This is a genomic window from Sphingomonas phyllosphaerae (assembly GCA_036946405.1).
Classification (GTDB): Bacteria; Pseudomonadota; Alphaproteobacteria; order Sphingomonadales; family Sphingomonadaceae; genus Sphingomonas; species Sphingomonas phyllosphaerae_D.
This window is the reverse complement of the sequence record JAQIJC010000001.1, coordinates 565,001-676,569: the sequence shown is the minus strand read 5'-3', so window position 1 is coordinate 676,569 and position 111,569 is coordinate 565,001. Positions and strand designations below refer to the sequence as shown.

The following is a 111,569-nucleotide window of genomic DNA, read 5'->3' as shown; positions in this document are numbered from 1 at the left end:
CTGGTGCCCGATGTGTCGCAGCGCGAGATCGATATCGCCTACAGCTTTGCGGGCGCCGAGCTGCTGCTGTTCGGCGCGATCATCTATCCGGGCGGGCGACCGCCCACCGACACCAAGGGTGCGGACGTCGTGGTGGTCGTCAAGGGGCCGACGCAATCGATCGTGATCCGCGAGAAGGAAAAGGTCGCGGGTATCTGGGTCAATGCCGGGCGGCTGCGCTATCGCTCGGCCCCGTCCTTCTACGCGGTTGCTTCCTCGCGGCCGCTCGACGAGCTGGTCGATGCGCGCACGCGCGCGATCTACGAGCTGGGGCTCGACAGCCTGCAATTGTCGCCTGCGTCCGCCGCCCCGTCCGATGTGCAGGATCGCTTCACGCGCGGGCTTGTCGAACAACGCGTGCGCACCGGGCTGTTCTACGAAGCGCCGCGCGCTGTCGAGATCAGCGATGGCGTATTGTACCGCGCACGCGTGTCGATCCCGGCGCGCGTACCGGTCGGCCGCTTCACCGCCGAAACCTTCCTGGTGCGCGACGGGCGGGTGCTGGCGGTGGCGGTACGCGACATCGACATCCGCAAGAAGGGCTTCGAGCGCTTCGTGGCCCAGGCTGCCAATCGCCATGAATGGCTATACGGCGGGGCGGCGGTGCTGCTGTCGGTCGCGCTCGGCTGGGGGGCCGGGCGACTGGCGCGACGCTGAACGCGTCCATCCGATCTTTACGATCGACAGCCTAAGCCCAATGCTTCCGCAGTCCTGGAAGCGCGCTTGCTTATGAATGACATCCCCGGCTCGCACGCCTTCGATACCGCGATCGCCGCAGCCTTTTCGGGCGCGAAACCGGCAACTGATCCCGTCACGGCGATCGGCCATGTGTGCCAGATCGCGGGCGGACGGGGCGAACTGCTGCTCGATCGCGCCGCGCTCGACGCGTTGCGCGTGCATCGCGACCCGGTGCTGGCAATGGCGGGGCAGGTCGGCGGACAGGTGAAGGTGCGCGTCGGCACGACATGGCTGATCGCGACGACGCGCGCGTTGCGGCTGGCCGACGAGCGTGGCGAAGCGGTGATGGCCGAGGTCGATTTCCTCGGCGAGGGCGACGAGGAGCGGCTGACCGGACGGATGCTGCGTTTTCGCCGCGGCGTGACCAGCTATCCGGTGCCCGGCGCGCGGGTGTTTGCGGTCGACGGGCACGAATTGCGCGAGATCTATGCCGCGAGCGGGCGCGCGGCGATCGAGATCGGCACGGTGCATCCCAGCCGCGACGTGCGCGCCTCGCTGTATGTCGACGCGATGCTGGGCAAGCATTTCGCGCTGCTCGGCTCGACCGGCACCGGCAAGTCCACGGCTACCGCGCTGATCTTGCACCGTATCTGCACGCTGGCGCCGCAGGGGCATATCGTGATGATCGACCCGCACGGCGAATATGGCGCGGCGTTCGGCGAGGCCGGCGCGCTGTTCGACGTGTCGAACCTGCAGATGCCGTACTGGCTGATGAACTTCGAGGAGCATTGCGAGGTGTTCGTCACCTCGACCGGTGCCGCGCGGCAGGTGGATGCCGACATTCTCGCCAAATGCCTGCTCGCCGCCAAGGCCAAGAGCCGGGCGGGGCAGGAGATTGCCAAGCTGACCGTCGATGCGCCGATCCCGTATCTGCTGAGCGATCTGATCCAGATCCTGCAGCAGGAAATGGGCAAGATGGACCGCGCCGGGGATACGTCACCTTATCTGCGGCTTAAGAACAAGATCGACGAGGTGCGCGCCGATCCGCGGTATGGCTTCATGTTCTCGGGGATGCTGGTCGGCGACACGATGGTGGCGTTCGTTCAGCGCATTTTCCGTTTGCCGGGCGATGGCCGACCGATCTCGATCATCGATGTGTCGGGCGTGCCTAACGAAATCACCTCGGTGGTGGTGGCGGTGCTGGCGCGGATGGTGTTCGACTTCGCGATCTGGTCACGCGGCGACGCGCAGCGGCCGATCCTGCTCGTCTGCGAGGAGGCGCACCGTTACGTCCCCGCCGACCCGACGGCGCGCGGCTCGGTAGCACGAATCCTCGGGCGGGTGGCAAAGGAGGGGCGAAAATACGGGGTCGCGCTCGGCCTTGTGACGCAGCGGCCATCGGATTTGTCGGAAGGGGTGCTGTCGCAGTGCGGCACGATCATCGCGATGCGACTCAACAACGATCGCGATCAGGCGTTCGTCCGCGCCGCGATGCCCGAAGGGGCGCGCGGCTTCCTCGACGCACTGCCGGCGCTCCGCAACCGCGAGGCGATCGTCTGCGGGGAGGGCGTGTCGATCCCGATCCGGGTCGCGTTCGACACGCTGGAAGAGGGGCGGCGCCCGGCGTCGGACGATCCGGTCTTCTCCGCGCTGTGGCGCGAGAGCGGCGGCGAGGAGGGGATGATCGCGCGGACCGTCCAGCGCTGGCGCGCGCAGGGCCGCTAGGCATCGAGCAGGCGCAGCGTCGCCTCGTCCGGGCCGTCGAAAAAGGCGTGCAGCGTGTCCCGGACCGCGGGCGGCGCGCCGGCACGATCGAACAAGGTCAGCGACGAGCGTAGCTTGATCGCGTCGACCCCGCCCATGATCGCATCCGCCGATCGCCCGCGATGCGCCGCGAGCGCGTCGACGCAGGCCAGGTAACGCGGCCCGAGCACGGGATGCGCCAGATAGGCGCGGGCTTCGGCGAGGTCGCGGATCGCATAATAACGCGCGGTGGCGCTGTGGCCGAGGCCGGCGAGCTGCGGAAAGACGAACCACATCCAGTGGCTCCGTTTCGCGCCGCGCGTCAGTTCGGCGAGCGCGGTATCGTAATGGGTCGCCTGCGCGGCGACGAAGCGGTCGAGATCCATGCCGCTGCAACGCCGGTCGGGCCGGGCGGTCCCCCGCCGCGATCAGGCGACCACGGCGGTGACGGCGTCGACGTAGAGCAGGAGGGCGGTGGTCGCGAAGCTGGCGGCGCTGAGCAGCAGCGAGCGGGCGAGCGTGGGGTTGACGGTCATCGAAGTGCGCTCCGCTCAGGCGATCGGGGTGACGGGAACGGCGGCGCTGACCATCATGGCGGCGACGGCGAAGGCAGCGGCGACCGACAGCAGCGACTGGCGAAGGGCGGTGAAACGGATGGTCATGGTAGGTACTCCCTGGTCAGTGGCCGGTCGATCCGGCCCATGCCAAGGTCATTGCAGGACCCGTGCCAAAATGCGTCCACAGAGGGGAGCGGCGCGGTTCGCCGGCGCAGTTGGCGCGATACGCCAGTCCCGGCCGGCGGGATGCGCCAGATTACGGCGTGGTGTCCGATGTGATCGTCCGCGCGCGCCCCTGATCCTTGGCGCGGTACAGCGCGGCGTCGGCGCGCGCCATCAACGCCGCGCGCCCTTCGCCGACGCGCCCCTCGGCCACCCCGGCCGAGAAGGAGATGGTGCCGATCGACTCGCCGGTTTCGCGAACCCGCGGGCGACGTTCCGAGATCGTGTGGCGGACACGCTCGATCGCGCGCGCGGCGTCGTCGATCGCGACGTTCTCGAACAGCATGGCGAATTCCTCGCCGCCGTAGCGCGCGACCATCGCGCCCTTTTCGGTCGCCAGCGTCTGCGCGACCATGCGGATCACCCGGTCGCCGACCGCATGGCCGAAATTGTCGTTGACGCGCTTGAAGTGATCGATGTCGCAGATCGCCACCGTCACCGGCGTGTCGCGATGCAGCGCGGCGAACGCCTCGTCGAACGCGCGACGATTCGGCAGGTCGGTGAGCGGATCGGTCCGTGCAGAGCCGCGCGCCTCGTCGAGCGCAGTGCGCAACTCCTCGGTTTCGCGCAGCGCCGAGTCGAGCTTCGATTCGGCGCGCTGCACGCGGCCGATCATGTCGGCGGTCAGCTGGGTGATCGCCTCGATCCCCGCCTCCGCCCCCATGTCGCGCATCGTATCGGCCGAGCGTTGCAGGTCGCGGCCGAAGTCGTTCGCTTCGGCATGGACGATCCGCATCGCATCGCCGAAGCCATCGAGCTGGAACATCATCCGTTCCAGCAACGCCTGTTGTGCGTCGACATCGCCGCTCATCGCCGAATCGTCCGCTGCGACATCGCCGATCGGTGCGCCGGCGCTGGTCGCGCCTCCCAGGCTTTCGATATCCTGGCTGGTCAGGCGCACCCCGCCGTCTGTGAGGGCGGCGACACGCTGCGCGATCAGGCCGCTCGCATTGGCGACGACCTCATAGGCAAAGGCGTAATGCGCCGGATCCGGGCTGAGCCGGTGCGCCGCGAGGAAGGCGCCGATCCGGGCGAACAGGCGATCCCCCCCGTTCGCTTGCCCGATATCGACCGCCCTGCTCGCCATCACCCGCCCCATCTCGCCCCAATCCTGGGATCGAAGATGTAGGCGGCAACTACTAAGATATGATAACCGAAGGCTTTTAGGGACGATCGACCGTCATGGTGGTGTCCTGCTTGGGTGAGGGGGCGAGCGAGCCGAAGGCTCGCGCGCCCGCTTGCGCGAGCGCCACCCCTCACCCAGCTCCGACCAAGACTTTGCTACGCAAAGCCCAAGTCTGCGCAACCCTCTCCCCCCTGCGAGGGGCGAGGGCAGGGAAGGCAACCATCAGTATCGATCCGCCCTAGCGACCCGTGAGCTTGTGCACCGCCTCCAGCGAGCGCGTGACGTGCTCGGCGGGATTCATGTCCGACCAGACCGAGGCGATTCGCCCGTCACGACCGATGACATAGCTGGTGCGGCTGGTGACCTGCCGCCCCTTGATCTCGCGGCCGAGCGCGACGTCATAGCCGGCGACGACCTTCGGCCCGGCGCTGGCGACCGCGAACTTGCCCGCGCACTCGCTCGACGAGAAGCGTTGCAGGTCGGGGACGTTGTCCGCCGACATGCCGATCACCGTCGCACCCGCAGCGCGGAACGCGTCGACCTTCTCGGCAAAGGCGCGCGCCTCGGCATTACAGCCGCCGGTGAAGGCGGCGGGGAAGAAGTATAGCACGACCGGGCCGCGCTTGAGCTGTTCGGACAGCCGCACCGGCACCACCTTGCCCGCGATCGCGCCGCGGGTGGAGAAGTCGGGCGCCTTCGCACCGGGCGCGAGCGTCGCGGCAGCGGGAGCGGCGAGGGTCAGGGCAGTGACGGCAGCGAGCAGACGACGCATCGGGACGACTCCGAAAGGAGGAAGGTGATCGACAAGCCATATCATCGCCCGCGGGTTCCGCCACCCTGCGCCGGGCTTCCGCAACGCCCGGCAATAGGATAGCGCAAGCGTCATGCCCGCCACCCACAAATGCGACCTTGCGATCGTCGGCGGCGGCCTGTCCGGTGCGCTGATCGCGCTGGCGGTACAGGCGCGACATCCGGGCATGGACGTGCGGCTGGTCGAGGCCGGCGACGCGATTGGCGGCAATCATTTCTGGTCGTTCTTCGGCGCGGACCTGCACGGGGCCGAGCAGGCGCTGGTCGCGCCGCTGATCGCGCACGGCTGGCCCGACTATGACGTGCGATTTCCCGGCCATGCGCGGACGCTGGCGCAGCCTTATTATACGCTCCGCTCCGCCGCGCTCGATGCGCAGGTGCGCAGGATCCTGCCGAAACGCGCGGTGATGACGGGCCGCTCGGTGCTGGCGTGCAGCCCGACCGCGGTGGTGCTGGCGGATGGCGACCGGCTGAGCGCCACCGGCGTGATCGACGCACGCGGCGTCGGCGACCTGTCGCTGCTGACCGGCGGGTGGCAGAAGTTCGTCGGGCACGAATTGCGCGTGGCGGGCGGGCACGGCGTGACGCGCCCGGTGGTGATGGACGCGACGGTGCCGCAACTCGACGGCTATCGCTTCGTCTATCTGCTGCCGTTCACCCCGGACACCTTGCTGGTCGAGGACACTTATTACAGCGATACGCCGGTGCTGGACGACGCGACGATCGCGGCGCGGATTGGCGATTATGTGCGCGAGCGGGGCTGGCAGGCGGAGGTGATCCACCGCGAGCGCGGCGTGTTGCCGGTGGTGAGCGGGGGCGACTTCGACGCCTATTGGCAGTCCACCGGCCCGAAGGTCGCCAAGGCCGGGGTGCGCGCCGGATTGTTCCATCCGACGACCGGCTATTCGCTGCCCGATGCCGCCCGGATCGCGGTGCTGATCGCCCATCAGCGTGATCTTTCGGGGAATGCGCTGCACGACCTGACTTTTCGCCATGCCGCGCGTTCGTGGCGGCAACGAGGTTTCTACCGGATGCTCGACCTGATGCTGTTCAAGGCCGCCGATCCCGACCAGCGCTATCGCGTGCTGGAGCGTTTCTATCGCCTGTCGCCCGGGCTGGTGGCGCGTTTCTATGCCGCGCGCTCGACCGGGCTCGACAAGATGCGCGTGCTATCGGGGAAGCCACCGGTGCCGGTCGGCCGCGCGATCGCGGCGCTGGGAGGCCGCGCATGACGCCCCCGCAGACCCGGCGCGCGGTGGTGGTCGGCGCGGGCTTTGGCGGGCTGGCGCTCGCGATCCGGCTGCAATCGGCGGGGGTGGCGACGACGATCGTCGAGTCGCGCGACAAGCCTGGTGGCCGTGCCTATTATTGGCAGCAGGACGGCTTCACCTTCGACGCCGGACCGACCGTCATCACCGATCCGGCGTGTCTGGAGGAATTGTGGGCGCTGTCGGGGCAGAAGCTGGCCGACGACGTCACGCTCGACCCGGTGCAGCCCTTCTACCGGCTCAACTGGCCCGACGGGACCAATTTCGATTACACCAACGACGATGTCGTGCTGCGCGCCGAGATCGCGAAGCTGAACCCGGCCGATGTCGCGGGTTACGGCCAGTTCCTCGATTATGCCGCAGGCGTTTACCACGAGGGGTATGAGAAGCTGGGTACCGTCGCCTTCCTCGACTTTGCGTCGATGGTGAAGGCGGCGCCGGCGCTGGCCAGATATCAGGCGTGGCGTTCGGTCTATTCGATCGTGTCGAAGTTCGTGGCCGACGAGCGGCTGCGGCAGGCGCTGTCGTTCCATACCTTGCTGGTCGGCGGCAATCCGATGACCACCAGCGCGATCTATGCGCTGATCCACAAGCTGGAGCGCGACGGCGGGGTGTGGTTCGCGCGTGGCGGGACCAACCGGCTGGTCGCGGGGATGGTCGCGTTGTTCGAACGGCTGGGCGGCACGCTGCGGCTCGGCGACGCGGTGACCAAGATCGAGACGCTCGGCGACCGCGTGACCGCGGTGGAGACCGCGAGCGGCTGGCGCGAGCCGGTCGATATGGTCGCCGCCAACGCCGACATCATGCACGTCTATCGCGACCTGCTGCCCGAATCGGGCGCGGCGCGGCGCACCGCGGCGCGGCTGGAGCGCAAGCGCTACTCGCCGTCGTTGTTCGTGGTGCATTTCGGGGTGAAGGGCACGTGGCCGGGCATCCCGCACCACATGATCCTGTTCGGGCCGCGCTATAAGGGGTTGCTCGACGACATCTACGAGCACGGGATGTTGAGCGAGGATTTCTCGCTGTACCTGCACCATCCGACGGTCACCGATCCGTCGTTGGCGCCCGAGGGCGATTCGACCTTCTACGCGCTGGCGCCGGTGCCGCACCTCGGCAAGTTCACCGGCGACTGGGAGACGGTGCGGCCGATCCTCGAGAAGCGCATCCTCGACGAGATCGGGCGGCGGCTGATCCCCGACATTCACGACCGGATCGTGACCAAGTTCAGCTATGCGCCGACCGACTTCGCGCATGATTTGAACGCGCACATGGGCAGCGCGTTCTCGCTGGAGCCGATCCTGACGCAGAGTGCGTATTTCCGGGTGCATAACCGGGATGATGCGATTCCGAATTTGTTCTTCGTGGGGGCCGGGACGCATCCGGGGGCGGGAATTCCGGGCGTGGTCGGGAGTGCCAAGGCGACGGCGGCGTTGATGCTGGGGTCGTAACTCGGGGTGCGTTGACTCTCGGCGGACCGCTGTCCAGTTTCGTGGACATGAACGCCGTCAGCTATTCCGAAGCCCGCGCGAATTTGAACGCGATGATCGATAAGGTCGTAGCCGATCGCGCGCCGTTGGCGATCACGCGTTTCCGTCGGGAGGGCGCGGTGTTGATTTCGGAAAGCGAGTGGGCCGCGATCGAAGAACGTTTGGGTGCCTGGCACTTCTCCGATGTCCGTGATCAGGCGTCTGACGCGATCTGCAATGAGTGAGCGTAGAGGAGGGTATAGGCTGTTTACAGAGACCGATCAGACAGAGCGATGATGCCGCACTGTCACTGAAAAGACTTGCCTTAGATCGGCGCTTCAGAAAACCTAGGCTAGACGCGTAATCGGTTGCTCAGCCTGTCGAGGTGTTGGTGGCAGAAGAATACTGGGACATCTACGTCGACGAAAGTAGCCAAACGAAGAATCGATACTTGGTTCTTGGAGCTATAGTCGTTCCGACCTCGAAAGTAATTGTAGCTAACGATTGCCTTCAGGCTGCCCGCCTTCCGGAGTTGCCGCACGGCGAGATGAAGTGGGGGAAGGTTTCAAATGCCAAGCTGGCGGCATACAAAAGGTACGCAGATCAATTTTTTGATCACGCGTGCCTTCGAGAAGCAAAATTTCACGGCCTTGTGGTCGACACCACCCAGCTAAACCACCTTAAATTCAATGACGGATCTCGCGAGATCGGGTTCAACAAAGAACTCTATAACTTAGCGACCAAGTGCGCCCGGCTACAGAAGACGGGATTTTTTTACCTTTATCCCGACCTTCGCGATACCAAGCAAAAGCCCGATGATTTAAGGAGCATCTTAAATTACGGCCGGCATAAACATAACGATGGCCGGCCTTGGCCATTTAGAAGATGTCAGTTTCGAGATTCCGCGAAGACTCCGTTGCTTCAGCTTGTAGATCTTCTACTGGGATCGCTCGCCTATGGTGTAAACAAGCACTATGAAAAAAGTGATGCCTCGCCTGCCAAGCTAGATTTGGCAAGGCATATCATGCGCCGCGCCGGGGTGAGAGACGTGACGCGAGATACCGCTATGAACGGTAAATATACCGTGTGGCACAGGCAGCTGCGCTAATGACATCCCCCGAGGTTAGATCATTGAGATCACCGCTAGGACGCGGCTCCTTTCACCATGGGTGGAAGGCTTAGCCTCGGGGGAGTACCCTGATTATGAGAATCGGCTTGACTTTGTCAAGCCTTTAGGGGGGAGCGCTATCAGCGATTCGGCGACTCGATGGTCACCCCGCCGGCAGATAAACCTCGCCACCCTTCTCCCGGAACCGCTCGCTCATCTCCGCCATGCCCGCCTCGGCGTCCGCCGCGGCGACGAACGTCTCGACCGGCGCGTTCTGCTTCGCAGCAAATTCACGAACCTCCTGCGTGATCTTCATCGAGCAGAATTTCGGCCCGCACATAGAGCAGAAATGCGCGGTCTTTGCGCCTTCCGCGGGCAGGGTCTGGTCGTGGTATGATTCCGCGGTGTCGGGATCGAGCGACAGGTTGAACTGGTCGCGCCAACGGAACTCGAAGCGGGCGCGGCTCAGTGCGTCGTCGCGCAGCTTGGCGGCGGGATGGCCCTTCGCCAGATCGGCGGCGTGGGCGGCGAGCTTGTAGGTGACCACGCCGACCTTCACGTCGTCGCGGTCGGGCAGCCCGAGGTGCTCCTTGGGCGTGACGTAGCAGAGCATCGCGGTGCCGTACCAGCCGATCATCGCCGCACCGATGCCCGAGGTGATATGGTCGTAGCCCGGCGCGATGTCGGTGGTGAGCGGCCCGAGCGTGTAGAAGGGCGCCTCGCCGCACGCCTCGAGTTGCTTTTCCATGTTCTGCTTGATCTTGTGCATCGGCACATGGCCGGGGCCCTCAATCATCACCTGCACGTCCTGCTGCCAGGCGCGCTTGGTCAGCTCGCCGAGCGTGTACAGCTCGGCGAATTGCGCTTCGTCATTGGCGTCGGCGATCGCGCCGGGGCGCAGGCCGTCGCCGAGCGAATAGGCGATGTCATACGCCTTCATGATCTCGGTGATCTCGTCGAAGCGTTCGTAGAGGAACGATTCCTTGTGATGCGCGAGGCACCATTTCGCCATGATCGAGCCGCCGCGCGAGACGATCCCGGTCACGCGCTTGGCGGTGAGCGGGACGTACGGCAGGCGGACGCCGGCGTGGATCGTGAAGTAATCGACGCCCTGCTCGGCCTGTTCGATCAGCGTGTCGCGGAAGATCTCCCACGTCAGTTCCTCGGCGATGCCGCCGACCTTCTCCAGCGCCTGATAGATCGGCACGGTGCCGATCGGCACCGGCGAATTGCGGATGATCCATTCGCGCGTGTCGTGGATGTTGCGCCCGGTCGACAGGTCCATGACCGTGTCCGCGCCCCAGCGGATCGACCAGACCAGCTTGTCGACTTCCGCCGCGACATTCGAGGCGACCGCGCTGTTGCCGATGTTGGCGTTGATCTTGACCAGGAAGTTGCGGCCGATCGCCATCGGCTCGGATTCGGGGTGGTTGATGTTGCTGGGGATGATCGCGCGGCCGCGCGCGACCTCGTCGCGGACGAACTCGGCAGTCACGTAGTCGGGGATCGCCGCACCGAAGCTCTCGCCATCGCGGACGTATTCGCGCAGCATCTCGCGGCCGAGGTTCTCGCGGGTCGCGACATATTCCATCTCGGGCGTGATGATGCCGCGGCGGGCGTAGTGCATCTGGCTGACGTTCGCGCCGGGCCCCCCAATACCTCCTCGGGCGCGCAGCGGGCGGCGGTTGACGTTCGGGAACGGCTGGACGCCGCCCGAGCGGTCGGGGCCGAGCTGGCCATTGTCCTCGGGGCGGATCTCGCGCGCGTCATAGGCCTCGACATCGCCACGCGCCATGATCCAGTCGCGGCGCAGCGCTGGCAGACCGGCACCGATGTCGATCCGCGCGGTCGGGTCGGTATAGGGGCCGGAGGTGTCGTAGACGTTGAGCGGCGGCTCGCCGGAGGAGGGATCGAGGTCGATCGCGCGCATCGCGACCTTCAGCGGGCCGACATGGATCTTGCGGCTGCCGCGGATCGGGCCGGTGGTGACTCCGATAGCGCTTCCCGCGAGGGGGATTTCGGTACGGGCGGGAACGTCGGCCATCAGTCTTCTCTCCAACTCGAGGGGAGGAAGACGGTGGCCGGAGGTCGCCGTATCCACTCCCTACGCCGGTGTCAGCCGGATCAGGTTCAGCGGGTCGAGGACTGCGGTCCTCCTCTCAACCGCAGCATCGGCGGTCCCCCGGGGAGCGGCTGGTATACGCGCCCGTGCGCCGCGATACCAACGAAAAAGGGCCACGCTCCGACCGATGCGGAGCGCGGCCCGGTTCAACATCAGCGTTGGCGTCAGGCGAAATTGCCGCTGCTGCGCAGGGTGTCGATCGAGTTGTTCGTGCCCGCCGGGAAGAAGCCGCCCGAGGTCGCGGCCGCCTTGGTCAGATAGGCGATGTTGTGGACCTGGAAGGTGGTGCGGCTGTAGGCGATCGCATTGCTGTCGGCGGGGACGATGTTGGCGACCTGCGCGCCGTTGACCGTCTTGGTGATACCCTCGTCCAGCTCGTTGAGGTTGGGGAGCAGGGTGGTGCCGACCCCGTCCAAACTGTCGCGATAATCAGAGATCGCATTCGCCTTGGTGATCGCGTCCGACGCGCCCGCCACCAACGTCCCCATCCGGTAGAGTTCGGCGCGGATCAGCCCGGCGTGATAGGCTTCGGCGGCAAGGATGCCGGCCGCCGCTTCCAGATAGATCGCGCTGCTGATGAGCGGCGATGCACCCTTGTAGGCGGTGACGCCGACATCCTCGAACAGATAGGCGGCAAGCAGGAAGCTCTTGTCGTCGGCATAGGGATCGAAGGTGTCGCTGGCACCGATGATCCCGGCGTTGCGCGCCGCGAGCGTGAAGGCGCCGGTGGTTCCGCCGTCGATGTTGATCGCGGGTTGATGGATCACCTGCGCGGCGTTGACCGAGGTGATCACCGCACGCAGCGCATTGACGTGCGCCAGCTCGTCGGCGGCGATCTCGCGCGCATAGCTGGCGATGATCGGGTCGGAGAAGGTCACCTTGCGCCCGCCGGTCACGCCGCCGCGCTGGCCGACGGTGCCGGTCAGGCTCGCTTCGGGGAGCGACCGGCCGAAGGCGGCGAAGGAATAGAATTGCGCCTCGAGATATTCGAGGTTGAGCGCCAGTTGCAGGATGGCGACGTCACTGGTGACGCCGCCGGTGGGGGTCGGCGTCGGCGTGGGAGTCGGGCTGGGGCTGGTGCTGTTGTTGTTGTCGCTGCCGCACGCCGACAGCAGCGCGAGACCGCCGGCCGCGGCGGTGCCGGCACCGGCCAGCTTGAGGAAGCGACGGCGCTCGGCCCGGCGGGCCTCGGCGAGTTCGAGCGCGGCGAAAACGGAATCCTTGATCATGGCGTCATTCCCTGGTTCGGGGCGTAGGGGGCAAAGGCGGGGGAGGCGGTGGGCACCGTCTCGCGTCAGGCCGATGCCGCGCTCGTCTTGATGTTGCCGTTCACCCCGGCCGGGAAGAAGCCGCCGCTCGCCACCGCCGCCTGGTTGAGATAGACGATGTTGAGCACCTGCAACGGCGTGCGGCTGAAGGCGATGCCGTTAGTGTTGAGCGGTGCGATGTTCGACACGTCGAGCGTGACGCCATTGTCGACGACCGTGCCGGTCGCCAGCCCGCTATCGTCGACCGGGCCGATGCCGCGGACGAGATCCTCGGTCGGATTGCCGTCCAGCGTGTCGCGTGCCTTTGAGATGCCGGTGGTCGCCTCGATCAGCTGAAGCGAGGGCGTCTCCAGCCCCTTGCGATAGAGCACCGAGCGGATGATCGCGGCGTGATACGCCTCGACCGCAAGGATGCCGGCTGCCGCCTCCAGATAGATCTTGCTGTTGATGAGTGCCGGTGCCGCGCCCTTGTAGGCGGTGACCCCGACGTCCTCGAACAGATAGGCGCCGAGCAGGAAATTCTCATCCGAGGCATACGGATCGAAGGCGACGCCATTGCCGACCAGCCCGGCCGCCCGCGCCGCCGTGCTGAACGCGCCGGTCGCGCTGGTGCCGAGATCGATCGTGGGCTGCGCGAGGAGCGAGGATGTGGTGAACTGCGCGCGCAGGAAGCGGACGTGCGCCAGCTCGTCCTGATAGATTTCCTGCGCATATTGCTGGACGATCGGGTCCTTGAACCCGACTGCGCGCCCGCCGGTGGCGGCCCCGGCGGTGCCGACCGCGCCGCTGATATCGGCGGCGGCCAGCCCGCTGCCGGTAACGGCGAACGCGTAGTAATTCGCCTCGAGATATTCGAGGTTCAGCGCGAAGTTGAGCACGTCGACCTCGGTGAAGGTAGATGTCGGCGTGGGCGAGGGCGACGGGGTGGGAGTCGCGGTCTGCGCCTGCGCATTGCCCGACAGCGTCGCGGCCGCGGCGGCGGCGCCCAGCGCGCCGGTGAAGAAGGCACGCCGCGAATCGCGGCGACGCACGCGTGCGTCGAGCGTCTCGATCAGCTGCTCGCTATCGGTCATGGCAGGCTCGTCCCTTCTATTACTCGCGCCGGTACGCGGCGTTGATGCGCGTGATAGGCCAGCATCGCGCAAGGGGCAAAGACGGGATGAGGTTTTTTGGTGACCTGGCCTTCGCGTTCACCTGCCGTCGTCGCGGACTTATCCGGGGCCCCGCTTCTTTTTTGGCTGGGGTTAGAGGCGCGGGCCCGCCGCGGCGAAGCCGCGTCGTCGGTCGGGGCGAAGCCCCGCCGGCCGGTCTGGCGCGTGGTCGGCGCAGCGTGCGCCGGCTCGCGCTGCGACTTAGAACGTATACCCCACACCCAGTGCCGCCAGCCACTGGCTGCGCGATCCCGCGACCGACACCACCGGCGTATCGCCGAAGTCGTTGAGCATCTTCTTGTAGGTCACCCCGCCGATCGCCTTCCAGCCCTTCAGCAGGTTGCCGGTCAGCGCATAGGTGCCGGCCATGCCGATGGTCCAATGCTTCCACCCGCCGCGCGTGCGATACTGCGGCAGTCCGCTCGCCAGCGACTGTGCCGCGTCGACGTCGAAATAGGTGCGCGCGAAGCCGCGCCCGACGCGCTCGGCCGAGGCGAACAGCCCGACGCCCGCCTTCAGGCTGAGCGGCGTGAAGTAATTAACCGACGGCGACCAGATGCCGCTGTCGTGCACGCCGCTGACGTCGTGACGGTAGCTGAGTGAGGCGGACAGCTTGTCATAGGGGCTGGTGATGACCCCGGTCTTCCCGAGCCCGACATAGCCGCCCAGTTCGAACGCGGTGTCGCGCTCGCCCAGCGCACGGATGCGGCGGTCGTCGATCGCCTTGTTGTTGGTGCGGTTGAAGTTGATGACGCCGATCGGCCCGGCCTGCACGTCCCAGCTCGGCCCGGACGGGTTCGGAATAAGGTCAATCGAGGCGCGGTTGCCGAGCATCTGGAATGCGAAATTGTGGAACGAGCCGATCGCCGCCGGACCGGGGACGACGCGGTAATTGTCCGAACCTTCATAGTCCGGCAGATAGGCCGCCGCGACGGCGACCGTCACCGTATCGCCGACCAGCGCAGGGTCGGGCGTCGGATTGGGCTCGGCCGGGATCGAGGCGCTTTGCGCGAGCGCCGGCATCGCGAGACAGGCGAGCCCGGCGGCAAGCAACGCACGGGCGGCGAAACGATTGACGTGCACGTAAATTCCCCTTTGATCTGCGCGCCCAACCGTTCGCGGGGAATTTTGCTCCATGTTGCTGGTCAGAGCATGTAGCGCATCTTGATCTGTTGCTCTTCGGCATCAGTGGTGAGCGAGAAGCGTGCCGCCGAGAAGCGTGGCGGGCCGAAGCGGATCGCGGGGTTGCGCGAGAAGCCGAAGCCTTCCCTGGGGATGCCCGCGAACGTATCGAGCTTCTTGTTGCCGTTCTCGTCGTGGATCACCGCCACCGCATAGTCGCCGCGCGGCAGCGCGGGAAAGCGGATGCTGGTCTGCCCGGCGGGCACCGAGCGCGTCACCGCGTCGCGGTCGTCGACGCAATTGGGGAAATTGTCAGGATCGGCGGTCAGGCACAGCCGCAGCATCCCCTTGGCCGAGCGCAGGTGATCTATCTCCACCTGCAGCGATCCGACCGGCGCCGCGCCGATCAGCGGCACCGCCAGCACCGCCAGCGCCGTGGCGGCGAGCCGCTTGCGCATGGATCCGCGCAAAGTCGCCGAGCCCGTCGTCGGTGCCGCAGAGCCGGTCCCAGAAGCGGAAATATAGGCCATAATTGCATCCGTACCGTTCATGGTGCCGTTGGTGGTGGCTGGCGGTAATAAGCCAGCGCCCCATCCGTCCCCCCCACACGAACCGCGGGAAAATCTCCCAGCCCATATGGTTAGTGACACCCATAATCGTCATGATCGTCAGCACCACCCCCAGTGCGGTGACGTGGATCGGAATCACGAAGACCAGTAGCGGAATGGCAACAGCGCCGCTGATCGCCTCGATCGGATGAAAGGCCATCGCCGCCCATGCGGTCGGCGGGCGGCTGGCGTGATGTACCGCATGCGCCAGCTTGAAGACGCGCGGACGATGCATCCAGCGGTGCGTCCAGTAGAACCACGTGTCGTGCGCGATCAGATAGAGCAGCACCGATACCGGTAGATACCACAAGGGGAATGCGTGGACGTCGGCGTAGATCCGCGTCCAGCCGCGGTTCTGCCAGCCCCAGGCGATGATCCCGGCCGGCACCCCATAGATGCCCGCCGAGGCGAGGCTCCACAGGATCTCGCGGCGAATCTGCGGATCGAGCCCGGCGTAGAGCCGCGGATGCTTCAGCCGCGTGGCGAAGGCGAAACCGGCGCTCGCGGCCAGATAGCGTACGCCGACGATGACGCTCATCGCCAGCGCCGACAACAGGATAGCGATCGTGGCGGACATGGCATGGCTTCTAGCGTATCGTCTGCGAGCGCGATAGGCAGGGCCATGCCTGTACGCCCCGCCGATATCGCGCTCGCCCACCGCCTCGCCGACGCCGCGGGCGCGGTGATCCGCCCCTATTTCCGCCAGCCCGCCGGGCTGGAGCTGAAGGAGGATCGCTCACCCGTGACGCGCGCCGACCGCGAGGCGGAAGAAGCGATGCGCCGGCTGCTCGACGCCGAATGCCCCGGCGACGGCGTGGTGGGCGAGGAACATGGCGTCAAGGACGGCGTGACCGGGCGGCAATGGGTGCTGGACCCGATCGACGGCACGCGCAGCTTCACCGCCGGGCGCGCGATCTTCGGGACGCTGATCGCGCTGGTCGAGGATGGCTGGCCGGTGCTGGGGATCATCGACCAGCCGGTGCAACGCGAGCGCTGGACGGGCGTGACCGGGCGACCGACGTTGCTCAACGACGCGCCGGTGCGGACGCGCGCCTGCGCCGCGCTGGAGGGGGCGATCGTCGCGACGACCAGCCCGCATTTGTTCGAGGATGCCGACGTGCCGCACTTCATGGCGCTGGTGACCGCGGCGAGCGGCGGCGCGCCGCGGCAGGGGCCGGTCTATGGCGGCGATTGTTACAATTACGGGCTGCTGGCGAGCGGGTTCCTCGACATCGTCTGCGAATCCGGGCTCAAGCTGTATGATTTCGCGGCGCTCGCCCCGATCGTCGAGGGCGCGGGCGGGCGGATGTGCGACTGGAACGGCGACCCGCTGACCGCCGACAGCGCCGGGCACGTGCTGGCAATCGGCGATCCGGCGCGCACCGACGAGGTGCTGGAGGCGCTGCGCAACGTCGCGGGGCATGACCATCACGAGCATTGAGTTGGCGCGTGTTCGCTTACGCCGAAGTGGCCGGTTCCGCCCGGTTGCAGACTCTCCTTGCTTCGTGCAGCTTAGCAAAAGCGAACCGGGTGGGATGATCTTATGTGGTGGAAACTTGCGTTACTGCTGATCGGCACGGTCGGTCTGGTATTTTGCATTATCCCAATCCGCACGCACGCAGCTCTGTTCGATCCGGCTAATCCACTAACTGCGCCAAGGTGGAGCGTGTGGTCCACGGTGTCGAATATGTATCTGACTTCCGGGACTGCCACCTTGATCTTTGCGATTATTGCTGTGGCGGCCTATCTCGCGTTCAAGATCGTTCGAAGCGGTTAAACGCCGATCATCGGCGTTCGCTTATAACGCTTCGCCGTTGAAAGCCGCTCGTCCACTCTCCACCAAGGTCAGCCATAGAACTCACCACTTCGACAACGTGAACCGGTCCACGTCCAGCCAGCCGCCTTTGCCGGCAGGATTGTAGCAGGACAGCGCGAACTGGACGCCCTGGAAGGTGCCGGTCTGCCAGTCGAACACCAACGGCACCGTCCCTCCGACCGGGGTGAAGCGGCGGCCGTCCTCGCTGTAGGATAGGGTTGCGACCTTCGCGGGGAAGCCCATCTCGGTGCGCAGCCAGAGGCGTGTGCCCCGGAAACGGCGCGCTGGCTCACGGATTTCGATGTGCGGGCCGTCCTTGCGATCCTCGGTGACGCGCATCGTCAGCGTGTTCGTGCGGCCGAGCACCGACAGTTGCGCGCTGAACTTGCCGAGCGTGCCGAAACCGCAGACGTCGCCCGGCTGCAGCGAGCTTGTGTCGACGAGCACCTCACCCCGCGCGCGCGGGGCCTGACCCTTTTGCACCAAAGTGTTGCGCGCCCACCAGAGCTGGCTGCCCGGCGCGGCGTGGAGGCGGAGCCAGCCGGGGCGCTCGCCAAGCGACCAGAGATGGTCGAGCGGGTTGTGGTTCCACTGCCATTGGCGGCCGAGCGTGCGCGCCGCGAAGTCGTCACTGGACGGCGGTTCGGCGAAGGGTTGGCCCGCGATCGGTTTGGGGGCGACATCGGGGACGCGGCCGGGTGCGGCGGGCGTGCCCCAGATCGGCCAATCGTCGCGCCAGAACACCGGGCTGATGTTGGTGACGCGCCCGATCGCGCCGGAATCGCGCATCACGAAGCCGTACCAGCCGCCGTCGGGAAGATCGACGATCGCACCCTGATGGCCGCCGGTGGTGTCGTCGATCTGCGCGCGGGTCTCCCACGGCCCGTCGAGGGCACGTGCGCGGGAGACGGTGAGCGCGAGTCTGCCCGGGATGGCGTTGAAAAGGTAATAATAGCCGGCGCGCTTGATGAGTTTCGAACCCTCGGCGCCCTTGTTGTAATGGACGACACGCGAGGCGGTGATGCGTGTCACGTCATGGTCGAGTGTGTGGAGCGTGATCGTGCCGTCGCTGCCGATCGACGTCGCGAGATAGACCGCGCCATCGTCGTCAAAGAAGAGCGCGGGATCGAAGGCGGCGCGGTCGAGCGTGACATGCGTCCACTGGCCTGCGGGATCGGCGGCGCGGTAAATGCGCGTGTTCTGGCCGACGGGCGTCACCGCGACATAGAAGATGCCGTCGCGGTAGCGCAGGCTGGGGGCGTAGATGCCGTGCCGGTACGAGCCGCCCTCTGCGAGATCGAATTTGGGCGAGCCGTCAAGCCGCGGGAGCAGGTGCGAGACGATGTCCCAATTCACCAGGTCGCGCGAGTGGAGGAGGGTAAGGCCCGGCGCATTGGCGAAGGTGGTGCTCGCGAAGTAAAAGTCCGTACCGACGCGAATGATATCCGGGTCGGGGTAATCGGCGTTGAGCGGTGGGTTGGCGTAGGTGCCGTCGCCGCGATCGCTGCGCCAGATTTGCGCCGTCGCATCAGGCGCCATGGCGGCCAGCGCAGCGGCGACGGCGAATGTGGTGCCTTGCAGCAACAGCGATGACATCACCGGCATTCGTCGTCCTTCCAAATAATATGATGATAAACGGTATTTCACAAGGCGATGCAGCGCGTATGAAACGGACCGGTACACGTGAAAGCGGATGTTGCTATTTCATCACACTTGGCTGATACATTGATCCAAATTCTGCTCGTCCCGCCAGTTACGACCATCCCCAGATTGACAGCCCCCGGCACGCTGATAGCGATATCAGCAATCATGTCGCAAACATGAACAAGACGGCACGTCGCCGTCACGGAGGAGGGGTTGATGAAGGGAAGCCATGTCATGGGCGCGCTTGCGCGTTCGTCGTCGGTGTGGGCGCTGGCGGTGGCGGCAGCGGTGCCGGGAATCGCGGTGGCGCAGACCAGCGGGCAGAGCACGACCGAAAGCCCGACCAACGCGCAGCCGGCCGATGGCACGCCGGTTGGTCAGGATCCCGCGCCGGGGGCCGATGACATCGTCGTCACCGGCGTCCGTGCCAGCCTCGATCGCGCGATCGCGATCAAGCGCGATTCGCCGGGCGTCGTCGACGCGATCAGCGCCGAGGATATCGGCAAGTTCCCCGACACCAACCTCGCCGAATCGCTCCAGCGCATCACCGGCGTGTCGATCAACCGCGTCAACGGCGAAGGTTCGCAGGTCGCGGTGCGCGGCTTCTCGGGCGGCTTCAACCTCGTGACGATCAACGGTCGTCAGCTGCCGGCCACCAACATCGATACCAGCGGCGGCAATCTGTTCGCCCGCGGTGCCGGCCGTTCGTTCGACTTCCAGAACATTGCTTCGGAAGGCGTCAGCGGGCTGGAGGTCTACAAGACCGGTCGCGCCTCGGTGCCGACCGGCGGTATCGGCGCGACGATCAACATCGACACTCGCAAGCCGCTCGACTCGCGTGAAACCGGCGTGACCGGGTCGATCGGCGCAAAGGCGCTGTACGATACCTCGGTCGAGAAGTCCGAGGACACCAAGCACCGCGTTACCCCGGAAGTCTCCGGCCTGCTGAACTACCGCAACGACGAGGGCACGTTCGGTGCCGCGGTGTTCGGCAGCTACCAGCTCCGCTATTCCGCATCGGCGCAGTCGAACCCGAACTACTGGAACGTCATTCCGACCGCCGACTTCTTCAATCCGGGCACGTTCATCAACTCGCAGACGGTGATCGACGGCACGCGCCCGACCGCGCCCTATGTGCTGGTTCCGAACGACAGCCGCTATCAGTTCTCGGAAAATCGCCGCGAGCGCATCAACTTCCAGGGCGTGTTGCAGTTCAAGCCGACCGACAATCTGGAGTTCACGGTCGACAGCCTGTTCGCGCAGAACCGCCTGCGTGAATCGCGCAGCGAGCAGACGAACTGGTTCAACCGCCCGTTCAGCGAAGTCCGCTTCGACGACAATCCGAACATGGCGACCGCGATCTTCCTGCGCGACTATCTGCCGACCAGCCCGAAGGACGAAGGCTTCGAGCAGCAGCAGGCCGCGACCAAGGCGCGGCTCGGCTCGGTCGGCCTGAACGCCAAGTGGGAGTTCGCCTCGAACCTGACGCTGACCGTCGACGGCCACCATTCGGTGTCGACCTCGTCGCCCGACAACCCCAACGGCACCACCGCGACCACCGTCGCGCTCGGCGCGCCGGTGATCCAGGGCCATTCGCTCGACTTCAGCACCGGCTTCCCGCAGCAGGCGCAGGTCATCAACGATTGCTACCGTGCGACGGCAGGCGCGACGCCGAAGGGCAATTGCAACGGCGTGCTCGACATCGGCGATCTGGGCGCGGCGCCGGCACGGACAATCATCTCGCGCCAGACGCAGCGGATCGACCAGATCCAGGCGCGACTGGGCTGGGATCTGGGCGGCGGCAGCCGCTTCGACGTCGGCGGGTCGTACACCGACTCGAAGATGCACTCGACGCAGACCCAGACGCAGCAGACGCTGGGCGACTGGGGCCTGCAGAACCCGGGCATCATCCAGCAGCTCGCACCCGAGCTGGTCAGCCAATATTGCCTGACCTGCAAGTTCGACCACTTCAACCCGGCGTCCGAAGGCTCGTCGCTGATCGCGTTCCGCGGCAATGCGATCGACCTCTACAACGTGCTGAGCCCCTATTACACCGGTCTGGGTCAGCCGCCGGCGCCGTCGGCGCCTGCGGACGACACCGTGCAGGAGAAGATCTGGTCGGTGTTCGGCCAGTTCACCTGGAACGGCGAGGTCGCGAACCGGCCCGCCAACCTCGTGATCGGTGCGCGGTACGAGCAGACCCGCGTCGTCTCGGACGCGGTGCAGACGTTCAACAACATCGTCTGGACCGCCGACAACGACTTCCGTGGCGACGCCAGCGGCGTGTTCACCGCGATCCGCCAGCGCGGCAGCTACGAGAACCTGCTGCCGTCGGTCGACTTCAGCATCGAGCCGATCACCAACGTGAAGGCACGTGTGTCGTTCAGCCGCACGCTGGCCCGCCCGGATTACGGCAACCTGTTCGCGACCGCCTCGGCGGGGGCGCCGGGTCGTCCGACCGCGCTTGGTGGCATCCCGACCGGCAGCACCGGCAACGCTAACCTGCTGCCTTTGCTGTCGGATAACTTCGACGTATCGCTGGAATGGTATTACAAGCCGTCGAGCTTCATCTCGGTCGGCTTCTTCGACAAGCGCGTCGCCAACTTCCTGGGGACCGGTATCGTCAACCAGAACCTGTTCGGGTTGCGCGATCCCAGCTCGGGCGCGGCGGGGTCGCGTTCCGGCACCGCGGCGGCGTTCCTGCGCGCCAACAACTATGACCTGAGCGACGTCAACCTGTTCACCTATACCGCGCTGCTGGTGCAGAACGGTGGTAACCAGGCGGCGGCGACGACGCAGTTCAACGCCAATTACGTCGCGGGCCGCGGGTTGCAGCAGACGTTCGTCGACCAGATCCTGTCGCAGGTCGACATCTCGTCCGACGCCAACGATCCGCTGTTCAACTTCTCGGTGTCGCAGCCGATCAACAACCGAGAGGGCAAGATCCACGGCTTCGAGCTGGCGTGGACCAACTTCTTCGGCAACACCGGCTTCGGCTTCGCGGGCTCGTTCACCAAGGTGAGCGGCGACGTGAACGTCGATCCGTACGCCGACCCGACCGTGAACATCTTCGCGCTCACCGGTCTGGGCAATAGCGCCAACGCGACGGCGATCTACGACAAGAACGGCATCTCCGCCCGTATCGCGTACAACTGGCGCGACAAGTATCTGGCGGCGACCAACCAGGGCGGTAACCGCAACCCGCTATTCGTGGCGCCGTTCGGGACGCTGGACGTCAACATCAGCTATGACGTCAACGATCAGATCGCGGTCACGCTGGAAGGGATCAACCTGACCAGCGAGAGCGTGCGGACCTATGGCCGGACCGAGCGCAACCTCGTGTTCGCGCAGGAACTGAAGCCGCGCTTCCTGCTGGGGGCGCGCTACAGGTTCTGATCGGTCGCGATCGTGCGGAATGTGGAGGGCCATCGCTTGCGGTGGCCCTTTGCGTTTGGGACAATGACGGCATGACCTTCACGACTCTCGACAATGTCGATGACTTCGAGCTGCGCGTCGCGGTGCGGGCCGGGGCGGCATTCGGCGACCATGCGAACCTGCTCCCGATCTTTCCGATCGAGTTCGAAGAGGCGCAGCGCGAATTGCCGATCGTCTTCCGGCGCGGCGGGGACGGCGGCATCCGCGCCTATGTGCTGCTCGGGCTCGATCGCGGCGAGAATCTGTTTCTCGACGGCGAGCGCTGGACGACCCGCTTCGTGCCGGCGGTCCAGCGGCGCGGGCCGTTCGCTTTGGCGCGTAGCGAGGATGGCGCGGCGGTGGTGCAGATCGATCGCGACGATCCACGGGTCGGCATGACGGAGGGCCTGCCGCTGTTCCGCGATCATGGCGGCGATGCGCCGTATCTGGAGCATGTCCGCGCTGCGCTGCACCTGTTGGCGGAAGGGGCGCAGAGCGAACGCGCGATCCTCGCCGATCTGGACGGAGCGGGATTGCTGCGCAGCGTGACGCTGCGGATCGATCTGGGCGATGCCGGGGGTTACGAGCTGACCGACCTGCTGACAATCGATCAGGCGGCGCTGGCGTCGTTGTCAGGCGCGACGCTGGAGCGGCTGCATGCCAATGGCTTGCTGCGCGCGGCGACGATGGCGGCGGCGTCGCTCGGCAATATGGAGCGGCTGATCGAATTGAAGACGCTCAAGGAGGCGGCGTGAGCACGGCGATCACCGATCGGCGCGTGCGCGAGATCACGGCCGACGATCCGGCCGCGCAGGATCTGGCGGCCTTGGTCGCGGCGGGCGCGCCGGTGGTGGTGCGCGGGCTGGCTGCCGGCTGGCCGCTGATCGCCGCGGGGCGGGAAGGACCGGCGGCGGCGGTCGACTATCTGCGGCGTTTCTACAACGGTCAGCCGGGGGTGGGGTATACCGCCGACACCGCGCAGGGCGGGCGGTATTTCTATGACGAGACGCTGACGCGGCTCGACTTCGCCGCGGAGCGCGTGGCGCTCGACGACTATATGGCGCGGATGCTCGACGCGCTGGACGAGGAGGGCGCGCCGTCCTTCTACATCGGCTCGACCGATCTGGAGCGGTTCTTCCCCGGACTGGCCGTCGAGAACCCGCTCGCCCGCGCCGATTTCGCACGCGTGCTGCGCAGCATCTGGATCGGGACGCGCACGACGGCGCAGGCGCACTACGACATGTCGAACAACATCGCGGTCTGCGCGGTGGGGCGGCGGCGGTTTACCCTTTTCCCGCCCGAGCAGGTCGCGAACCTCTATCCGGGGCCGCTGGAGCCGACGCCGGGCGGGCAGGTGGTGTCGCTGGTCGACTTTCGCGCGCCCGATCTCGAACGGTTTCCCGGGTTCGCCGATGCGCGCGATACGGCACAGTTTGCCGAGCTGGAGCCGGGCGATGCGGTGGTCTACCCGGCCTTGTGGTGGCACCACGTCGAGGCGCTCGCGCCGTTCAACGTGCTGGTGAACTATTGGTGGAACGACGCGGCGGCGTTCATGGACACGCCGATGAACACGCTGCTCCACGCGCTGCTCAGCCTGCGCGACCGCCCGGCGGCCGAGAAGCAGGCGTGGCGTGCGCTGTTCGACTATTACGTGTTCGGCGATGCGGCGCGGCCGGCGGCGCACCTGCCCGAAGCGGCGCAAGGTGCGCTCGCGCCGCTGGACGACGCACGCGCGCGGCGGCTGCGCGGCGATCTGTTGAGGAAGCTGAACCGATGACGGGCGTGCGGCGGGTAGTGATCGCGGGCGGCGGCACCGCCGGGTGGCTGGCGGCGGCGATGCTGACCAAGCAGCTCGGCGGGATGGTCGAGGTCACGCTGGTCGAATCGGAGGAGATCGGCACCGTCGGTGTTGGCGAGTCGACGATCCCGACCGTGCGCGCCTTTCATCAGTTGATCGGCGTCGACGAGCGCGATTTCGTCCGCGCGACCGGCGCGAGCTTCAAGCTGGGGATCTCGTTCGAGGGCTGGTCGCGTCCCGATGAGCGCTATCTCCATTCGTTCGGGTCGATCGGGCAATCGACGTGGATGGCCGATTTCCACCATTTCTGGCTGGAGGCGCGCGCTCAGGGCAGCGCCGAGGAAATCGGCCGCTATTGCGTCGAGCATGAAGCGGCGCGCGCCAACAAGTTCGCGGGCGGCGACGCGGGGCTCAACTACGCCTATCATTTCGATGCCGCGCGCTATGCGCGTTACCTGCGCGAGCGCTGCGAGGCGGACGGGCTGACGCGCGTCGAGGGCAAGATCGCGCGCGTCGAGCGTGACGGCGAGAGCGGCGACATCGCGGCGCTGGTGATGGAGGACGGCACGCGGATCGCGGGCGACCTGTTCCTCGACTGCACCGGTTTTCGCGCGCTGCTGCTCGGCGAGACATTGGGCGTCGGCTATGAGGATTGGGCCGAGTGGTTGCCGACCAATCGCGCGATCGCGGTCCAGACCACCGCCACAGGCCCAGCAGTCCCCTATACGCGCGCGATCGCGCATGATGCAGGGTGGCAATGGCGGATCCCGCTCCAGCACCGGTTGGGCAACGGCATCGTCTATGCCAGCGAGTATCTCAGCGACGACGAGGCGCGGGCGCGGCTGCTGGGAAGTGTGACCGGTGAGACGCTGATCGACCCGCGCGTGATCCGCTTCCACACCGGGCGGCGGGTGAAGGCGTGGGAGCGCAATTGCGTCGGCTTGAGTTTGGCGGGCGGGTTCGTCGAGCCGCTCGAGTCGACCAGCATCCACCTCATCATGATCGCGCTGACGCGGCTGTTGCAGCTGTTCCCGTTCGACGGCGTGAGCGCGGCGGCGGCGGCGCGCTTCAACGACATGGCGCGGCGCGAGATCGAGGGCGTGCGCGACTTCATCATCCTGCATTACACGCTCAACCAGCGCGACGAGCCGTTCTGGCAGCGGATGCGCGACATGCCGCTGCCCGATTCGCTCGCGACGCGGATCGCGCTGTTCCGCGAGGGCGCGCAGGCGTTTCAGGCGAGCGACGAGCTGTTCACGATCACGTCGTGGGTGCAGGTGATGCTGGGCCAGAAGCTGACGCCGCGCGCGCACAATCGCGTCGCGCGGATGATGCCCGAGGGGCGGTTGCAGCAGACGCTGGGGCAGATGGCCGCGAACGTCGCGAGCGCGGTGCGCGGGTTGCCGGCGCATCAGGCGTATCTGGATCGGGTGTAAGGCGACCGCCCACCCGCCTTCATCGTCATCCCCGCGAAGGCGGGAATCCAGACGCGCAGGTCCGTCGATAGAAGTGCGAGGGCAGAGGTTCTGGATTCCCGCCTTCGCGGGAATGACGGAAGGTTAGCGTGGGCGGGTCCACAGGCGGGGATCGCGCGGGGTATCCGGCAGCGTTTGCCGCCGTGCCGCCTTCACCCCCGCGCGTGCGATCCACGCCAGCTTCGCGCCCTTCGTGGTCGTGACGCGGTGATCCCACGCCCGCGGCCCGCGCGCCGCCACCGTCCGCGCGATGTCGCCGTAGATTCCCGCCGCCGCCAGCACCGCCCAGGCCGAGCGGAACGACAGCGGCTTGGTGCCGATCGCCGCGCTGTCCTCGTGCAGCTGCGCGCGCGTCGCCAGCCGCTTCGCCAGCACCGCCAGCCGTTCGCGATAGGGTGGCTTCATATGCTCGCCCGGCGGCATGTCCATTTCGACCAGCCAGTCGTCGGGCAAGTAGCAGCGATCGACACGCGCATCCTCCTCAATGTCGCGCGCGATGTTCGCCAGCTGGAACGCGAGCCCGAGATCGCAGGCGCGGTCGAGCGTCGCGTCATCGTCGGGTGACACACCCATCACCACCGCCATCAGCAAGCCGACCGCGCCCGCGACATGATAGCAATAACGATAAAGATCGTCCTCGCTGCGCGGGTGCCAGTCCTCGGCGTCGAGCTGGAAGCCGTCGATCACGTCATGGACGAAGCGGCGCGGCAGCCCGGTTTCGCGCGCGACGACACCCAGCGCGTCGAACGCCGGATCGCCGGTCGGCTCGCCATCAAGCGCGGCGTCGCTGAGCGCGCGCACCCGCGCGACCCGTGCGCGTGCGTCGGTGACGATCGTGCGGTCATGGCCGTGGTCCTGCCCGTCGACCAGATCGTCGCAGGCGCGGCACCAGGCGTAGAGCAACCACGCGCGCTCGCGCACCACCGGCGCGAACAGTTTCGAGGCGGCGGCGAAGCTCTTCGAGCCGCGCGCGATCGACAGCCGCGCGGTTTCGACCAGCGCCGCGCGCGTATCGGTCACAGGTCGGAGGCGGCCATGCGCACGATCGGCTGCGTCGGGACGTGCGCCGCCATCCGGTCGAGCAGCCCGCCCAGCGTCTCGTCGACGATCAGCAACTCGCGATGCTGCGCGCGCAGGAAGCCGACCTCGCCCATCTTCTCCCAGAAGGCGACGATCGCGTCATAATAGCCGCCCGCGTTGAGCAGTCCGACCGGATCAGCGTGATAGCCGAGCTGCGCCCAGCTGAGCGCCTCCCACAATTCGTCCATTGTGCCGGTGCCGCCGGGCAGGGTGACGAAGCCGTCGGCGAGGTCGGTGAACATCTGCTTGCGCTGGTGCATCCCCGTCACGACGTGGAGTTCGGTGAGGCCGCGGTGCGCGACCTCGGCATCGACCAGCGCCTGCGGGATCACCCCGATCACCTCGCCGCCCGCCGCCAGCGCGGCATCGGCGATCGCGCCCATCAGTCCGAGCCGCCCCCCGCCATAGACGACGCCAATGCCGCGGGTGGCGAGCGTGTGCCCGACCTCGCGCGCGAGATCGAGGTAGAAGGGGTCGGCGGGCGTGGCGGAGCCGCAATAGATGGCGAGGCGCTTCATGGCGTTCGCGCTACGGGATCGGCGCGAATGGGGCAATGGTGGGGTTGGCAGGGCGCTGCCGATCGGCGCAGATGAGAGCCGCGAGATCGGCCGGCGAGGGGTGGGACGTGACGAAGCAGGCAGAGCGCAGCGGGCGATGGGGGTCGATCCTGCGCATGGTTTACGCGCTGTGCCTGCTGGGGGCGACCTACAATCATTGGGTAGTCATCGTCCGCCACGGGCTGCTCTGGGACTATGACGGCCTGCCGGTGATCAGCGCGATCTTCTGGACGTCGCTGGCGTTCCTTGATCCGGCGGCGGTGGTGTTGCTGTTCCTCCGCCCGCGCGCTGGCGTGTTCGCCACGATCGCGATCATCGTCGTCGACGTCATCCACAACGTATCGATATTGGCACGCTATTATCCACCGCTGTTGCAAACCCTGCGGGACACGCCGGGCGTTATCGCGCAGATCGTCTTCATGGCGTTCGTGCTCGGCACCGCGCGCATCGCGATGCGGTCACGCTGACGCCAGCGGCGGGACGCTCCAGTCGATCGTGCCGCGGTCGTGCGCGTCCAGAAAGGCGTTGGCCTTGCTGAAATGCCTCGATCCGAACCAGCCCTTGTACGCCGACAGCGGCGAGGGATGCGGGGCGGTGAGGATCAGGTGGCGGTCGCTACCGGCAGCCGTCACGAGCGGCGCCTTGGCCTGCGCATGGCTGCCCCACAGCATGAACACGGTCGGTGCCTGTTGCTCGGCGACGGCGCGGATGATCGCGTCGGTCAGCTGCTCCCAGCCGCGCCCGCGATGCGCGGCGGCGCGGCCCTCGGCGACGGTCAGCACGGTGTTGAGCAGCAGCACGCCCTGCCGCGCCCACTGTTCGAGGAAGCCGTGCGTCGGCGCGTCGATGCCGCAGTCGGTGGCGAGCTCGCGGTAGATGTTGGCGAGGCTCGGCGGAGGCTTCACGCCCGGGCGGACCGAGAAGCACAGGCCATGCGCCTGACCAGCGCCGTGGTACGGGTCCTGCCCGAGGATCACCACGCGCACATCGGGCAAGGCAGTGAGTTCGAGCGCGCGGAAGCGCTCGGCGGCGTGCGGGAAGATCACGGTCCCCGCCTGTTCCTCGGCGGCGAGGAAGCGGGTGAGCGCGGCCATCGCGTCGCTGGCGAGCGGCGCGGCGAGCGCGTCGCGCCAGCTGGGGTCGAGCGTCGGGGCGTCCACGCGCGTCAGCCGTCGCGGCGGTGTTCGAGCAGCCACGGACGCGGCCGGCCGGTCGGCTTCGGCGTGCCGTCGAGCCGGATCGAGCGTGTCACCACCACCGGGCGCAGCATCAGCGTGCCGTTCATCTGCTGACCGGTCGGTTCGGCGAGGATGCGCTTGACGGTCTTCTGCCCGGCGACGACGCGGCCGAACGCGGCATAACCGGGGTCGCGCGGGCTCCAGTCCATGTACGCGGCGGGGCCGACGGTGATGAAGAAATTGCCGTTCGCCGAGCCGGGCGGTCCCTTGCGCGCCATCGAGATCGTCATGTCCAGGTGGCGGATGCCGGTCTTCTTCGTCGATTCGTGCGGGATCATGTCGAGGAAGCGGCGCGCGTCGGTGCGGATGCCCGACTGGATGAAGCCGGTGCCGGGCAGCTTCCTGCTGCGCGCGGTGCGGTAGAAGCTGATGCCGTCAAAGCGGCCATCGTCGACGTAGCGCAGGAAATTGGCGGTGGTGAGCGGCGCGTGGCGTTGATCGAGCGCGAGCACGATCGGGCCGTCGGCGGTTTCCAGCCGCACGCGCACCCAGCCCGGCGTGGCGCGATCGGCGCGCTGTGCCGTGGCGGGCGCGGCGATGGCGAGCAGGGCGAGCAGCGGGAGCAGGCGGCGCATCGCGCGGATGTACGGATGCGGGGGCGGGTTCGCAACGCCGTCAGAGGCCGAGCCAGACGAGCGGTACGGGGAGGGCGGTCGCGGCATAATCGACCTGCAACACGCGGCGTCGTCGCTCGCCCTGCGCGGCGGCGGAGGCGTGGAGGATCGGGGTGGCGGCGGCGGGGTGATGCGCGGCGCCGTTGCGGTCCCAGTCGAGGGTTGCCGTCATCGCGGCAAGCGTAGCGGGCAGCCCGCGTGTTTGCGAGCGCGCGAGAGGCGCGGACCAACCGCCCCATCCGGCCGTCATCCCGGACTTGATCCGGGATCCCGCTTCTTACTTCTGTTGCAAAGAAGCGGGGCCCCGGATCAAGTCCGGGGCGACGAAGAGAGGCTGCCTGATCTCCACGGGCCACGACGCGGGCGTGAAGCCCGCGTCGTCGGACGGCGCGGTGGCGCCGGCGGCCGTGTCGGCGGATGCAGCGGTGCTTCGCTCGCTGCACCGGCGGGCAGTTTGCCCGCCTTCCGCCGTCAGAGCTTCTCCGTCAGCTCCGGCACCACCTTGAACAGATCGCCGACCAGCCCGAGGTCGGCGACCTGGAAGATCGGCGCATCCTCATCCTTGTTGATCGCGATGATCGTCTTCGAGTCCTTCATGCCCGCGAGATGCTGGATCGCGCCCGAGATGCCGACCGCGACATAGACTTCCGGCGCGACGATCTTGCCGGTCTGCCCGACCTGATAGTCGTTCGGCACATAGCCCGCGTCGACCGCCGCGCGGCTGGCGCCGACTCCGGCACCGAGCTTGTCGGCGAGCGGCTCGATCAGCTCGTGGAACTTCTCGCCCGAACCGAGCGCGCGTCCGCCCGAGACGATCACCCTCGCGCTGGTCAGCTCGGGTCGCGTCGACGCCGCGATCTCCTGATTGACGAAGGTCGACAGGCCGGTGTCGCCGGTCGCAGCGACCGGCTCGACCGTGCCCGTGCCGCCCTCGGCTGCGGCCTTCTCGAAGGCAGTGCCGCGGACGGTGAGGACCTTCTTGGCGTCCGACGTCCTGACGGTGGCGATCGCGTTGCCGGCGTAGATCGGGCGCGTGAATGTGTCCTCGCCCTCGACCGACAGCACGTCGCTGATCTGCATGACGTCGAGCAGCGCGGCGACACGCGGGGCGATCGCCTTGCCGGTGGTGGTGGCAGGCGCGACGAAGGCGTCGTGATGCCCCATCAGCTCGACGACCAGCGGCGCGATGTTCTCGGCGAGCTGGTGCGCATAGGCCGCATCGTCAGCGACATGCACCTTGCCAACGCCCGCGATCTTCGCCGCCGCCTCGGCGACCGCGCCGACGCCTTGCCCGGCGACGAGCAGGTGCACCTCGCCCAGCTTCGCCGCGGCGGTGACCGCGGAGAGCGTGGCGTCCTTGACGGTCGATCCGTCGTGTTCGACCCAAACCAGAGTCTTCATGATCTACCTCTCCGGGGACGTGCCCCGCTTGATCCGTTCGCCCTGAGCCTGCCGAAGGGCGTGTTCCGGAACCCGTGCTTCGACAGGCTCGGCACGAAGGCGGGAGAGTGTGCCTCTCCCGCCCGTGGCTTATTTCGCGATGCCCATCGACTTCAGCCGGTTCACTAGCTCATCGACATCGGCGACCTTGACGCCCGCCTGGCGCTTGGCCGGCTCGGCGACGCTGACCACGGTCAGCCGCGGCGTCACGTCGACGCCGAAATCGGCGGCGGTCTTGGTCGCGAGCGGCTTCGACTTGGCCTTCATGATGTTGGGCAGCGAGGCGTACCGCGGTTCGTTGAGGCGCAGGTCGGTGGTGACGATCGCGGGCAGCCGGAACGTGTCCGTCTCCAGCCCGCCGTCGACCTCGCGGGTGACGGTGACGCTGTCGGCGGCCAGCTCGACCTTCGACGCGAACGTGCCCTGGCCCCAGCCGAGCAGCCCGGCGAGCATCTGGCCGGTCTGGTTGTTGTCGTCGTCGATCGCCTGCTTGCCGAGGATCACCAGCTGCGGCTGTTCCTCCCCGACGATCTTCGCGAGCAGCTTGGCGACGCCCAGCGGCTCGACCTTGGTCTCCGAGGTGACGAGGATCGCACGGTCGGCGCCCATCGCCAGCGCGGTACGCAGCGTGTCCTGCGCCTTGGGCTCGCCGATCGAGACGACGACGATCTCGGTGACCGCGCCCTTTTCCTTCAGGCGGATCGCTTCCTCGACCGCGATCTCGTCGAACGGGTTCATGCTCATCTTGACGTTGGCGAGATCGACGCCCGAGCCGTCCGCCTTCACGCGGGGCTTCACGTTATAGTCAAGCACGCGCTTGACCGGCACCAGCACCTTCATTGCGCTACCCTCCTCAATATGTCCGGGCTGCTACCTGACGTTTACGTAAAGATCAAGTAAGCGGCCGGATGCGGCCGGGTCGCGAACGGCCGGCATCCTCTGCGATACAGCGATAAAGCGTCAGGCCGCGTAGATGTCCATCGCGATATGCGGGACAGCGGCGTGACGCCCGATGTGCGAAGGGCGAGGCCGGTATCCCGGCCCCGCCCCCGCGAGTCTCCGAAACGGTCCGTGATGACCGCGGCGCGCGTCAGGCGACCTTCTTGACCTCGGCGACGATCTTCTGCGCGGCATCGCCCAGATCGTTGGCGGGGACGATCGCGAGGCCCGAGTTCGACAGGATTTCCTTGCCCTTGTCGACGTTCGTGCCCTCGAGGCGCACCACCAGCGGCACCGACAGGTTCACTTCCTTCGCCGCGGCGACGATGCCCTCGGCGATGATGTCGCACTTCATGATCCCGCCGAAGATGTTGACGAGGATGCCCTTCACCGCCGGATCGGCAAGGATGATCTTGAACGCCGCCGTCACCTTCTCCTTGCTCGCGCCGCCGCCGACGTCGAGGAAGTTGGCCGGGAACATGCCGTTCAGCTTGATGATGTCCATCGTCGCCATCGCGAGCCCGGCGCCGTTGACCATGCAGCCGATGTCACCGTCCAGCTTGATATAGGCGAGGTCGTACTTCGACGCTTCCAGCTCGGCGGCGTCTTCCTCGGTTTCGTCGCGCAGCTCGGCAATGTCCTTGTGGCGGAACATGGCGTTGCCGTCGAAGCCAACCTTGGCGTCGAGCACCATCAGCTTGCCATCGTCGGTGACGGCGAGCGGGTTGATCTCGATCTGCTCGGCGTCGGTGCCGAGGAAGGCGTCGTACAGCTTCGCCGCGACGTTCGCCGCCTGCTTGGCGAGATCGCCGGTCAGCTGCAGCGCGCCCGCAACCGCGCGGCCGTGGTGCGGCTGGAAGCCGGTCGCCGGATCGACGTCGATCGAGTGAATCTTCTCCGGCGTGTCATGCGCGACCGTCTCGATGTCCATGCCGCCCTCGGTCGAGGCGACGAACGAGATGCGGCCGGTGGCGCGGTTGACGAGCAGCGCGAGGTAGAATTCCTTCGCGATGTCGACGCCGTCGGTGACGTACAGGCGGTTGACCTGCTTGCCGGCCTCGCCGGTCTGGATCGTCACCAGTGTGTTGCCGAGCATCTCGGTCGCGGCATGGCGGACCTCGTCCTCGGTCTTCGCGAGGCGGACGCCGCCCTTGCTGCCCTCGGGAAGTTCCTTGAACTTACCCTTGCCACGACCGCCGGCATGGATCTGCGCCTTGACGACGTAGAGCGGCCCCGGCAGCTTCTTCGAGACCTCGACCGCCTCATCCACGCTCATCGCGGCATAGCCGGCGGGCACGGGGACGCCGAATTTCGCGAGCAGTTCCTTGGCCTGATATTCGTGGATGTTCACGGGGGCTCTCCCAGGTGCAGCGATAAAATCGCGGCAGCCTAAAGCACAGGGGCGCGAGCAAATCCACCCTTTATCGTTTCGCAGTTGCGATGCAATTGCAATAAGGGGGGTTGATGTGTCCCGTCATCCCATTTTCGTCCGTGCTGCGCCTGTCGAAGCACGTGCCGAAGAGGGGCGCGCCTGCGACACGCACTTCGCCAAGCTCAGTGCGAACGCATCGGGGTTGGAGCGCCTTGCTCCACCGTTCGCTAGCGGTTGCTCTTTCGTTCTGTCGGCTCCATGTCGATCCCCGTGATCCGGCTCCCACATCCTGCGCTGCACGCGAGCCATTCCGGCATCTGGATGGCGGACGGCGAAGCGACGCGGGCGCTGTCGCGCGGCGAGGCGATCCGGCTGGCGGCGGACACGCCGGTGATCCTGCTCAACGCGCCGCTGATCGGGCAGCGGCTGGGTTATGCCGAGTTGTCGGGGCTCGACCTGCTCGAACTGTTCGCCTTTCTCCACCCGGCGCGCTTCATGGTGCCGACGGCGAAGGGCGTGGCGGATGCGTGCGGTATGGCCGCGCCAACGCGCGACGATGAGGTCGCGGCGTTCCTGCGTGACGCGGCGGCGCGGATGCTGGCGGTGACCGACGGCGACTGGCCGGAGCGCGAGGGGGCGTGGACCGCCGCGCAGTCGCTGACGCGTGCGCGCTGGGCGTGGGCGCCGGTCGTGAGCCCGCGCATTCCCAAACCGCAGCAGAACGAGCGCTGGCTGTTCGCGCGGCTGCCCGAGTGGGACGAGGTCGCGCCCCGCCCCGCACCGCGCAGCGTCACGCTGGAGGAACGCGCGGTGCTCGACCGGCTCGACCGCTTGACCGGTGCGGGAGCCGAGCCGCGCGCCGGGCAGCGCGCCTATGCCGCCGCCGCCAGCGCCGCCTTCAATCCGCGCGCCGCGCGCGATACGCCGAACCTGATGCTTGCGGAGGCGGGGACCGGAATCGGCAAGACGCTCGGCTATCTCGCGCCAGCCAGCCTGTGGGCCGAACAGGCTGGTGGTGCGGTGTGGGTCTCGACCTATACCAAGGCGCTGCAACGCCAGCTCGGGCATGAGACGCGGCGGCTCTACCCCGATCGCGCGCTGCGCAAGGCGAAGGTGGTGACGCGCAAGGGGCGCGAGAATTACCTGTGCCTGCTCAATCTGGAAGATGCGTTGCAGGGCGGGTTCGCGGGGCGCGCGGCGATCCTCGCGCATCTGGTCGCGCGCTGGGCCGCCTATACCGATGACGGCGACATGGTCGGCGGCGACCTGCCGGGCTGGCTGGTCGCGCTGTTCCGCCGCAACGGCTCGGCGGCGCTGACCGACCGCCGCGGCGAGTGCGTCTATGCCGGCTGCCCGCATTACCGGAAATGCTTCATCGAGCGCGCGGCGCGTGCCTCGGCTGAGGCCGATCTGGTGATCGCCAACCATGCGCTGGTGATGGTCAATGCCGCGCGTGGGCGCGAGCTGGCGACGCGCCCGACGCGCTATGTCTTCGATGAGGGGCATCATCTGTTCGACGCCGCCGATGCGATGTTCGGTACCGCGCTGACCGGCGCGGAGACGATCGAGCTGCGGCGCTGGATCGTCGGACCCGAGGGGACGTCGCGCGGACGGCGGCGTGGCTTGCAGGCGCGGCTGTCGGATGTCGCGAGCTATGACGAAGCGGGCGGTCGCGCCGTCACCGACATCGTCGGCGCGGCGCAGGCGCTGGCATCCGAAGGCTGGCTGTCGCGCGTCGCCGAGGGGCAGCCGTTCGGCGCGATCGAGGCGCTGCTGGGCGCGGTGCGCGGGCTTGCCTACGCGCGCGCCGAGGAGCGCGGCGCGGATGCCGGTTACGGGCTGGAGACCGAGCTCGCCGAGCCGTCGCCCGAGCTGATCGAGGCCGCTGCCCCCGCCGCGCAGGCGCTCGATGCCTTGGTGCGCCCGATGGTGGCGCTCGGCAAGCGGCTGGAGGCGGTGCTCGCTGAGGGGCCGGACTGGCTCGACGGGCCGGCGCGCGCGCGGGTGGAGGGGGCGATCGCCTCGCTCGGCTGGCGCGCGGAGACGGTGGCGTCATGGCTGGCGCTGCTCGCGCGCGTCGGCGGCCCGGCCGATCCGCGCTTCGTCGACTGGCTGGCGGTCGATCGGGTCGAGGGGCGCGAATATGACATCGGGCTGCACCGCCGCTGGCTCGACCCGACATTGCCGTTTGCCGAGACGGTGCTGAAGGGCGCCCACGGCGCGCTGGTCACCTCGGCGACGCTCACCGCCGGCGGCGACTGGGACATTGCCGAGGCGCGCGTCGGCGCGCCGCATCTGCCGCGCGCGGCGGGGCGTTTCCAGGTCAAGTCGCCGTTCGACTATGCGGCGCGTGCCGAGGTGGTGATCGTCACCGACGTGAAGCGCGGCGACATTCCCGCGCTCGCCAACGCCTATGCGCGGCTGGTCGAGGCGAGTGAAGGCGGCGCGCTCGGGCTGTTCACCGCCATCCGCCGACTGCGCGCGGTCCATGCGCGGGTCGCCGACCGGCTGGCGCGCGCCGGGCTGCCGCTCCACGCGCAGCATGTCGATCCGGTCGATACCGGGACCTTGGTCGACATCTTCCGCGACGATCCGCACGCCAGCCTGTTCGGCACCGACGCGCTGCGCGACGGGGTCGACGTGCCCGGGCATTCGCTGCGGCTGGTGGTGATGGAGGGCGTGCCGTGGCCGAAGCCAACCGTGCTCCACGCCGCGCGGCGGCTGGCTGGCGGCGGCAGCGCCTATGATGACCGGATCGTGCGCGCGCGGCTGGCGCAGGCGTTCGGACGGCTGATCCGGCGCGGCAGCGACGCCGGGCTGTTCGTGCTGCTGTCCGCCGCGATGCCGTCTCGGTTGCTCGACGCCTTTCCACCGGGGGTGCCGGTGACGCGCGTACCGCTCGATGAGGCGGTCGAAAGAGTGCGGCGGCGGCTTTCCACCGCGTCTAACATGGGGCATGACGCGCCTCTCGACGCCTGACGGAGACGAACGCCCGTGAAGACGCTGACGCTGCTGCGCCATGCCAAATCGGGCTGGGACGATCCGGTGGTCCGCGATTTCGATCGCCCGCTCAACGCACGCGGCCGGCGCGCGGCGGTGACGATGGGGCGGCATGTTCGCGATCTTGGGCTTACGTTCGACCGGGTCGTGGCCTCACCGGCAACGCGTGTCGAGGAAACCGTCGTCGAGGTCGAGCGCGGGCTGGGCCGCGCGTTGGCACCGCTGTGGGAGCGGCGGCTGTACCTCGCCGCGCCGACGACCTTGCTGGACGTGGTGCACGAATGCGACGCGACGGCGGACTCGCTGCTGCTGGTCGGGCATAATCCGGGGCTGGAAGAGCTGACGCTGCTGCTGATCCCCGACGATGCGGGCGCGTTGCGGATGGCAGCGGAGGAAAAATATCCGACCGCGACACTCGCCGAGATCACCTTCGACGCCGACGATTGGTCGGCGGTGCGTGCCGGACACGGACGGCTGACCCGCTTCGTCCGCCCGCGCGACGTCGACCCGGCGCTGGGGCCGGACGGAGACTGACGAAGGCCTTGTCCTTGATATTCTCGCCTCGCCAAAGCCGGCGCCCGGTTGGATGGCCAACGAGATAAGTCGTACCCTCATCATCGGCGTGCCCCAACTGGGCCCCGACCTTCGCCGGGGTGACGCTTCAGCTTGAAGGGAGCACACCCGAGCAGCGGACGTTGGCTGGCGTCGCCGCACGAATGCTGCATTGCGGGTGACCGGCGATCGTCACCTGCGCGTCAGGGCCAGCCGTGATCCGGGCAGTGCTGCGGGCGGCGGCGCGGACGATCAGGTCGCCGGCCGCCTGCACCACGGTTCGCTCGGCGGACAGTGCTGCGCTATCGATCGTGCCGGGGCCGTTGCCGGCGAGCCGGGCCTCGGTCGCGCGCCCGGCGGCGGTAATCGTTCCCTCGCCGACCAGTGTCGCGTCGAACCGCTCGGCATCGACGCGCGCGATCGTAACGCTTCCTGCTCCCGCAACCGACACGGTCGCACGCGCGCCCCGCAGCGTGTCGACCAGCACCGTCGCGGGGGCGAACAGCGCGACCGTGTCGACCCGCGGCGTGGCGACGACGATCTCGGCGGGCGCGGTGCTGCCGCGCGGGGTGCGGATCGTCAGCGTCGTTCCGTCGACGCGCAGGTCGAGCGCGTCGAGCGTGGCGCGATCGGCAGCGGTGCCGCGAACGCCATTGCCGCCGCCCGTCTCCACGCGCACCGTCACCGGCGCCTCGACCTTCAGACGCTCGATACTGCCGACCGGCCAGCGCCGCTCGGCGGCCTGCGCCGGCGTCGCGAGCAGCGCCGCGAGGGCGATCAGCCCCCGCACCGCACCGTGCCGGACCCGGCCTTGCGGACGGTGCAGCGCGCCCCGCCGCCGAGATCGACATCGCCCGAGCCGACCAGCGACACCGTTGCCGGGCCGCGCACCGTGGCGCGGACGTCGCCCGAGCCGGCGGACTTGATCGCCGCCTCGCGCGCGACCAGCGCCGCGGCATCGACGTTGCCCGATCCGGCGAGACTGAGCGAGAACTGGCCGGTCTGACCCGCGGTGGCGATGTTACCCGATCCGGCGAGCGACAGGCCGAGCGACTCGGTCGCGACCTGCGCGATCCGCAGGTTGCCCGATCCGGCGAGTCGCGCGTCGAAGCTGCTGCCGCGTACCTGATCGATGGTGAGATTGCCCGAGCCGTCGAGCGACGCAGCGCCCAATCGGGGAAGGGTCACGAAGACGCGCGCCTTGCCGCGCTGCCATGTCGAGGAACGGCGGCGCGAGATCGTCAGCCGATCACCGTCGCGAGTCACCGTGATCTTGTCGAGCACCTGCGGGTCGCCCTCGGCACGGACCGAAAAGCCGCCGCCGACGCGAACGTCGACATCGTCGCTGCCCGCCAGCTTGACCGCGGTGAAGTCGCGCACGTCATAGGTCCGCGTCGTGCCAGACCCTTGCGCCGGCACGTCCTGCCCTTCGATGTTGGCATTGTTGCCGCATGCGACCAGTGGCAGCAGCGCCGCGAGTATCAACGACCGCATCGTCCATCTCCCCTTCGTGTGTTGCTACGTTAATACACACGAAGAGCGCGCACAAACGAAAAGAGGCGACCGTCGCCGGCCGCCCCTTCCGCACGCAACAGGTTGGGTCCGCGTCAGGCGGGCACCTTGTCCTTGTTGTAGATCGCTGCGGCTTTGCGCAGGATTTCCAGGATCTTCTCTTGCGCGGCCGGCTCGTCGATCTGCTCCATCGCGGCCAGTTCGCGCGCAAGGCGGCTGCACGCGCCCTCGAAGATCTGGCGCTCGGAATAGCTCTGCTCGGGCTGGTCGTCGGCGCGGAACAGGTCGCGGACCACTTCGGCGATCGACGCAAGGTCGCCCGAATTGATCTTCGCCTCATATTCCTGCGCACGGCGCGACCACATGGTGCGCTTCACCTTGGGCTTGCCCTTGAGCGTCTCCATCGCCTCGCGCATCGTCTTGTCCGACGACAGCTTGCGCATGCCGACCGACTCGGCCTTGTTGGTGGGGACGCGGAGCGTCATCCGCTCCTTTTCGAACCGCAGGACGTACAGCTCCAGCTGCATCCCGGCGATTTCCTGTTTCTGCAACTCGATGACGCGCCCGACGCCGTGCTTGGGGTAAACGACATAATCGCCGACATCGAAATGCAGAGCCTTGGCAGCCATAGGTGGCCTTTCCAATGTTGTGGCCCCGACAGACCCGACCCGTGGCGCAAGCGCCGCGTTGCTCGTCAGGCTGGGGCAAGAAGGTTGGACGTCTCCGGCGGACGCTGAGGAAGCGCCCGTGCCGGACGTATATAAACGATCCGCAATAAAATTTCCAGCCTGTTTAGGGCAGCGACGCTGACGGGGCGGAACTTTTTTACAACGTGGGCGTGTCGTGACGCGAAAGCCAGGCGCGCAGGATGCCGACCGTCTCGGCCGGGCGGTCGCTAAGCGTGGCGTGAGCGGCACCAGGGATCACCGCCACTTCGGCCCCGCCCGGCACGCGCGCCGCGAAGCCGAGCGCGGTGACCGGACGCGCCTCGTCATACTGGCCGACCATGAACAGCGTGCGGGCGCCGTCGAGCTTCGCGAGCAGCGGGGTGCCGTCATAGTCGCGCAGCGTGCCGGTCGAGACGAATTCGCTCTTGCCCCACATCGTTTCGTAGAGCCGGCGATCGAACCCGCGATCGCCGACAACGTGCGCCGCCGCGCGCAGGGCCGGCGACGGGTCTTCGCGGCGATTGTAGTGGCGGTAGAAGACGGCGGTGGCCGCATCGCAGGCGGCCGGGGCGGGCGGCGTCTTCCCCTCGCACGCGAGCAACGTGTCGCGTGCATCCGGGGGAAGTGCGGCCCGCAGCGCATCGGCGTCGGCGAGCCACGCGCGCGTCGCGATCAACGGCCCGCCCAGCACCGTGCTGACCAGCTCCGCAGGCCGACGCGCGGCATATTCGAGCGCGATCGTCCCGCCCCAGCTGACGCCGCAGACGTGCCAGCGTTCGACGGCGAGCCCGCGACGGATCGCCGCCAGTTCGTCGACGAAGCGCGCCACGCGCCAATTGGCGGGGTCCTGCGGCCAGTCCGATCGGCCGCTGTCGAGCTGGTCGTAGAGGATCACCGCGCGTTCGTCGGCGAGCGCGAGCGCGTCGAGCATCCCGGTGTGGGTGCCGCCGGGACCGCCGTGGATCAGCACCAGCGGCGCGCGTGGACCGTTCAGGTCACCGTTGACGCGGACATAGACGCGCCCGCCCGGGACGGGGAGCATCGCCTCGCGGTCGGGCAGCGGATAGGCGGCGTCGCGTGCGAAGGCGGGCAGCGGCGCCAGCGCCGCGGCACCGCCGGCCAGCAGCGCGCGGCGCGTCAGCCGCATCCGCGTCAGTCGCCCTTGCCGGGCTCGGGCGAGAAGAACTTATCGTACTTGCCCTCGACGCCCTTCATCTCGTCGGCATCGGGCGGGGTCTGGTCCAGCTTGCGCGTGACGTTGGGCCATTGCGCCGAGAAGGTGTTGTTCAGCTCGAGCCATTGCTCCAGCCCGCTTTCGGTGTCGGGCAGGATCGCCTCGGCCGGGCATTCGGGCTCGCACACGCCGCAGTCGATACATTCCGACGGGTTGATGACGAGCATGTTCTCGCCCTCATAGAAGCAGTCGACCGGACATACTTCCACGCAGTCCATGTACTTGCAGCGGATGCAGGCGTCGGTGACGACATAGGTCATGGTCGGCTAATTCCTCACTTCTCGCGCGCCGCTTTCGCGCCGTCGGTGTCGCGCGTCAACGCTCCTGCTGACGAAACCGGTCCGGACAGGGCCAGTTCCTGATAACACGCCTGCGCCTCCGGGGCGGGACCGCGGCGCGCTGGCAACGCCTCGACGCGCAGCACGCGAACTCGGCCGGCGTGGAAGAAGGTGAGGATATTGCCGATCCGCACCGGGGCGTGGGCGCGATCGACCGCGCGTCCGTCGATGCGGAAATGCCCGTCGCAGGCAAGCGCCTGCGCGATGTCGCGCGTCTTGGCGAGACGCGCGAACCACAGATAGCGGTCGAGCCGCATCGTCGCCCCGGTGGTCATCGTCCCATCAGCCCGGCGAGTGCGGCGAAGGCGTTGGCGGGATCGGGCGCAGCGATCTTCGCGCGGGCGCGGCCACGCCAGACGTAGTGCGGGGCCGCGTCGGGCTTGGCGACCGGGCGGAAGCCGAGTTCGGCCATCAACCGCGCGACCGTCGCGGGTTCGAGCCCGATCGACACCGCCAATGCTGGATCGGGGGCGAAGGGTGCGCGGTTGTTTGCACCACGCGCGTCGTGCGCGGCGCGAGCGACGCGCTCGACGAGATCAATCCGCACCGCCTGTCCGCCGAGCGGGCGAAACCCCATCAGCGGCACCGCGCCCGGTGCACCGCGCGGCAGGGTCGTCGCACCCGCCGGCGGCGCGAGCGGGGTCGGCGTGCCGTGCGCGGCGAGCAAGGCGCGCCGCCATGCCTGTGCGGCGGGCTTGAGCAATCGCGCGTCGAACAGGTCGAGCGCGCCGATCGTGATCCGTTGCCGCCGCAGCCATTGGCGCTGGCCGGGCGCGAGCGCCTCGATTGCGTCGCGCAGCGGCAGGCGTTGCGCAAAGCCCGCGCCGGCCTCCATCGCGGCGGCGATGCTGCGCAGCGCGGGGCCGGCCTCTGCGGCGCGGGTCGCGTCGGACAGGGCCGCGAGCGCGGGGAGCGTGCGCGCGATCGTCGCGGCTGTCCACTGTCGCAGTCGCTCGGAAACGCGGTTGCGCAGTGAGGGGTCGAGGCAGTCGAGCGCGTCGTCGAGCGTTAGCTGCGGGCGCGCAAGCGACGTGCCGCGCGACAGGCGGGCGACGATCAACGGGTCGTCTTCCTGTATCGCCTCCTCGGCTCCGTTCGTGCTGAGCTTGTCGAAGCACGTCTCTTGTGGCCCGCCCTTCGACAAGCTCAGGGCGAATGGAGTGGGAGAGGCAGATGTGGGTGGGAGATGCCTCAACCCGGAAACCGTGATCGTCCCGCCCTCGCCCAACGCAAACTGCGCATCCTCGCTGGCGATCAATGCTTCCGCCCGGCGGCGGCGCTCGCCCGCGAGCCGCTTCTCGGCAGTGGCGAGCAGCAGGCGCTTGTCGTGCGCGCGTGCATCGGGGGCGACCACGAAGCGGAAACCCTCCAGCCGCCCGATCGTGTGCGTGTCGATCGTCACCTCGCCCTGCGCGTCAATCTCGACCGGCAGCGCGCCGACCCCGCCGCCGATCCTCTTCGCCAAAGCGGTGGTGCGCTTGTCGACGAAGCGCTGCGTCAGGCTCAGGTGGAGCGCGTCGGACAAACGCGCCTCGATTTCCAGCGTACGCGCCGCCCAGGTCTGCGGGTCGGCGAGCCAGTCGGGGCGCTGCGCGATATAGGCCCAGCTGCGGATCGCGGCGATCCGGCCGGCGATCGTCTCGACATCGCCCTCGGTGCGGTCGAGCCGCGCGACCTCGTCGGCGAACCACTGGTGCGGGACATACCCTTGCGACAGATAGCCGAACACGCGCCCGACGAAGCGCGCGTGCGGGTCGAGCCCGAGCTTGGCGAAGTCGGGAATGCCACATGCCGCCCACAGCCGCGCGACATTGCTGCGCGCACGGTCGCGGACGCCGGGTTCCTCGGCGAGCCGCTTGAGGATCTTGAGATCGAGTGCCTCGGGCGCGGCGCGCAGGGCGAGATCGTCGGGGCGCTCCGACAGGCTGGCGACCAAAGCATCGATGCTCGACACATCGGGGGTGCCGTTGCGCCAGTAGAGCCAGTCGAGCCGCGGGAAGCGATGTCCCTCGATCGCGGCGACTTCCTCGGGCTCGAAGGCGTCGGGGCCTTCCTCGGTCAGCGCGCCGAACGTGCCGTCGCGCTGGTGCCGCCCGGCGCGACCGGCGATCTGCGCCATTTCCGACACGCGCAGCCGGCGGCGTTGCTGGCCGTCGAACTTGTGGAGCCCCGCGAAAGCGACATGCCCGACGTCGAGGTTGAGCCCCATGCCGATCGCATCGGTGGCGACCAGATAGTCGACCTCGCCGGCCTGGAACATCGCGACCTGCGCGTTGCGGGTACGCGGGGACAAGGCCCCCATCACAACCGCCGCGCCGCCGCGCAGCCGCCGCAGCATCTCGGCGGTGGCATAGACTTCCTCGGCGGAGAAGGCGACGATCGCCGAGCGGCGCGGCAGCCGCGACAATTTCTTCGCGCCGGCATAGCTGAGCGTCGAGAAACGCGGGCGCTCGACGATCTCGATGCCCGGCACCAGCGCGCGCAGCACAGGTCGCAGCGATTCGGAGCCGAGGATCATCGTTTCCTCGCGTCCGCGCGCGCGCAGGATGCGGTCGGTGAAGACATGCCCGCGTTCCCGATCGCTGCCGAGCTGCGCCTCGTCCAGCGCCACGAACGCCACATCCTGTTGCAGCGGCATGCTCTCGGCGGTGCACAGGAACCATCGCGCGTCGCGCGGTACGATCCGCTCCTCGCCGGTAATCAGCGCGACGCGATCGGCGCCCTTGATCGCGACGACGCGGTCATAGACCTCGCGCGCCAGCAGCCGCAGCGGGAAGCCGATCATCCCGCTGGAATGTGCGCACATCCGTTCGATCGCGAGATGGGTCTTGCCGGTGTTGGTCGGACCCAGCACGGCCGTAACGCGGGGTCGGTCGAAAGCCACCATGACCTGCCCTACATCGGATGTGCGGCGCGGGGATGCAATCGCTGCATGTCGGGCGCCTCCGGTTCGCCGTCCCAGATCAACGCTCCATCGCAGCGTGACGCTCCCAAGTCCGCGGTTAATTTGACTTTAGCGAATCACGTCCACAACGCTGCGCCTGACGCAGGTCGCCGGGGCGGCGTGCTTTTCGAAGCGGGGCAGAAGCCGGCGTGTTCTTGCGCGAGCAACAGGGACTGGAATGGGCGGGAGCGGGCGCGGGTGTGCCCGGCCGGATCGTTCTGCCTTCCGACGATCGCGCGTGGCTGCATCGCGCGCGCGCCGCGGCCAGCGACACCGAGTGGGTGCCCGATCTCGGCCGCGATATCGGCAGCCTGACCTGGTGGCGCGGCCTCGCGACCTGTACCGCATTGTGCGCGGGGGCATGGTTCCTGTCGCCGGGCGTCCAGCCGCTGATCGGCGCGAGCGCGCCCACGATGAGCGAGGCGGCGTTCGAGGAAGCGCGAACGCAGTCGTTCGCGCCGCTCGCGCTGGGCGCGACGACCGGGCGGCGGATGGCGGCGGGGGCGCTGGTGCGGCCGCTGAGCGAAACGCCGGAACGTCCGCAGATCGAATTGACCGCGGCCTTGGGTGATGGCGACACGCTGGCGGGCACGTTGCAGCGCGCCGGGGTCGGCGGCGGCGAGGCGGCGCGGGTGGCGTCGCTGGTCGGGGCCGCGTCGTTGCAGCCGGGGACTTTGCTGTCGCTGACGCTCGGGCGCCGCCCGACCAAGTTCCAGCCGCGCCCGCTCGAGAAGCTCGATTTCCGCGCCGCATTCAATCTCAACATGACGGTGCTGCGCGCGGGCGAAGGGCTGACAGTGCTGCGCCGCCCGATCGCGATCGACCGCACCCCGCTCCATGTCCGCGGGATCGTCGGCGCGAGCCTGTACCGTTCGGCGCGCGCGGCGGGGGTGCCGGCGCGGGTGGTCGAGAATTATCTCAAGGCGCTCGGCGCACACATGCCGATCGAGCGGATCGATCCCGGCGATACGTTCGACATCGTCGCCGACCAGCAGCGCGCCGCGACCGGCGAGGTCGAGGTCGGGCAGCTGCAATATGCCGGGCTCGATCAGGGACGGCGGAAGGTGACGCTGGTGCGCTGGGGGGATCGCGATGGCGACGGCGGCACGCTGATGGATCCGGGCGGGCAGGTCGAGCGGCGCGGGACGATGGGGATGCCGGTCGCCGGGCGCGTCACCTCGACCTTCGGGATGCGGATGCACCCGCTGCTCGGCTTCATGCGGATGCACAAGGGCACCGACATCGGCGCGCCGTACGGCAGCCCGATCTACGCCGCGATGGACGGCGTGGTGCAGTCGGCCGGACGCGCGGGCGGCTACGGCAATTTCGTCAAGCTGGCCCATGCCGGTGGGCTGACGAGCGGTTACGGCCATATGAGCCGCTTCGCGGTGCGCGCCGGGATGCGGGTGACGCGCGGGCAGGTGATCGGTTACGTCGGGTCGACCGGCATTTCGACCGGGCCGCACCTTCATTGGGAAGTGTGGCAGAACGGGCGCCCGGTGAACCCGCGCAGCATCTCGATGAGTAGCCTGCAAACGCTGCCCGCCGCGACGATCCGCGCGATGAAGGCGAAGATGGCGCGGCTGCTGGATGCGCCGGTGCGCTGATCTTGCGGGCGGCGCGTGGCCGACCCACATCGCTGTTTCCATGCCGCTTCATCTCACCAAGGTCGCGTTCGGCGCGGCGAGCGTCGACCTGCTTGCCGAGCGCTTGAAGGCGCGTGCCGCCGCCGGGCCGGTGTTCCTGACCACGCGCTATCTGCCCAAGCGGCACGAGGAGGTCGCGGGGCAAGGGTCGCTGTTCTGGATCATCAAGCACCAGCTCGTCGCGCGCTCGCCGATCCTGTCGTTCGGCGATGCCGAGGGCGGGCGCGTCGCGATCCATATCGATCCGGACCTGCGGCTGGTGCTCGCGCAGCCGCGCCGTGCGCATCAGGGCTGGCGCTATCTGGAGGCGCAGGACGCACCGGTCGATCTGGGCGGTGACGTGGCCGACGGGCTCGCGGCGATGCCGCCGGTATTGGTGGGCAAGCTGAACGAGCTGGGGCTGATCTAGGCCAGAGCCGTCATTCCCGCGAAGGCGGGAATCCAGAACCTCGGACGTTTGGGCTCATTCGCTGGACCTGCGCGTCTGGATCCCCGCCTGCGCGGGGATGACGAGAGTCAGTCGTGCTTGCGCCCGAAATCGGCGGCGGCGTCGTCCTGGCCCTGATCGACGATCGAGCGCCGGATCGCGCGGGTGCGCGCGAAGCGATCGTGGAGCGCGTCGCCGTCGCCCCAGCGGATCGCGCGCTGCAACTGGCTGAGATCCTCGCTGAAGCGTTGCAGCATCTCCAGCACCGCATCCTTGTTCGACAGGAACACGTCGCGCCACATTACCGGGTCCGACGCGGCGATGCGCGTGAAGTCACGGAAACCGCCCGCGGAGAATTTGATGACCTCCGATTGCGTCACCTGTTGAAGGTCGTCGGCGGTGCCGACGATCGTATAGGCGATCAGGTGTGGCAGATGGCTGGTGACGGCGAGGACGAGGTCGTGGTGGTCGGGCGCCATCCGCTCGACATCCGCGCCGAGCCGCCGCCAGAAATCCTCGACGCGGATCGTCGCCGCTTCGTCGCTGTCAGGCAAAGGCGTGACGATGCACCAGCGGCGGCGGAACAAGGTCGCGAAGCCCGCCTCGGGGCCGCTCTGCTCGGTGCCGGCGACCGGGTGCGCGGGGACGACGCGCGCGGGCGGGAGCACCGCCGACAACGCTTGCGCGACCGACGCCTTGCAGCTGCCGACATCGCTGACGATCGCGTCGGCGGGCAGGTCGGCGGCGATCTCGGCGGCGACCGCGCCCATCGCGCCGACCGGTACGCACAGGATCACCAGATCGGCGTCGGTCACTGCCGCGCCGGCATGGTCGGCGACATCGTCGAGCAGGTCGATGCGTCGCGCGGTCGCACGCACGCCCGCGTCGGCGTCATGCCCGGTCAGCCGCACGGTCGGCATATATTGCCGCACCGCGCGCGCGATCGAGGAACCGATCAGCCCGAGGCCGATGATCGAGACGCGCGCGAACGGCAGCATCAGCCGCGCTCGATGCCCTTGTCAGGCGCGGTGGCATGCGCCTGAGCCGCGCCACGTTCGACCAGGTCGCGCAGCGCCGCGGCGACGCCGCGCGTCTCTTCTTCGGTGCCGATCGTGATCCGCAGCCCCTGCGCAAGCCCCTGACCAGGCAGCCAGCGGACGATATAGCCGGCGTCCATCAGCCCCTTGTACGCGGTCTCCGCGGTCAGTTCGCCCTCGAACACCACCAGCACGAAGTTCGCCTCGCTGGGGATCGCGCGCAGCCCGACGTTGCCGAGCTTGGCGATCTCTGCCGCGAACCACGCACGCCATTCGGCATTGTGCGCGCGGGTGTGTTCGACGAAGGCGCGATCCTCGACCGCGGCGACCGCGGCGCGCTGCCCGCCGATCGTGATGTTGAACGGCAGGCGGATGCGGTGCAGCGCCTGCACGATGTCGGCATGCGCATAGCCCCAGCCGATCCGCTCGGCAGCAAGACCGTGGATCTTCGAGAAGGTGCGCGTCACCAGCACGTTGCGCGCGGTCTTCGCCAATTCCAGCCCGCCGTCGTCGTCTTGGTCGGCGAGATATTCGGCATAGGCCTGATCGAGCACCAGCAGCACGTCGGCGGGCAGGTTGGCGTGGAGCCGCGCGATCTCCGCGGCGGGCGCGAAGGTGCCGGTCGGATTGTTGGGGTTGGCGACATAGACGACCCGCGTCCGCTCGGTGACGCAGGCGAGGATCGCGTCGACATCGGTGGCATAGTCGCGGTCGGGCGCGATCACCGGGGTCGCGCCGACGCGCCGCGTCGCGATCTCGTAGACCGCAAAGCCGTAGCGAACGAAGATCACCTCGTCGCCCGGCCCGGCGAAGGCGCCGGCGGCGAGATGCAGGATCTCGTCCGAGCCGTTGCCGTAGATGATCCGTGCGGCGTCGAGCCCGAAGCGCGCCGCGATCGCCTCGCGCACGATCGCGCCGCTGGCATCCGGATAGCGCTCCAGCGTGTCGGCGGCCGAGGCAAAAGCGGCGCGCGCGGCGGGCGAGGTGCCGAGCGGGTTTTCGTTCGACGACAATTTGGCGACGGTGCGTCCGTCGTCGGTGGTCGAACGCCCCGGAATGTACGGGGCAATGTCCATGATCCAGGGCTTGGGAGCGGGCGCGTTCGTCATGGCCGATGCGGGTAGCGCGCGCGCGTCGCGGGGGGAAGGGGCAGGCGCCGTGATCGCGGCGCGCCCTGGCGGGATCGACGGGGTTCATCATGCCCGTCCGCGCCTCCCCGGTTCGAAGCGGGATTAAGGTGTGCCGGCTGTCCGATCGGTCGAAGGTGCGTAATGGCCGCGTACAGGAAGATTGCAACGGGCTGAGCAAATTAAAGGTGATGGATCAACTATCTACTCTGTTTGGCATATATTTTGGCCATCAAAAACGACGCGTCGTCTTGGCGATGACTACCGTAGAATTTTACAGCCGAACAGCATTCTCGCCGTTCCGGGTATATAAACATGCGTCAAGTCGCCAATCATCTGTAAAGCATCGCGCTATAGGTTAACCGGAAATTAACCGTATCGACGCGGCAGCGATGCCGCGTGAGGTGCGCCGAACGGAGGAAATACAATGTCGATCAGGAAGAAGGCGGCGTTGGCTGCGATGCTGCTGGGCGGTGTGACGATGACCGCCACGACCGCGCAGGCGGCGACGCCGGTCAGCGTGGACGGTGGTACCGTCAGCACCACCGGTCCGACGGACTACACCAATCTGCTGGGAAGCCTGGCCAAGTTCGACGGCAGCCTCGGCACGCTGACCGGCGCCTATCTGACGGTCGATTATTCGTTCAAGTCCGCGATCACCGTCTCGGCGACGACCGAATCCACCGGTCGCGTTCGCACCGAGTCGGCGGCGCAGTTCCTGTCGAGCGATGCGGGCGTCTCGTCGGTTCTGGATTCGCTGGTGAACACCACCAGCGCCGGAATCGGGACCGCGTCGCTGGTTCCGGCCGCCTATGACCTGCTAGGCAACAGCTCGATCTACACGGTCGGCCCGAATACGACCTCGTCGCAGAGCTTCGCCAGCAATGCCTCGGCGTCGCAGATCTTCGCGATCACCGGTTCGTCGCTGGCCGCGTTCGTCGCAAATGGCGGCGGCACGTTCGACGTGTCGGCCAAGACGCTGACCGGCATCATCCTGTCGGCGACCGGTGGTAACGCGGCAGCGGTGCAGCGCACCGACGCGACCTCGAAGGTCGGCATCCGCTATGAGTATACCGCCGCCGGGGCGGTGCCCGAGCCTGCGACCTGGGCGCTGATGATCCTCGGCTTTGGCGTGGTCGGCTACGGCCTACGCCGTCGCCCGGCTGCCTCGCTCAAGCTGGTCTGAAGCCCGTGCCCGCCTGATCCTCGCGCCTGTACGGCGTCGAGGGTCGGGTGATCGGCGGGCCGCAAGCCACCGTGCAGGTGGCGGCGACCCGGCGGGTGCGCGTGGGCGTGCCGCTGACGCCGCCATCTCGACACCGGCCCTGCGTGACGCGTAAAGGCGGCGGCTCGATGCTCACCACGCCTTCCTCGCTCGATCAGCGGTTCGGCCTGTCGCGACGTGTCGTGCTGCCGGAGCCGCTGCGGCTGGACGGTGGCGCGCTGCTCGCGCCGGTCGAGATCGCCTATGAAACCTATGGCACGCTGGCGGCGGACGGCGGCAATGCGGTGCTGGTCTGCCACGCGCTGACCGGCGACCAGCATCTCGCCAGCGCGCATCCGCGCACCGGCAAGCCGGGGTGGTGGCAGCGGATGGTCGGCCCGGGCAAACCGATCGACACCGACCGATTCTTCGTGATCTGCACCAACGTGCTGGGCTCGTGCATGGGCTCGACCGGGCCGGCGAGCGTCGATCCGTCGACCGGGCGACCCTATGCGATGGCGTTCCCGGTCATCACGATCCGTGACATGGTGCGCGCGCAGGCGCTGCTGCTCGATCACCTCGGCGTCGCGCGGTTGGCGGCGGTGGTCGGCGGGTCGATGGGCGGAATGCAGGCGCTCAGCTGGGCGGCGACCTTCCCCGAGCGGGTCGAGAAATGCGTCGTGATCGCCTCGACTGCGCGGCATTCGGCGCAGAACATCGCCTTTCACGAAGTCGGTCGGCAGGCAGTGATGGCCGACCCGAACTGGCGCGGCGGCGACTATTACGACAGCGAGCCGCCGGCTGCCGGGCTGGCTGTGGCGCGGATGGCGGCGCACATCACCTATCTGTCCGAAGCGGGGCTGACCGAGAAATTCGGACGGCGCTTGCAGGCGCGCGCGCAGAAGTCGTTCGGGTTCGACGCCGATTTTCAGGTCGAGAGCTATCTGCGGCATCAGGGGCTGGCGTTCACCGATCGGTTCGACGCCAACAGCTATCTCTACATCACCCGCGCGCTCGATTATTTCGACCTGGCCGAGGAGCATGGCGGGCTGCTCGCCAATGCCTTCCGCGGCACCGCGACGCGCTTCTGCCTCGTCAGCTTCGATACCGACTGGCTGTATCCGACCGCTGAGTCGCGCAGCATCGTCCATGCCCTGATGGCGGCGGGCGCGCCGGCGAGCTTCGTCGAACTGTCGAGTCCGTTCGGCCACGACGCCTTTCTGCTCGACTCGCCGGAACTCGACCGCGTCATCCACGGCTTCCTGAGCGCCGGGCGATGAGCCTGCGGCCCGATCTGGCGATCATCGCCGCGCATCTTCCGGCCGGTGCGCGTGCGCTCGATATCGGGTGCGGCGACGGTGAATTGATGGCGGCATTGCGCGATGAACGCGGCGCGGACGTGCGCGGGCTCGAGCTGGACCCCGGCAATGTCGCGGCGGCGGTCGGGCGCGGGCTGTCGGTGATCCAGGGCGATGCGGATACCGATCTGGCCGGTTATCCCGACCAGAGCTTCGATTATGCGATCCTCAGCCAAACGCTCCAGACCGCGCGCGCGCCCGATCGCGTGCTCGACGAATTGCTGCGGATCGGGCGGTTCGCGTTCGTCAGCTTTCCCAATTTCGCGCATTGGCGCGTGCGGCTGTCGCTCTTGTGGGGCGGGCGGATGCCGGTGACGCGGCTGCTGCCCGAACGCTGGTATGACACACCCAACATCCACCATCTGACGATCGACGATTTTCGCGCGCATCTCGCCGAGCGCGGGGTGATCGTGGAGGGAGCGTGGTTCCTGTCCGGCGACAAGCAGACCGGCAGCGCGGCGGCGAACTTCCTCGCCGAACATGCGATCTTCCTGCTGCGCCGGGAACAAAGATCACTTGATCGCGGTTAAGGCGGGCGTGACTGGGACCCCGACATGACCGCGACCGCGCTGATCGTCGAGGACGAGATTTTCGTCGCGCTGGACCTCGAACGCATTCTGGAAGACGCGGGCTATCAGGTCGCGGCGATCGCCGCCGACTCGTCGTCCGCGTTGAAGGCGGCGCCGGGATGCGGCTTCGCCTTCGTCGACGTCAACCTTCGCGACGGTCCGACCGGTCCGGAAATCGCCGAGCGGATCGCGCGCGATCACGGCGTCAAGGTGGTGTTCGTCACCGCCAACCCGGGCCAGATCACCAATCGTGATGCGGCCCTCGGTTACGTCCGCAAGCCGTTCAACGAGGAATCGATCCTCGCCGCAGCGCGCGTCGCCGCGCAGGCCGACGCCGCGGAAGCCGAATGCGTCGACTTCGTACGCTGGTCGCCGAACGCCTGACCGCCACCGGCGGGTCAAACGTGCGGTAAACGACCCGCCGTCACCGCGATCCGCTTCGCTGTCCTCACCGGCTGTCGTCGACGTGGACGCGTCAGCGGCTGAACGCCACACGCGGCAGCCGTGCGGTCACTTCCAGCCCGCCCGCCGGCCAATCGCGGGTGATGGTGCCGCCCAATTGCCGCGCGGCGCTCATCTCGATCAGCTGCGAGCCGAAACCTTCGCGCAGCGGCGAGCCGGACAGCGGCGGGCCGCCGCGTTCGCACCAGTGCAGCACCACGTCGCTGCCGTCCGGCGCGATCGTCAGCGCGATACGTCCTTCGGACACCGACAGCGCGCCATATTTGCTGGCATTGGTCGCCAGCTCGTGGAAGATCAGCGCCAGCGGCGTGGCGGCGCGATCGTCGACCGCGACATCCTCACCGGCGATGGCGATGCGTTCACCGGCGTACGCCTGATAGGGCGAGAACAGCTCGGTCAGCAGCCCATGCAGGCTGTCCTGCCGCAGCGCCGGGCGCGACTGGTCGCTGTGCGGACGGACGAAATCGTGGGCGCGGCCGAGCGCGGTGATCCGCTGGCGCAACTCGCCGAGCAGCCCGGCCAGTTCGGGATGCGTGCGCCCGGTCAGGTGCACCAGCCCGGCGACGACAGAGAAGATGTTCTTGATACGGTGGCTCAGTTCCTGGCTGACGATCTCGCGCTGTTCGAGCGCGCTCCGCTGCTCATGGATGTCGGTGCAGGTGCCGAACCAGCGCGTGATCGTGCCCGCGGCGTCGCGAATCGGCAACGCGCGTCCCAACACCCAGCGGTAGGTGCCGTCATGGTGACGCAGGCGATACTCGATTTCATACGGATCGCCCGTCGCCAGCGAATGGCGCCACGCTGTCCAGGCGCGTTGTTGGTCGTCGACGTGGAACATGCCGTTCCACGCCTCGCCATCGGTCGACCCCTCCGGCATCCCCGTGAAGGCGTACCAGCGCGCGTTATAGTAATCGTGGAAGCCGTCCGGCAGCGTCGACCACACCATTTGCGGCATGGTATCGGCAAGAACGCGGAAGCGCTGGTCGCTGTCCGCGGCTTCGGTGCGCGCCCGACGAACCGAGGCGCGACGGGCCGCGCCGTCGCGGGAGTCGCGCAATCGGGCGAGGACGTTGGCGGCCAGCACCGTCAGCCCCTCGCGCTGCAAGGCGCTCAACCCCTCGGGATGCGGCACGGTGTCGAGCACGCACAGCGAGCCCATCGGAAAGCCGTCGTCGGAGATCAGCGGCGCGCCGGCGTAGAACCGCAGGTTCATCTCGCCGGTCACCAGCGGATTGGCGGCGAAGCGGGGGTCTGCGGTGGCGTCGGGTACGACCATCAACCCGTCGCCCCACATCGCATGGCCGCAGAACGAATATTCGCGCGGCGGCTCCGGTCCGTCGGGATAGCCGGTACGTGCCAGAAAGGTCTGGTGATCGGTGTCGAGGATGCTGACGATACCGACCGGAACGCCGCACAGATGCGCGGCGAAATCGGTGATCTGCTTCAGCGCGGCGGTGCCGCGCAGCGACTCGACGTCGTAGGTGGCAAGCACCTGCGCCCGCTTCGCTTCATCCCGTGCCTCGGGGCAGATCCCCGGACGATCCGTGACGTGCCGGGTCACTTAGAACGGCACGTCGTCGTCGAGGTCGTCCGCGAAGCCGCCGCCATAATTGCCGCTACCGCCGCGCGACCCACCGCCCGAACCGCCGCCGCTGCTGGCGCCGCCGCGCGCGCCGCCACCGCCGCGCGAACCGCCGCCATAGCCGCCACCGCCGCCGAAATCGTCGCCGCCGCCGCCGAAGTCGTCACGGCCACCGCCGCCACCGCCACCGCCACCTGAGTTGCCGCCGGGGCCGTCGAGCATCGTCAGCACCGAATTGAAGCCCTGCAGCACAACCTCGGTGCTGTACTTGTCGTTGCCCTGCTGGTCCTGCCACTTCCGCGTCTGGAGCTGGCCCTCGATATAGACCTTGCTGCCCTTGCGCAGGAAGCGCTCGGCGACGTTCGCCAGCCCTTCGTTGAAGATCGCGACCGAATGCCATTCGGTCTTTTCCTTGCGCTCGCCGGTATTGCGGTCCTTCCACGATTCCGACGTCGCGATGCGCAGGTTGACCACCTTGCCGCCGTTCTGGAAGGAGCGCGACTCGGGATCGCGCCCGAGATTGCCGACGAGAATGACCTTGTTGACGCTGCCTGCCATGGGATCCTCTTAGAGACCAGCGAACGTCGCCAGCCAGAATGTGATCCCCGCCATGACATAGGCGGTCACGAAAAGGTAGCCGAGCATGAACATCGGCCACTTCCAACCATTCGTTTCGCGGCGCGTGACCGCGATCGTGCTGATGCATTGCGGGGCGAACACGAACCACATCAGGAAGGCGAGCGCGGTCGGCAGCGACCAGCGCCCGCGCAGATGATCGACGAGGCTCTTCGCGCCCGACGCATCCTCGGTATCGTCGATCGCATAGACGGTGCCGATCGCCGCCACCGCGATCTCACGCGCCGCCATCGCCGGGATCAGCGCCAGCGCGATGTCGTGGTTGAAGCCGATCGGGCGGACGATCACCTCCAGCCCGCTCGCGATCCGCCCGGCGACCGAATAATCGACCTGTTTCTGTCCGGCGGGCGCCTGCGGGAAGCTGAGCAGCGCCCAGAGCACGACCGTGGTCAGCGCGATCGTGGTGCCCGCCCGTTTCAGAAAGATGGTCGTGCGGCTCCACAGCCCGAGCGCGACATCGTGGAGGCGGGGCATCTGATATTTGGGCATCTCCATCATGAAGCCCGAGCTTTCGCCCTTGGTGACGGTGCGGCGCAGCACCAGCGCGGCGACGAACGCGCCGACGATCCCCATCAGATAGAGGCCGAGCAGCACCAGCCCCTGCAACCCGACGAACGGCGCCACCTGCCGCGCCGGGATGAACGCCCCGATGATGATCGTATAGACCGGCAACCGCGCCGAACAGGTCATTAGCGGCGCGATCAGAATCGTGGTCAACCGGTCCTTCTCGTCATCGATCGTGCGCGTCGCCATGATCCCGGGCACCGCGCAGGCGAAGCTGGACAGCAGCGGGATGAACGCCCGCCCCGACAGCCCGACCCCGGCCATCAACCGGTCCAGCAGGAAGGCGGCGCGAACCATATAGCCCGACGCCTCCAGCACGAGGATGAACAGGAACAGAATCAGGATCAGCGGCAGGAAGACCACCACCGCGCCGACCCCGGCGATGACGCCATCGGTGAGCAGCGAGCGCAGGAAGCCGTCGGGCATCATGCCCTTGATCGCAGTCTCCAGTGCGACGAACCCGTCCTCGATCCAGCCGACCGGCGCTTCGGACCAGCTGAACACCGCTTGGAACATCACGAACAGCAAGGCGACGAGCAGGATCGGTCCGAACACCGGGTGCAGCGCGACGCTGTCGAGCGCGTGGTGCCAGCGGCGCGTCGGCGTCTCGCTGACCGTCGCGGCCTGCGACAGCGCGCGTGCGCGGCGTTGCAGCGTGCGGATATCCTCGATCGGCGCGGTCGAGGCGACCGGCGCGGCGGGAGTGCCGACCAGCCCGGTCAGCGTCGCGCGCAGCGTGTCGATCCCGCGCCGCCGCACCGCGACCGTCGGAACCACCGGTACGCCCAGTTCGCGCTCCAGCACCGCAGGGTCGAGCACCAGCCCGTCCCGCTCGGCGAGGTCGACCATGTTGAGCGCGACGACCACCGGCAGCCCCAGCGCGATCAATTGCATCGCGAAGCGCAGGTGATTGTCGAGGTTGGCGGCGTCAAGCACCACGACCAGCGCGTCGGGACGCCGCTCGCCGCTCTGCGTGCCGAGCAGGACGTCGCGCGTCACGCGCTCGTCGGGAGAGGACGGTTCGAGACTGTAGGCACCGGGCAGGTCGACCAGCTCGACCGGGCGACCGTCATCGAGTGCAAGCCTTCCCGAGTGGCGCTCGACGGTGACACCGGGATAATTGCCGACCTTCTGTCGCGCGCCGGTCAGCGCGTTGAACAGCGCGCTCTTGCCGGCATTGGGGTTGCCGACCATCGCGACCAGCGGGGGCATTTCCATCACGCGTCGCGCCGGTGGCGCGTCACTCGGCGGGGAGCGGTTCGACCGAGACGCGGATCGCGCCGGCGACCGCGCGGCGCAGCGCCACGGTCATCCGTCCGATCCGGCACGCGACCGGCCCGCCGCCAAGCTGCGCACGGTGCAGCACCTGCACCCGCACCCCTGAATCGAACCCGAGTTCGCGCAATCGCCGCGCCTCGGGCGTGGCGAGCCGCGCCCAATCGATATCGTCGACGATGGCGGCCTGATGCCGCGGGAGCGTTTCGAGGCTGATGGGCTTGGTCACCGGGCTTCTATAAGCGCGGTGAGATTGATTATCAATAAGCGATTGGCGCGCATCGACCCCTCACACCACCGGATAGCGCAGCCGGCCGATGAAGCGGCTGAGGCTGGGGCGGTGTTGCGTCCGGCGGGTGAACTGCGCCTTCGCCTTTTCGAAGCGCATGATCCCGTCGATGCGCCGCGCCAGGAACGCCCGGGTGTCGGCCTGTTCCTCGCTGTCGTCGTCGAGGAAGACGGTGGTGGTGGCGGCGTACACCGCCAGCAGCATCGCGCGCTTGGTATAGTGGTTGTAATCGGTCGCGGAATCGCCAGCGAGCCGCCACATCGCATCGACGCTGCGCCAGCCGAGCCGCGCGGCGGCGGCGACGTTGACCGGCAGGGCGAGGATCGCGCGCGCCCGGCGCAGCGCCTCGCGCTCCGGGGCGAGCACCGCCAGCCGCGCCTCGACCAGCGCGGTGATCCGCTGTCGAATCTTCATCGCCGCCAGTGTTGCTGGCGGCAGCGCCGCGGCCATCTCCGCGTCGACATGTGCGAACCATGCGTCGATCATCGCGACCGGATCATCCGCGAAGGCGATTCGTGCGACATCGGGGTCGACGCCCTGCTGCTCGGCGGCGAGATCGCGCGCGGTGTCGCCCCAGCCGTCGAACGCGGCATTGGCGGCGATCGCGGGGGCGAGCCGTGCGCGAACCTCGTCGAGCGTCAGGTCTTCCGGCGTCAGGTCCTCGGTCATCGCATTTCCTCCGGCACCGGATTGGCGGATGGCGGCTCCTTAGCAGGGCGCCGCGTGTCGCGCACCAGCACCAATGCCGCAGCGATCATCGCGATCCCCAGGAAATCGGGCGCGCCGAGCGCCTCGCCGAAATGCAGCCAGCCGATCGTCGCCGCCACCGCGGGCTGGATCAGCAGCGCCAGCCCGATCACCAGCGGCGAGAGCCGGCCGAGCGCATAGATCATGCAGCCCTGCCCGAGCAGCTGGCAGACCAAGGCCAGCGCGAGCAGCGGCGTCCAGTGCTGCGGCACGATCTTCTCGCCGAGGATCAGCGCATAGCCGAGCAGCGGCAGCAGCGAGGCGAGCGACGACAGCGCCAGCGCCGGCCACGGCGCGAGCGCGCGGCGCACGTCGGACATCAGGATGAAATAGAGCGCGTAAAGCACGCCCGCGACGATGCACAGCACGTCGCCCGCCAGATGCCGCGGATCGAGCTGGTACGATCGTCCCATCAATAGCGTCGCGCCGGCAGCGGCGAGCAGCAGCGCGACCCCCTGCATCCGCGTCGGCCAGGCGCGCGCGACGAGGAAACCCCAGAGCGGGAACAGGAAGGTCGCCGAATTGCCGAGCAACGTGGCGTTGGCCATCGTCGTGTGGAGGATGCCGAGGTGCCACGTGCCCAGATCGGCGGCGAAGGCGATTCCGGCCAGCGCGACGAACAGCCACACGCGCCGCGACGGCGCTGCGGTGTCGGGCTTGCGGGTGGCGAAGGCGATCGCCGCGAGCATCGGCACGGCAAGCGCCATCCGCCAGAATGCCGCGGCGACCGGCCCGGTATCGGCGACGCGGACGAACAGCGGTCCGAACGCGAGCGCGGCGTTCGCGACGATCACCGCGACGAGCGCGGGCGCGGTGCTGGTGGGGGCGGGGCGGGTCATGTCAGATCTCAACTTCTTCGTCATTCCCGCAAAGTCTTCGTCATTCCCGCGCAGGCGGGAATCCAGACGCGCAGGCTTTCGCAAGAGCCGTGGACGTCGGAGGTTCTGGATTCCCGCCTTCGCGGGAATGACGGCGTGGGCCTGTGGCGAGGACGGCTGCCTAAGCCGCCTCGGAAAGCAGCTTTTTCGCCTCCGCGCCGGTCCAGTCCATGTCGCCAGTGACGCGCCAGATCTCCTTGCCGTCCGCCCCGTACAGGATCGTCGTCGGCAGGTTCGCGCCATAGCCGGTGCTCAGCCCCAGCTTGGGGTCGAGGAACGCGCGCAGATGCGCGAACTTTCGCTCGGCGAGGAAGGCGGTGGCCTTCGCGGGCTCCATGTCCTGGCTGATCGCGAGCACCGGCAACGTGTCGCCCAGCGTTGCGGCGGCGGCGTCGAGCGTCGGCATTTCCTTCACGCACGGCGCGCACCACGTCGCCCAAAGGTTGACCAGCACCGGCTTGCCTTTGAACGCCGCCAGCGTCGTCGCTGCGCCGCCCGCCGCTGGGGCAAAGGACACATCGGGCGCGGCCTCGCCCTTGTGGCTGCGGTCGATCTTGTCGACCTTCGGCGCGGCGGTGGCGGGGACTTCGTCGCTGCTCGCCACCTCGGCTTGCCCGTTGCCCGGGGACGGCTTATCGCACGCGGCCATAGCCAGCGCGGTGCCGAGGAGACAGACGATCGCGACGCGGGATGCCATGAGCGGTTCCAACCAGATGTGGGGCGGGCGGTTCGCCGAAGGGCCGGCCGCGGTGATGCGCGAGATAAACGCCTCCATCCCCTTCGACAAGCGGATGTGGCGGCAGGACGTCGCGGGCAGCCGCGCGCATGTCGCGATGCTCGCCGAACAGGGGATCGTCTCGCCCGCGGACGCAGCGGCGATCCGCGACGGGCTGGAACAGGTCGCGGCCGGCTATGCCGCGGACGGCGTGCCCGACGATCTGGCGATGGAAGACATCCATATGCTGACCGAGGCGCGGTTGTCCGACGCGATCGGCGCCGCCGCGGGGCGGCTCCACACCGCGCGCAGCCGCAACGATCAGGTCGCGACCGACTTCCGCCTGTGGGTGCGCGACGCCACCGATCAGGTGCTGGCGGCGCTGGATGCGCTCGATGCCGCGCTGCTGGCACGCGCCGAGGAACATGCCGGCAGCGTGATGCCCGGCTTCACGCACCTGCAATCGGCGCAGCCCGTGACGCTCGGTCATCATCTGATGGCCTATCACGAGATGGTGTCGCGCGACATCAGCCGCTTCCGCGACAATCGTGCGCGCGGCAATCTGTGCCCGCTCGGCGCCGCGGCGCTGGCCGGCACCGGCTTCCCGGTCGACCGCCACGCCACCGCCGCGGCGCTCGGCTTCGACGGGCCGACGCGCAACAGCCTCGATTCGGTCAGCGACCGCGACTTCGCGCTCGATTACCTGACCGCCGCCGCGCAATGCTCGCTGCATCTCAGCCGGCTCGCCGAGGAGTTCGTGCTGTGGGCGTCGCAGCCGTTCGGCTTCGTGTCGCTCAGCGACCAATGGTCGACCGGCAGCTCGATCATGCCGCAGAAGCGCAATCCCGACGCCGCCGAGCTGGTGCGCGGGCACAGCGGGCGGATCACCGGCTGCCTCGTCAGCCTGATGGTGACGATGAAGGGGCTGCCGCTCGCTTATTCGAAGGACATGCAGGACGACAAGCCGCCGGTGTTCGAGTGCCACGACCTGCTGGCGATCTCGATCGCGGCGATGACTGGCATGATCGAGAGCGCGACGTTCCGCACCGAGCGGATGCGCGCGCTGGCCGAAAGCGGCTTCGCGACCGCGACCGACCTCGCCGATTGGCTGGTGCGCGAGGCCGATGTGCCGTTCCGCGAGGCGCATCACATCACCGGCCGCGCGGTGGCGCGCGCCGAGGCGCTCGGCTGCACGCTCGACAAGGTGCCGCTCGCCGACCTTCAGGCGATCGACGCGCGGATCACCGATGCGGTGTATGGCGTGCTGTCGGTTGATGCCTCGGTGGCGAGCCGCAAGAGCTTTGGGGGCACCGCGCCGGACAATGTCCGCGCTGCGATCCGGGCGGCGCGCGCATGAGGGCGCTGCTCTTCCTCGCCGCGCTCCCGCTCGCCGCCTGCGGATCGACGCAGGCACTGAAACCGGCGCCGGGGCAGACGATGCCGGTCACGCCTTATGGCGGAGTGCAACAGCCGGCGGTCGCCGACCTGCTCACCCCCTCGGTGCAGGCGCGGCCGCAGCGCACCGGGGAAGTCCTGAAAAGCTCGCAGAAACGGGAACCCGACCCGTTCGATCTTCCCCCACGCTGACGATTCCTGCGAGTGACCATGGACCATTTTCATTACCGCGACGGTGCCCTGTGGTGCGAGGGCGTGCCGCTGACCCGGATCGCCGACGAGGTGGGCACCCCCGTCTACGTCTATTCCGCCGCGGCCTTCCGCGCGCAGGCGCGCGCGTTCCGCGATGCGCTGTCGGGCGTACCCGACGTGCATCTCGCTTATGCGATCAAGGCCAACCCCAATGTCGCGGTGCTGCGCGTCGTCGCCGCCGAGGGATATGGCGCCGATGTCGTCTCGGGCGGCGAGATGGCGCGCGCGCTGGCGGCGGGAATACCGGCGAGTGGGATCGTCTTTTCGGGCGTCGGCAAGACCCGCGCCGAATTGCTGCGTGGGCTGGAAGCCGGGATCGGCCAGTTCAACCTCGAGCTGGAAGAGGAAGGCATCGTCCTCGCGCAGCTGGCGCACGAACGCGGGCTGACCGCGCGCGCGGTGCTGCGGGTGAACCCGGACGTCGACGCGGGCACGCACGCCAAGATCTCGACCGGGCGCAAGGAGAACAAGTTCGGTGTGCCGATCGATCAGGCCCCGGCGATGTACGCGCGGCTTGCGGCGCTGCCGGGCCTGTCGATGCAGGGCGTCGCGATCCACATCGGCAGCCAGTTGTTCGACCTCGCTCCGCTCGAGGCGGCGTACCGCCGCGTCAAGCTGCTGGTCGACGAGCTGCGCACGGCGGGCCACCCGGTGGCGCGCGTCGATCTCGGCGGCGGGCTCGGCGTCCGCTACAAGGCCGGTGACGATCCGCGCACCCCGGCCGAATATGGCGCGATGGTCGAGCGCGTGACCAAGGGCTGGGACGTCCAGCTGATGTTCGAGCCCGGCCGTGTGATCGCGGGCAATGCCGGCGTGCTGCTGACGCGCGTGATCTGGGTGAAGCCCGGCGTGGTGCACCCCTATGTGATCGTCGACGCGGCGATGAACGATCTGGCGCGTCCGGCGCTGTACGACGCATGGCACGATGTCGATGCGGTGACGCCGAGCGGCGAGCGGATGACGGCGAACGTCGCCGGCCCGGTGTGCGAAACCGGCGACACCTTCGCGATGGCGCGCGAGATGGACGCGGTGCGGGGCGGCGACCTCGCCGTGCTGCGCACCGCCGGGGCGTATGGCGCGACGATGGCGTCGACCTACAACAGCCGCGCCTTGGTGCCCGAGGTGCTGGTCGATGGCGACCGCTATGCGGTGGTTGCCGACCGGATCGCCGCGGAGACGATCCTCGCCGCGGAGCGCGTGCCGGAGTGGCTGTAACGGCGGTGCTTCTCGCTACTCCCCGTCACCCCGGCGGAGGCCGGGGCCCAGTTGGGCGAGGGAGCCGTATCAAACGTACCGCTTGCCACTGGACCCCGGCCCTCGCCGGGGTGACGCGAAGAGGTGAGGCGACGGCGCGAGGACGCGCCGCATGACCCTCCACAGCCTCCCGCTGTTCGTCCGCCTGAGCGGCCGCCCGGTGATCCTGATCGGCGAGGGCGAGGCGGCGGAACCGAAACGGCGCTTGCTCGAACGCGCCGGGGCGATCGTCGTCGGCGAAGATCACCCCGACGCCCGGCTGGCCATCGTTGCTGACGACGATGAAGCGGTGGCGCGGCTCAAGGCACGCGGCGTCCTGGTGAACGCGGTCGACCGTCCCGAACTCTGCGACTTCACGTTGCCCGCGATCGTCGACCGCGCGCCGGTGCTGGTCGCGATCGGCACCGGCGGCGTCTCTGCCGGATTGGCGGCGGCGGTGCGTCAGCGGCTGGAGGCGGTCTTGCCCGCCTCACTCGGGCGGCTCGCCGAGGCGCTGCACGCCGGCCGCACAGCATTGCGCGCTGCGCTGCCCGACAGCGGCGATCGGCGGCGCGCGATCGGCGCGGCGCTCGCCCCCGGCGCGGCGCTCGATCCGCTCACCGATTACGACGGGCGCGATGCCGCAGAAGCCGTGCTCGCGGGCCGCGCGACCACCGGCGTCGTGCGGCTCGATCTCGCCTCGCGCGACCCCGACGACCTCACGCTGCGGCAGGCACGGCTGCTCGCCGCCGCCGACCGCGTCACGCATCGCGCCGATGTCCCCGCCGCGATCCTCGACCGCGCGCGCGCCGACGCCGCACGCGAACAATGCGATGCGCCGCCGACACACGGCACCGGGCTGACCGTCGATATCGGGATGCGATCATGAGCGGGGTGGCTTGGCGTGTCGGTAACGACGGCACGGTCGAGAAGGTCACACCGGAAGCGGCGCTGTCGGGTGAGGCGGCGTTCCTGTGGGTGCATCTCGCCTCGAACGCCGCGGAGGCGCAGACATGGCTGCGCGACGCCGCCGGGCTCGACACCTTCACCGTCGACGCGCTGACCGCCGCCGAGACGCGGCCACGCGCCGAGAAGATCGGGCACGGCGCGTTCGTCAACCTGCGCGGGCGCACCGACGAGCCGCTCGACACATCGGACGTGCTCGCCTCGATCCGCATCTGGGCCACCAAGGGCCGCGTCGTCACCGTCTCGCGCAAGCGGCTGGTGACGCTGGCGCGGGTCGAGCAGGAGATGGAGCGCGGCGAGCTGCGCGACCCCGGTGACCTGATCGCCGCGATCGCGACCGCGATCACCGAGGATCTCGATCCGGTCGTCGCCGACCTCGGCGACGGACTCGACGATTGCGAACAGAAACTGAGCGCACACCATGTCTTCGAGCTGCGCCGTTCGGTGACGCGGATGCGCTCGGAGGCGATCAATTACCGCCGCTTCCTCAGCCCACAGCGCGCTGCGCTCGAGCGCTTGGCGACGCTGCCCGGCGACTGGCTGGCGGAGGACGATCGCGCGCATCTCGCCGCCGCCGCCGACCGTGCCGCACGCATGGCCGAGGAAGTCGAGGCGATCCGCGAGCGCGCCGCGCTGATGCACGAGGCGCTGACCGACCTGCGCGCCGAACAGCTCGATCAGCGCAGTCTGGTGATCGCGATGGTGGCGATGATCTTCCTGCCGCTGACCTTCCTGACCGGGCTGTACGGGATGAACGTCAAGGGGCTGCCCTATGCCGAGGAGCCGTGGGCATTCGACGCGATCGCCGGCGCCTGCGCGGTGATCGCGGCGGGGATCGTGGTGTGGTTCGTCCAGCGGCACTGGTTCCGGGGGTGAGCGTCGACGTCCCGTCCGTCATCCCCGCGAAGGCGGGGATCCAGAACCGCTGACGTCAGCGGTTCTTACGACGACCTGCGCGTCTGGATTCCCGCCTTTGCGGGAATGACGGAAACTACGCCGCGCGTGCCTGACGCCAGGCGCTGGCGATCTCTTCCAGCTCGGCGGCGACCGCGCGGAACGGCGCGCCATCGGTGCCGATGCTCGCCTCGATCACCTGTCGCCGGCACCCGCCGTAGAAGCGCGCCAGCGCGCGCGACACGTCGCCGCCCTTCTCGAAATCGAGATTGGCCTCCAGCGCGAACAGGATCGCGGTGGCGCGGGTCAGGCGTTCGCTGCGTGTCGCGAATTGCTTGCGATCGGCTGCCCAGGCGGCGACGCGCAGCGCCTGCGTCAGCTCCTCGTAGAGCAGCTGGACGAGCGCCGGGCCATCGGCCGCGGCGGTACGGCCGGCAAGGTCGATCTCGCGATAGGTGCGCGCCGGATCGCGCAGCAGGGAAGAGGCATAGGCCATGATCTGTCGTCTCTCCCGATCAGCTCGACTTGTACCAGCCGTCGATCTGCTGCTTCATGAACGACTGCGTCTGCTTGTAGGCCGACACGCGCGAGTTCATGCTGGCATATTGCTGCGTCAGCCGCGCCGAGAAGCGCGTCGATTGTTCGTCGATCTTGGCGCTTTCCTTGGTCAGCTCGTCCTGCGCCTTGCGCAGCTTCAGGTCGGTCGCGCCGAGCCCGTAGAGCGTGCTGCCCGACGACAGCTTCAACGACTGCATCGCGGCGTTGAGCCCGGTCGCGCCGAAGCTGTTCGGATTGAACATCGCCTGGATCGCATCGGGCGTGTCCTTCATCGCCTTGGTCAGCGCGGCGTCATCGATCGTCAGCTCGCCGGTGGTCTTGTCGGTGGTGACGCCGATCCCGGCCAACGTCGAGGGCGTGCCCGCGGCGGCGTCAGGGAGCAAGGTCTTGCTCGCGAACCCCTGCAGGTTGCGCAGCAGCTGCTTGGCGGCGGGATCGGCGCGCAGGCTGCCGTCGACCGCGTTGGTCTGCTGCTTCACCTCGTTGAGCAACTGGTTGAACGTCTCGACGAAGTCCTTGACGCCATTGGTCAGCGCGGTGTCGGGGCGCGTGCCGGTCAGCGTCATCGAACCGGTGCCCGCCAGCGTCAGCTTTACGCCGGGGACCAGATCGCTGATCTCGTTGCTGGGCCGTTCGACCGACACGCCGTCGACGGACAATTTGGCGTTTGCCGATTGGCCGACGACCGCCATCTTGGAGGTCGCGGTCGCATCCTTGCCGACGCTGAGCGTGTCGAGCGTGCCGCCGGTGCCCGTCATCGAGAACGCCTGCGCGGTGCCGCTCTGCCCCTTGAGCGACAGGAACGCGCCGCCGTCGGCGTCGGTGATGATCGCCGCGGTGACGCCGGTGTTTTTGGCGTTGATCGCGGCGGCGATCCCCGACAGCGTGTCGTTGGGCGGCGCGATATCGATGTCGAACGACAGATCGGTGCCGTCGCTGGCCTTGCCGACCGCCAGATCGGTCATCTTGCCCGCGGTGTAGGTGGCGGTGCCGACGTTGATCGTCAGCTTGCCGGTGCCGAACTGATCGGTCTTGCCGAGCTTGGCGCTGGTGACGGTCTGCACGGTCGCGAGCGAGGTGACGGTGACGTTCGCCGATGCGCTGGCCGACATCGGCGCGCCCGAGATCGCGGTTGCGCCCGCGACCTTCGGATCGCTGACGTTCGGCTGCGTCGCGAGCGTGCCGCCGGTGACGAGCGTGTTGACCGCCTTGGCGAAGTCGCTGACGAAATTCTTGAGCGTCGCGGCGTCGGAGATCTGCGCGGTCAGCTTCTCGGTTTTGGCGGTGATCTGCGCGCGCTTGGCGGCGAATTGCGCGTCGACCAGCTGCGTCACCAGCGTGTCGGTGTCCACCCCCGAGCCCGAGCCGAGCGAGGTGAGGATCGAGTTGGCGGCCGACTTGTTGATCGACGCCGCAGTGCCGGTCTTGGAGGTCGACGTGGTCGACGACGTTTTCGTCGTCGTCGCCGTGCTGCTCGTGCTCGTGCTGCTGATCGTCGCCATGATGCTCTCCTAAACGGCCGCGCGCGGCGATTCTTTATGACTGACGGACACCATTTTCGTCGAAACGAGCGGTATCGGGCACTTCGATCGGCGGTTGCGTCCCGCCGGCTTGCGCATTGAGTCCGAAGACGAATGCCAGCACGGTCGCGATGGCGAGGTACAGATCGTCGCGCACCTCCTGTCCCTCGCGGCTGGTGTAATAGACGGCACGCGCGAGCGCGGGATATTCGAGCACCGGCAGCGCGCGATCCTTGGCGGCGGAGCGGATCGCCAGCGCCAGTGCGCCGCGTCCCTTGGCGACCACCACCGGCACCTCGTCGCGCCCGCGATCGTAGCGCAGCGCGACCGCGAAGTGCGTCGGGTTGGTGAGCACGACATGCGCCTGATCGAGCGCCTTGTGCATGCCCCCGGACAGCATCTCGCGCTGCTTCATGCGCATATGCCCCTTCATCTCGGGGTTGCCCTCGCTCTCCTTGTGTTCGTCCTTCACTTCCTGCTTGGTCATGCGCAGCTTCTTGAGCAGCTGCATGATCTGGGTCGGCACGTCGATCATGCCGATCGCGATCAGCCCCATCGCCATGACGAGCAGGACGTGCGTCAGCGTCGACCCCAGCCCGGCGAGCGCGACCGGCAGATTGGAGGCGGCGAGCCCGAAGCTGAAATGCGCGGTCTGCCACAGCATCCACGCGCCGATCGCACCGAGCAGGGTGACCTTGAGCAGCGACTTGCCGAGCTCGATCCAGCCCTGCATCCCGATGATCCGCATGATCCCCGAGCCGGGATTGATCCGCGATGCCTTGGGGGCGAGCAATTTGGCGTTGAAGCTCAGCGAGCCGAGCCCGGCCTGGCTGGCGATCGCCGCGGCGATCGTGATCGCGAACAACGTGCCGAGCGGCGCGGCGAGCTTCCACCCGGCCTGCACCAGCGGGCGCCACGGCTGGAAATCCTCGACATCGGCGTGACTGAAGCTGAAGCTCGCCGCCATCACCTCGCGGCACGCGGCGAGCAGCGCCGGGCCGAAGAACATGATCCAGGTGATACCGGCCAGCACGACGAACGCGGTTGCGAGATCGCGGCTCTTGAGGACGTCGCCTTTCTCCTTGGCGTCGTCGCGACGCTTCTGGGTTGGGGCTTCTGTCTTGTCGCCACCCTCCGACATCAGCCGAGCACCAGGCTTTGCGCGGCGGCGAGGCCCTCACGGACGATCACCTGCATGTAATCGCCCATCGCGGGCAGCGCGATCGCGAGGCTGATGACGCCGACCGCAAGGCTGGCGGGCAGGCCGATCGAGAACAGGTTGAGCGACGGCGCCGAGCGCGACACCATCCCCATCACGAGGTTGAGGCACAGCAGCAGGAAGCCGACCGGCAGCGCGAGCAGCAGCCCGGCCATGAACGCATAACCGCCGAACAGCGCGATGTCGCGCAGCTGGCCCACGTTCATCCACGCCGCGCCGGGCGGCAGCGCGGTATAGCTTTTCACCACCATGTCGACGAGCACGAGGTGCCCGTCGAGCGACAGGAACAGCAAGGTCAGCAGGATCGACAGGAACTGCCCGACCGCCGGACTCGAGCGGCCGGAATTGGGGTCGATCATGTTGGCGAAACCGATCCCCATCGACCCGCCGATGATCTCGCCCGCGATCAGCGGCGCGGCGAAGGCGATCTGGACGATGAAGCCGATCGCGAGCCCGACCAGCGCCTCGGCGGCGACCGCGACGAAGGTGGCGAGCGCGAAGATCGTCGCGGGCGGCTGGATCGACGTGGTGCCGAGCACCAGCACCCCGACCGCGCCCGACAGCGTGATCCGCACCGGCAGCGGCACCGAGACGTTGCCGAACACGGGTGCGGCGATGAATGCCGCACCGACGCGGATCATCACGAAGATCAGCGCCCAGAGCTGCGGTTCGATGGAGAGGCCGAAACCCAACATCTCCCTAGCTCACCCCGTCGGCTTCCTCGCCACCTGCCACCCCGGCGAACGCCGGGGTCCAGTGACGGGACGATTCGCAAGATTCGCCGACGCCGCCCAACTGGACCCCGGCGTCCGCCGGGGCGGCGGTGGAAGGCTGATGCGCTGGGGTGACGGGGAGAGGCTGGCGCAAGATCAATGCACCAAGTCCGGGATGCGCGCGAAGATCTCGGTCGTAAAGTCGCTCAACAGCCCGAGGATCATCGCGCCGAACACCATGATCGACACCGCGACAACGATCAGCTTCGGCACGAAGCTGAGCGTCTGCTCGTTGATCGAGGTCGCGGCCTGCACCATCCCGAGGATCAGCCCCGACAGCAACGCCGGGATCAGGATCGGCGCAGAGACGAGCGCCAGCACCCACATGGTCTGGTTGGCGACGGTCAGGAAGTAATCGGCGTCGACGAGCGGTTGCATGTCACTCTTCTCTCTTCGTCATTCCCGCGGAGGCGGGAACCCAGACGCGCAGGTCTGTCGATGGAGTCGGTACGTCGGAGGTTCTGGATCCCCGCCTGCGCGGGGATAACGAGCCGTTATGTCGCGAACGAATTGGCCAGACTGCCCATCGTCAGCGCCCAGCCGTCGACCAGCACGAACAGCAGCAGTTTGAACGGCAGCGAGATGATCGTCGGGCTGAGCATCGCCATGCCGAGCGCCATCAGCACCGTCGCGACGACCAAGTCGATGACGATGAACGGCAGGAACAGCAGGAAGCCGATCTGGAACGCGGTCTTCAGCTCCGAGGTGACGAACGCCGGCAGCAGCACCGAATAGGGAATGTCCTTCGGCGTGGCGTACGGGCCGGACTTCGCCATCTGCGCGAACATCGTCACGTCCTTCACGCGCGTCTGCTTGGCCATGAAGGCGTGCAGCGGCGCAGCGGCGGTCTGGATCAGCTCGGTGCCGCCGATGCGCCCTTGCGAATAGGGCTGGATCGCGGTCGTGTTGATCTGGTTGATCGCGGGCGCCATGATGAAGAAGCTGAGGAACAGCGACAGGCCGATCAGCACCTGGTTGGGCGGCGTCTGCTGCAAGCCCATCGCCTGCCGCAGAATCGACAGCACGATGATGATCCGCGTGAAGCTGGTCATCATCAGCACGATGCCCGGCAGCACCGTGAGCAGGCCCATGATGATGAGCACCTGCAGCGACAGCGACAGCGAGCCGTTGTTGTTCTGCGCGCCGGCATCGCCGCGCGACAATTGCCCGAGCGCGCGGTCGACCGCGTCGCCGACGCCCGGCGCGGGCGCGGCCGGCGCGCCCTGCACCGCCGGCTGCGACGGCGCGGGGAAGGTCTGCGCCAGCGCCGGCATCGCGACGCACAGCGCCACGACGATCGCGAGCAGCGCGAGGATCAGGTGCGACCTTTTGCCCGCAGCGCACACGCGCGGGCGGATCAGCGCGCCGCTTCGCATTGCCGAGGCACTCATGCGGCCGGCTCCACCGGCACGCGCCCGTCGGCCTTGTCGATCAGCGTCACGCCGGCGCGATTGACCGAGACGAGCAGGCGACGCCCCTCGAAATCGACCACCGCCAGCTTGACGCCCGGCGAGATCATCATCGTCTCGCGCACCGCGATCCCGCGCGTCGACGGCTTGCCGGGCATCCGCGCCTCGAGCCGACGCCACAGGTACAGGCAGCCGATCATCAGCCCGCAGACGAGCGGGAGCATCACGATCAGCTTCAGGATATAGGTCCACATCATCGCGTGCGTGCCCCTCAGCCGCGCTTCTCGGGCGAGACCAGCTCGGTCATCTTGACGCCGTAGCGCTCACCGACCGTCACGATCTCGCCGCGCCCGATCAGCGTGCCGTTGACCAGCACGTCGAGCAGCTCGCCCGCCTGCCGGTCCAGCTCGATCACGCTCGATTCGCCGAGCGCCAGCAATTCGCGCAACGACAAAGTGGTCGAGCCGATCTCGACGGTCAGCTTCACGTCGACGCCCTGCAAAAGCCGCAGGTTGGCGGCGACGGCGGCGTCGATCGCGAATCCGCCGGTCATGTCGTTCATTGCAGGGGTCCTTCGAACTTGGAGATGCGGATGGCCGCGCGGCCGTTGGACGTACCCACGGTGCCCAACCCCAGCGCCATCCCGCCGACCACGATCGGCACGTCGGCGCCGAAGCTGATCGGGATGATGTCGCCTTCCTTGAGATCCATGAGCCGCGAGAGCGGGATGGTCGGCTCGGCGAGCACCGAGCGGACTGGGAAGCGGACGCCCATCGCCGCGCGCGTCAGCTGGGTGCGCCATTCGGCGTCGACCTCGCTGGGCTTGGCGACGACCTTGCCGGTCAGCGCGACCGTGTGCGGCTTGAGCGTCGCGACCGGATAGAGGATGTCGACGAACGCCGGCTTGGCGGTGCCGCGCGCGATCGCGAAGCGGGTGGCGATCACCACCTCGTCGGCCTCGATCCCGGGGATCATGTTCCCGCCCAGCTCGAACGGCTCGGCGGTGAAATGCGCGCGGGCCAGCGGCTCCCACGCGGTCTCCAGCGCGCGGGCCAGCGACGCGGCGACGCGCGCGACGATCACGTCGCACGCCGGGGTGAACTCGAGCGCGAGCACCGGCGAAACATCCCCGGTGCCGCCGAAGAACAGATCGATGATCTCGACGACGAACTGGCTGTCGATCACGCACAAGGCCGGGCGACCGTCCATCGACAGCGGCAGCCACGCGGTCAGCTTGTCGCCGCGCCCCGCGCGATAGTCGGAAAGGCGCAGCACCTCGAGTGGTTCGGCCCAAGCGCGGGTCTCGGTACGCCAGTAACCTTCGAACGTCTGGCGCACGCCGCGCGCGGCGCGCGCCGACAGATGCTGCAACGTATGGAGATCGCCGAACGGGTGCAGCTTGGCAGGCGCGGCCGGCCCTCCGCCCAATGCGGCAGCGGTGCCGATCGGCGTACCGGAGTCGAGCCCGGCATCGGTGGAGGAGCGCCTGTTAACCATCTACGTTCACTGAACCACGAAAGTGGTAAAGTAGACGTTACTGATCCCGCCAAATCCCTCCTTTTCGCGCAAAACCTGGTTGATCGTCGCGACGAGCCGTTTCTGGAGCTGCGCCTTGCCGGCGCTGGTGAACACCTGATCTTCGGGCGTGTCGCCCAGCGTCAGCAGGATCGCCGAGCGAATCGCGATGTCGTTGGTTTTCAGATTCGTGATGACCTTGTCGTCATAGGGCGTCGACACCGCGAGCCCGATCTGGATGAAGTGCACCGAATCCTGGAGGTTGGAGGTGAACTCCTTCTCCATCGCGAAATAGTTGGAAGCATAGGGCTCGCCGCCATGCCCTTCCGGCGTCGGCGTGCCATGCGACTCGCCGCCACCTTCGCCGCCCTCGGCTGCCGCTTCGCCGCCACCGTGGCCGCCCTCGCCGCCTTCGCCTCCCTCGGCACCTTCACCGGCGTGCTTCTGCTCGCTCTTCGGGACGAGCTTGGGCTTGTTGGGATCTTCGTGCGTCACCGGCTTGGCACCGCCGCCGACCATGCCCGAACCCGCGGCATAGAGACCGGCACCGACGCCACCGCCCAACAGGACGATGACGCCGACGGCGCCGAGTACGATCATCTTCATCTTGCCCTTTTTCTTGGGCGCGGCGTCTGCGGCCGGAGCATCACTCATCGTTCGATTCCCTCAATCAGGCGATACGTTGTTCGGTGTCGTCGGCGTCCGACTGCGCGGCGCGACGGGCGGACGGTGGCGCGGCCGGAACGGGCGCGGCGCGTTGTTGCGGCTGTTGCTGGTGCTGCGACGACTGACGGTCGCCCTGCGCGGTAGTGCCGCCGGGCTGGCCGTGGTGGAGCTTGAGCCCGCGTGCTTCGGCCATTTCGGTCAGCCGCGGCTGCGCATCAGCGAGCATTGCGCGCGTCTGCGGTTGCTCGGCGGTGAGCTGGACCTGCACCGTGTCGCCTTCGCGGCGCAGCGCGACGTCGATCGCGCCCAGCGCATCGGGAACGACGCGGATCCGCATGTCATTGGCATCGGCCATGTCACGCAGCTTCTCGATGTGCTGGATCATCGCGCTCGGCCAGTGCGGCCGGCGCATGTCGAGCGTCTGTTGCTGCGCCTGTCCGGTCGCGGTGACCGCAGCGGCGGAGATCGCGGCGGTCGACTGCGGCTGGGCAACCGGCGCGCCCGGATCGGCCGGGCGCGCGCGCTCCTCGGCGGTGACGGCGCGGTGAATCGCTTCGGCGAAGGTGCGCGCGGCGCTCGCGATGACCGGCGCCGGCGTGGTGTCGGCGGCGACCGGAAGCGGCGCCGGCACGGCGCGCGTCGCTTCGCGCACGATCGGTGCCGGCTCACCCGCTGCGACCGGCAGAACAGGAACATCCGTCGCTGGGGCGTCGACGTTCGTCGCAGGGACGACCGGCACCGTCAGCGGTGTAGCGGCGCTGGCGCGCGGCGCGGGCGCGTCGGCAAGCGGCGGCGCCGCAGGAGTTGCGGCGTTGGCGATCGGCGGTGTGACCGGAGCGGCGACATGTGCGGGCGGCACCGTCACGGGTGCGAGGACCGGCGCATCGACGCGCACCGTCGCCGCACTCGCGATCACCGCTGGCGCCGGAGCCGGTGCGCGCTCGGGGAGCGGCTTGCCGGTGACCGCGGCAGCGGGCGTCTCGACGAGGCGCGGTGCCGGATCGCTACGCGAGGCGGCTGGCAAAGGCGCTTCCTCGGCGAGCGTGGCGGTAGGGCGCGTGGCGGCGGGGAGCGTCGGCGTGACCGGCGCGACCGCGACGGGCGGCTCCGATCCGGGGGAGGGCGGAACGGCCGCTGCAATGTCGGCCGACACGATCCGCGTCGCGGCGGCGGCGTGGCGCGGAGCGGCCGACGTCACCTCAGGGTGACGAGGGGTCGCCGGCACATCGGTCGGCTGTGCGTCAGCAACGACCGGGATCGGCGTGGCCGCGCGCGGCGACGACGTGACACGATCCGACGTGAGGGCTCGAGTCAAAGGCGACGCGGCGTCGACGACGATTGCGGCGGCGGTGTCGGCGGTGATCTCGACCATCGCGGGCGCGTCGCGGCGCGCTGCCCGTGCAGGGGCGGGGGCAGCCGCTGGCGGTGGCGGTGGCGAAGTCGGTGACGTGTCCGCGGTCGGCACGCTGCGCTGTTGCGATGCCACGGGGGTGGCCTGCGTCGGGACGGCCGGCGCCTCTGCAGGCGCAGGCGCGGTGCCGGCGTCGGAAGTCGTCTGCGCTCGTGGCGTTACGGTTGCCGCGCGAGTCGGCGGTGGCGTCGATGTGACCTCGGCGGCAGGAGTATCGTCGGTCGGAGCAGCCTGCACCGGTGCGCTGGCCGTTGCCACCGCCGGAAGCGACGGGTCAGCCGGTGCGGGTTCGGCTCCGGTGCCGGGTGCGTTCGGGGATCGTTCGGTGGTGAGCACAGCGCGACCGCGCATCGACGCACTCGCCGGAGCGACCGGCGCCTGTGCCTGAGCAATCTCGGGCGTGACTGTCGGCGGCGCCACGACAGGCGCGGCGGCGACCATATCCGGCGTCGGCGTGATCGATACGGGCGCAACCGGCGCCGCGACGACCACCGTGGCCGTGGCGACCGAAATATCATCCTCGCCCGACGCTGTCGGCACGGCCGGATCGGCATCGGCAAGCGGCTCGACGCGATCGCGGGCCGGCATCTGCACGTCGGGTGTCACCATTCGCAATCGCGGCCGGACAGCAGCGCTCGCCTCGGGGAGCGCCGGGGCCGCGTTCAGCGTCGCCGCGAGCGGCGTGGCGACCGGCGTCGTCGGCATGGCCGTTTCGGTGGGCAGCGCGACCGCAGCCGGGGGCACCGGAACCCCGGTGGCATCGGCCAGCCACGCCAGCGCGGCCTCGCCGCTCGGCACGACGGTATCGACCAGCGGCAGTCCGGTGCCGACCCCGGCAAGAGTCTGCCGCCCCGGCTCGCCCGCCGTTGCCGCGACACCCGCCGCTATCCCGTCGCCGCATCCGGGCAGCACCAGCTTCAGGAAGTCGCCGCTGGCGCCCGCCACGCCCGACGCGGGCGAGGCGGCACCCGGTAGCATCGCCCCCGGTGCCGTCGTCAGGAGAAGGCTTGCGATCGTGGTCAAGGGTCAGGCCGCTTTCGTGGACAGGGTTCGCCTGCCACGTTGCAAGGAGCGTGCCGTTTACTTCTTCGGGCGCGCGGGCACGTCCTCGAGCGCCTTCATCTCGGCGCGCAGATCGGCGGCGTGCTGCCGATCCATCAGCTTCTCGACCGCACTCTGGTCGCGCCGCGCGCCGCGCGTCGCTTCGGAGCTGCGCTCGACCTGCGCCTCGGCGGCGCGGACGCGGTTCATCGCCGCTTCCGCCGAGCGGTGCAGCCGCTCGCGAAAGTGCGCGCTGGCGGCGAGATTGGCCGCGCCGGCGAAGGTGGAGGGGGCAGGGGCGACCGCGTCGGCGAGTTGCGCGATACGCTGCGCCAGTTGCGTCTCGCTGGTCAGCTGCGCCTGCGTGCGCGCCTCGTCGGCGCGCGCCAGCCCGAGCTGGAGCGTGCGGACTCGGTGCAGGCGCTTCAGCCGCTTGGCGTCAGGCATCGCCGAAGACGCCGGTCAGCTCCATCTCGGCATCGGCCAGCGACACCATCTGGTGCGTGTCCTGGCGCACGAATTCCATGATCGCGGGCTGATAGGCGATCGCGGCGTCGATCGCCGGATCGCTGCCGCTGCGATACGCGCCCATCAGCACGAGATCGCGGTTTTCCTCATAGGTCGCCAGATGGCGGCGCAGAATACGCGCGGCCTGCTGGTGCGGCTGCGGCACGATGTCGTTCATCACGCGGCTGATCGACTTGGAAATGTCGATCGCCGGATAGACCGCACGCTCGGCCATCGCGCGGCTCAGCACGATATGCCCGTCGAGGATCGAGCGCGCCGAATCGACGACCGGATCGTTGCCGTCGTCGCCGTCCGCCAGCACGGTATAGATGCCGGTGATCGACCCGCCGGTGTTCACGTCGGATCCGGCGCGCTCCAGCAAATTGGGGAGCATCGCGATCGCCGACGGCGGATAGCCGCGCGCCGACGCCGGCTCGCCCAGCGCGAGCCCGATCTCGCGCCCGGCATGCGCGACGCGGGTGAGCGAATCGATGATGAGCAGCACGCTCTTGCCCTCGGCGCGGAACGCCTCGGCGATGGCGGTCGCGCGCAGCGCGCCGCGGATGCGGAGCACCGGCGAGTGATTGGCGGGCACCGCGACGACGACCGAGCGCTTGCGCGCCTCGCCCGCCACCTTGGTTTCGAGGAAATCGGCGACCTCGCGGCTGCGCTCGCCAATCAGCCCGATCACGACGACATCGGCCTGTGCCGCGCGCACCATCATCCCAAGCAGTACCGACTTGCCGACGCCCGACCCGGCCATGATCCCGACGCGCTGGCCCTGGCCGACGGTGAGCAGGCCGTTGATCGCGCGCACCCCGACGTCCATTGGCGCGAGCACGCGGCCACGGTCTAGCGGCGATTGCATATGTCCGGCGAGCGGCCAGCGCCCCGCGCCGCGGATCGGGCCGAGCCCGTCGATCGGATTGCCCGCGCCATCGACGACGCGTCCGAGCATCGCCGCACCGACCTCCGCCTCGCCCGGCGGCCCCATCGGACGCACCGGCGCGTTCGGCAGCAGCGCGGCCGGGCCGCCGAGATTCATCATCAGCGTGCGGCCGTTGCGGAAGCCGATCACCTCGGCCTCGACCTGTTGCCCGCCCTCCGCGCCGATCTTGCAGACCGTGCCGACCGGCAGCGACAGCCCGACCGCTTCCATCAGCAACCCGTCATAGGACGACAGCCGCCCGGCGACGCGCGGCTTCGGCCGCGATCCGGCGAGCGCGAGCGTGCCGAGATAATCCTCGGCGAAGCGGTTCAGCACGCGGGCACCGCCGCGCGCTCGATGGCGGTGGACAGCTGATCGAGCCACATCGCCGGGCCGTCCTCGACGATCGTCGACGCGGCCTCCATGACGAAGCTGCCGCGCTCGACGCTTTCGTCGGCGACCGGGAAGACGGTGCCGGGCACGCGGCCTTCGAGCAGCGGCAGATCCTCGGGATGGACGCGCAGCATCGCCGATTCGCTGGCATCGGCGAGCAGATCGGTCGCAGCCTCCACGCGCGCGGCCAGCAACGGGGCGGAGACGCCGATCTCGCCGACCAATTGCGTGACCAGCATCGTGACGGTGCGGCGCAGCGCGCTGGCCAACGCGATGCGGTCGATCGCGCCACCAGCCTTGATCGCGTCCGCGACCGCGTCCAGCAACGCGCGCTCGCGCGATACCACCGCATCGGCGGCGATCGCGGCATCGGCCAGCCCCTCGTGATAGCCGGCGATCCGCGCCGCCTCGATCTGCTCGACGCACGCCGGGATCGGCGCATCGGCGTCCATCATGTCCCAGCCCGCGGTCGGATCGGCGTCGCGGTCGGCGGGGGAAAAATGGCGCGGCTGGTCGCCAGCGGCCTCGTCCGACGCGTCGTCCGCGCCGGTCGGGGCCGGCGATCGCGCGCCGAATGCCTGTTCGATGCGCGCGATCAGGTCCGCGGGCGTGAAGCCCGGTGCGATATCGGATCGCGCACGCGTGCGGCTGAGCGCTGCCGCGTTCGCGCGCGACGGCATACCGCTGACGAAATCCACCTCATACATAATCGTCGTCGCCTGCCCCGAGGTTGATCGTGCCGTCCTTGGCAAGGTTGCGCGCGATCTGGATGATCGCCTTCTGCGCCTCGAGCACTTCGCTCAGCTTCATCGGCCCGCGCGCTTCCATATCGTCGCGGATGCCCGATGCGGCACGTGCCGACATGCAGCCGAGGATGCGGTTGCGCGCCGCCTCGTCCACACCCTTCAGCGCGCGGCCCAACGTATCGCCGTCGACGTTGCGGATCAGCGTGCCCAGACCCTTGTCGTCCAGTTCCAGCAGGTTGTCGAAGACGAACATCGCCTCCTCGATCTGCCGCGCGATGTCGCGGTCCATCTTGAGCAGCTTGGGCATGACGCGCTGTTCGGTCGACTTGCGCGCGCCCTGCAGGATCTTCGCCGCCTCGCGCGCACCGCCCAGTTGCAGCGCGGTCGACGACGCACCGCCGCCGCCGCTCGCGCTGCCGCCGCCGGTGCGGCTCGCGATCAGCGTGCGCAACGCGTCGACCGCATCGGGGGTGATCGGCCCCAGCCGCGCGATGCGGTGCAGGATGTCGGGCTGCGTCAGCTCGGGCAGCAGTTCGAGCACCTGGCTGCCGATCGCCGGATCCAGATTGGCGATCAGCACCGCACAGATCTGCGGATGCTCCTTGTCGAGCATCGCCGCGATCTCCTTGGCATCCAGCCAGTCGAGCAGGTCGATCTCGCACACCGCCTCGGCCGGGGTGATCTGCGCCAGCACGCTCTCCGCCTTGTCGCGGCCCAGTGCGCGCGTCATCACCGCCTCGACCTTCGGACCGGGGTTGAAGGTGATGCCGGTACGCTCGCGCGCCTTGCCGACGAAGTCGTCGAGCACCAGCTCGACCTCTTCCTCGCTGACGTCGGCGACCGCGAACATCGCGGTGCCGAGCTTGCGGACCTCTTCGGGGTCAAGCTTCTGGAGGATTGCGGCGGCCTCTTCCTCACCGACGAGCATCATCAGCACCGCGGCGCGTTCGACGCCGGTGAAGATGCGCGGAGCGGTCGCGACCTCGCTCACGGCTTGGCGTCCGCGACGAGCATGTCACGCACCGCCAGCGCCGCGCGCGCCGGATTGTCGCGCGTGAAGCCGCGCACCGCGTCGATCCGTTCCTCGTAGCTCTGGCTGGTCTCGATCTGGTCGAGGCTGACCGGCGAGTGGACCGCGATCTGCTCGCCGTCGGCGTCGAGGCCGTCCTCGCCCGATCCGCCGTTCGATCCCGCACCCTGGCCCCGCGTGCCATCGGCGATCGCGGCGGCTTCCTTGGGCGACGTGGCATCCTCGCGCTTCTTCATCAGCGCCTTGGCGATCGGACGCACGCCGAGCAGCAGCACCAGCAACGCGATGACGAGCGCGGTCAGGTTGCGCGCGAGCATCGGCACCAGTGCATTGTCGTACCATTTCGGTGCGGCGCTGGCGTCGGTGCTGGCGTCGGCGAACTTGCGGCTGATGACCGTGACGTTGTCGTTGCGCGTCTGGTCGAAGCCGACCGCGCTCTTCACCAGATCGTTGATCTGCTGGATCTCCATCGCGGTGCGCTTGGTCTTCTCGGGATCGCGCAACAGCACCGCGACCGACAGCCGCTTGATATTGCCCGGCGCCGCGCGCGTGACCGAGACTTCCTTGTTCAGGTCGTAGGCGCGCTGGAACGCGTCGGTCTGCTTGGCCGGATCGGGCGCGGGGCCGCCGGCGGTCGGCGTGGCGGCGGGCGTGCCGGGATTGCCGGTCGCGGGTTGCGGCGTCGACAGCTGCGACGCGGGCGGCGGGGTGTTGCTCAGCGCACCGGGAATGCCGCCGGGGGCCTGACCCGGTGCCATGTTGCCCGTCCAATTGCCGGTCTCGGCGCGCAGCCGGCCTTCCTTGTCGTAGCTTTCGCGCGTCGCGCTGGTCTCGTCGAGATTGACGTCGGCCTGCACCTCGGCGGTGAAATTGCCCGCGCCGACCAAGGGCGTGAGCAGCTGGATCAGCTGCTGGCGATATTTGTCCTCGACGCGGCGCTGGAATTCGATGCGCTTGTCGTTGGCGCTGTCGGGGCCGTCCCCCGACTTGGTGAGCAGCCCGCCCATCTGGTCGACGATCGTCACGGCGTCGGGCTTCAGCCCCGGCACCGACGAGGCGACGAGGTTGACGATCGACTGGACCTGCGCGTCGCTCAGCGAGCGGCCACCCTGCAGCTTGACGACCACCGACGCCGACGGCGCGGCATTGTCGCGCACGAACACGCTCGCCTCTGGCATCGCGAGATGGACGCGCGCCTCGGCGACCGCATCGATCTCCTGGATCGAGCGCGCCAGCTCGGTTTCGCGCGCCTGGCGCAGGCGTTCGCCCTCGACCGCGCGGCTGACGCCCATCGGCAGCTCGTCGAGGATCGCGTAACCACCCGGTGCCGCCTTGGGCAGGCCCTGCCCGGCGAGCAGCAGCCGCGCCTTGGAATAATCCTCTTCGTTGACGGTCAGCGTCCCCGCCGAATCGTCGATATGGCTGGGAATGTTCGCGGCCGACAGCGCGGTGGTGACCGCGGCCTTGTCCGAATCGGGCAGCCCCGAGAACAACGTCTTCTGCGGCGGGGTCGACAGCGCCGACCAGGCGAGCCCGGCCGCGCCGATCAGCCCGACCATCAACGCCATCGGACCGGCACGCCGCACTGCGGGCTGCGCCATCACGCCCTGGATCTGGCGCAGCGGATTGGCGAACTTCTCGGGGACCAGCGTGACCGGCACCGGGTTCTGCGGATTGGGGGCGAGAGCGTTGCTCATATCAGACCGGCATGCTCATGATGTCCTTGTACGCGGACAGGATCTTGTTGCGGACCTGCAAGGTGGCCTCGAAGCCGACCGACGCTTCCTGACGCGCGAGCATCACCTTGGCGATGTCGACGGTCTCGCCGCGTTCGTACTGCTCGGACAACGCCGACGCCTTCTGCTGGCCGTCGTTCACCTTGGCGATCGCCGACTGCATCGTATCGGCGAAGCTGGTCGCGTTCGCCGCGCCGCCCGCCGCCGGGGCAGGGGCGGCCGACGCCGCGCCGCTGGTGCGGTTCAGGGCGGCGTTGCGTTCCAGGATCTGCGCGCGCAGCGCCATCACCCGGTCGACACCGCCGACGCCTCCGATCGCGCTCATGCCGACAGCATCCGGCTGGTGCCGGCGGCGAGGTCGTCACCCTGCTCGCGCGCCTTGGCGAGCCGGTAGCGCAGCGTGCGCTCGGAGATGCCGAGCCGCTTGGCGGTTTCGATCCGGCTGCCGCCGCACGCTGCCAGCGTCTCTCGGATCGCCGCGAACTCGGAGAATTGCACGACCTGCCCCAGCGTGTTGTCGTCGCCGCCGCCCAGCGGGGCGACGCGCGGCGCGGGCGACGGGCGGTCGAACACGATGTGATCGGCCTCGATCGTATCGCCGCCCGCGAACAGCAAGGCGCGCTGAATGACGTTCTCCAGCTCGCGGACGTTGCCCGGCCAGTCGTGCGCGACCAGCTTCTCGATTGCAGCGTCGCTCGGCCACGGCACCGAGGCGCGGGTGCCGGCGTGGCGCAGGATCATCGTCGCGGCGAGCGCCGGGATGTCCTGCGGCCGCTCGGCGAGCGCGCGCGTCGACAGCGGGAACACCGACAGGCGGTAGTAGAGATCGGCGCGGAACCGGCCTGCGGCGACTTCGGCCTGCAGGTCGCGGTTGGCGCAGGCGACGACGCGGACGTCGACCGGCTGCGGCATCGTCGCACCGATCGGCACCACCTCGCGCTCCTGCAACACGCGCAGCAGCTTGGCCTGGAGGTTGAGCGGCATCTCGGCGATCTCGTCGAGCAGCAAGGTGCCGCCATTGGCAGCGCGGAAGAAGCCTTCGCCGCCCGACGACGCGCCGGTGAACGCGCCCTTCTGGTGACCGAACAGCATCGCCTCGAGCATCGTTTCGGGCAAAGCGGCGCAGTTGATCGCGACGAACGGGCCGTCGCGGCGCTCCGAATTCAGGTGGATGGTGCGTGCCAGCACTTCCTTGCCGGTGCCGGTCGGGCCGTTGATGAGCACGGTGATGTCGGCCTGCGCGACGCGCTCGGCCAGTGCGAGCAGCGCCAGCGACTCGGGATCGGCGGCGGTCGGCAGCTCCGGCCCGCCGACCAGCGCGCGGGCGAAGGCGTTGCCGACCGCGGCGTCCGCATGGCCGTAGGCGATTCGCGCCGGCTGGCCGTCACGGAACGGGATCACCTCGCGCCCGCTGTCGCCGACGATCAGCGTGCGCGCCGGGGCGGGCACCGCCTCGCCGTCCGCGACCAGATAGGCGACGTTCGGCTGCGGCCGGGCGGCGGGGGCCTGCACCGCAAAGCCCTGCGCGCGCAGCGAGGACACGAGCGTCAGGTGCGCGCGCTCCACGGTGGCTGTCGGCATGATCGATCGCATGGCGAGAAATTCCCTCGAATCAGTGCGAGTGTGATGCGGCTACGGTGGTTAACGCGCAGTATAGTTTGCCGCGTTGCCGGCAGGTTTTTTCCGGGCGCGGGGAGCGCCCGCGCGCGCGTACACAGAGGGGAAGTGGGGAGAATCCCGCGGACGCCGACCGCGAAAATTCCTGGCGAAAAGCGCTAAAGGTCCGCCGCGGGCAGCCGTTTGATGCGGTGACGGCACGGCCACCTGCTCATTCGGGGGCGGCGGGACGGGCCGGTAGATGGAGATATTCCCATGACCGTGATCAACACCAACACCTCGGCGATGCGCGCCACCAACGCTTCGACCGCTGCGAGCAAGTCGCTGGCGACCTCGATGGAGCGTCTGTCGACCGGCAAGCGCATCAACTCGGCGAAGGACGACGCCGCCGGCCTCGCGATCGCCAACCGCATGACCAGCCAGACCAAGGCGATGGCGATGGCCGTCCGCAACGCCAACGACGGCATCAGCCTGGCGCAGACCGCCGAAGGCGCGATGGGCGAAGTCACCAACATGCTGACCCGCATGAAGGAACTGGCCACCCAGTCGGCCAACGGCACGCTGCAGGACTCGGATCGCACCGCGCTCCAGTCGGAAATGACCCAGCTCACCGCCGAAGTGAACAACGTCGCCAAGACGACCTCGTTCAACGGCGTCAACCTGCTCGACGGCAGTTCCACCTCGGTCAAGCTGCAGACCGGCATCAACGCCAACCAGAACATCAGCATGTCGCTGACCGACACCCGCGCCTCGACGCTGGGCCTGACGGCGGCGGTCAAGGGTACGGCGGTCACCGCGACGGCGATCGCTGCGGGTGGCGTGGTCGTCAACGGCCAGGATATCGGCGCAGTGGTTGCCGGCGACAAGGACGCCAGCAAGATCGCCACCGCCATCAACTCCGCGGTTTCGAACGTCACCGCCACCGCCAAGAACAGCGTCACCGCCAGCGTCGGCACGCCGACCACCGGCAACACGCTGGTCATCGGGTCGACCACCGTCACGATGACCGACAACGAGAAGGACGCTGCGTCGGTCGCCGCCAAGATCAACAGCACGCTGGCGGGTGTCTCGGGCAACAAGATCGCCGCCACCACCGACACGACGGGCAAGCTGGTCCTGACCAGCAGCGACGGCAGCAACATCGCGCTGACCGACACCAACAGCATCCTGTCGGGTGCCAAGGACGGCTTGAACAACGCGGTGACGACCGGTGCGACCGCCGTGACGGTGCGCGGCAACGTGTCGATCGAAGCGGCGTCGGGCACCGCGCTGACGATCTCGGGCACCGCGGTGGCAGACGCCGGCCTGACGGCGGCCAGCACCTCGGCGATCTCGATCTCGTCGCAGACCGGCGCATCGGCGGCGATGTCGGTGATCGACGGCGCGCTCGACAAGATCTCGTCGGCTCGCGGCACGATGGGTGCGGCGCAGAACCGGCTGGAATCGACGGTCAACAACCTGACCACCACCGCGACCAACCTGTCGGACGCGAAGAGCCGCATCGAGGACGCCGACTTCTCGACCGAGACGACCGCGCTCGCCAAGGCGCAGATCCTCGGCCAGGCCTCGACCGCGATGCTGGCGCAGGCCAACCAGTCGCAGCAGGGCGTGATGAAGCTGCTCGGCTAAGTCCGGCAGCCGACCACCGGCCTCTCGCCCCCGATCAGAGCGGGGCCGGTGCCGGACCAGAGGACCCCCGTCAGCCGGATGGCTGGCGGGGGTTTTCGCTGTCTGGGGGCGGGGCTCGACCCAAGCGCCGTCGCCCCTGCGCAGGCGGGGGCCCATGTCTGTCTCGCCCGGGCGAGCGGCATGACACAGGCGCGCCGATTAACGTGTCGGCGTCGCGAGATACGATGCCGTCATAGGCTCCTGCCTGCGCAGGAGCGACGGTGGATGAAGGAGACGGCCGCGACCCTCGGTTGCCTCGTCGTGCCGGTCTCGACCCGATACCCCGCTACGTCGCGGCGTTCGAGCCTCATGGGATAGCGGCTCAGCCCTCCGGCGACGGGGCAGCGCAGTGCGGGTAAACGGCTCGGCTGCCGGGAAGGTCAGGGAAGCCGCCGCAGGGGTTAACCCCACACGCCGTCGCGCAGGCAGGGGCCCATGGCTGTATCGTCCAGCCGAGCGGCCAGACATAGGCACATCATCGCCTGTGTCGCGTCGCGCAAGACTAAGCAGAGATAGGCCCCTGCCTGCGCAGGGGCGACGGCGTTTGGGGAGGCTCGGCTCGATCCCACCCATCACCAGCCCGCAAACAAAAACCCCGGCGGCCGCATCCGGCCACCGGGGTTATTGTGTCACTCTTCGTCCGACACCGTCAGATCGTCGGGATTGTCGTCCGGCTCGCCGGCGGGAAGATCGTCCGGCGCATTGGTGCCGTCGGGATCGCGCTGGTCTTCGCTGAGCGCCGGGTGGCTGCGGGGTTCGGTCATCGCTTCCTCCTCCTGATCGCCGCACCAACGCACGGCCACCGGCGAAGGTCGCATCCCTCAGCGCTGCGTCATCGCCTTCTTCAGCTTGGCGTGCGCGGCGCTCTTGATCTGGCAGACGCGCGCCGCACCGATCCCAAGCACCTGCCCGATCTCCTCGAGGTTCAGTTCCTCGACGTGATAGAGCTGGATCACCAGCTGCTCGCGCTCGGGCAACGCCGAGATCGCGGTGATCAACCGCTCGCGGGTCTGCGTTTCGGAGAGCTGCTCGAACGCGTCGGGTTCGTTGCTGGCGAACCACGGCTGGTCGTCGGCATAGACCTCGTCGATCGATTCATACTTCACCGCCTCGGCGGCGGCATATTCGGTACGCAGCTTCTCAGGCGTCACCTCCAGCCGCGTCGCCAGCTCGCGCTCGGTTGGCGCGCGACCATATTCGTGGCTCAGCTGATTGACTGCGCGCGTATATTCGCGCTTCCGCCGGATCGCGCCGCGCGTCATCGCGGCGTGGCGACGCAGCTCGTCGATCATCGCCCCGCGCAGCCGCGTGACCAGATATTGCCTGAGCGTCACCTGCCCGCGATCCTCGAACGTCGCGACCGCCTCGACCAGCGCGACCAGCCCGACCTGCACCAGATCCTCGACCTCGATCGCGGTCGAGACGCTGCCGTGGACGTGCCACGCCAGCCGGCGGACCAGCGGCAGATGCTCGCGGACCAGCGCATTCTCGTCACGCGCGCGGGGGCGCGGCTTATAGGTGAGCGGCGCGCCGTCCAGCGGCAGCGCGACGGGCTGGGCGGCAGCGAACGCCTGCGGCATCGGTTCGGCGCTCATGCCGCCAGCGCCTGCTGCTGCGGCTGGTTGCCGATGATCGCGACGACCTCGACGGCCTTGTCCTCGGGGACTTCGAAGAAGCTCATGACGGGCGTATCCGGTAGAACGGTGCGGACGAGTTTGCGGATCGCGACGCGGATCGCGGGCTGGACGACCAGCGCGAACGGCTTCGCTTCCGCGATGAGCGGCTGGGCCGCGGCTTGCAGCGCGTCGACGATGCGACGGCCGAGTTCGGGTTCGATGACGTGCCGGCCGGGATCCTGCCGCGCGGCCTGGCCGAGCAATTGCTCCAGCCCGCCCTCCAGCGTCATCACGCGCAGCGGCTCGCGCACGCCGGCCAGCTTGGCGATGATCAGCGAGCCCAGCTCGGGGCGAATCAGTTCGATGATCTCGACCGGGTCGGCGCTGCGCTGTGCGGCGAGCGAGATCGCCGCGGCGATGCGGCGGAACTCGCGCAGTTGGATGCCTTCGGACAGCAGCCCCTTGAGCACGGTCGCCAGCGAGGTGAGCGGCAGCGGCGCCAGCGCGGCGACCAGCTGCGGCGCACGCTCCTTCAACTCGTCGAGCAGCGACTGGACCTCGTCCGCGCCCAGCAGGTCGCCGGCGTTCGCGCCCAGCGCATGGTTGAGGTGCGTCGCGATCACGGTGCCCGAATCGACGACCAGATAGCCCTGGCCGGTCGCGACATCGGCGTCGCCGGTCGCGATCCACGTCGCGTCGAGTCCGAAGGTCGGGTCCTTGGCCTTCTTGCCGATCAGCTCGCCGAAGCCCTGCCCGGTGTCGAGCGCCAGCATCTCGTCGGGCGAAACCTGATCCTCGCCGACGCACACTCCGCCCAGCATCACGCGGTACGTGTAGGGCGGCAGGTTGATGTCGTCGCGGACGCGCACCTGCGGCACCACGAAGCCGAGTTCCTTCGACAGCTGGCGACGCACGCCGGTGATCCGACCCATCAAGGGCGCGCCGCGCCGCTCGTCGACCAGCGGGACCAGCCCGTAGCCGATGTCGAGGTTGACGAGCATCGTCTCCGACACTTCGTCCCAGCCGATCTTGGAGGGATCGGGTGCCTCGACCGCGGGCGGCGTCTCGACGATCGCGGGGCGCTTGGCGATCTGGTGCAGCTTCCACGCGGCGAACCCGGCGGCGCCGGCAAGCGGCAGGATGACGAAGTGCGGCATCCCCGGCAGCACGCCAAGCAGCACGAGGATCACCGCCACCGGCGTCCAGGTGCGCGCCGAGCCGAACTGGCTGCCGATCTGGCCGGCGAGGTCCTTCTCGGATTTCACGCGGGTGACGATCGCGGCGGCGGCGATCGAGAGCAGCAGCGCCGGCACCTGCGCGACCAGCGCGTCGCCGATCGCGAGCATCGTATAGGTCTGCGCGGCCTTGGCGATCGTCAGCGAATGGCTGACCGGGCCGAGGATCAGGCCACCGACGATGTTCGCGGCGAGAATCAGCAGGCCGGCGACCGCATCGCCCTTCACGAACTTCGACGAACCGTCCATCGAGCCGTAGAATTCGGCCTCGGTGGCGACATCGACGCGGCGCTTCTTGGCTTCGTCGGGGGTGATGAGCCCGGCGTTGAGATCGGCGTCGATCGCCATCTGCTTGCCGGGCAGCGCGTCGAGCGTGAAGCGCGCCGACACTTCGGAGACGCGGCCGGCGCCCTTGGTGACGACGATCAGGTTGATGATGACGATGATCGCGAACACGAACAGGCCGACGACATAGTCGCCGCCGATCACGAACGATCCGAACGCCTCGATGACATGCCCCGCCGCCGCCGAGCCGGTGTGGCCGTGGACCAGCACGATGCGCGTCGAGGCGACGTTGAGGCCGAGCCGGAACAGGGTCGCGAACAGCAGCACGGTCGGGAAGGACGAGAAATCGAGCGGCTTCTCGGCATTCAGCGCGACCATCAGCACCGCGAGGCTGATCGTGATGTTCATGATGAAGAACACGTCGAGCAGGAAGGCCGGGATCGGCACGACCATCAGCACGACGAGCAGCAGGATCGCGGCGGGCAGCGCGCCTTGGCGGGCGTGGGCGAGGATCTTCATCTTTTAGCGCCCCAGCCCGGCGAGCATCATATACGCCAGCCGCGCATTGTCCGGGGACGGGCGCAGCAGGCTGGCCTGATTGCCACGCTGGCCGAGCGCCGACTTCGCCCAGTCGAGCGCATCGGTCGCGCTCTGCCCGGTGCCGGTGACGACGGTGGCGTCCTCGCCCATGGCGAGCGCCTGCGCCGCGAACTGCCATTGGTTGTTGGCCTTGGCGGTCGCGGCGGCGTCCGATCCGTTGCCGAGCTTGTCGGCGAAGCGTTGGTAGACCTCCGACAGCGAGCGGGCGGAGCCGTCGCGCTCGAAGAACACGCTGCGGTTCGCGCGCGCCGCGGTCGGGAACACCGCCGCCGCGCTGCGATCGGGATTGCTCTGCATCGCCGACAGGAAGGTGCGCGCCCCGCCGATGCCGAGGAAGTGCGCCATGTAGAGGTCGGTGCCGGTCGCCTCACGTCCGGTGACCGCCTCGATCGCGCTCTTGTTGTCGCTGGCGTGTTCGGCGGCCATCAGTGCGGAGACTTCGGGGTTGTTGCGCAGACCCAGGATCGCCTGGCGATTGCCGCCTGCGACGGTGTAGCGTCCGCCCGACTTCTGGATGCTGTCCGCGGCCCAGCCGAGGCCATGCTCGGCGCCATGCTGTTTGACGACCGCCAGCCAGCTCTGGTCGAGGAACTGGTACAGCCCGCTCGCCGACGAGGTGCCGGAGCGCGCATTGGCGTTGAGCCCGCTCTCCAGCCGCGCCTGACCCATCAGGTAATCGAAGTCGACGCCGGTGCGCTGCGCGGCGCGCTGGATCGCGGAGGTAACCCGCTGGGTGGCAGAGGTGATCGTGGCAACGGTCATGCCCGGCATTTCTGCAAGGGGCGTGCCAAAAGGGTGAGGCCGACCCAAACCGCCGTCGCCCCTGCGCAGGCAGGGGCCCATGTCTGTCGCGTACCGGGTGACGGACCGACACACGCCCGTTCACCGTGTCCTGAAGGTCGGTCATCGACGAGAGAGACTTAGGCCCCTGCCTCCGCAGGGGCGACCGGCTTCGCACGGTCGGAATCACGACGCCCCGGGGGCGGGCCGGGGCGTCGTCGTGTCAGCGGTGTGGCAATGGATCAGGCGTAGGCAGCGGCGCTGCGGCCGTAGGAGCTGCCGCCCTGACCGGAAAGAAGTTGCAGGCGGCGGCGAACATTTGCCGCCATCAGGTTCACATAGATGCGGCAGGTGTCGTTGAGGCGGTCCGCCTCCTCGACCAGCCCGCGCAGTTCCGGCGTGGCGGGGCCGTCGCCGAGCTGGCGCAGATCCTCGATCGCGCGCAGCTTGTTCGAGGTCGCACGCTCCAGCGCGTTCATGTCGTTGGTCTTGAGCGCGGCGATCTCGGCATGAAGCATGTCGATCACGCGCACCAGCGCATCACGCCTGTTCATTGCGGGACATCCAATCGTAGCGCAGCGCGATGAACTGGTCGGCGATCGTCGACGGCGACAACGGGAAGGTTCCGTTGACGAGCGCGGTCTTGATCTCCTGCACGCGGTCGGCGTTGACCGGCGGCGACCCCGCCATCGCGCTGGCGAGCGCACCCGGTGCCTGCGTGGCGTCGCTGCCCGCCTGCTTCGTGACCGGCGCCGCCTTGGCGACCGGTGCGGCCTTTGCGGCCGGCTGGACGGCCGCAACGGAGGAAACCCCCGTTCTGACCGTCGCTGATCCTATCGATTCCACCATGTCCACACCCGTGGGTTTCTGCTGACACCGGCAGAAACGACCGTTGGGCGGGTGGCTTTAGCACTTTTTTTATTCCGGCCAGCCGGGCAGCGTCGCGCGGCCCGCGTCGACCGCCACCGCCTGCACCGGACGCGTGGAATCGGTGACGCGCACCATCACGCGCGCGCCGGGGGCGGCATCGGCCATCGCAACCCCTTCGCGGGTGATCGAGAAGCCGTCAGAGCCGGCCTCGATCGTCACCGGGTCGCCACGTCGGATCACCGGCTCGGCGCGCGGCGCGGGCGCGGCCGCGCCGGTGCGCATCACCGCCGGGGCGGCGCTGGCGGCGCGTGGCGGGGCGATGACGGGGACGAAGATCCGCCACGCCGGATCGGCGCAGGCGACCACCACCGCGTCATGCGCGTCGGTGCGCCACGACAAGGCGACCATCCCGCAGGTGGCGAGCCGCAGCCGCGCGTCGACCGGCGCGCGCGCGCCGCCCTCCGCCCCGATCGGGCGCGTGGTGAAGGCGGCGACCGCGCGATCGATCGCGACGGTATCCTGAAAGGCGAGCGAGGCGGCGGCGAGCAGCGCGATCATGGGTGGGTTCCTTGAAGATGAGTCTCGCCGGCGAAGGCGAGCGTGACGGCGACCGCGCGCGGACCGTGCGCGGGCGTCGTGGAAAGCAGCAGCCGCGCATCGGGCACGCCGCCTGCGGCGAGCGCGGCGGCGACGACGCGCGCGCGATCGGCGGCGAGCACCGTCGCGCTGCGCGAGGCCGGATCGACATCGGCGGCGCTGCCGTCGGTGCTGGCGATGACGGTCAGCCGGACGCGCGGGTCGCGCAGCTCGGCGCGCGCCCAGCCGACCAGCGCGTCGGTCGACTGCGGCAACACCGCCGAGCCGGGCGCGAAGCCCGCGACGCCGTGGCTGGCGACGGGCATTGCGACCGGGGCGGGCTCGACCCCGAACCCCTCGGCGATGCCACGCGCCAGATCGCGCGGGGTCAGCGTCTGGTTGGCCTGCAGCAACACGAAGAAGCCGACCAGCAGCAGCGCCAGATCGGCGAGCGTGATCAGCCACAGCGGGCGGCCGGGCGGGACGTCGAGCACTGCGTCGTCGCTCATGCCGCTTCGTCCTGCGCAACGATCGCCAGGGGCGTTTCGACCTCATGCACCCGCGCATGGACGCGCGGCGCCTCGCGCTCGGCAAGCGTGGCGAGTGGTGCGACCAGCCGCTCGCGCTCGAGCAATTCGGCGCGCGCCGCGGTGCGCAGCCGCGCCGCGACCGGCATCGCGACGAGATTGGCGAGCAACGCGCCATATAAGGTGGCCAGCAGCGCGATCGCCATCGCCGCGCCGATCGCCTGCGGGTCGCTCATCCGCGTGAACATCGCGACCAGCCCGATCAGCGTGCCGATCATTCCCATCGCGGGGGCGGTCTCGGCCATCCCGGTCCAGCATTCGACGACGATGCGGTGGCGCTCGGCGCGCTGGCGACGCGCGGTGTCGAGCGCCTCGACCACCACCGCCGGCTGCGCGCCGTCGACGATCAACACGACCGCCGCCGCGATATCGGCATCGCGGATCACGCTGCGGTCGAGCGCGTGGACGCCGTGGCGCTGCGCGATTCGCGCCAGCGTCGCGATCTGCTCCAGCCGTGCATCGGCGCGGAAGCGGCGGCGCGGCAGCGTCGCCAGCGCGAGCAGCGCGCGCACGAGGTCGCGCGACGGGGTGCGCAGGAGGGTCGCCAGCATCGTGCCGCCCAGCACGATCGCAAGCGCCACGGGATCGAGGAGCAGCGCGGGAGTCATGCCCGCCCCGTTGCAAGCCGTGGGCCAAGTGAGTGGGGCGCCTAGGCGGCCGGCAGCGCGGCGCGCCGGCGGCAAGTGGTTTTGCCGGCAACCGGCAAGCCTTTGCCGCCCGGTCACCCGTCCACTCCGTCATTGCGAGCGTAGCGAAGCAATCCAGAGCCGGATCAGGACGCCATGGATTACTTCGCTACGCTCGCAATGACCAGATTCGCTTTCTCCCCAAGCGCCAAGGTGATGCACCGCCCATCTCATTTGGCACGGCCTTTGCTCAACAGCTTCACGCACCTGTCGTGCATGGAGGAGTTGGGGCCGATGGCCGAGGGATTGTTCGGAGTTCATGCTGCCGCGCTGGAGGTGCGTTCACAGCGCATGGGCGTGCTGGCGTCGAACATCGCCAATGCGTCGACGCCCAATTTCAAGGCGCGCGACATCGACTTCACCACCGCGCTCAACGCGGTCGAGAACCAGCCCGGCGGCGTGGACGCGGATCTGGGCGGTGCGCTGAAGTATCGCGTGCCCACCAACCCGTCGATGGACGGCAACACGGTGGAATTGTCCACCGAGCAGACCGCCTTTGCCGAGAACGCCGTGCAATATCAGAGCACGCTCGCGTTCCTCAATGGACGCATCGGGCAGATCACCCGCGCGCTGAAGGGAGAATAAGCCATGTCGGGCAATCCGATGACGGTCTTCCAGGTCGCGGGCCGCGCGATGTCGGCGCAGCTGACGCGGATGAACACCACCGCGTCGAACCTCGCCAATGCCGGCGGCGTCGCCGGCACCGAAGACGCCGCCTACAAGACGATGAAGCCGGTGTTCCGCACCAGCTTCGATCAGGCGAGCGGGCTGTCGACGGTCGACGTGCAGCAGATCGTCACCGCGGGCGAGAAGCCTACCAAGCGCTACGACCCCAATCATCCGCTCGCCGACAAGGACGGCAACGTCTTCGACGCGGCGGTCGATGAATCGCGCGAGCTGGTCGACATGATGGAGACCGCACGCAGCTACCAGAACAACGTCGAGGTGATGCAGACCGCCAAGACGCTGATCCTCGACACTCTCAAGATGGGTCGCTGACCATGACCAGCATTACCGCCAATACCAGCGGCGTCGACAAGGCCGCGCAGGACGCGATCTTCTCGTCGGCCGGCGTCGCGCGTTCCAATTCCGTCACTGGCACCAGCGACGCCGCGTCGACCGTCGGCAAGTCGCAGCTGGGTCAGAAGGACTTCGTGCGCCTGATGACCGCGCAGCTGCAATATCAGGATCCGTTCAACCCGCAGGACAATACGCAGATGGTCGCGCAGATGGCGACCTTCTCGCAGGTCGCGGGGATCAGCGAGATGAGCAGCACGCTTGCAAGCATCGCCAATCGGCTCGGCACCACGTCGTCGGGCGACGCGATGAGCTTCGTCGGGCGCACCGTACTGACCGAGGGCAAGACCGCCTACGAGCGTACCTCGGGCGGGATCATGGGCGCGGTCGAACTGCCCAACTCGGCCACCGACGTCGACGTCACGATCACCGACAAAAACGGCCTCGCGGTCAAGAACATCCAGCTCGGCAAGCAGGAGGCCGGCGCGGTCGACTACAGCTGGGACGGCAAGGACGACGCCGGCAACAAGGTCGAGAATGGCCCCTACACCGTCACCGTCGAGGCCGCGAACGGCAGCACGATCGTCGCCGCCAAGTCGCTGGTCTGGGCGCCCGTCGAAACCGTCAGCTTGAGCGCCGGCGCCGAGCCGGTCCTCAACGTCACCGGCCTTGGCAAGGTCGATCCCGCCGCGGTCCGCAAGGTCGCCTGATCCCCCTGATTCACCCCATTACCCGCAGGAGTACCCCCCATGTCCTTCTTCACCTCGCTTTCGGGCCTCCAGGCCATGCAGACCGACATGTCGGTCATCAGCCACAACCTCGCCAACGTCTCGACCAACGGCTTCAAGAAGAGCCGTACCGCGTTCGCCGACGTCATTTCGTCGAACGTGTCGACCGACCCGCGCAAGATGGTCGGCTCGGGCGTGTCGGTGAAGGGCACCGTGCAGCAGTTCTCGGACGGTTCGTCGAACCAGACCAAGAGCGCGCTCGACATGCAGATCCTCGGCGAAGGCTTCTTCGTGGTGAAGTCGACGGGCCTGTCGGACCAGGTCAACTACACCCGCACCGGCGCGTTCACCGTCGACGACAGCCGCAACGTGATCGACGCGCAGGGCAGCTACCTGATGGTCTATCCGGTCGATAACGACGGCAACGTCACCGCGACCGGCGACAAGTCGCTGACCAACCTGCAAATTCAGCCGACCAGCGGCTCGCCGAGTGCGACCAAGAACGTTGCCACCAAGGTGCAGATCCCCTCGACCGCGACCGTGAAGGACGCATCGCTGTTCAAGCGCACCGATACCTCGACCTACAACAACTCGGTGGCAACGCGCGTCTACGACGCCAACGGCAACCCGATGACGATGACCAGCTATTACGTTCGGACCAAGGAAGGCGAGCCGAACGCGGCAACGCCGAACACGGGGACGTGGCAGGTTTTCACCTATGTCGGCGACCAGATGCTGACGCCGAAGGGGGCGGGGACGGCCGGTCCGGTCACCCAGACCTACGACACCAAGGGGGCGTTGGTCGCACCGACGACGATCACGTTCGAGGACTTCATTCCGGCCTCGGGCGCCGCGGCTCAGGGGATCAAGCTCGACCTGACCGGCTCGACGCAGACCGCCGCCGCTGCCGCGGTCAGCAACCGCGTGCAGGACGGCGTCGCGGTCGGCCAGCTGGTCGGCATCACCGTCGACGACGCCGGCATCATCAAGGCCAGCTATTCGAACTCGGACATCGTGCCGCTCGGCAAGGTCGCCATCGCCAAGTTCTCGGCGCCGACCGGTCTGCGTCAGGCAGGCAGCAACTATTGGCAGGCGACGGGTATCTCGGGGAAGGCAACGCTCGGCTTCGCCGCCGCCGAGGGATTCGGCAGCCTGAAGTCGGGCCAGCTCGAAGGCTCGAACGTCGACATCACCGAGGAGCTCGTCAACCTGATCGCCGCGCAGCGCAACTTCCAGGCGAACTCGAAGGCGCTCGATACCGCGACGCAGGTATCGCAGGCGATCCTCAACATCCGCGGCTGAGGCAGGCGGCGAGCACGTCGGAGAGGATGTAAGTGGACAAGCTGGTCTATACCGCGGCGACCGGTCTGCGCGCGCATATGCAGTCGCAGGCCGCGATCGCCAACAATATGGCGAACGTCTCCACCACCGGGTTTCGCGCCGATCGCGTGGTGTTCGACCGGATCATCCTGTCCGACGGCTCCACGCAGCTGTCGGCGCGTCAGCCGACCTCGGAAGAGGTGCGCGACGCCGATCGCGCGCCCGGCGTCGTCCAGCAGACCGGGCGGCCGCTCGACGTCGCGGTGGGCGATGCCGACAAATGGCTGGCGGTGCAGGCGTCCGACGGCTCGGAAGCCTATACCCGGCGTGGCGACCTGTCGGTGTCCGCCGCGGGCACGCTCCAGACAGGCGATGGCTTCATCGTCATGGGGCAGGGTGGCCCGATCACCGTGCCGCCGTACGATTCGATCAGCATCGGCTCGGACGGTTCGATCTCGATCGTGCCGCAGGGCGACAAGACCGGGCAGACCACTGTCGTCGACCGGCTGAAGGTCGTGTCCAGCAAGGGCAGCGATGCCGTGAAGGGGCTCGACAATCTGATGCGCGTGCGCGGCGGCGGCGTGATGCCCGCCGATCTCGACGCCGGAGTGACCAGCGGCGCGCTGGAGGGCTCCAACGTCAACATGACCCAGGCGCTGGTCGACATGATCGAGAACCAGCGCAGCTACGAAGTGCAGGCCAACTTGCTGAAAGAGGCCCGCTCCATGGACGAATCGAGCGCATCGGTGATGCGCCTGCCGGGCTGAGGAAGGACCTGACCGATGACCACCGCCGCCATGCACATCGCGCGCACCGGGCTCGACGCCCAGGACACGCGGATGCGCGTCATTTCGAACAACCTCGCCAACGTCAGCACCACCGGCTTCAAGCGCGATCGCGCCGCGTTCGAGACGCTGTCGTATCAGGTCGTCACCGCGCCGGGCGCGCAATCGACCGGTGAGACCAAATATGCCACCGGGCTCAATCTCGGCACCGGCGTCCGCGTGCAGGGTACGTCGCGCACCGAAACGCAGGGGTCGATGAGCCAGACCGGCAACAGCCTCGACCTCGCGCTCGACGGCGGCGGCTATTTTCAGGTGCAGATGCCCGGCGGTCAGCTCGGCTATACCCGCGCCGGCAATTTCTCGCGCTCGCCGGAGGGGCTGCTGATCACCAGCCAGGGCTATCAGGTGATGCCCGGCATCACGATCCCCACCAACGCGACGCAGATCACGATCGGCACCGACGGCACCGTGACGGCGACGATCCCGGGGCAGACCGAGGGGCAGAACCTCGGGCAGATCCAGGTCGCCAGCTTCCCCAATGCGGCGGGACTGGAGTCGAACGGCGACAACTTCCTGCTGGAAACCGCATCGAGCGGCGCGGCCAACATGGGCGTGCCCGGCGAGGACGGGCGCGGTCGCGTGCGGCAGGGGACGCTGGAGGCGAGCAACGTCAACGTCGTCGAGGAGCTGGTCGACATGATCGAGACGCAGCGCGCCTATGAGGTCAATTCGAAGATGATCTCCGCCACCGACGACATGCTGAAAACCGTTAACCAAAATCTGTCATGAGTCGCATCATGATGATGTCGCATTCTTTTCGACGGTTGCGGGTGATCGTGGGCGGGGTGCTCGGCGCCGCCGCCGTGGTCGCTTTGGTGCCCGCGCCCGCGCACGCCAGTGTCTTCGGCAAGCTGCTCAAGAAGAAGCCTGCCGAGGATTTCAGCGCCGCGCGCGTCGAGCCGGTCGCCCCGATGCCGGCCGCGCCGGTCGCCGATGGCGCGATCTTCCAGGCGTCGGGCGGCTACGCCGCGCTTTACGAGGGCTGGCGCGCGCGCCGCGTCGGCGATCCGCTGACGATCGTGCTGGTCGAGCGGACCGCGGCGTCCAAGTCCTCGGCGTCGAAGATCGATTCGAAGGGCTCGTTCGGGCTCACGCCGCCGACCACCGGCCCGCTGGGCGGCTTGCTCAGCCCCAGCGATATCGGCGCCAGCGGCAATCGCGGCTTCAACGGCACCGGCGCGGCCGACCAGTCGAACTCCCTGTCCGGCGAAGTGTCGGTGACGGTCGCCGAAGTCTATCCCAACGGCACGATGCTGGTGCGCGGTCAGAAGCGCGTGACGCTCAACCGCGGCGACGAATTCGTGCAGATCAAGGGCATCGTCCGCTTCGCCGACGTCGACCGCGACAATCGCGTCGAATCGACCCGCGTCGCCGATGCGCAGATCGCCTATACCGGCAAGGGCGACGTCGCCCGCGCCAGCCGTCAGGGCTGGCTGTCCCGCTTCTTCCAGGTGGTGAGCCCGTTCTGATGCTGCGCACGCTCTTCATTGCGCTCCTCGCGCTGATCGTCTCGGTGCCCGCGCAGGCAGACCGCATCAAGGATCTGGGCGGGTTCCAGGGCATCCGCTCGAACCAGCTGACCGGGTACGGCGTGGTCGTCGGGCTGCCCGGCACCGGCGACGACAATCTCGAATATACCGTGCAATCGGTGAAGGCGGTCGCGTCGCGTTTCGGGCTGCAACTGCCCCCAAATGCAAATCCGGGGCTGAAGAACGCCGCGGTGGTGCTGATCACCGCCGAGCTGCCGCCGTTCGCCAAGCCCGGCCAGCGGATCGACATCACCGTCGCCTCGATGGGCAAGGCCAAGTCGCTACGCGGCGGTGCGCTGGTGCTCACCCCGCTGCTAGGCGCCGATGGGCAGGTCTATGCGATGGCGCAGGGCAATCTGGCGGTCGGCGGGCTGGGTGCGGAGGGTGCGGACGGATCGAAGATCGTCGTCAACGTCCCCTCGACCGGTCGCATTCCCGAGGGCGCGACCGTGGAGCGCGCGGTCGCGACCGGGTTCGCCGACACGCCGTTCCTCACCTACAATCTCGCCCGCGCCGACTTCACGACCGCGCAGAACGTCGCCGCCGCGATCAACCGCAAGCTCGGCTTCGGCTCGGCGCAGGCGACCGACGCGGTGTCGGTCGCGGTGCGCGCGCCGGTCGGTGCCGACGTCCGCGCGACGCTGATGAGCGAGATCGAGAACCTCACCGTCGACAGCGCCGAGCCGCCCGCCAAGGTGATCGTCAACGCGCGCACCGGCACCGTGGTCATCAACTCCGCGGTCCGCCTCGCGCCGGCGGCGGTGACGCACGGCAAGCTGACCGTCCGCATCGACGAGAGCCAGCGCGTCAGCCAGCCCGCCCCGCTCAGCAACGGCCAAACCGCGCTGGAGAACCGCTCGAACGTGCAGGTCACCGAGGAGAAGAAGCCGATGTTCCTGCTCACGCCCGGCCCGAAGCTGGCCGATGTCGTCAAGGCGGTGAATGCGATCGGCGCCTCCCCGGCCGACCTCGTCGCGATCCTCGAGGCGCTGAAGGAAGCCGGCGCGCTCAAGGCCGAACTGGTGGTGCTGTGATGACGGACGCGATCGGACCGATCACCGGCCAGACCGGGCTCGACACCGGGCTCTCGCGCGCCGCGACGAAGCAGAACCTCGACAAGGCCGCGCAGCAGTTCGAATCGGTGTTCACCGGCATGATGCTCAAGTCGATGCGGCAGGCGAAGCTCGCCGATCCGCTGATCGACAGCAAGGCGATGGACACGTTCCGCGACATGAGCGACCAGAAGGTCGTCCAGAACATGGCCGAGCACCACCCGCTCGGCATCGGGCAGGCGATGAGCAAGTTTCTCGCGCAGTCGCAGCCGGAGATCGGGGCGGGCTCGACCGAGGCAGCGACCCCGAAGCCCTGACTCGGTCACCGCCGGCTCCCGCCCTACCTCCGTTCGTCCTGAGGAGAGGCTGAGCCTGTCGAAGCCTCGTCTCGAAGGACATGCGCGGAAGGATGCTTCGAGACGGCATTTCGACTTCGCTCAATGCCTCCTCAGCACGAACGGAGGAGGGGGGGAGTCCGGTCACCCGGCAGGCACCGCCTCCAAATACTCCACATCAACCCGATCTTAACCCGAATCGTGCGACTCTCACCGCATGAGTGATCTGCTCTCCCTCGGCGCTTCGGGCGTGCGCACGTACCAGACGGCGCTGGCGACGACGTCGGAGAACATCGCCAATGCCGGCAATGCGTCCTACGTCCGCCGTACCCCCAGCATCCGCGAGATCACCGGCGGCACCGGCTGGAACACCTCGTCGCCGAACGGCATGGGGGCGTCGGCCTTCAACGTCTTGCGCGCCGGCAACAGCTACGCCGACCAGACGCTGCGCACCGCATCGTCCGATCTGTCGCGCACGCAGGCCGGCTCGGTCTGGCTGGAGCGGATTGAAACCGCGCTGAGCAGCGGCGGGCTGTCGTCGCGGCTGACCGGCTTCTTCGCCGCCGGCACCGCGCTGCAGGCCGATCCGTCCTCCGCCGCCCTGCGCGCCGGCATGTTGAGCGCGGGTTCGTCGGTCGCCGATGCGTTCGGCGTCACCGCGCGCGCGCTCGACGATGCCGGGGCCGAGCTTGACGGGCAGGCCGTACAGGGCGCCGCCGAACTGTCGCGGCTCAACCAGGCGATGCTCAAGGTCAATCAGGGGCTGGTGCGCACCGCACCCGGCACGTCGGCGATGGCCGGCCTGATGGACCAGCGCGACGAATTGCTCCAGCAGATGAGCGCGCTGAGCGACATCGACGTCAAGCTCGACGATTACGGCCGCGCCACGGTGCGCGCGGGCGGACCGAACGGCCCGGTGCTGGTCGATCCGCGCGACGCCAGCGAGGTCGCCTATGGGCGCACCGGCAGCAACGTCGCGCTCGCGGTGCGCCCGTCGAGCGGCACGCCGACATTGTTCGATCCCGAAGGCGGGTCGCTCGCCGGCATGGTCGAGGGCGCGCAGCGGATCGCCTCCGCACGCGACGCGCTGGGGCGAATCGCGACCGATCTGACCCAGACGGTCAACGACCTGCAAGCCGCCGGCGACGACCAGAAGGGCAATCCCGGCACCGACTTCTTCGAAGCGAGCGCGACCGATCCCACCGTCTTCACGGTCAAGCTGACCGGCGGCGACCAGATCGCGGCCGCGGGTCGGGCGGGCGGATCGCGCGATGCGTCGAACCTCGCCGCGCTGGCGGGCAAGCGCACCAGCATGGGGTTCGAGGGCAGCGTACAGGCGCTCATCACCGACAATGCCGCGACGCTCAAGCAGCGGCGGCTGGTCGCGGATGCGCAGACCACGATCCGCGACGGCGCGATCACCACGCGCTCCGAACTGACCGGCGTCAACCTCGATAACGAAGCGATCGACCTGCTGAAGTTCCAGCAGGCGTATCAGGCGTCCAGCCGCGTCATCCAGGTCGCCAAGGAAACCTTCCAGTCGATCCTCGAGATCAGGTAAGCGTCATGCAGATCGCCAGCAGCCTCATGTTCGATCGGTCCGCGGCGCGGATGGGATCGCTGATGTCCACCGCGGTCAAGCTGCAGACGCAGATCGCGACCGGCAAGAAGTTCACCTCGCCCTCCGAAAACGTCACGATCGGGCAGCAGCTGGCCGAGTTCGACCGCAAGAACATCGACGCGGCCGCCTATACGTCGAACATGAACATGTCGCAGTCGATGCTCTCGCAGGCGGACACGACGCTCGAATCGATCACCACGCAGATGCAGCGCGCCACCGAACTGACGGTGCGCGCCGGCAACGGCTCGCTCAGCGCGCAGGATCGCAAGGTGATCGGCGACGAGCTGAAGGCGGTCGTCGACACGCTGGTGGGGCTGGGCAACGTCACCGATTCGAACGGTCGTTCGCTGTTCGGCAGCGCCGACGGGACGCAGGCGGTGACCAGGAACGCCGACGGCACCTTCGCCTACAATACCGCGCCGTCGCTGTCGGAGGTGCCGATCGCCGACAACATGTCGATCCAGCCGACCGAAACCGCCGCGCGCATCTTCCAGAGCCCGGCCGGCGACACGCTGGCGATGCTCTCGCAGTTGGCGGCCGCGTTGCAGGGGGGTGACACGACCGGTCAGGCGGCGCGCGATGCGCTCGACAAGGTCAATACGGCGACCGATCAGGTGTCGATCGTCCAGGCGTCGGTCGGCGCACGCGCCGCGCGCGTCGAACTCCAGCAGACGCTGCAGGAGAATATCTCCGCCGATCGCGAGGAGTTGCGCTCGTCGCTGGAAGATACCGACATCACCTCGGCCGCGGCGGAATTCGCCAAGACGATGACGATCCTCAACGCGACCCAGTCCAGCTTCTCCAAATTGTCGCAGCTGTCGCTGTTCAGCTACCTGCGCTGATCGTCGTCGGTCGCGACCACGACGCCGCAAGGCCTCCGTTCGTGCTGAGCCTGTCGAAGCACATGCCCGGACCCCGGACGCCGCGACGCGATCCGCCGCCACTCGCCCGTAATACGCCCCTCGACAGGTTCAGGCCGAGCGGCGGAGATGCGCCTGTGCCCATGCTTGCCCCATTCGAACGATAATCTCCTCCGCACCCCCGCGGTAACCACTTCTCCACCGCTGTCGGGTTAACCACGGCCTTCGAGAATCATCCCGCAAGCGAATTGGGGAAAAGCGCATGTTCCCGGCCATCGGCCTCGTCATCCTCCTCGGCATGGTGTTCGGCGGTTTCGCCATCACCGGCGGCAACCTCGAACCCGTGTTCGAGGCGATCCCGCACGAGATGCTCATCATCGGCGGCGCCGCGGTCGGCGCGCTGGTCATCGGCAATTCCGGCAAGGAGCTAAAGGCGCTGGGCGGCGGGCTCGGCAAGGTCTTCAAGGGGCCGGTCTACAAGAAGCAGGACTATCTCGACGTCATCTTCCTCGTCAGCAAGCTGATGAAGATGCTGCGGATGGAGGGGCCGATCGCGCTCGAGCCGCATGTCGAGGATCCGAAGTCGTCGGCGGTGTTCGCCGAATATCCGCGACTGCTGAAGGACCATACTTTGGTCAACCTGATCGCCGACACGCTGCGGCTGGTCGTCGTGTCCTCGGGCACGCTCGACGTCCACGCCGTCGAGGAGGTGATGGAAAACGCGATCAAGACCCACCACCACGAGGTCGAGGGGCCGGAGCATACGCTGCAGAGCCTCGCCGATTCGCTGCCCGCGCTCGGCATCGTCGCGGCGGTGCTCGGCATCGTGAAGACGATGGGCTCGATCGACAAGCCGCCGTCGGTGTTGGGCGGCATGATCGGCTCGGCGCTGGTCGGCACCTTCATGGGCGTGTTGCTGGCGTACGGCATCGTCAATCCGTTCGCCGGGCGGCTGAAGCAGGTCGTGTCAGCCGACGCGGCGATCTATCACGTCGTCAAGCAGATCATCATCGCCTCGCTCCACGGCCATCCGCAGCCGCTGGTGATCGAGGCGGCGCGCTCGGGGATCGACCACAAGAACCAGCCCGGCTTCGCCGAGGTCTTCGACGGCCTGCGCGGTAAGTGATGTTTGATCGGCTTCCGCCGATGATCGGCACCGGCCCGCTCCCCCACCCGACCGCCCACGATCGTACCCTGAATGGGCGGTCGGGTGGGGGAGCGGGCCGGTGCCGCTGCTCCGAAGGAGCCAAGTAAAATGGCAAAAGCTCCGCACGGCAAGAACGAGCCGCCCAAGATCGTCATCGTCAAGAAGATCACCATGGTCGCCGGGGGACACCACGGCGGCGCGTGGAAGGTCGCCTATGCCGATTTCGTGACCGCGATGATGGCGTTCTTCCTGCTGCTGTGGCTGCTCGGCGCGACGACCGAGAAGCAGCGCAAGGGCATCGCCGATTATTTCGCGCCGACGCTGATCGACAAGAAGCGCGTCGGGATCGGCGGGCAGGGGATCGGCGGCGGCGAATCGCTGACGTCGAAGGAGAAGACCGGGCCGAAGGCGGGCACGTCGGACCTGCATGCGCTGGCGCTCGTCACCGACAATCCGGTCGGTGAGGCCAAGGGCTTCGGCAAGAAGGGCTCGCTGCGCAGCGCGAGCGCGATCGCCAAGGAGGACGCCAAGAATTTTGCCAAGCTGCGCCAGCAGGTGATGGAAAAGATCGCCGCGCAGCGCGAGCTGGCGAAACTGGCGAAGCACATCCGCTTCTCGATGACGCCGGACGGGATGCGCATCGATCTGGTCGACGATGCCGATTATTCGATGTTCGCGCTCGGAACGACGGCGCTGGCCACCGATGCCTCGGCGCTGATCGGGCTGGTCGCGCAGGGGATCAAGGAGACGCAGAACCCGATCATGATCCGCGGCTATACCGACAGCCTGCCCTATGGCGATCCGCGTGCGATGAACAACTGGATGCTGTCGTCGGGCCGCGCCGAGGCGACGCGCCGCCGGCTCGCGCTGGGTGGCATCCCGGAGGCGCGTTTCAACCGGATCGAAGGCGTCGCCGACCGCGAGCCGATGATCGCCGACAATCCGCAGGACCCCCGCAACCGCCGCGTCGCGATCACGTTGCTCTATCGCGCGGGAACGTTCGGGCAGTAAAGCCTTCGTCATTCCCGCGAAGGCGGGAATCCAGACGCGCAGGTCCGCCGATAGGAGCGTGATCGGCAGGGGTTCTGGATTCCCGCCTGCGCGGGAATGACGGTCACCCTTAAACGATCGCCGGTCGCGGATCGACATGCGTCCGCCGCGACGCGTGCCGGCGCAACCCGATCAACGGCCGCAACGGTCCAATCGCCCGCCCACCCAGATAGAAGGCCCAGCACCCCGCCAGCGTCGCCGCGACCAGCACCGCGAACGCCACGCCGCCGGGCAGTGCGAGCGGCGCCAGCCAGAAGGCGACCAGCACGATGATCGACTGGTGGATAATGTAGAAGGGGAACACCGCTTCGGTCAGCATCCGCCGCCACGATCGGTCGCGGTTCCAGTGTCCGTCGGCATAGCCGATCAGCGCCGCCACCGCCGCCCAGCCCTCGACCGATCGCGCCACCGAGAAGACGATCCCCCACGGATAGGGCATCCGGCTGCCCGGCCAGCGGATCTCGATTCCCGCCACCACCACATAGGCCAATAGCGCGATCGCCGCCGACGCCTTCCATCGCGCGACCAGCGCTGCCAGCGTCTGCGGCGCGCACGCCAGCGCATAGCCGAACAGGAAGAACGGAAAGTAGCTGAAGTGCGCGACGCCGTCGTCGACCAGCCCGTGCGTCTCGCGCGCGCCGGGGAACAGCCAGAAGCCGACGAACACCATCCAGGCGATCGGCACGATCAGCAGCGCCGGACCGCGCATCGTCCACACGAACCCCGCCTGCATCGCGCGCCGCAGCCCCTGCGGCAGCAGCAGCGCGCCGGCGGCGAGCACCAGCGTATAGACCCACAGATAGGCGACGAACCACAAATGGTTCCATGCCGGCACGAACAGCAGACCGAGCGCGCCGAACCGGAAGTAATCGTGCCACCAGAAGTGCCAGAAGCCCTCCGCATAGCCGTATTTCTCGACCATCTCGACCCACGGCTGCACCGGAACGATCACCACGATGCCGAAGATCAGCGGCACCAGCAGCCGCAGCGAGCGCTGCCGCGCGAACCGCCACGGCGCCTTGTTCCGCAGCATAAGCGCCCGACTGGCATAGCCCGAGACGAGGAACAGCAACGCCAGCCGCCACGGGTTCGACGCCATCATCGGCACCGCCACCCACCACGCGCCCGGCAGCTTCGCATGAAAGTCCCACGGCACGAACACCATCCCGACATGATAGACGATCAGGATCGCGAACGCCCCGATGCGGAGCCAGTCCAGGCCGTAATGACGCTGCATTTGCGGTCGCCTAGCACTGGTTGGCGGCTGCTGCGACTTTGAACTGCCACGCCACGCGCGTATATGGCGGTCATGTCGATCCGTCCGTGGCGCGATATCGCGCGTCGTCCCAGCCGCCAGATCATGGTCGGCAACGTCCCCGTCGGCGGGGATGCCCCGGTCACCGTGCAGACGATGACCAATACGCCGACCGAGGATGCCGCCGCGACGATCGACCAGATCCGCCGCTGCGAAGAGGCCGGGGCGGACATCGTCCGCGTCAGCTGCCCCGACGTCGCCTCCACCGCCGCGCTCGGCCAGATCGTCCGCGCCGCCAAGGTGCCGATCGTCGCCGACATCCATTTCCACTACAAGCGCGCACTCGAAGCCGCCGATGCCGGCGCGGCGTGCCTGCGCATCAACCCCGGCAATATCGGTTCGTCGGATCGTGTCGCGGAGGTAGTGCGCGCCGCCAAGGCCAATGGCTGCGCGATCCGCATCGGCGTCAACGCCGGCTCGCTCGAGAAGGACCTGCTCGAAAAATATGGCGAGCCGTGCCCCGAGGCGCTGGTCGAATCGGCGCTCGACCATATCAAGCTGCTGCAGGACCACGACTTCCACGAATATAAGGTCGCGGTGAAGGCGTCGGACGTGTTCCTTGCGGTCACCGCCTATCAGGGGCTCGCCGAGGCGACCGACTGCCCGCTCCACCTCGGCATCACCGAGGCCGGCGGGCTGATCGGCGGGACGGTGAAGTCGTCGATCGGGCTCGGCTCGCTGCTGTGGTTCGGGATCGGCGACACGATCCGCGTCTCGCTGTCCGCCGAGCCGGAGGAGGAAGTCCGCGTCGGGTTCGAGATCCTCAAGGCGCTCGGCATCCGCAACCGCGGCGTGCGCGTGGTAAGCTGCCCGAGCTGCGCGCGGCAGGGCTTCGACGTGATCCGCACCGTGCAGGCGCTGGAGGAACGGCTCCAGCACATCCGCACCCCGATGAGCCTGTCGGTGCTCGGCTGCGTCGTCAACGGCCCCGGCGAGGCGCGCGAGACCGACATCGGCATCACCGGCGGCGGCAACGGCAAGCACATGGTCTATCTGTCGGGCGTCACCGACCATCATGTGCAGGACGCCGACATGATCGACCATATCGTCAGACTGGTCGAGGCGAAGGCCGCCGAGATCGAGGCTTCAGACGCGGCGGCGAAACTGGCGGCGGCATAATCGCGATGGGGTTTCGGATCAGCCTGCTGGCGGCGAAGGCCGACAAGGCCGCGGTGTTGTCGCAGCTGGGGCTGACCGATAGCGGTCAGGTCGACGCGGCGAACGAGGCGCCCCTGTCGGCGGCGCAATTGCCGACCGGCTGGACGATCGTCTGGGCCAATAACTGCGACTGGGCGGATGCGAAGCGGCTGGACGGCATGACGCCCCGGCCGGCGATCGCGACGCTGATGGCGCATGAAGGCGTGATGGCCGCCGATCTGCGCGTCGACGACGGCGCGGATCGCTGGTCGGTCAGCTATGGCGTCGACGAAGAAGGCGAGCTTGCCGGCGACTGGCCGGCGTCCTTTGCGCCGATCGTTGCGGAGGCGCAGGCGCGTGAGCGTGAAGACGAGAGCGGCGAGGTCGATCACCTCTTCGATATCCCCGTCGCGATCATGGAAGCGATCACCGGCCACCGCTACGATGCGCTCAGCGACGCGACCTTCACGGTCGTCACGGGCGTTGATCCGGTCGGCAAGAGGCCCTGGTGGAAAATCTTCTGACGACGGTAGACGCCGACGGCGCGATCACGATCCCTCCCGACCTGCTGCGTGACTGCGGCTTGGCAGAGGGCGATGCGGTGACGTTCGAACTGATGGAAGCCGGCGTCCGCATAGCTGGCCGCGATCCGCGCGATGACGGGCCGCATGACTGATCGATGACCAACCCGCGTTATCTTTCCCCGGCGCTGGCGCTCGGCGTCGCGGCGGGCGGGATCGGGCTGTTCTCGATCATGGACGCGTTCATGAAGTCGCTGGTGCTGGCGATCGGCGTCTACAATGCGCTGCTGTGGCGGACGCTGCTCCAGAGCGCGATCGGCGGTGTGGCGTGGCGGGCCGGTGGCGGTCGACGGATCGGGGCGCGGGCGCTCAGGCTGCATCTGGCGCGCGGCGCGCTCACCACCGCGATGGCGCTGCTGTTCTTCTGGGGGCTGGCGCGCGTGCCGATGGCGCAGGCGATCGCGCTGACCTACATCGCGCCGCTGCTTGCGCTGCTGCTCGGCGCGTGGCTGCTCGGAGAGCGCGTCGGCGCGCGGGTGGTCGGCGCGTCGCTCGCCGCGCTCGCCGGGGTGGCGGTGATCCTCGCCGGGCAGGCTCGCATGACCCTCGGGCCGGAGGCGCTGGTCGGCGCGGGTGCGATCCTTGCCTCGGCGATCCTGTACGCGATCAACCTGATCGTCGCGCGGCTTCAGAGCCAGGCGGCGACCCCCGGCGAAATCGCCTTCGTGCAATCGGCGATCATCGCGCTCCTGCTGCTGTGCGCCGCGCCGTGGCTGGCGGCGCCGCCCGCTGCCGCGCTGTGGTGGAAGATCGCGGTCGCCGCGCTGCTCGCGTCGGCGTCGCTGTTTCTGCTTGGCTGGGCCTATGCCCATGCCGAGGCCGGGTTTCTGGCGACCACCGAATATACGTCGTTCGTCTATGCCGCGGTGCTCGGCTGGCTGTGCTTCGGTGAGCGCGTCGCGCCGACGACCTTGGCGGGAGCGGGCGTGATCGTTGCCGCGTGTCTGTATGCGGCGCGGCGGCGGACGGTGCCGCAAGGGGCGCTGGAAGGGGCGGCTTAACCATCATCCGCCATCCCCGCGCAGGCGGGGATCCAGAACCTCTGACGTTTCGCTTCTATCGACAGGCCTGCGCGTCTGGATCCCCGCCAGCGCGGGGATGACGGCAGGACAGTGGACGAAGGTTGGGCAGCTCATCACGACGCGCTACACCCACGCCCATGACGCTCACGATCCGTCCCGCCACGCCCGCCGACGTCCCGACGATGCTCGGCTTCGTCCGCGATCTCGCCGCGTTCGAGAAGGCGCCGGACGCCGTTCAAGCGACCGAACCGATGCTCCACGACGCCCTCTTCGGCGCATCCTCCGCCGCCGAGGCGCTGATCGCCGACCTCGACGGCCGAGCGGTCGGCTTCGCGCTCTTCTATCTCACCTTCTCGACCTGGACCGGCAAGCGCGGCCTCTGGCTCGACGATCTCTACATCGCGCCGGAGGCGCGCGGGCGGGGCGCGGGCGCGGCGTTGCTGAAGGCGCTGGCCGGGATCGCGGTCGACCGCGGCTATGCGCGCTTCGAATGGTGGGTGCTTGACTGGAACACCCCCGCGATCGACTTCTATCGCGCAAAGGGTGCGGTCGCGCAGGACGAGTGGACGGTGCAACGCGTCGATGGTGCGGCGTTGCTGGCGCTGGCGGAGCGCGGTTGATGGCGTGGGTCTGGCTGATCGTCGGCGGACTGTTCGAGGTCGGCTTCACCACCTGCCTGCGCAACGCCGACGGTTTTCGCCACATCGGCTGGACGCTCGCCTTTCTCGCCTCGGTGTCGATGTCGATGCTGCTGCTGGAAATCGCCGCGCGCAGCATTCCGATGGGCACCGCCTATGCGGTATGGACCGGGATCGGCGCGCTCGGCACGGTGCTGACCGGCATCTTGTTTTACGGCGAGGCCGTGACACCGGTGCGGCTGTTGCTGATCCTCGGCGCGGTCGGGTGTATCGCCGGGCTCAAGCTGACCGCGGGGCATTGAGGCGATGGCGCTGGATCGGGGACTGATCGACTGGGTCGCGGAGGCGCTGGCGGCGGACGGCAGCGTCACGCACCGCCGGATGATGGGCGGCGCGACGCTTTACCTCGACGGCGTGATCTTCGCGATCGTCGATGGCGACGGCGGCCTGTGGTTCAAAGGCGATGCCGAGAGTGACGCGGCATATGATGCGGAAGACTGCGCGCGCTTCACCCATCAGCGCAGCGATGGCACGGTGGCATCGATGAACTATCGTCGCGCGCCGGAAGATTGCTACGACGATGGCGAGGTGCTGCGCGACTGGGCGTTGCTTGGTGTCGCGGCGGGGCGGCGGGCGCCACCAAAGAAGAAAAACGTTTAGCCCTCTCCCCAAAGGGGAGAGGGAATATACGGTCTTATTCCCGACCCGGCACGTCATGGTCGTGCGGCTCGACGCCCTCGGCCTTGGCGGCCTCGTAGCGGTCGATCGCTTCCATGACGATCCGGCGCGCTTCCTCGCGGTCGCCCCAGGTGCCGATCCGCACCCACTTCTTCTTCTCCAGATCCTTGTAGTGGGTGAAGAAGTGCTCGATCTGCGCGAAGACGATCTCGGGCAGGTCGTCCTTCTCGCCGACATTGGCGTAATACGGGAAGGTCGAGTCGACGGGCACGCAGACCAGCTTCTCGTCGCCGCCGGCCTCGTCCTCGAGGTTCAGCACCGCGATCGGACGCGCACGGACCACGCAGCCCGGGATGAACGGCGAGCGCGCGACGACCAGCGCGTCGAGCGGATCGCCGTCCGGCGACAGCGTGTGCGGCACGAAACCGTAGTTCGCCGGGTAACGCATCGGCGTATGCAGAATGCGGTCGACGAACAGCGCGCCCGATGCCTTGTCGAATTCGTACTTCACGGGCTCGCCGCCGGTCGGCACCTCGATCACCACGTTCAGGTCGTCGGGCGGGCTCTTGCCCACCGGGATCAGATCGATACGCATTCTCTTCCCCTCTTGAGGTGCGAACGCCCCGGATCAGCGGGGCGAAAGAAGCCGATCGAGACCGGTCTCGCCGGTGCCGATCTTCTGAAGGCGCGGGTAACGCAAGCCATTATGATAGTCGAGTGCTGCGCTGCGGAAGCGATCGCCTTGCTTTACCGTCAAGGGGATAGCGATTTTTGAGCCCTTTGCGGCGGTGATCGCGGCCTTCAGTTTGTCGGCGCTATACGCCTCGCCGTCGACCGCGACGATCTGGTCGCCCACCGTGAAGCCCGCCTTGAAGGCGGCGCTGTCCCAGGTCACGCCGGTCAGCGTGCCCGATGAATCGACCACCATGCCGCCCGAATAGGTCAGGTTGGTCGATTTGGACGTGGCTTCTGCGGCCTTGAACGACGCTGTCGGCGTCTCGCTATAGGACAGTTGATAGCCGTTGCGCGCAAATCCATCGATCGGCGCGCCGCTGGCATGTTCGGTCAGCCGGCGGCGCAGATAGCCCGCCCAATCCCACGGCACGATCCCGTTCAGCGTTTTGGCGACATCGTCGAACGTGTAGGTCACCTCGCCCCAGTCGCCGTCGCGGATGCCGAAGAACGCGCGGGCGAAATCGTCGATCGACTTCGCGCCGCCCGATTTCTCGCGCAGCAGCGAATCGACGTCCATCCAGACGAGCAGCCCCTCGTTGTAATAATCCTCGCTGCGTTGCCAGCTGGTCCAGCCCTTCGGCCGGCGCTGCGAGATCACCGGATCGTTGGTGGTGTCGACCAGCGATCGCCACTGCCGCGCCGGCTGGCTGTCGTAGAGCGCCATGATCGCGGCATATTGGTCGAGCGTGTCCTGCTTGCTGACCAGCCCCGACCGCGCCTGGAGCACATAGCCCCAGAATTGCGTCTGCCCTTCATAGACCCACAGCAACGAATTGCGCATCGGCGTGCGGAAGTCGGGGGTCCACAGGTCGGCGCCGCGCCGGAACTTGCCGTCCCAGCTGTGCGTGAATTCGTGCGGCAACAGGTTGCGGCGGCCGGGGCCGTCGTTCCACTTGGTGAAATAGCCCGGCGTCACGCCATTCTCGCTCGAGCGATGATGCTCCAGCCCGATCCCGCCCAGCTTGTCGGTGATCGACAGCAGGAACTCGTATTTGTCGTAATGCTGCGCGCCGAACGTCTTTACCGCCTGCTCGACCAGCCGCTGGTGCCCGGCGATCTGCTCGGGGGTCGCGGCCAGCTCGGCGGGGTCGTCGGCGAAGACGTTGAGGTTGACGCGTGGAGAGAGCGGCCAGACCTTGCCGTACTTGCCCGCCAGCACCGGCGAATCGACCAGCACCTCGTAATTGGTGGTGTCATAGCTGTAGGTCGATCCGACCTTCTTGGCCGGCACCGCCCCCGCTGCCGTCCAGCCGTCCGGGTATTTGACCGTCATCTGGATCGGGATCTGCCGCGTGAAATAACCGGCCGGGTAGAGGCTCACCGAATTGGGCTGGAGCGAGATCATCGTCGGGGTCATCACGATCCGACCCTGATTGGTCTGCGTCGCCGAGATGAACTGGAACCGCGCCTCGACCGTCTTCGCGCCCGCCGGCACGTCGATGTGGAAGGCGTAGACGTCGACCGGGTCGCGCGTCCACTCGACGCGCTTGCCATTCGCGGTGATGATGAGCCCGGCCAGCTTCTCGATCTCGCCGCGCGGGGAGTGCGCGCCGGGCAGCCACTTCGGGAACAACAGCACCATATGCCCGGCCTGCGGGACCGGGATCGTCTCGGTGACGCGGAAGATCCCCTGCGACGAATCGCTGGCGTCGACATTGAGCCGGAGCGTGCCGGGGAAGCGCACGTCGCGTGGCGCGGGGATGGTGTCGGTAAACGGCACCGGTTGCGGCGCGCTGTTGCCGGCAGGGACCTGCGCGGCGAGCGGGGTGAGGGCGACGGAGGCGAGAAGGGCGGCGGACGCGAAACGGGCGATCATCGGGGCTCCCAAAGGACAGCGTGACTGACCCGATTAATCAGCCCGCGCGCCTCGCGTCCAGCCCCCCCGCCGTCAGTTGGCGCCCAGCACGTTGATGCTGAACGCGATCACGCCCAGATTGAAAACGAACCCGGCGAGGCACTGCCCCAGCACCGCGCGCCGCACCGTCCCCGATCGGATCGTCACGTCGGAGGTCTGGAAGGTCATCCCCAGCGTGTAGCTGAAATAGACGAAGTCCCAGTAATCGGGCGTGTCGGTCCCCGGAAAGTCGATCCCGCCCGCATCCTTCCCGTCATCGCCCGGCATGTAGAACAGATGCGCATAATGCAGCGCATAGACCATGTTCGAGAACAGCCACGCCAACGCCAGCGTGACGATCACCAGCAACCGCGTCGGATCGCTTTGCCGCCCCTGCAATTCCTCGTGCACCGCGGTCAGGATCACCAGCATCACCGCCGCGGTGATCGCCAGCAGCAGCGTGCGGTTGGCGTCGTTGGCCTGCGCGACGACGCGCATCTGCGCGGGGCTGTCGTGGCGCGGCAGCCGGATCATGCTGAGCAGAAAGACGATCGCCGCGACATCGAATCCCGCCATCGCCCCGCGCCCGCGCCCGAACGCCGGCCACAGCGCCGCGACCGCGATCACCAGCACCACCGCGAACAGCACGAAGCGCGGCGGTGCGATCCGCCGTCCCAACCCCCACCAGCGCGCGCGATCGTCCATGCGAACAGCCGCTAGCGCGCGGCGGCGTCCGCGACTAGATGCGCGCTTTCTTATGGCCCGTATTCCCACCCCGCAGCGCGTGCGCGGCACGCAGGACATCTTCCGCGACGAGCAGCGCCGCTTCGCGCATGTGCTCGACACCTTCGACCGCGTCCGCCGGCTCTATTGCTTCGAGCGGGTCGAGGTGCCGGTGTTCGAGGACACGCAGGTCTTCGCGCGCTCGATCGGCGAGACCACCGATGTCGTCTCGAAGGAGATGTACACCTTTCCCGACAAGGGCGACGATCTGCTGACGCTCCGCCCCGAGTTCACCGCCGGGATCGCGCGCGCCTACATCACCAACGGCTGGCAGCAGTTCGCGCCGCTCAAGCTGGTCACCAGCGGCGCGGTGTTCCGCTACGAGCGCCCACAGAAGGGCCGCTATCGCCAATTCCACCAGATCGACGCCGAGATACTCGGCGCGCCCGAGCCCGCGGCGGACGTGGAGTTGCTGACGCTCGCCGATCAGTTGCTCCACGAGCTGGGCGTCGCCGAGGGCGTGACGCTGCAACTCAACACGCTCGGCGATGCCGCGACCCGCGACGCGTGGCGCGATGCCCTGGTCGCGCATTTTGAGGCGCATCGCGGTGATTTGAGCGAGGACAGCCTGACGCGGCTCGACAAGAACCCGCTGCGCATCCTCGACAGCAAGGACCCGCGCGACCGCCCGATCGCCGACGCCGCGCCGGGCATCGACGCCTATATGAGCGCGGAGGCCGGCGCGTTTTTCGACAGCGTGCAGAAGGGCCTCGACGCTGCCGGCGTGCGCTGGACCCGCAACGAGCGGCTGGTGCGCGGGCTGGATTATTACCGTCACACCGCGTTCGAGTTCGTCACCGACCGGCTCGGCGCGCAGGGCACGGTGCTGGCCGGCGGTCGCTATGACGGGCTGGTCGAGAGCCTCGGCGGCCCGGCGACCGCGGGCGTGGGCTGGGCGGCGGGGGTCGAGCGGCTGGCGATGCTGCTGGAGGAACCGGCGGCGACGCGGCCGGATGTGGTGCTGGTGGTAGAGAACGACGCCGCGCAAACGGAAGCGGTCGCGGCGCTCGCCAAATTGCGTCGTGCCGGGGTTTCGGCCGAACTGGTCGCGACCGGTTCGCCCAAGAAGCGCTACGATAAGGCGCTCAAGCTCGACCCGGCCGAGACGCTGACCTTCGCGCTCGACGGCGACACGGTCGCCACCCGTGGCCGCGTGCTGCGCGGCGACACCTCGCGCGCCGCGGAAGTCCTCGCGTGACCCCACTTCTCCCCCGTCGCCCCGGCCTTGAGCCGGGGCCCCGCTGCCTTTCCGACGTCGCGGCAAAAGCGGGATCCCGGCTCAAGGCCGGGATAACGAAGGAAGGTCGCCCATGACCAGCATCTCCATCGACCGCATCCGCCAGATCGAGGCGCGCCGCGACGAACTCGCCGCGCAGATGGCGACCGGCAATCTCGACGGCGACCGCTTCGTCGCGGTATCGAAGGAATATGCCGAACTCGAACCCGTCGCGCAGGCCGCCAGCGAGGTGCGCCGGCTGCGGCAGGAGGCCGAAAGCCTCGCCTTCATGGCCGGCGACGCCGACGCCGAGCTGCGCGCGATGGCCGAGGAGGAATTGCGCGACAACCGCAACGCGCTCGACGCCGCCGACCGTAAGCTCGCGCTGGCCTTGCTCCCGCGCGACGCCGCCGACCAGCGCTCGGCGATGCTCGAGGTCCGCGCCGGGACCGGCGGCGACGAGGCGGCGCTGTTCGCGGGCGACCTGTTCCGCATGTACCAGCGCTATGCCGAGGGGCAGGGCTGGCGCGTCGAGTTGATCTCCGCCTCCGACAGCGATGCCGGCGGCTACAAGGAAGTCGTCGCCAGCGTCACCGGCTCGGGCGTGTTCGCGAAGCTGAAGTTCGAGAGCGGCGTCCACCGCGTCCAGCGCGTCCCTGCGACCGAAAGCGGCGGGCGCATCCACACCTCGGCGGCGACCGTCGCGGTGCTGCCCGAGGCCGAGGACGTCGACGTCCAGATCGACGAGGCCAAGGATTTGCGCATCGACGTCTATCGCTCGTCGGGGCCGGGCGGGCAGTCGGTCAACACCACCGACTCGGCGGTGCGCATCACCCACTTGCCGACCGGGCTGGTGGTGATTCAGCAGGACGAGAAGTCGCAGCACAAGAACAAGGCCAAGGCGCTCAAGGTGCTGCGGACGCGGCTCTACGAGGCGGAGCGCGAGCGGCTCGCGGCGGAACGCTCGGGGACGCGCAAGGCGATGGTCGGCTCGGGCGACCGCTCGGAGCGGATCCGGACCTATAATTTCCCGCAGGGGCGGGTGACCGACCACCGGATCAACCTGACCCTCCACCGCCTGCCGGAGATACTGGCGGGCGAGATGGACGATCTGATCGGCGCGTTGATTTCGGAGGATGAGGCGGAGCGGCTGGCGACGCTGGAGGCCTAGCGCGGCCTGCCGCGTGCCGCGGCAAGACTCGCGCAAGCCCGGCCGGCGGGTGGCCCCGGCCACCCGACCGACGACGCGGCTTCGCCGCGGCGCTACGCGCAGGCTGGCCCGTCGCATGCTGCGACTGGACTCAACCAAGCCCGGCCGGCGGGGCTACGCCCCGACCGACGACGCGGCTTTGCCGCGGCGCTGTCCTACAGCCGCCTACTCACGCTATCTCCATCCATCCCTGCAAAAATGGTCCCGCCCATGTCCCATCGTCATTGCGAGCGCAGCGAAGCAATCCAGGGTTGTCACCCGGACGCCCTGGATTGCTTCGCTACGCTCGCAATGACGGCGGCGCCGCGAATGTCGAGACACCGCACCACCGTCTCAACATTCACAACATTGGCAGCTGGAAACGACGCCAAACCAAACCACCGTCGCCCCGGCCTTGAGCCGGGGCCCCGCTGCGTCTCGACCCAAGTGAAAGCGCGACCCCGGCTCAAGGCCGGGGCGACGAAAGATGCTGTTATCTCCGTCAATGATGGAAACGATCAGGGAATCGAAACCACCCCACACTCCCAAACCCGAACGTTGAAACACCCCGCCAGCGTCTCAACATTCGCAACATTCGCGTCGGTCACCGCCGCATGACCGCCGCCCGAAACGCCCTCCGCGACGCCGCCGCGCGCTTCGCCTTCTCGCCGACCGCGCGGCTCGACGCCGAGCTGTTGCTCGCCCATGCGCTCGGCATCGACCGCAACCGCCTGCTGCTCACGCTCGACGACCACGACGTCCCGCCCGTCTTCGCCGCGCTCGTCG

At 68.3% G+C, this 111,569-nt stretch carries 113 protein-coding genes, 1 pseudogene and 1 riboswitch (2 of these 115 running past the window's edge); of the genes and pseudogenes, 49 read left to right on the top strand and 65 right to left on the bottom strand.

Annotated features, from left to right (window positions below; all coding sequences use genetic code 11):
• Window positions 1-696, top strand: the 3' portion of a protein-coding gene (locus tag PGN12_03075) for a TIGR02186 family protein (GenBank protein ID MEH3102866.1). Its footprint begins 21 nt before the window's first position; 696 of the gene's 717 nt are visible here — the last part of the coding sequence; its start codon lies off the left edge, out of view; its stop codon occupies window positions 694-696.
• Between the two features lie 72 nt (window positions 697-768).
• Window positions 769-2,442 (top strand): DUF87 domain-containing protein, encoded by a 1,674-nt coding sequence (locus PGN12_03070; protein MEH3102865.1) that lies wholly within the window; start codon window positions 769-771, stop codon window positions 2,440-2,442.
• Here PGN12_03070 and PGN12_03065 read toward each other — a convergent pair.
• The 3 genes from PGN12_03065 to PGN12_03055 form a co-directional block, all read right to left on the bottom strand.
• Window positions 2,439-2,846 (bottom strand): DUF1810 domain-containing protein, encoded by a 408-nt coding sequence (locus tag PGN12_03065; GenBank protein MEH3102864.1) that lies wholly within the window; start codon window positions 2,844-2,846, stop codon window positions 2,439-2,441. The two genes, PGN12_03070 and PGN12_03065, sit on opposite strands and share 4 nt — an antisense overlap.
• A 427-nt stretch (window positions 2,847-3,273) precedes the next feature.
• Entirely contained in the window at window positions 3,274-4,326 is a 1,053-nt protein-coding gene (locus PGN12_03060) for a GGDEF domain-containing protein (GenBank protein ID MEH3102863.1), read from the bottom strand.
• 277 nt (window positions 4,327-4,603) lie between these two features.
• Entirely contained in the window at window positions 4,604-5,137 is a 534-nt protein-coding gene (locus tag PGN12_03055) for a redoxin domain-containing protein (GenBank protein ID MEH3102862.1), read from the bottom strand.
• Between the two features lie 112 nt (window positions 5,138-5,249).
• On the opposite strand from PGN12_03055, the gene crtY reads away from it, so the two are divergent.
• The 4 genes from crtY to PGN12_03035 all read left to right on the top strand — a co-directional run bounded on the left by crtY (window position 5,250) and on the right by PGN12_03035 (window position 9,017).
• A complete protein-coding gene (crtY, locus tag PGN12_03050) occupies window positions 5,250-6,407 on the top strand; it encodes a lycopene beta-cyclase CrtY (GenBank protein MEH3102861.1) in 1,158 nt (385 codons plus the stop codon).
• Complete coding sequence (locus PGN12_03045) at window positions 6,404-7,891, top strand: phytoene desaturase (protein MEH3102860.1); 1,488 nt, start codon at window positions 6,404-6,406, stop codon at window positions 7,889-7,891. Before crtY ends, PGN12_03045 begins: the two co-directional genes overlap by 4 nt.
• A gap of 47 nt (window positions 7,892-7,938) precedes the next feature.
• Window positions 7,939-8,154, top strand: coding sequence for a type II toxin-antitoxin system Phd/YefM family antitoxin (locus tag PGN12_03040; protein ID MEH3102859.1), 216 nt, complete (start codon window positions 7,939-7,941; stop codon window positions 8,152-8,154).
• 146 nt (window positions 8,155-8,300) lie between these two features.
• Window positions 8,301-9,017, top strand: coding sequence for a DUF3800 domain-containing protein (locus tag PGN12_03035; protein ID MEH3102858.1), 717 nt, complete (start codon window positions 8,301-8,303; stop codon window positions 9,015-9,017).
• A gap of 163 nt (window positions 9,018-9,180) precedes the next feature.
• Here the strand turns inward: PGN12_03035 and thiC are convergent, their stop codons facing one another.
• The 6 genes from thiC to PGN12_03005 all read right to left on the bottom strand — a co-directional run bounded on the left by thiC (window position 9,181) and on the right by PGN12_03005 (window position 15,865).
• Window positions 9,181-11,061 (bottom strand): phosphomethylpyrimidine synthase ThiC, encoded by a 1,881-nt coding sequence (gene thiC, locus PGN12_03030; GenBank protein ID MEH3102857.1) that lies wholly within the window; start codon window positions 11,059-11,061, stop codon window positions 9,181-9,183.
• 39 nt (window positions 11,062-11,100) lie between these two features.
• A riboswitch (TPP riboswitch) is annotated at window positions 11,101-11,212 on the bottom strand.
• A 91-nt stretch (window positions 11,213-11,303) separates the two neighbouring features.
• Complete coding sequence (locus PGN12_03025) at window positions 11,304-12,368, bottom strand: ferritin-like domain-containing protein (GenBank protein MEH3102856.1); 1,065 nt, start codon at window positions 12,366-12,368, stop codon at window positions 11,304-11,306.
• A gap of 65 nt (window positions 12,369-12,433) precedes the next feature.
• A complete protein-coding gene (locus PGN12_03020; GenBank protein ID MEH3102855.1) occupies window positions 12,434-13,480 on the bottom strand; it encodes a ferritin-like domain-containing protein in 1,047 nt (348 codons plus the stop codon).
• A 279-nt stretch (window positions 13,481-13,759) separates the two neighbouring features.
• Window positions 13,760-14,641, bottom strand: a complete 882-nt coding sequence (locus tag PGN12_03015) for a MipA/OmpV family protein (protein ID MEH3102854.1) — start codon at window positions 14,639-14,641, stop codon at window positions 13,760-13,762.
• Window positions 14,642-14,703: 62 nt separating this feature from the next.
• On the bottom strand, window positions 14,704-15,057 hold the full coding sequence (locus PGN12_03010; GenBank protein MEH3102853.1) for a DUF2141 domain-containing protein: 354 nt from the start codon (window positions 15,055-15,057) through the stop codon (window positions 14,704-14,706).
• Window positions 14,993-15,865 carry a sterol desaturase family protein gene (locus tag PGN12_03005; protein MEH3102852.1) on the bottom strand — a complete coding sequence of 291 codons (873 nt, stop codon included), beginning with the start codon at window positions 15,863-15,865 and terminating at the stop codon, window positions 14,993-14,995. Before PGN12_03005 ends, PGN12_03010 begins: the two co-directional genes overlap by 65 nt.
• A gap of 45 nt (window positions 15,866-15,910) precedes the next feature.
• Here PGN12_03005 and PGN12_03000 point away from each other — a divergent pair, with 45 nt between their 5' ends.
• Window positions 15,911-16,729 (top strand): histidinol phosphate phosphatase, encoded by an 819-nt coding sequence (locus tag PGN12_03000; GenBank protein MEH3102851.1) that lies wholly within the window; start codon window positions 15,911-15,913, stop codon window positions 16,727-16,729.
• 417 nt (window positions 16,730-17,146) lie between these two features.
• Here PGN12_03000 and PGN12_02995 read toward each other — a convergent pair whose 3' ends face one another.
• Complete coding sequence (locus tag PGN12_02995; GenBank protein ID MEH3102850.1) at window positions 17,147-18,709, bottom strand: glycoside hydrolase 43 family protein; 1,563 nt, start codon at window positions 18,707-18,709, stop codon at window positions 17,147-17,149.
• Window positions 18,710-18,964: 255 nt separating this feature from the next.
• Here PGN12_02995 and PGN12_02990 point away from each other — a divergent pair, with 255 nt between their 5' ends.
• From PGN12_02990 to PGN12_02975, 4 genes are all read left to right on the top strand, one after another.
• On the top strand, window positions 18,965-22,144 hold the full coding sequence (locus PGN12_02990; GenBank protein MEH3102849.1) for a TonB-dependent receptor: 3,180 nt from the start codon (window positions 18,965-18,967) through the stop codon (window positions 22,142-22,144).
• 71 nt (window positions 22,145-22,215) lie between these two features.
• Entirely contained in the window at window positions 22,216-22,917 is a 702-nt protein-coding gene (locus PGN12_02985) for a SapC family protein (protein MEH3102848.1), read from the top strand.
• The gene (locus PGN12_02980; protein MEH3102847.1) at window positions 22,914-23,939 is read left to right on the top strand and encodes a cupin-like domain-containing protein; all 1,026 of its coding nucleotides are present in this window, start codon (window positions 22,914-22,916) and stop codon (window positions 23,937-23,939) included. The genes PGN12_02985 and PGN12_02980 overlap by 4 nt, the downstream gene beginning before the upstream one ends.
• Window positions 23,936-25,396 carry a tryptophan 7-halogenase gene (locus PGN12_02975; protein MEH3102846.1) on the top strand — a complete coding sequence of 487 codons (1,461 nt, stop codon included), beginning with the start codon at window positions 23,936-23,938 and terminating at the stop codon, window positions 25,394-25,396. Before PGN12_02980 ends, PGN12_02975 begins: the two co-directional genes overlap by 4 nt.
• A 123-nt stretch (window positions 25,397-25,519) precedes the next feature.
• Here PGN12_02975 and PGN12_02970 read toward each other — a convergent pair whose 3' ends face one another.
• Entirely contained in the window at window positions 25,520-26,455 is a 936-nt protein-coding gene (locus PGN12_02970) for a phytoene/squalene synthase family protein (protein ID MEH3102845.1), read from the bottom strand.
• Entirely contained in the window at window positions 26,452-27,033 is a 582-nt protein-coding gene (locus PGN12_02965; GenBank protein MEH3102844.1) for a TIGR00730 family Rossman fold protein, read from the bottom strand. The genes PGN12_02970 and PGN12_02965 overlap by 4 nt, the downstream gene beginning before the upstream one ends.
• A 107-nt stretch (window positions 27,034-27,140) precedes the next feature.
• On the opposite strand from PGN12_02965, the gene PGN12_02960 reads away from it, so the two are divergent.
• A complete protein-coding gene (locus PGN12_02960; protein MEH3102843.1) occupies window positions 27,141-27,539 on the top strand; it encodes a hypothetical protein in 399 nt (132 codons plus the stop codon).
• Here the strand turns inward: PGN12_02960 and ung are convergent.
• The 6 genes and pseudogenes from ung to sucC all read right to left on the bottom strand — a co-directional run bounded on the left by ung (window position 27,531) and on the right by sucC (window position 32,654).
• Window positions 27,531-28,232: a uracil-DNA glycosylase gene (ung, locus tag PGN12_02955; GenBank protein ID MEH3102842.1), complete on the bottom strand. Its 702-nt coding sequence runs from the start codon at window positions 28,230-28,232 to the stop codon at window positions 27,531-27,533. The two genes, PGN12_02960 and ung, sit on opposite strands and share 9 nt — an antisense overlap.
• A gap of 5 nt (window positions 28,233-28,237) precedes the next feature.
• On the bottom strand, window positions 28,238-28,885 hold the full coding sequence (locus PGN12_02950; protein MEH3102841.1) for a peptidylprolyl isomerase: 648 nt from the start codon (window positions 28,883-28,885) through the stop codon (window positions 28,238-28,240).
• Between the two features lie 40 nt (window positions 28,886-28,925).
• A pseudogene (locus PGN12_02945) lies at window positions 28,926-29,042 on the bottom strand (phytanoyl-CoA dioxygenase).
• 353 nt (window positions 29,043-29,395) lie between these two features.
• Window positions 29,396-30,325, bottom strand: a complete 930-nt coding sequence (locus PGN12_02940; protein ID MEH3102840.1) for an electron transfer flavoprotein subunit alpha/FixB family protein — start codon at window positions 30,323-30,325, stop codon at window positions 29,396-29,398.
• 129 nt (window positions 30,326-30,454) lie between these two features.
• Complete coding sequence (locus PGN12_02935) at window positions 30,455-31,204, bottom strand: electron transfer flavoprotein subunit beta/FixA family protein (GenBank protein ID MEH3102839.1); 750 nt, start codon at window positions 31,202-31,204, stop codon at window positions 30,455-30,457.
• A 250-nt stretch (window positions 31,205-31,454) separates the two neighbouring features.
• Window positions 31,455-32,654 (bottom strand): ADP-forming succinate--CoA ligase subunit beta, encoded by a 1,200-nt coding sequence (sucC, locus tag PGN12_02930; protein ID MEH3102838.1) that lies wholly within the window; start codon window positions 32,652-32,654, stop codon window positions 31,455-31,457.
• Between the two features lie 279 nt (window positions 32,655-32,933).
• On the opposite strand from sucC, the gene PGN12_02925 reads away from it, so the two are divergent.
• Together PGN12_02925 and PGN12_02920 are read left to right on the top strand one after the other, a co-directional pair.
• Window positions 32,934-35,654, top strand: coding sequence for an ATP-dependent DNA helicase (locus tag PGN12_02925; protein ID MEH3102837.1), 2,721 nt, complete (start codon window positions 32,934-32,936; stop codon window positions 35,652-35,654).
• A gap of 15 nt (window positions 35,655-35,669) precedes the next feature.
• Window positions 35,670-36,209: a histidine phosphatase family protein gene (locus PGN12_02920; GenBank protein ID MEH3102836.1), complete on the top strand. Its 540-nt coding sequence runs from the start codon at window positions 35,670-35,672 to the stop codon at window positions 36,207-36,209.
• A 127-nt stretch (window positions 36,210-36,336) separates the two neighbouring features.
• Here PGN12_02920 and PGN12_02915 read toward each other — a convergent pair whose 3' ends face one another.
• From PGN12_02915 to PGN12_02885, 7 genes are all read right to left on the bottom strand, one after another.
• Complete coding sequence (locus tag PGN12_02915) at window positions 36,337-37,017, bottom strand: DUF2807 domain-containing protein (GenBank protein MEH3102835.1); 681 nt, start codon at window positions 37,015-37,017, stop codon at window positions 36,337-36,339.
• Window positions 37,005-37,721: a DUF2807 domain-containing protein gene (locus PGN12_02910; protein ID MEH3102834.1), complete on the bottom strand. Its 717-nt coding sequence runs from the start codon at window positions 37,719-37,721 to the stop codon at window positions 37,005-37,007. The genes PGN12_02915 and PGN12_02910 overlap by 13 nt, the downstream gene beginning before the upstream one ends.
• 113 nt (window positions 37,722-37,834) lie before the next feature.
• On the bottom strand, window positions 37,835-38,368 hold the full coding sequence (locus PGN12_02905; protein ID MEH3102833.1) for a CarD family transcriptional regulator: 534 nt from the start codon (window positions 38,366-38,368) through the stop codon (window positions 37,835-37,837).
• 196 nt (window positions 38,369-38,564) lie between these two features.
• Complete coding sequence (locus tag PGN12_02900; protein MEH3102832.1) at window positions 38,565-39,554, bottom strand: proline iminopeptidase-family hydrolase; 990 nt, start codon at window positions 39,552-39,554, stop codon at window positions 38,565-38,567.
• 5 nt (window positions 39,555-39,559) lie between these two features.
• Window positions 39,560-39,901 (bottom strand): ferredoxin family protein, encoded by a 342-nt coding sequence (locus PGN12_02895; GenBank protein MEH3102831.1) that lies wholly within the window; start codon window positions 39,899-39,901, stop codon window positions 39,560-39,562.
• Between the two features lie 14 nt (window positions 39,902-39,915).
• On the bottom strand, window positions 39,916-40,254 hold the full coding sequence (locus PGN12_02890) for an RNA-binding S4 domain-containing protein (protein MEH3102830.1): 339 nt from the start codon (window positions 40,252-40,254) through the stop codon (window positions 39,916-39,918).
• Window positions 40,251-42,866, bottom strand: a complete 2,616-nt coding sequence (locus PGN12_02885) for a helicase-related protein (GenBank protein MEH3102829.1) — start codon at window positions 42,864-42,866, stop codon at window positions 40,251-40,253. The genes PGN12_02890 and PGN12_02885 overlap by 4 nt, the downstream gene beginning before the upstream one ends.
• Before the next feature lie 206 nt (window positions 42,867-43,072).
• Between PGN12_02885 and PGN12_02880 the strand changes: the two genes are divergently transcribed.
• Together PGN12_02880 and PGN12_02875 are read left to right on the top strand one after the other, a co-directional pair.
• Window positions 43,073-44,530, top strand: a complete 1,458-nt coding sequence (locus PGN12_02880) for a M23 family metallopeptidase (protein MEH3102828.1) — start codon at window positions 43,073-43,075, stop codon at window positions 44,528-44,530.
• A gap of 40 nt (window positions 44,531-44,570) precedes the next feature.
• Window positions 44,571-44,978: a DUF1489 domain-containing protein gene (locus PGN12_02875; protein MEH3102827.1), complete on the top strand. Its 408-nt coding sequence runs from the start codon at window positions 44,571-44,573 to the stop codon at window positions 44,976-44,978.
• Window positions 44,979-45,085: 107 nt separating this feature from the next.
• Here PGN12_02875 and PGN12_02870 read toward each other — a convergent pair whose 3' ends face one another.
• Window positions 45,086-45,994, bottom strand: a complete 909-nt coding sequence (locus PGN12_02870) for a prephenate/arogenate dehydrogenase family protein (GenBank protein ID MEH3102826.1) — start codon at window positions 45,992-45,994, stop codon at window positions 45,086-45,088.
• A complete protein-coding gene (gene hisC / locus PGN12_02865) occupies window positions 45,994-47,142 on the bottom strand; it encodes a histidinol-phosphate transaminase (protein MEH3102825.1) in 1,149 nt (382 codons plus the stop codon). The genes PGN12_02870 and hisC overlap by 1 nt, the downstream gene beginning before the upstream one ends.
• 445 nt (window positions 47,143-47,587) lie before the next feature.
• Here hisC and PGN12_02860 point away from each other — a divergent pair, with 445 nt between their 5' ends.
• The 4 genes from PGN12_02860 to PGN12_02845 all read left to right on the top strand — a co-directional run bounded on the left by PGN12_02860 (window position 47,588) and on the right by PGN12_02845 (window position 50,675).
• A complete protein-coding gene (locus tag PGN12_02860; GenBank protein MEH3102824.1) occupies window positions 47,588-48,346 on the top strand; it encodes a PEPxxWA-CTERM sorting domain-containing protein in 759 nt (252 codons plus the stop codon).
• Between the two features lie 167 nt (window positions 48,347-48,513).
• Window positions 48,514-49,644, top strand: a complete 1,131-nt coding sequence (locus PGN12_02855) for a homoserine O-acetyltransferase (protein MEH3102823.1) — start codon at window positions 48,514-48,516, stop codon at window positions 49,642-49,644.
• Entirely contained in the window at window positions 49,641-50,252 is a 612-nt protein-coding gene (gene metW / locus PGN12_02850; GenBank protein ID MEH3102822.1) for a methionine biosynthesis protein MetW, read from the top strand. Before PGN12_02855 ends, metW begins: the two co-directional genes overlap by 4 nt.
• Before the next feature lie 24 nt (window positions 50,253-50,276).
• Entirely contained in the window at window positions 50,277-50,675 is a 399-nt protein-coding gene (locus PGN12_02845; GenBank protein MEH3102821.1) for a response regulator, read from the top strand.
• A gap of 91 nt (window positions 50,676-50,766) precedes the next feature.
• Here the strand turns inward: PGN12_02845 and PGN12_02840 are convergent, their stop codons facing one another.
• The 7 genes from PGN12_02840 to PGN12_02810 form a co-directional block, all read right to left on the bottom strand.
• On the bottom strand, window positions 50,767-52,245 hold the full coding sequence (locus PGN12_02840) for a PAS domain-containing protein (protein ID MEH3102820.1): 1,479 nt from the start codon (window positions 52,243-52,245) through the stop codon (window positions 50,767-50,769).
• 69 nt (window positions 52,246-52,314) lie between these two features.
• Complete coding sequence (gene ssb, locus PGN12_02835) at window positions 52,315-52,893, bottom strand: single-stranded DNA-binding protein (protein MEH3102819.1); 579 nt, start codon at window positions 52,891-52,893, stop codon at window positions 52,315-52,317.
• A gap of 9 nt (window positions 52,894-52,902) precedes the next feature.
• Window positions 52,903-54,753, bottom strand: a complete 1,851-nt coding sequence (locus PGN12_02830) for a ferrous iron transporter B (protein ID MEH3102818.1) — start codon at window positions 54,751-54,753, stop codon at window positions 52,903-52,905.
• A 22-nt stretch (window positions 54,754-54,775) separates the two neighbouring features.
• The gene (locus tag PGN12_02825; GenBank protein ID MEH3102817.1) at window positions 54,776-55,039 is read right to left on the bottom strand and encodes a FeoA family protein; all 264 of its coding nucleotides are present in this window, start codon (window positions 55,037-55,039) and stop codon (window positions 54,776-54,778) included.
• Between the two features lie 60 nt (window positions 55,040-55,099).
• Window positions 55,100-55,768 (bottom strand): COQ9 family protein, encoded by a 669-nt coding sequence (locus PGN12_02820; protein ID MEH3102816.1) that lies wholly within the window; start codon window positions 55,766-55,768, stop codon window positions 55,100-55,102.
• Window positions 55,765-56,685, bottom strand: coding sequence for a DMT family transporter (locus PGN12_02815; protein MEH3102815.1), 921 nt, complete (start codon window positions 56,683-56,685; stop codon window positions 55,765-55,767). The genes PGN12_02820 and PGN12_02815 overlap by 4 nt, the downstream gene beginning before the upstream one ends.
• Window positions 56,686-56,845: 160 nt before the next feature.
• The gene (locus PGN12_02810) at window positions 56,846-57,421 is read right to left on the bottom strand and encodes a TlpA disulfide reductase family protein (protein MEH3102814.1); all 576 of its coding nucleotides are present in this window, start codon (window positions 57,419-57,421) and stop codon (window positions 56,846-56,848) included.
• 16 nt (window positions 57,422-57,437) lie between these two features.
• Between PGN12_02810 and argH the strand changes: the two genes are divergently transcribed.
• From argH to PGN12_02785, 5 genes are all read left to right on the top strand, one after another.
• On the top strand, window positions 57,438-58,796 hold the full coding sequence (argH, locus tag PGN12_02805; protein ID MEH3102813.1) for an argininosuccinate lyase: 1,359 nt from the start codon (window positions 57,438-57,440) through the stop codon (window positions 58,794-58,796).
• Window positions 58,793-59,026 (top strand): hypothetical protein, encoded by a 234-nt coding sequence (locus PGN12_02800; GenBank protein ID MEH3102812.1) that lies wholly within the window; start codon window positions 58,793-58,795, stop codon window positions 59,024-59,026. The genes argH and PGN12_02800 overlap by 4 nt, the downstream gene beginning before the upstream one ends.
• 18 nt (window positions 59,027-59,044) lie before the next feature.
• Window positions 59,045-60,301 (top strand): diaminopimelate decarboxylase, encoded by a 1,257-nt coding sequence (gene lysA / locus PGN12_02795; GenBank protein MEH3102811.1) that lies wholly within the window; start codon window positions 59,045-59,047, stop codon window positions 60,299-60,301.
• A gap of 151 nt (window positions 60,302-60,452) precedes the next feature.
• Window positions 60,453-61,208 (top strand): siroheme synthase, encoded by a 756-nt coding sequence (locus PGN12_02790; protein MEH3102810.1) that lies wholly within the window; start codon window positions 60,453-60,455, stop codon window positions 61,206-61,208.
• Window positions 61,205-62,161 (top strand): zinc transporter ZntB, encoded by a 957-nt coding sequence (locus tag PGN12_02785; GenBank protein MEH3102809.1) that lies wholly within the window; start codon window positions 61,205-61,207, stop codon window positions 62,159-62,161. Before PGN12_02790 ends, PGN12_02785 begins: the two co-directional genes overlap by 4 nt.
• Window positions 62,162-62,276: 115 nt before the next feature.
• Here the strand turns inward: PGN12_02785 and PGN12_02780 are convergent, their stop codons facing one another.
• The 18 genes from PGN12_02780 to PGN12_02695 all read right to left on the bottom strand — a co-directional run bounded on the left by PGN12_02780 (window position 62,277) and on the right by PGN12_02695 (window position 79,224).
• Window positions 62,277-62,675: a flagellar protein FliS gene (locus PGN12_02780; GenBank protein ID MEH3102808.1), complete on the bottom strand. Its 399-nt coding sequence runs from the start codon at window positions 62,673-62,675 to the stop codon at window positions 62,277-62,279.
• A 19-nt stretch (window positions 62,676-62,694) separates the two neighbouring features.
• Window positions 62,695-64,239 carry a flagellar filament capping protein FliD gene (fliD, locus tag PGN12_02775; GenBank protein ID MEH3102807.1) on the bottom strand — a complete coding sequence of 515 codons (1,545 nt, stop codon included), beginning with the start codon at window positions 64,237-64,239 and terminating at the stop codon, window positions 62,695-62,697.
• A gap of 34 nt (window positions 64,240-64,273) precedes the next feature.
• Window positions 64,274-65,398 carry a flagellar type III secretion system protein FlhB gene (locus PGN12_02770; protein MEH3102806.1) on the bottom strand — a complete coding sequence of 375 codons (1,125 nt, stop codon included), beginning with the start codon at window positions 65,396-65,398 and terminating at the stop codon, window positions 64,274-64,276.
• The gene (fliR, locus tag PGN12_02765; protein MEH3102805.1) at window positions 65,398-66,171 is read right to left on the bottom strand and encodes a flagellar biosynthetic protein FliR; all 774 of its coding nucleotides are present in this window, start codon (window positions 66,169-66,171) and stop codon (window positions 65,398-65,400) included. The genes PGN12_02770 and fliR overlap by 1 nt, the downstream gene beginning before the upstream one ends.
• Window positions 66,172-66,345: 174 nt before the next feature.
• Window positions 66,346-66,627 (bottom strand): flagellar biosynthesis protein FliQ, encoded by a 282-nt coding sequence (gene fliQ, locus PGN12_02760; GenBank protein ID MEH3102804.1) that lies wholly within the window; start codon window positions 66,625-66,627, stop codon window positions 66,346-66,348.
• A 116-nt stretch (window positions 66,628-66,743) separates the two neighbouring features.
• Complete coding sequence (fliP, locus tag PGN12_02755) at window positions 66,744-67,625, bottom strand: flagellar type III secretion system pore protein FliP (protein ID MEH3102803.1); 882 nt, start codon at window positions 67,623-67,625, stop codon at window positions 66,744-66,746.
• Between the two features lie 11 nt (window positions 67,626-67,636).
• Window positions 67,637-67,915 carry a flagellar biosynthetic protein FliO gene (locus tag PGN12_02750; protein ID MEH3102802.1) on the bottom strand — a complete coding sequence of 93 codons (279 nt, stop codon included), beginning with the start codon at window positions 67,913-67,915 and terminating at the stop codon, window positions 67,637-67,639.
• 14 nt (window positions 67,916-67,929) lie between these two features.
• The gene (fliN, locus tag PGN12_02745) at window positions 67,930-68,220 is read right to left on the bottom strand and encodes a flagellar motor switch protein FliN (GenBank protein MEH3102801.1); all 291 of its coding nucleotides are present in this window, start codon (window positions 68,218-68,220) and stop codon (window positions 67,930-67,932) included.
• Complete coding sequence (locus PGN12_02740) at window positions 68,217-69,155, bottom strand: flagellar motor switch protein FliM (protein ID MEH3102800.1); 939 nt, start codon at window positions 69,153-69,155, stop codon at window positions 68,217-68,219. Before PGN12_02740 ends, fliN begins: the two co-directional genes overlap by 4 nt.
• Before the next feature lie 6 nt (window positions 69,156-69,161).
• Window positions 69,162-69,827 (bottom strand): flagellar basal body-associated FliL family protein, encoded by a 666-nt coding sequence (locus tag PGN12_02735; GenBank protein ID MEH3102799.1) that lies wholly within the window; start codon window positions 69,825-69,827, stop codon window positions 69,162-69,164.
• Between the two features lie 16 nt (window positions 69,828-69,843).
• A complete protein-coding gene (locus PGN12_02730) occupies window positions 69,844-72,273 on the bottom strand; it encodes a flagellar hook-length control protein FliK (protein ID MEH3102798.1) in 2,430 nt (809 codons plus the stop codon).
• A gap of 57 nt (window positions 72,274-72,330) precedes the next feature.
• Window positions 72,331-72,738, bottom strand: coding sequence for a hypothetical protein (locus tag PGN12_02725; GenBank protein ID MEH3102797.1), 408 nt, complete (start codon window positions 72,736-72,738; stop codon window positions 72,331-72,333).
• Window positions 72,731-74,062, bottom strand: a complete 1,332-nt coding sequence (locus PGN12_02720) for a FliI/YscN family ATPase (protein ID MEH3102796.1) — start codon at window positions 74,060-74,062, stop codon at window positions 72,731-72,733. The genes PGN12_02725 and PGN12_02720 overlap by 8 nt, the downstream gene beginning before the upstream one ends.
• Window positions 74,056-74,826: a flagellar biosynthesis protein FliH gene (locus tag PGN12_02715; GenBank protein ID MEH3102795.1), complete on the bottom strand. Its 771-nt coding sequence runs from the start codon at window positions 74,824-74,826 to the stop codon at window positions 74,056-74,058. The genes PGN12_02720 and PGN12_02715 overlap by 7 nt, the downstream gene beginning before the upstream one ends.
• On the bottom strand, window positions 74,819-75,856 hold the full coding sequence (gene fliG / locus PGN12_02710; GenBank protein MEH3102794.1) for a flagellar motor switch protein FliG: 1,038 nt from the start codon (window positions 75,854-75,856) through the stop codon (window positions 74,819-74,821). The genes PGN12_02715 and fliG overlap by 8 nt, the downstream gene beginning before the upstream one ends.
• Window positions 75,853-77,592 carry a flagellar basal-body MS-ring/collar protein FliF gene (fliF, locus tag PGN12_02705; GenBank protein MEH3102793.1) on the bottom strand — a complete coding sequence of 580 codons (1,740 nt, stop codon included), beginning with the start codon at window positions 77,590-77,592 and terminating at the stop codon, window positions 75,853-75,855. The genes fliG and fliF overlap by 4 nt, the downstream gene beginning before the upstream one ends.
• Before the next feature lies 1 nt (window position 77,593).
• On the bottom strand, window positions 77,594-77,956 hold the full coding sequence (fliE, locus tag PGN12_02700; protein ID MEH3102792.1) for a flagellar hook-basal body complex protein FliE: 363 nt from the start codon (window positions 77,954-77,956) through the stop codon (window positions 77,594-77,596).
• Window positions 77,953-79,224, bottom strand: coding sequence for a sigma 54-interacting transcriptional regulator (locus PGN12_02695; GenBank protein MEH3102791.1), 1,272 nt, complete (start codon window positions 79,222-79,224; stop codon window positions 77,953-77,955). Before PGN12_02695 ends, fliE begins: the two co-directional genes overlap by 4 nt.
• Before the next feature lie 279 nt (window positions 79,225-79,503).
• Here PGN12_02695 and PGN12_02690 point away from each other — a divergent pair, with 279 nt between their 5' ends.
• The gene (locus PGN12_02690; protein MEH3102790.1) at window positions 79,504-80,877 is read left to right on the top strand and encodes a flagellin; all 1,374 of its coding nucleotides are present in this window, start codon (window positions 79,504-79,506) and stop codon (window positions 80,875-80,877) included.
• A gap of 668 nt (window positions 80,878-81,545) precedes the next feature.
• On the opposite strand, the gene PGN12_02685 is transcribed toward PGN12_02690, so the two are convergent.
• From PGN12_02685 to PGN12_02645, 9 genes are all read right to left on the bottom strand, one after another.
• A complete protein-coding gene (locus PGN12_02685) occupies window positions 81,546-81,680 on the bottom strand; it encodes a hypothetical protein (protein MEH3102789.1) in 135 nt (44 codons plus the stop codon).
• 57 nt (window positions 81,681-81,737) lie between these two features.
• Window positions 81,738-82,511, bottom strand: a complete 774-nt coding sequence (locus PGN12_02680; protein ID MEH3102788.1) for a FliA/WhiG family RNA polymerase sigma factor — start codon at window positions 82,509-82,511, stop codon at window positions 81,738-81,740.
• Entirely contained in the window at window positions 82,508-84,571 is a 2,064-nt protein-coding gene (gene flhA, locus PGN12_02675; protein MEH3102787.1) for a flagellar biosynthesis protein FlhA, read from the bottom strand. Before flhA ends, PGN12_02680 begins: the two co-directional genes overlap by 4 nt.
• A 3-nt stretch (window positions 84,572-84,574) precedes the next feature.
• Entirely contained in the window at window positions 84,575-85,414 is an 840-nt protein-coding gene (locus PGN12_02670) for a lytic transglycosylase domain-containing protein (GenBank protein ID MEH3102786.1), read from the bottom strand.
• 260 nt (window positions 85,415-85,674) lie between these two features.
• Window positions 85,675-85,986 (bottom strand): flagellar protein FlgN, encoded by a 312-nt coding sequence (locus PGN12_02665; GenBank protein MEH3102785.1) that lies wholly within the window; start codon window positions 85,984-85,986, stop codon window positions 85,675-85,677.
• Window positions 85,973-86,281 (bottom strand): flagellar biosynthesis anti-sigma factor FlgM, encoded by a 309-nt coding sequence (flgM, locus tag PGN12_02660; protein MEH3102784.1) that lies wholly within the window; start codon window positions 86,279-86,281, stop codon window positions 85,973-85,975. The genes PGN12_02665 and flgM overlap by 14 nt, the downstream gene beginning before the upstream one ends.
• A 69-nt stretch (window positions 86,282-86,350) precedes the next feature.
• The gene (locus PGN12_02655; protein ID MEH3102783.1) at window positions 86,351-86,860 is read right to left on the bottom strand and encodes a flagella basal body P-ring formation protein FlgA; all 510 of its coding nucleotides are present in this window, start codon (window positions 86,858-86,860) and stop codon (window positions 86,351-86,353) included.
• Window positions 86,857-87,387: a flagellar motor protein MotB gene (locus tag PGN12_02650; GenBank protein MEH3102782.1), complete on the bottom strand. Its 531-nt coding sequence runs from the start codon at window positions 87,385-87,387 to the stop codon at window positions 86,857-86,859. The genes PGN12_02655 and PGN12_02650 overlap by 4 nt, the downstream gene beginning before the upstream one ends.
• Window positions 87,384-88,073, bottom strand: coding sequence for a MotA/TolQ/ExbB proton channel family protein (locus PGN12_02645; protein MEH3102781.1), 690 nt, complete (start codon window positions 88,071-88,073; stop codon window positions 87,384-87,386). The genes PGN12_02650 and PGN12_02645 overlap by 4 nt, the downstream gene beginning before the upstream one ends.
• A 312-nt stretch (window positions 88,074-88,385) precedes the next feature.
• Here PGN12_02645 and PGN12_02640 point away from each other — a divergent pair, with 312 nt between their 5' ends.
• From PGN12_02640 to PGN12_02580, 13 genes are all read left to right on the top strand, one after another.
• A complete protein-coding gene (locus tag PGN12_02640; GenBank protein MEH3102780.1) occupies window positions 88,386-88,736 on the top strand; it encodes a flagellar basal body protein in 351 nt (116 codons plus the stop codon).
• Between the two features lie 3 nt (window positions 88,737-88,739).
• Entirely contained in the window at window positions 88,740-89,150 is a 411-nt protein-coding gene (gene flgC / locus PGN12_02635; protein MEH3102779.1) for a flagellar basal body rod protein FlgC, read from the top strand.
• 2 nt (window positions 89,151-89,152) lie between these two features.
• Complete coding sequence (locus tag PGN12_02630; protein MEH3102778.1) at window positions 89,153-89,878, top strand: flagellar hook assembly protein FlgD; 726 nt, start codon at window positions 89,153-89,155, stop codon at window positions 89,876-89,878.
• A 39-nt stretch (window positions 89,879-89,917) separates the two neighbouring features.
• The gene (locus tag PGN12_02625; GenBank protein ID MEH3102777.1) at window positions 89,918-91,198 is read left to right on the top strand and encodes a flagellar hook protein FlgE; all 1,281 of its coding nucleotides are present in this window, start codon (window positions 89,918-89,920) and stop codon (window positions 91,196-91,198) included.
• A gap of 32 nt (window positions 91,199-91,230) precedes the next feature.
• Window positions 91,231-91,983 (top strand): flagellar basal body rod protein FlgF, encoded by a 753-nt coding sequence (gene flgF, locus PGN12_02620; GenBank protein ID MEH3102776.1) that lies wholly within the window; start codon window positions 91,231-91,233, stop codon window positions 91,981-91,983.
• A 15-nt stretch (window positions 91,984-91,998) separates the two neighbouring features.
• Entirely contained in the window at window positions 91,999-92,790 is a 792-nt protein-coding gene (flgG, locus tag PGN12_02615) for a flagellar basal-body rod protein FlgG (GenBank protein MEH3102775.1), read from the top strand.
• Window positions 92,791-92,804: 14 nt separating this feature from the next.
• The gene (locus tag PGN12_02610; GenBank protein MEH3102774.1) at window positions 92,805-93,530 is read left to right on the top strand and encodes a flagellar basal body L-ring protein FlgH; all 726 of its coding nucleotides are present in this window, start codon (window positions 92,805-92,807) and stop codon (window positions 93,528-93,530) included.
• Entirely contained in the window at window positions 93,530-94,624 is a 1,095-nt protein-coding gene (locus PGN12_02605) for a flagellar basal body P-ring protein FlgI (protein MEH3102773.1), read from the top strand. Before PGN12_02610 ends, PGN12_02605 begins: the two co-directional genes overlap by 1 nt.
• Window positions 94,624-94,959 carry a rod-binding protein gene (locus PGN12_02600; protein ID MEH3102772.1) on the top strand — a complete coding sequence of 112 codons (336 nt, stop codon included), beginning with the start codon at window positions 94,624-94,626 and terminating at the stop codon, window positions 94,957-94,959. Before PGN12_02605 ends, PGN12_02600 begins: the two co-directional genes overlap by 1 nt.
• A gap of 235 nt (window positions 94,960-95,194) precedes the next feature.
• Window positions 95,195-96,538, top strand: coding sequence for a flagellar hook-associated protein FlgK (flgK, locus tag PGN12_02595; GenBank protein ID MEH3102771.1), 1,344 nt, complete (start codon window positions 95,195-95,197; stop codon window positions 96,536-96,538).
• 62 nt (window positions 96,539-96,600) lie between these two features.
• Window positions 96,601-97,440 (top strand): flagellin, encoded by an 840-nt coding sequence (locus PGN12_02590; GenBank protein MEH3102770.1) that lies wholly within the window; start codon window positions 96,601-96,603, stop codon window positions 97,438-97,440.
• Window positions 97,441-97,720: 280 nt separating this feature from the next.
• The gene (gene motA, locus PGN12_02585) at window positions 97,721-98,584 is read left to right on the top strand and encodes a flagellar motor stator protein MotA (GenBank protein MEH3102769.1); all 864 of its coding nucleotides are present in this window, start codon (window positions 97,721-97,723) and stop codon (window positions 98,582-98,584) included.
• 129 nt (window positions 98,585-98,713) lie between these two features.
• Window positions 98,714-99,616, top strand: coding sequence for an OmpA family protein (locus PGN12_02580; GenBank protein MEH3102768.1), 903 nt, complete (start codon window positions 98,714-98,716; stop codon window positions 99,614-99,616).
• Between the two features lie 109 nt (window positions 99,617-99,725).
• On the opposite strand, the gene PGN12_02575 is transcribed toward PGN12_02580, so the two are convergent.
• Entirely contained in the window at window positions 99,726-100,892 is a 1,167-nt protein-coding gene (locus tag PGN12_02575) for an acyltransferase family protein (protein MEH3102767.1), read from the bottom strand.
• A gap of 72 nt (window positions 100,893-100,964) precedes the next feature.
• On the opposite strand from PGN12_02575, the gene ispG reads away from it, so the two are divergent.
• From ispG to PGN12_02540, 7 genes are all read left to right on the top strand, one after another.
• The gene (gene ispG / locus PGN12_02570; protein MEH3102766.1) at window positions 100,965-102,089 is read left to right on the top strand and encodes a flavodoxin-dependent (E)-4-hydroxy-3-methylbut-2-enyl-diphosphate synthase; all 1,125 of its coding nucleotides are present in this window, start codon (window positions 100,965-100,967) and stop codon (window positions 102,087-102,089) included.
• Between the two features lie 5 nt (window positions 102,090-102,094).
• Window positions 102,095-102,631, top strand: coding sequence for a hypothetical protein (locus tag PGN12_02565; GenBank protein ID MEH3102765.1), 537 nt, complete (start codon window positions 102,095-102,097; stop codon window positions 102,629-102,631).
• Window positions 102,616-102,783, top strand: a complete 168-nt coding sequence (locus PGN12_02560) for an AbrB/MazE/SpoVT family DNA-binding domain-containing protein (GenBank protein ID MEH3102764.1) — start codon at window positions 102,616-102,618, stop codon at window positions 102,781-102,783. Before PGN12_02565 ends, PGN12_02560 begins: the two co-directional genes overlap by 16 nt.
• Before the next feature lie 3 nt (window positions 102,784-102,786).
• The gene (locus PGN12_02555) at window positions 102,787-103,689 is read left to right on the top strand and encodes a DMT family transporter (protein ID MEH3102763.1); all 903 of its coding nucleotides are present in this window, start codon (window positions 102,787-102,789) and stop codon (window positions 103,687-103,689) included.
• Window positions 103,690-103,847: 158 nt separating this feature from the next.
• Entirely contained in the window at window positions 103,848-104,330 is a 483-nt protein-coding gene (locus PGN12_02550; protein MEH3102762.1) for a GNAT family N-acetyltransferase, read from the top strand.
• Entirely contained in the window at window positions 104,330-104,650 is a 321-nt protein-coding gene (locus tag PGN12_02545) for a multidrug efflux SMR transporter (protein MEH3102761.1), read from the top strand. The genes PGN12_02550 and PGN12_02545 overlap by 1 nt, the downstream gene beginning before the upstream one ends.
• Before the next feature lie 4 nt (window positions 104,651-104,654).
• Window positions 104,655-105,008 carry a TfoX/Sxy family protein gene (locus PGN12_02540; protein MEH3102760.1) on the top strand — a complete coding sequence of 118 codons (354 nt, stop codon included), beginning with the start codon at window positions 104,655-104,657 and terminating at the stop codon, window positions 105,006-105,008.
• A gap of 34 nt (window positions 105,009-105,042) precedes the next feature.
• Here the strand turns inward: PGN12_02540 and ppa are convergent, their stop codons facing one another.
• The 3 genes from ppa to PGN12_02525 form a co-directional block, all read right to left on the bottom strand.
• Complete coding sequence (ppa, locus tag PGN12_02535) at window positions 105,043-105,621, bottom strand: inorganic diphosphatase (GenBank protein MEH3102759.1); 579 nt, start codon at window positions 105,619-105,621, stop codon at window positions 105,043-105,045.
• 33 nt (window positions 105,622-105,654) lie between these two features.
• A complete protein-coding gene (locus tag PGN12_02530; protein MEH3102758.1) occupies window positions 105,655-107,577 on the bottom strand; it encodes a peptidase M61 in 1,923 nt (640 codons plus the stop codon).
• A 72-nt stretch (window positions 107,578-107,649) separates the two neighbouring features.
• Entirely contained in the window at window positions 107,650-108,300 is a 651-nt protein-coding gene (locus PGN12_02525; GenBank protein ID MEH3102757.1) for a DUF1345 domain-containing protein, read from the bottom strand.
• A 52-nt stretch (window positions 108,301-108,352) separates the two neighbouring features.
• Here PGN12_02525 and hisS point away from each other — a divergent pair, with 52 nt between their 5' ends.
• The 3 genes from hisS to prmC all read left to right on the top strand — a co-directional run.
• Window positions 108,353-109,576 carry a histidine--tRNA ligase gene (hisS, locus tag PGN12_02520; GenBank protein ID MEH3102756.1) on the top strand — a complete coding sequence of 408 codons (1,224 nt, stop codon included), beginning with the start codon at window positions 108,353-108,355 and terminating at the stop codon, window positions 109,574-109,576.
• 112 nt (window positions 109,577-109,688) lie between these two features.
• Entirely contained in the window at window positions 109,689-110,765 is a 1,077-nt protein-coding gene (gene prfA, locus PGN12_02515; GenBank protein MEH3102755.1) for a peptide chain release factor 1, read from the top strand.
• A gap of 632 nt (window positions 110,766-111,397) precedes the next feature.
• Window positions 111,398-111,569, top strand: partial view of a peptide chain release factor N(5)-glutamine methyltransferase gene (prmC, locus tag PGN12_02510; GenBank protein MEH3102754.1) — the 5' end (the start) only. It continues 650 nt past the right edge of the window; only the first 172 of its 822 coding nucleotides appear in the window; its start codon is at window positions 111,398-111,400; its stop codon lies off the right edge, out of view.

What these genes read in the sequence shown, in the direction of transcription:
- PGN12_02990 (MEH3102849.1), top strand. Translation starts at nt 18,965, where the DNA reads ATGAAGGGAAGCCATGTCATGGGCGCGCTTGCGCGTTCGTCGTCGGTG.
- PGN12_02830 (MEH3102818.1), bottom strand. Translation starts at nt 54,753, where the DNA reads ATGGAAATGCCCCCGCTGGTCGCGATGGTCGGCAACCCCAATGCCGGC.
- PGN12_02670 (MEH3102786.1), bottom strand. Translation starts at nt 85,414, where the DNA reads ATGACCGTTGCCACGATCACCTCTGCCACCCAGCGGGTTACCTCCGCG.
- PGN12_02790 (MEH3102810.1), top strand. Translation starts at nt 60,453, where the DNA reads ATGACCCTCCACAGCCTCCCGCTGTTCGTCCGCCTGAGCGGCCGCCCG.
- PGN12_02740 (MEH3102800.1), bottom strand. Translation starts at nt 69,155, where the DNA reads ATGGTTAACAGGCGCTCCTCCACCGATGCCGGGCTCGACTCCGGTACG.
- PGN12_02845 (MEH3102821.1), top strand. Translation starts at nt 50,277, where the DNA reads ATGACCGCGACCGCGCTGATCGTCGAGGACGAGATTTTCGTCGCGCTG.
- fliF (MEH3102793.1), bottom strand. Translation starts at nt 77,592, where the DNA reads ATGAGCAACGCTCTCGCCCCCAATCCGCAGAACCCGGTGCCGGTCACG.
- fliR (MEH3102805.1), bottom strand. Translation starts at nt 66,171, where the DNA reads ATGTTGGGTTTCGGCCTCTCCATCGAACCGCAGCTCTGGGCGCTGATC.
- PGN12_02575 (MEH3102767.1), bottom strand. Translation starts at nt 100,892, where the DNA reads ATGCAGCGTCATTACGGCCTGGACTGGCTCCGCATCGGGGCGTTCGCG.
- prfA (MEH3102755.1), top strand. Translation starts at nt 109,689, where the DNA reads ATGACCAGCATCTCCATCGACCGCATCCGCCAGATCGAGGCGCGCCGC.
- ispG (MEH3102766.1), top strand. Translation starts at nt 100,965, where the DNA reads ATGTCGATCCGTCCGTGGCGCGATATCGCGCGTCGTCCCAGCCGCCAG.
- PGN12_02640 (MEH3102780.1), top strand. Translation starts at nt 88,386, where the DNA reads ATGGCCGAGGGATTGTTCGGAGTTCATGCTGCCGCGCTGGAGGTGCGT.
- lysA (MEH3102811.1), top strand. Translation starts at nt 59,045, where the DNA reads ATGGACCATTTTCATTACCGCGACGGTGCCCTGTGGTGCGAGGGCGTG.
- PGN12_02530 (MEH3102758.1), bottom strand. Translation starts at nt 107,577, where the DNA reads ATGATCGCCCGTTTCGCGTCCGCCGCCCTTCTCGCCTCCGTCGCCCTC.
- metW (MEH3102822.1), top strand. Translation starts at nt 49,641, where the DNA reads ATGAGCCTGCGGCCCGATCTGGCGATCATCGCCGCGCATCTTCCGGCC.
- hisC (MEH3102825.1), bottom strand. Translation starts at nt 47,142, where the DNA reads ATGACGAACGCGCCCGCTCCCAAGCCCTGGATCATGGACATTGCCCCG.
- PGN12_02890 (MEH3102830.1), bottom strand. Translation starts at nt 40,254, where the DNA reads ATGACCACCGGGGCGACGATGCGGCTCGACCGCTATCTGTGGTTCGCG.
- PGN12_02780 (MEH3102808.1), bottom strand. Translation starts at nt 62,675, where the DNA reads ATGGCCTATGCCTCTTCCCTGCTGCGCGATCCGGCGCGCACCTATCGC.
- PGN12_02650 (MEH3102782.1), bottom strand. Translation starts at nt 87,387, where the DNA reads ATGAGCGACGACGCAGTGCTCGACGTCCCGCCCGGCCGCCCGCTGTGG.
- PGN12_02965 (MEH3102844.1), bottom strand. Translation starts at nt 27,033, where the DNA reads ATGAAGCGCCTCGCCATCTATTGCGGCTCCGCCACGCCCGCCGACCCC.
- argH (MEH3102813.1), top strand. Translation starts at nt 57,438, where the DNA reads ATGTGGGGCGGGCGGTTCGCCGAAGGGCCGGCCGCGGTGATGCGCGAG.
- PGN12_02645 (MEH3102781.1), bottom strand. Translation starts at nt 88,073, where the DNA reads ATGACTCCCGCGCTGCTCCTCGATCCCGTGGCGCTTGCGATCGTGCTG.
- hisS (MEH3102756.1), top strand. Translation starts at nt 108,353, where the DNA reads ATGGCCCGTATTCCCACCCCGCAGCGCGTGCGCGGCACGCAGGACATC.
- PGN12_02870 (MEH3102826.1), bottom strand. Translation starts at nt 45,994, where the DNA reads ATGCTGCCGTTCGCGCGCGTCTCGATCATCGGCCTCGGGCTGATCGGT.
- PGN12_02630 (MEH3102778.1), top strand. Translation starts at nt 89,153, where the DNA reads ATGACCAGCATTACCGCCAATACCAGCGGCGTCGACAAGGCCGCGCAG.
- PGN12_02885 (MEH3102829.1), bottom strand. Translation starts at nt 42,866, where the DNA reads ATGGTGGCTTTCGACCGACCCCGCGTTACGGCCGTGCTGGGTCCGACC.
- PGN12_02605 (MEH3102773.1), top strand. Translation starts at nt 93,530, where the DNA reads ATGCTGCGCACGCTCTTCATTGCGCTCCTCGCGCTGATCGTCTCGGTG.
- flgK (MEH3102771.1), top strand. Translation starts at nt 95,195, where the DNA reads ATGAGTGATCTGCTCTCCCTCGGCGCTTCGGGCGTGCGCACGTACCAG.
- PGN12_02680 (MEH3102788.1), bottom strand. Translation starts at nt 82,511, where the DNA reads ATGAGCGCCGAACCGATGCCGCAGGCGTTCGCTGCCGCCCAGCCCGTC.
- ssb (MEH3102819.1), bottom strand. Translation starts at nt 52,893, where the DNA reads ATGGCAGGCAGCGTCAACAAGGTCATTCTCGTCGGCAATCTCGGGCGC.
- PGN12_02785 (MEH3102809.1), top strand. Translation starts at nt 61,205, where the DNA reads ATGAGCGGGGTGGCTTGGCGTGTCGGTAACGACGGCACGGTCGAGAAG.
- PGN12_02925 (MEH3102837.1), top strand. Translation starts at nt 32,934, where the DNA reads ATGTCGATCCCCGTGATCCGGCTCCCACATCCTGCGCTGCACGCGAGC.
- PGN12_02985 (MEH3102848.1), top strand. Translation starts at nt 22,216, where the DNA reads ATGACCTTCACGACTCTCGACAATGTCGATGACTTCGAGCTGCGCGTC.
- PGN12_02995 (MEH3102850.1), bottom strand. Translation starts at nt 18,709, where the DNA reads ATGCCGGTGATGTCATCGCTGTTGCTGCAAGGCACCACATTCGCCGTC.
- PGN12_02900 (MEH3102832.1), bottom strand. Translation starts at nt 39,554, where the DNA reads ATGCGGCTGACGCGCCGCGCGCTGCTGGCCGGCGGTGCCGCGGCGCTG.
- PGN12_02685 (MEH3102789.1), bottom strand. Translation starts at nt 81,680, where the DNA reads ATGACCGAACCCCGCAGCCACCCGGCGCTCAGCGAAGACCAGCGCGAT.
- PGN12_02695 (MEH3102791.1), bottom strand. Translation starts at nt 79,224, where the DNA reads ATGCGATCGATCATGCCGACAGCCACCGTGGAGCGCGCGCACCTGACG.
- PGN12_02855 (MEH3102823.1), top strand. Translation starts at nt 48,514, where the DNA reads ATGCTCACCACGCCTTCCTCGCTCGATCAGCGGTTCGGCCTGTCGCGA.
- fliP (MEH3102803.1), bottom strand. Translation starts at nt 67,625, where the DNA reads ATGCGAAGCGGCGCGCTGATCCGCCCGCGCGTGTGCGCTGCGGGCAAA.
- PGN12_02975 (MEH3102846.1), top strand. Translation starts at nt 23,936, where the DNA reads ATGACGGGCGTGCGGCGGGTAGTGATCGCGGGCGGCGGCACCGCCGGG.
- PGN12_03045 (MEH3102860.1), top strand. Translation starts at nt 6,404, where the DNA reads ATGACGCCCCCGCAGACCCGGCGCGCGGTGGTGGTCGGCGCGGGCTTT.
- PGN12_03005 (MEH3102852.1), bottom strand. Translation starts at nt 15,865, where the DNA reads ATGTCCGCCACGATCGCTATCCTGTTGTCGGCGCTGGCGATGAGCGTC.
- PGN12_02580 (MEH3102768.1), top strand. Translation starts at nt 98,714, where the DNA reads ATGGCAAAAGCTCCGCACGGCAAGAACGAGCCGCCCAAGATCGTCATC.
- PGN12_03000 (MEH3102851.1), top strand. Translation starts at nt 15,911, where the DNA reads ATGCCTGTACGCCCCGCCGATATCGCGCTCGCCCACCGCCTCGCCGAC.
- PGN12_02940 (MEH3102840.1), bottom strand. Translation starts at nt 30,325, where the DNA reads ATGAAGACTCTGGTTTGGGTCGAACACGACGGATCGACCGTCAAGGAC.
- flhA (MEH3102787.1), bottom strand. Translation starts at nt 84,571, where the DNA reads ATGAAGATCCTCGCCCACGCCCGCCAAGGCGCGCTGCCCGCCGCGATC.
- PGN12_02550 (MEH3102762.1), top strand. Translation starts at nt 103,848, where the DNA reads ATGACGCTCACGATCCGTCCCGCCACGCCCGCCGACGTCCCGACGATG.
- PGN12_02625 (MEH3102777.1), top strand. Translation starts at nt 89,918, where the DNA reads ATGTCCTTCTTCACCTCGCTTTCGGGCCTCCAGGCCATGCAGACCGAC.
- PGN12_03060 (MEH3102863.1), bottom strand. Translation starts at nt 4,326, where the DNA reads ATGGCGAGCAGGGCGGTCGATATCGGGCAAGCGAACGGGGGGGATCGC.
- PGN12_02800 (MEH3102812.1), top strand. Translation starts at nt 58,793, where the DNA reads ATGAGGGCGCTGCTCTTCCTCGCCGCGCTCCCGCTCGCCGCCTGCGGA.
- PGN12_03040 (MEH3102859.1), top strand. Translation starts at nt 7,939, where the DNA reads ATGAACGCCGTCAGCTATTCCGAAGCCCGCGCGAATTTGAACGCGATG.
- PGN12_02735 (MEH3102799.1), bottom strand. Translation starts at nt 69,827, where the DNA reads ATGAGTGATGCTCCGGCCGCAGACGCCGCGCCCAAGAAAAAGGGCAAG.
- PGN12_02525 (MEH3102757.1), bottom strand. Translation starts at nt 108,300, where the DNA reads ATGGACGATCGCGCGCGCTGGTGGGGGTTGGGACGGCGGATCGCACCG.
- PGN12_02565 (MEH3102765.1), top strand. Translation starts at nt 102,095, where the DNA reads ATGGGGTTTCGGATCAGCCTGCTGGCGGCGAAGGCCGACAAGGCCGCG.
- motA (MEH3102769.1), top strand. Translation starts at nt 97,721, where the DNA reads ATGTTCCCGGCCATCGGCCTCGTCATCCTCCTCGGCATGGTGTTCGGC.
- PGN12_02820 (MEH3102816.1), bottom strand. Translation starts at nt 55,768, where the DNA reads ATGACCGAGGACCTGACGCCGGAAGACCTGACGCTCGACGAGGTTCGC.
- PGN12_02655 (MEH3102783.1), bottom strand. Translation starts at nt 86,860, where the DNA reads ATGATCGCGCTGCTCGCCGCCGCCTCGCTCGCCTTTCAGGATACCGTC.
- PGN12_03070 (MEH3102865.1), top strand. Translation starts at nt 769, where the DNA reads ATGAATGACATCCCCGGCTCGCACGCCTTCGATACCGCGATCGCCGCA.
- PGN12_03065 (MEH3102864.1), bottom strand. Translation starts at nt 2,846, where the DNA reads ATGGATCTCGACCGCTTCGTCGCCGCGCAGGCGACCCATTACGATACC.
- PGN12_02875 (MEH3102827.1), top strand. Translation starts at nt 44,571, where the DNA reads ATGCCGCTTCATCTCACCAAGGTCGCGTTCGGCGCGGCGAGCGTCGAC.
- fliN (MEH3102801.1), bottom strand. Translation starts at nt 68,220, where the DNA reads ATGAACGACATGACCGGCGGATTCGCGATCGACGCCGCCGTCGCCGCC.
- PGN12_02540 (MEH3102760.1), top strand. Translation starts at nt 104,655, where the DNA reads ATGGCGCTGGATCGGGGACTGATCGACTGGGTCGCGGAGGCGCTGGCG.
- PGN12_02715 (MEH3102795.1), bottom strand. Translation starts at nt 74,826, where the DNA reads ATGTATGAGGTGGATTTCGTCAGCGGTATGCCGTCGCGCGCGAACGCG.
- ppa (MEH3102759.1), bottom strand. Translation starts at nt 105,621, where the DNA reads ATGCGTATCGATCTGATCCCGGTGGGCAAGAGCCCGCCCGACGACCTG.
- fliE (MEH3102792.1), bottom strand. Translation starts at nt 77,956, where the DNA reads ATGAGCGCGATCGGAGGCGTCGGCGGTGTCGACCGGGTGATGGCGCTG.
- PGN12_02690 (MEH3102790.1), top strand. Translation starts at nt 79,504, where the DNA reads ATGACCGTGATCAACACCAACACCTCGGCGATGCGCGCCACCAACGCT.
- PGN12_03055 (MEH3102862.1), bottom strand. Translation starts at nt 5,137, where the DNA reads ATGCGTCGTCTGCTCGCTGCCGTCACTGCCCTGACCCTCGCCGCTCCC.
- PGN12_03020 (MEH3102855.1), bottom strand. Translation starts at nt 13,480, where the DNA reads ATGACCGATAGCGAGCAGCTGATCGAGACGCTCGACGCACGCGTGCGT.
- PGN12_02815 (MEH3102815.1), bottom strand. Translation starts at nt 56,685, where the DNA reads ATGACCCGCCCCGCCCCCACCAGCACCGCGCCCGCGCTCGTCGCGGTG.
- PGN12_02665 (MEH3102785.1), bottom strand. Translation starts at nt 85,986, where the DNA reads ATGAACAGGCGTGATGCGCTGGTGCGCGTGATCGACATGCTTCATGCC.
- fliD (MEH3102807.1), bottom strand. Translation starts at nt 64,239, where the DNA reads ATGGCGACGATCAGCAGCACGAGCACGAGCAGCACGGCGACGACGACG.
- PGN12_02950 (MEH3102841.1), bottom strand. Translation starts at nt 28,885, where the DNA reads ATGCGCCGCCTGCTCCCGCTGCTCGCCCTGCTCGCCATCGCCGCGCCC.
- PGN12_02610 (MEH3102774.1), top strand. Translation starts at nt 92,805, where the DNA reads ATGTCGCATTCTTTTCGACGGTTGCGGGTGATCGTGGGCGGGGTGCTC.
- flgM (MEH3102784.1), bottom strand. Translation starts at nt 86,281, where the DNA reads ATGGTGGAATCGATAGGATCAGCGACGGTCAGAACGGGGGTTTCCTCC.
- PGN12_03025 (MEH3102856.1), bottom strand. Translation starts at nt 12,368, where the DNA reads ATGATCAAGGATTCCGTTTTCGCCGCGCTCGAACTCGCCGAGGCCCGC.
- PGN12_02590 (MEH3102770.1), top strand. Translation starts at nt 96,601, where the DNA reads ATGTCCACCGCGGTCAAGCTGCAGACGCAGATCGCGACCGGCAAGAAG.
- PGN12_02770 (MEH3102806.1), bottom strand. Translation starts at nt 65,398, where the DNA reads ATGTCGGAGGGTGGCGACAAGACAGAAGCCCCAACCCAGAAGCGTCGC.
- PGN12_02895 (MEH3102831.1), bottom strand. Translation starts at nt 39,901, where the DNA reads ATGACCTATGTCGTCACCGACGCCTGCATCCGCTGCAAGTACATGGAC.
- PGN12_02725 (MEH3102797.1), bottom strand. Translation starts at nt 72,738, where the DNA reads ATGCCTGACGCCAAGCGGCTGAAGCGCCTGCACCGAGTCCGCACGCTC.
- thiC (MEH3102857.1), bottom strand. Translation starts at nt 11,061, where the DNA reads ATGGCCGACGTTCCCGCCCGTACCGAAATCCCCCTCGCGGGAAGCGCT.
- PGN12_02935 (MEH3102839.1), bottom strand. Translation starts at nt 31,204, where the DNA reads ATGAAGGTGCTGGTGCCGGTCAAGCGCGTGCTTGACTATAACGTGAAG.
- fliQ (MEH3102804.1), bottom strand. Translation starts at nt 66,627, where the DNA reads ATGCAACCGCTCGTCGACGCCGATTACTTCCTGACCGTCGCCAACCAG.
- PGN12_02910 (MEH3102834.1), bottom strand. Translation starts at nt 37,721, where the DNA reads ATGCGGTCGTTGATACTCGCGGCGCTGCTGCCACTGGTCGCATGCGGC.
- PGN12_02555 (MEH3102763.1), top strand. Translation starts at nt 102,787, where the DNA reads ATGACCAACCCGCGTTATCTTTCCCCGGCGCTGGCGCTCGGCGTCGCG.
- PGN12_02810 (MEH3102814.1), bottom strand. Translation starts at nt 57,421, where the DNA reads ATGGCATCCCGCGTCGCGATCGTCTGTCTCCTCGGCACCGCGCTGGCT.
- crtY (MEH3102861.1), top strand. Translation starts at nt 5,250, where the DNA reads ATGCCCGCCACCCACAAATGCGACCTTGCGATCGTCGGCGGCGGCCTG.
- PGN12_02860 (MEH3102824.1), top strand. Translation starts at nt 47,588, where the DNA reads ATGTCGATCAGGAAGAAGGCGGCGTTGGCTGCGATGCTGCTGGGCGGT.
- PGN12_02545 (MEH3102761.1), top strand. Translation starts at nt 104,330, where the DNA reads ATGGCGTGGGTCTGGCTGATCGTCGGCGGACTGTTCGAGGTCGGCTTC.
- PGN12_02600 (MEH3102772.1), top strand. Translation starts at nt 94,624, where the DNA reads ATGACGGACGCGATCGGACCGATCACCGGCCAGACCGGGCTCGACACC.
- PGN12_02750 (MEH3102802.1), bottom strand. Translation starts at nt 67,915, where the DNA reads ATGATGTGGACCTATATCCTGAAGCTGATCGTGATGCTCCCGCTCGTC.
- flgC (MEH3102779.1), top strand. Translation starts at nt 88,740, where the DNA reads ATGTCGGGCAATCCGATGACGGTCTTCCAGGTCGCGGGCCGCGCGATG.
- flgG (MEH3102775.1), top strand. Translation starts at nt 91,999, where the DNA reads ATGACCACCGCCGCCATGCACATCGCGCGCACCGGGCTCGACGCCCAG.
- PGN12_02905 (MEH3102833.1), bottom strand. Translation starts at nt 38,368, where the DNA reads ATGGCTGCCAAGGCTCTGCATTTCGATGTCGGCGATTATGTCGTTTAC.